The organism is Streptomyces sp. NPDC026589 (assembly GCF_040638385.1).
In the GTDB taxonomy this organism is placed as follows: domain Bacteria; phylum Actinomycetota; class Actinomycetes; order Streptomycetales; family Streptomycetaceae; genus Streptomyces.
In genome coordinates, this window is the sequence record NZ_JBEZYG010000002.1 from 426,732 (window position 1) to 541,142 (window position 114,411).

Here is a 114,411-nt window from a genome sequence, read left to right on the forward strand (position 1 = left end):
CCGCCTTCTCGCAGCGCGACCTCGTCGAGCGGGCCCGCGACGCCGGGGCCATGGCGTACCTCGTGAAGCCGTTCAGTAAGAGCGACGTGGTGCCGGCCATCGAGATGGCCGTCTCCCGGTTCGCGGAGCTGAAGGCGCTGGAGAGCGAGATCGCGGACCTGTCCCAGCGGCTGGAGACCCGGAAGCTGGTGGACCGGGCCAAGAGCATCCTCCAGACGGATTACGGGCTCTCCGAGCCGGCCGCGTTCCGGTGGATCCAGAAGACGTCGATGGACCGCCGGATGTCGATGCAGCAGCTGGCGGAGGCGCTGATCGAGGACGCCGAGGAGAAGAAGAAGTCGGCCGAGTAGCCCCGTACACATACGTACGTATGCGAGAGGCCCGCACCCCGGAAGATCGGGCGGTGCGGGCCTCTCGCGTACGGCAGCGGCGGGGTGTCAGTCCTCGCCGAGGTAGGCCTTGCGGACCGACTCGTCGTGGAGCAGGTCCGAGCCGGCGCCGGAGAGGACGATCTTGCCGACCTCCATGACGTGGCCCTGGTCCGCGAGGGACAGGGCGGCCTGGGCGTTCTGCTCGACGAGCAGGATCGTGGTGCCCGACGCCTTGAGCTCGACGATGGTCTCCATGATCTTCTGCATCATGATCGGGGAGAGGCCCATGGAGGGCTCGTCGAGCATGAGCAGCTTGGGCTGGGACATCATGGCGCGGCCCATGGCGAGCATCTGCTGCTCCCCGCCCGAGAGGGTGCCCGCGGCCTGCTTCCGGCGTTCCCCGAGGATGGGGAAGAGGTCGTAGGCGCGCTGGACGTCCTTCTCGATGCCTGCCTTGTCGTTGCGGAGGTAGGCGCCGAGGAGGAGGTTCTCGGTGATCGTCAGCCGGGGGAAGATGTGGCGTCCCTCGGGGGAGTGGGCGATGCCCAGGGAGACGATCTTGTGGGCGGGGATGTTGGCCAGCGGTTTGCCCTCGAAGAGGATGCGGCCGCCGAGTGGCTTGAGCAGTCCGGAGAGGGTGCGCAGGGTGGTGGTCTTGCCCGCGCCGTTGGTGCCGATGAGGGTGACGACCTGGCCGGTCTCGACGGTGAAGGAGATGCCCTTGACCGCTTCGATCTTGCCGTAGGCGACCCGGAGGTCTTCGACCTCTAGCAGTGAGGTCATCGGGTGCCCTCCTCATCGGTGCTGGTGGTGTCGGGCGTGGTGTCCTTCGCCGGGGCGGTGGTGCTGGTGGTGGTGCCCGTGGTGCTTCCGGCGTGGGCTTCGGCGGCCTCCACCTCGGCGACTTCTTCGGCGCCGGGGGCGCCTTCGAAGGGGGTGCCGAGGTAGGCGGCGACGACGCGTTCGTCGGCCTGGACGTCGCCGGGGGTGCCTTCGACGAGTTTCTCGCCCTGGACGAGGCAGGCGACGCGGTCGCAGAGGTTGAAGATGAACCGCATGTCGTGCTCGATGACGAGGACGGCGATGCCCTGGTCCCGGATGGCGAAGATGAGTTCTTCGGTGACGCGGGTTTCCTGGGGGTTCATGCCGGCGGTGGGCTCGTCCAGGAGGAGGAGTCCGGGGTCGCTGGCGAGTGCGCGGGCGATTTCCAGCTTGCGCTGGTCTCCGTAGGGGAGGTTGCGCGCGAGGTGGTCGGCTTTGTCCTGGAGGCCGATGAACTCCAGGAGTTCCATGGAGCGTTCGCGGCTGGCGTCTTCGGCCTTGTGGTAGCCGGGGAGGCGCAGGAGGGCTGACCAGAGGCCTTCCTTGGTCCGGGTGTGGCGTCCGACGAGGACGTTCTCCAGGACGGTCATGTTGGCGAAGAGCCGGATGTTCTGGAAGGTGCGGGCGATGCCGGCCTTGGTGACGAGGTGGGGTTTGGGCGGCAGGACGGTGCCCTTGTAGCTGACCTTGCCCTCGGTGGGGATGTAGAGGCCGGTGAGGCAGTTGAAGAAGGTGGTCTTGCCGGCGCCGTTGGGGCCGATGAGGCCGACGATCTCGCCGCTGTTGACGGTGAGGTCGACGTCGCGTACGGCGGTGAGTCCGCCGAAGCGCATGGTGACGCCGCTGGCGTCGAGGACGGTGGTGGCCGGGTTGGCCGGGGTGGTCGTGGTGGTGGTCATGTGATCACGCCCCCGCCTTCGTGGTGCCGGCGGCCTGGTCGGTGAGGGGGACGTCCGGTGGGACGTCGAGTTGGCCGGTCTCGTGGAATTCGAGCTGCTTCCTGCGGTCGGCGACGAGCCCTTCGGGGCGGAAGCGCATCAGGAGGATGAGTGCGATGCCGAAGAGGAAGAGCTGGTAGTCCTGCATGAACTGCAGCTTGGCCGGGATGAGGTAGAGCAGTGCGGCGCCGACGAGGGGTCCGCTGAGGGTTCCCATGCCGCCGAGGATGACGGCGGCGAGGAGGAAGGCGGAGTTCGGGGGCACGGAGCCGGCGAACTGGTACTGCTCGGGCGTCACGGTGTAGGAGACGTGGGCCTGGACGGTACCGGCGAGTCCGGCGAGGGTGGCGCCGAGGGCGAAGGCGAGCAGCTTGAGCCGGAAGGCGTTGATGCCCATGGCGGTGGCCGCGGTCTCGTCTTCGCGGATGGCGACCCAGGCGCGGCCGATGCGGGATTCTCCGGAGCGTCGGAAGACCAGGACGACGACGGCGGTGAAGACGAGCATCAGCAGGTAGTAGTTGGCCGACCTGCCGAGGGTGAATCCGGCGATGTCGTGGCTGACGCCGAAGTCGAAGCCGAAGAGGTTGAGGTCGGGGATGCTGGGGATGCCCTGGGAGCCGTTGGTGAGGTCCGGGCCGCTGACGCCGTTGAGGGCGTTGACGGTGAGCCGGAAGATCTCGCCGAATCCGAGGGTGACGATGGCGAGGTAGTCGCCGCGCAGTCGCAGGGTCGGGGCGCCGATGACGACGCCGAAGACCAGTGAGGCCGCGGCGCCGGTGAGGACGGCGGCCCAGAAGGGGAACTGGACGCCGACGGGGGAGAGCGGGGAGCCGGAGACCAGGGCGGCGGCGTAGGCGCCGACGCCGAGGAAGGCGACGTATCCGAGGTCGAGGAGGCCGGCGAGGCCGACGACGACGTTGAGGCCGAGTGCGACGGTCGCGAAGATGAGGATGTTCGCGCCGATGAGGGCGTACTGCTCGTTCTGCTGGGTGAAGGGGAAGCAGAACGCCGCGATGAGTGCGGCGGCGAGCGTGACGTTGCGGTGTTTGGTGGTCAGCCGGGTGAGGCGGGCGATGAGCCCGGCCCGGGTGAGGGCGGTGAAGCCGAACGCGACGCTGATGATGTAGCCGATGAAGAGTTCGGCGTACTCGGTGTCGATGCCGTACGTGAAGACGTGGAGGGCGACGCCGAAGGCTCCGGCGATGATGAGGATCTCGGCCCAGTTGGGGAGTTCCTTGGCGCGCCGGATCTCGCGGGGGTTGGAGCCGAGGCGGATGTAGCGCCAGAGCGGGTAGGTGACCAGCCCGGTGACGATGGTGAGGCCGATGAAGGCGAGCCAGTTGAACCGGGGCTGGGATTCCTTGGTGTGCCGGTCGAGCGGGAGGCCGAGGGAGGCGATCACCGTGAGGAGTGAGGCCGCCATGGCGACGAAGCCGCCGGGTTCGAGGTTGGCCAGTCCGCCGAGTTTCGCGGCGATGGCGATGGTGGTGAACCACGTGGTGGAGAAGGTGCCGAGGGCGACGAGGAAGGTGGAGTTGTTGCCGCCGGCGGGGTTGAGCCAGCCGAGTCCTCGTATGCCGTAGCCGGCGGTGGCGAAGAGGAGGGTGAGCAGTGCGCTGATGAGGGTGAGGACCTGGAGGCCGCCGGGGTATCCGTAGACGGTGAGGTCGCCGGGGAAGGCGTCGGTGTAGGTCCAGGCGAGGAAGGTGGAGGCGACCGTGAGCGCGGCGCCGATGACGGTGGTGGCGCGGGCGGCGGCCGCGGGGACGGGGATGACCGGGGTGGTCTCGGTGGTATTGATCGTCATGGTCATCACGCCCGATCCGCGACGCGTTCGCCGAGCAGGCCCTGGGGGCGTACGAGGAGGACGATGATGAGGAGCGCGAAGGCCCATACGTCCTTCCAGGCGCCGCCGCCGAAGAGTTCCATGCCGGGGACTTCGCTCATGTAGCCGGTGGCGAGGGCTTCGGCGACGCCGAGGACGATGCCGCCGAGCATGGCGCCGTAGATGTTGCCGATGCCGCCGAGTACGGCCGCGGTGAAGGCCTTGAGGCCCATGATGAAGCCCATGCGGAAGCCGATCTGGCCGTTCTTGAGCCCGTAGGCGACGGCGGCGACGGCGGCGAACGCGGCACCGATGGCGAAGGCCATGACGATGATGCGGTCGGTGTTGATGCCCATGAGCTTGGCGGTGTCGGGATCCTGCGAGGTGGCCTGCATGCCGCGGCCGGCCCGGGTCTTGGAGACGAAGAAGCCGAGGGCGAGCATGCACAGGGGGGCGACGACGAGGACGAAGATGTCGCCGCGCTGGATGGTGGCGCCGAGGATGTCGAAGGCTTCGCCTTCGAACTGGGGGAAGGGGCGGTCCTTCGTGGCGTTGGGGTACCACATCCATACCGCTTGCTGGAGGGCGAGGGAGAGCCCGATGGCGGTGATGAGTGGTGCCAGGCGTGGTCCGCCGCGCAGGGGCCGGTAGGCGAAGCGTTCGGCGGCCATGCTGATGGCGACGGCGGCTATGACGCCGCCGACGATCATGAGGGGTATCGCGGCTATGAGGGAGAATCCGGACGGAAGCCCGAGGTAGACCGTGAGGGCTCCGAAGCCTCCGATCATGAAGATCTCGCCGTGCGCGAAGTTGATGAGCTGGATGATTCCGTAGACCATCGTGTAACCGATCGCGATGAGACCGTACATCGCGCCGAGGATGAGTCCGTTGGCCAGCTGTTGCGGCAGTTCGTTCACCGCAGGGCCTCCGTGGAGTGGTTCGGATATGGCACCGCGCGGGAGGGCTCGTAGCGCTCCCGCGCGGTCTGGTTGCTTTGTGTGAGGGTGGCGGGGTGGTGGCCCGGCCGGTGGTTACTCGACGGTGGTGCTGACCTTGGAGACCCACTTGCCGCCGGTGACCTGGTAGGCGGTCATCAGGGTGTTGGTGGTGTCGCCGAACTCGTCGAAGGAGACGGGGCCGGTGACGCCTTCGAACTTGACCTTGTCCATGGCCGCGAGGACCTTGGCGCGGCCGTCTTCAGCGGGGATCTTGCCGTCGTTCTCGGCGGCGACGATCTTGACGGCCTCGATGATGGACCAGGTGGCGTCGTAGGTGCCGCCGCCGTAGGCCTCGTAGGCGTCCTTGTAGCCGGCCGTCTTGTAGTCGGCGATGAACTTCTTGGCGGACTCCAGCTCCTCGACGGGCTTGCCGACGGAGGTGGAGATGTCGCCTTCGGCCTTCTTGTTGAGCTTGATGAAGTCGGCGCTGTATATGCCGTCGCCGCCCATGAAGGGGATCTTGACGCTGTCCTTGATCTGCTGGCTCAGCGGGGCGCCGGCGGGGTACTCGCCGCCGTAGTAGACGGCCTTGGCCTTGGAACTCTTGACCTTGGTGGCGACGGAGTTGAAGTCGCGGTCCTCGGGGTTCACGTGGTCGTTGCCGACGATCTTGCCGCCGAGTTCGGTGAACGTCGCCTTGAAGGAGGCGGCGAGACCGGCGCCGTAGGGCTTCTGGTCGTCGATGAGGTAGACGTCCTTGATCTTCGCGGTCTCGAAGAGGTACTTGGCCGCGAAGGCGCCCTGGATCTGGTCCGTGGTGGAGGTGCGGAAGTAGGAGGCGAAGGGGCGCTTCTTGTCGCCGGTCTTCCAGCCGTTGCCCTGGGTCAGCTCCGTGCCGGTGTTGGCGGGGGAGACCTGGGTCAGCTTGGCGTCGTTGAGCGGCTTCTGCATCGACTGGGAGACGCCGGAGTTCAGCGGGCCGACGACGCCGAGGACCTCTTTTGTATCGATGAGCTTGACGGCGTTCTGCTGGCCGACGGAGGGCTGGGCCTGGTCGTCGAGGGCTTCCAGCTTGAAGGTGATGCCGGGGACGGTCTTTTCCTTGTTCGCCGTCTTGACCGCGAGGTCGGCGGAGTTCTTGATGCCGAGGCCGAGGGCGGACAGGTCGCCGGTGAGCGGGGCGTCGAGGCCGATGACGACCGTCTGGTTGCCTCCGTCGCCGCCGCTGCTCTTGCTGTCGTCGCGCGAACCGCAGGCGGTGAGGGTGAGTGCTCCGGTGGTGAGCACTGCGGTGAGTATGAGCAAAGAACGGTGTCGCACGAAAAGTCCTTTCCCTGGCGCGGCCTCCTCTGCTTGAGGTGCCGTGACGATCGCCGGGCCGTACTGGGTTGGTACAGGGCCGTGCAGCAGACGCGCCCGGCGGCGCGGTGACTGGCGGTGACTCTAAGCGCAGCTGGGGGCCACCGGGACTGGTCGGCGGCGGATGTGACTCTCTTGTTATGCCCTTGAGCAAGGCTTGAGGTTCCTGTGAGGACATGTGGCGGTTTCGCCTGGAGTGCGGAAGGACCACATGGTGAGAACGCGCAGCTCTGCTAAGGGGCTTGGGGTGATCTTGGTGCTGACGCGGTTCGATGGCCGCGGTGGGCGCGGCGGAGTTCCCCGGGTGTCCGTGGCCGGGGTGCGCGGATGGATTCCGCATTGCCTGCACGTTACGCAGTGTTACATCGGCGCTTGGGTCGGCAGGTCCGCAGGGCTGATGTGGCTGCTGAGTCGCTCATGGAACGTGCCGTGTGGTCAAGGAAGTTGACCGAGTGTGTTGGCCAACTGTCTTTTTTTGGTGGGGATATGGCACTGCCCGGCCGGAATACGCGGGGTGCGGTTCCGGCCGGGCAGGTGGGTTCGCCGTGCGGGGCGAAGGGGGTTGACGGGTGACGGGGGTCAGCCGGCTTCGGGGCGGGGGGCGTCGCGGAGGAGGCAGGTGAGGCGTGCGGTGCAGACCCGCTTGTCCTGTTCGTCGGTGATGACGATCTCGTACGTGGCGGTGGAGCGGCCCTGGTGTACGGGGGTGGCGACGCCGGTGACGAGGCCGTTGCGGGCGCCCCGGTGGTGGGTGCAGTTGAGGTCGACGCCGACGGCGAGCTTGGTGGCTCCGCCGTGGAGCATGGAGCCGATGGATCCGAGGGTTTCGGCGAGGACGGCGGAGGCGCCGCCGTGCAGGAGCCCGTAGGGCTGGGTGTTGCCCTCGACGGGCATGGTGCCGACGACGCGGTCGGCGGAGGCCTCGACGATGGTGACGCCCATGCGTTCGCCGAGGTGGCCGGCGGAGAAGAGGGCGGGCAGGTCGACGCCGAGTGCCGCGTACTCGTCGATGACTTCCTGCGGGAAGAGGGGTGCGGTGTGCTCGCCCATGGGTCCGGCTCCGTTTCGGTGCGCTCGTTCGTTGCTGTCTGCACTGTTCTTATCAGACGGCTGAGCGAACGCTTAGAGGGTGGCGGTTTCTCCGTCGGTCCGGGTGCTCTCGAAGCGGACGACGACCGATTTGCTGGCCGGGGTGTTGCTGGTGTCGGCCGTGGAGTCCAGGGGGACCAGGACGTTGGTCTCCGGGTAGTAGGCGGCGGCGCAGCCCCGGGCGGTGGGGTAGTGGACGACGCGGAAGCCGGCCGCGCGGCGCTCGACGCCGTCCTTCCACTCGCTGACGAGGTCGGTGTACGCGCCGTCGGCGAGGCCGAGGGCGGCGGCGTCCTCGGGGTTGACCATGACGATGCGGCGGCCGCCCTTGATGCCCCGGTAGCGGTCGTCGAGGCCGTAGATGGTGGTGTTGTACTGGTCGTGGGAGCGCAGGGTCTGCAACAGGAGCCTGCCGTCGGGGAGTTCGGGGTACTCGACGGGGGCGGCGGTGAAGTTGGCGCGGCCGGTGGCGGTGGGGAAGCGGCGCTCGTCGCGGGGGGCGTGGGGGAGGGTGAAGCCGCCGGGGCGGGCGACGCGGGTGTTGAAGTCCTCGAAGCCCGGGACGACGCGGGAGATGCGGTCGCGGATGGTGGCGTAGTCGCGCTCGAAGGCCTCCCAGTCCGTACGGGAGCCGGCGCCGAGGACGGCGCGGGCGAGGCGGGCGACGATGGCCGGCTCGGAGAGCAGGTGGGGGCTCGCGGGGGCGAGGTTGCCGCGTGAGGCGTGGACCAGGCCCATGGAGTCCTCGACGGTGACGAACTGCTTGCCGCTCGACTGGACGTCCTTGTCCGTGCGGCCGAGGGTGGGCAGGATCAGGGCGCGGGTCCCGGTCACGGCGTGGGAGCGGTTGAGCTTGGTCGAGACGTGGACGGTGAGGCGGGCGCGGCGCATCGCGGCCTCGGTGACGGTGGTGTCGGGTGTGGCCGCGACGAAGTTGCCGCCCATCGCGAAGAAGACCTTCGCCTCGCCGTCGCGCAGGGCCTGGATGGAGCGCACCACGTCCAGGCCGTGGTGGCGCGGCGAGGTGATGCCGAACTCCTTGTCGAGGGCGTCGAGGAAGGCCGGTGCGGGCCGTTCGAAGATGCCCATGGTGCGGTCGCCCTGGACGTTGGAGTGGCCGCGCACCGGGCAGACTCCGGCGCCGGGGCGGCCGATGTTTCCGCGCAGGAGAAGGAAGTTGACGACTTCGCGGATGGTGGGCACGGAGTGTTTGTGCTGGGTGAGGCCCATCGCCCAGCAGACGATGGTGCGTTTCGAGGCGAGGACGAGGGCGAGGGCCTGCTCGATCTCGGCGCGGGTGAGGCCGGTCGCGGTGAGGGTCTCGTCCCAGTCGGCCGCTTCGGCGGCCTTGGTGAACTCCTCGTAGCCGTGGGTGTGTTCGGTGACGAACGCGGTGTCGACGGCGCCGTCGGCGGCGAGGATCAGCTTGTTGAGGAGGCGGAAGAGGGCCTGGTCGCCGCCGATGCGGATCTGGAGGAAGAGGTCGTTGAGGGCGGTGCCCCGGATCATGCCCTGCGGGGTCTGGGGGTTCTTGAACCGCTCCATGCCGGCTTCGGGCAGCGGGTTCACCGAGATGATCTTCGCCCCGGCGGTCTTCGCCTTCTCCAGGGCGGAGAGCATCCTGGGGTGGTTCGTGCCGGGGTTCTGTCCGGCGACGATGATCAGGTCGGCCTGGTGCAGGTCCTCCAGCGAGACGCTGCCCTTGCCGACGCCGATGGTCTCGGTGAGCGCCGAGCCGGACGACTCGTGGCACATGTTGGAGCAGTCGGGGAGGTTGTTGGTGCCGAACTCGCGGGCGAAGAGCTGGAGCAGGAACGCGGCCTCGTTGCTCGTGCGTCCCGAGGTGTAGAAGAGGGCCTCGTCGGGGGAGCCGAGGGCGGTCAGCTCCTCGGCGATGATCGCGAAGGCCCGCTCCCAGGTGACCGCCTCGTACCGGTCGGCGCCCTCGGGGAGGTACACCGGCTGGGTGATCCTGCCCTGCTGGCCGAGCCAGTAGCCGCTGCGTTCGGCGAGGTCGGCCAGCGGGTGGGCGGCGAAGAAGGCGGGGGTGACGCGGCGCAGGGTCGCCTCCTCGGCGACGGCCTTGGCACCGTTCTCGCAGAATTCGGCGGTGTGCCGCTTGTCGCCCTCGGGCCAGGCGCAGCCGGGGCAGTCGAAGCCGTCCTTCTGGTTGACCTTGAGGAGGGTCTGCGCGGTGCGGCGCACGCCCATCTGCTGCTGGGCCATGCGCAGGGAGTGGGCGACGGCGGGCAGGCCCGCGGCGGCGTGCGGGGCCGGCTCGACCCTCGGGGCGTCCTGGACCGGGTCACCGGTCGGCGGCTTGGTGGCCATGATGCTGCTCCCCTTCGAGCGCTTCTTCCCCGTCCGTACGTCCTCCGTACGTCCTCACCGTCGATCCTGTCACGGCCCCCGGATGTCGTGCCGGTCCGGATTGTCAGTGGGCCGTGGCAGGATCGGGGGCGTGGCTGAGACGGCATCGAAGAAGACGGCAGACAACCGACCGCGCCTGCTCCTCATGGACGGGCACTCCCTGGCGTACCGGGCGTTCTTCGCCCTGCCCGCGGAGAATTTCACGACGGCGGTGGGGCAGCCGACGAATGCCGTGTACGGCTTCATGTCGATGCTGGCGAACACCCTGCGTGATGAGGCGCCCACGCACTTCGCGGTGGCGTTCGACGTGTCCCGCAAGACCTGGCGTGCGCAGGAGTTCCCGGAGTACAAGGCGAACCGCTCCAAGACCCCCGACGAGTTCAAGGGGCAGGTCGAGCTGATCGGCGAGCTGCTGGACGCGATGCACGCGGACCGGTTCGCGGTGGACGGTTTCGAGGCGGACGACGTCATCGCGACGTTGGCGACGCAGGCCGAGGCGGCCGGGTTCGAGGTGCTGATCGTCACCGGCGACCGGGACTCCTTCCAGCTGATCACGGAGAACGTGACCGTGCTGTACCCCACCAAGGGAGTCTCCGAGCTGACCCGGTTCACCCCGGAGAAGGTCGTCGAGAAGTACGGGCTCACCCCGCAGCAGTATCCGGACTTCGCCGCCCTGCGCGGCGACCCGTCGGACAACCTCCCCGGCATTCCCGGGGTGGGGGAGAAGACGGCCGCGAAGTGGATCAACCAGTTCGGCTCCTTCGCCGAGCTGGTCGAGCGGGCCGAGGAGGTCAAGGGCAAGGCCGGGCAGAATTTCCGCGACCACCTGGACGCGGTGAAGATGAACCGGGTGCTGACCGAGATGGTCCGGGACGTGGAGCTGCCGAAGGCCCCGGCCGAGCTGGAGCGCGCGCCGTACGACCGTACTGCGGTCACCGGTGTCCTGGACATACTGGAGATCCGCAACCCGAGCCTGCGCGAGCGCCTCCTCGCCGTCGACCCGGGCGCGGCGGAGGCCGAGCCGCCCGCGCCCGCCGCCGGGATCGAGCTGGACGGGACCGTGCTCGGCTCCGGCGAGGTCGCCCCCTGGCTGGAGGCGCACGGTGCGCGGCCGCTCGGCGTCATGACGGTGGACACCTGGTCGCTGGGCGCCGGCACGGTCACGGAGATCGCGCTCGCCGCCGCCGACGGGGCCGCCGCCTGGCTGGACCCGACGCAGCTGGAGGAGGCCGACGAGCAGGCGTTCGCCGCCTGGGTCTCGGACCCGGCCCGGCCGAAGGTCCTGCACAACGCGAAGAACGTGATGCGGGTCCTGCCCGAGCACGGCTGGCGGCTCGAAGGCGTCGCGATGGACACCGCGCTCGCCGCGTATCTGGTGAAGCCGGGCCGTCGCTCCTTCGCCCTGGACGCGCTGGCCGTGGAGTATCTGGGCCGGGAGCTGGCCCCGGCCGCCGCCTCCGACGGGCAGCTGGCCTTCGGCGCGGACGACCGGGCCGAGGCGGACGCCCTGATGGCGCAGGCCCGCGCCGTGCTCGACCTGGGCGACGCGTTCACCACCCGTCTGAAGGAGGTGGGCGCGGCGGAGCTGCTGCACGACATGGAGCTGCCGACGTCGATCCTCCTGGCCCGTCTGGAGCGGCACGGGATCGCCGCGGACCGGGCCCATCTGGAGGGGATGGAGCAGCAGTTCGCGGGGACCGTGCAGCAGGCCGTGAAGGAGGCGCACGCGGCGGTGGGCCGCGAGTTCAACCTCGGATCGCCCAAGCAGCTCCAGGAGATCCTCTTCGGTGAGCTGGGCCTGCCGAAGACGAAGAAGACCAAGACGGGATACACCACGGACGCGGACGCGCTGGCCTGGCTGGCCGCGCAGACCGAGCACGAGCTGCCGGTCCTGATGCTGCGCCACCGTGAGCAGGCCAAGCTGCGGGTCACCGTCGAGGGTCTGGTCAAGACGATCGCCGCCGACGGCCGGATCCACACCACGTTCAACCAGACGGTGGCGGCGACCGGCCGGCTCTCCTCCACCGACCCCAATCTGCAGAACATCCCCGTCCGCACGGACGAGGGCCGGGCGATCCGCCGTGGCTTCGTCGTCGGCGAGGGCTTCGAGACGCTGATGACGGCGGACTACAGCCAGATCGAGCTGCGGGTGATGGCGCATCTCTCCGAGGACGCCGGTCTGATCGAGGCGTTCACCTCCGGCGAGGACCTCCACACCACGGTCGCCTCACAGGTCTTCGGCGTCGAGAAGGACGCGGTCGACGCGGAGATGCGCCGCAAGATCAAGGCCATGTCCTACGGCCTGGCGTACGGTCTCTCCGCGTTCGGCCTCTCCCAGCAGCTGAACATCGACCCCGCAGAGGCCCGGGTGCTGATGGACACCTACTTCGAGCGGTTCGGCGGGGTACGGGACTATCTCCACCGGGTCGTCGAGGAGGCCAGGGCCACCGGGTACACGGAGACGATCCTCGGCCGGCGCCGCTATCTCCCCGACCTGAACAGCGACAACCGCCAGCGCCGCGAGGCCGCCGAGCGGATGGCGCTCAACGCCCCGATCCAGGGCACCGCCGCGGACATCGTGAAGGTCGCGATGCTGCGGGTGGACAAGGCGCTCACCGAGGCCGGGCTGACCTCGCGGATGCTGCTCCAGGTCCACGACGAAATCGTCCTGGAGATCGCGAAGGGCGAGCGGAAGCGGGTGGAGGAGATCCTGCGCCACGAGATGGCCCACGCGGTCGAGCTGCGCGCCCCGCTCGACGTGTCGGTCGGCGTCGGCAAGGACTGGGAGTCGGCCGCGCACTGAGCCGCCGACAGAGGCCGGGCCCGGACCGCGCCGCGGTTCCGGGCCCGGGCCTTCCGCCCGGTCCTACCCCCGGCCGGCCGGCGCTCCCGTACGGGTCCCCTCCGCTACCGGCGTCCCCACCGTTACCGGCGTCCCCCGCCGCCTGCCCGGGAGCCGCATCCACACCCCGTACAGCAGCAGCCCGGCCGCCAGCCCGGCGCCCGCGCCGAAGCAGGCCGTGGGGATGATGTCGAGCGGGCTCTCCACCCGGCCGAAGCGGTCGTACCAGCGGACGCACCGGTGGACGGCGCCGAGCAGCACGCACAGGCCCAGCAGGCCGAGAGCGCCCCACCTCTCCCGGTGGCCGAGCACCGGCACCTCCTCGGGCGCGGGGGCCTTCGGGGCCAGCCGGAGCCCGGTGACGGCGAACCAGCCGATGACCACGAGGGCCAGGGCCGAACTGCCGTACTGCACGAACTGGTACACCGGGAAGCCGCCGACACTGCGGCTGAGCACCGGCACCAGCTCCGTCCCCCACCGGCTGTGGTGCGTGAACGCGTCCCACACCACATGCGTGGCCGCGCCCAGCCCACCGGAGACGGCGAACCACAGCCAGGCGGAAGGGCCGAAGGAGGCCCGCGTCCACCGCTGCCCCCGGACGAAGGCGTGGACGCGGCCCCGTACGCGTACCGGCAACAGCGCGACCAACGGCTCCCGCAGCAGGACCCACACCGTCACCAGCGCCGCCGCGATGACCACGTTCACCGTGACGACCCCGAGGAAGGTGTGCGTGAACGACCCGAACTCCATCGCCCCGGGGATCACCGTGTCCGCGAAGTAGGTGATGTCGGGCGCGAACGAACCGGCGACGAGAGCGGAGGGGAACAGCGGCCACCGGGCCGTCCCGTTCCGGCGGATCGCCGGGAGCACGGCGGCGGCATGACTGAGCGTGAACGGCATGGCGGCAAGTATGCGGGACCGTTCGGGCACCCTTCCGTGGCCGACAGGACAACATGCGCCCGCGAACGTGAAAAAACAGTAAGAAGCGGTCAGGGCTCGGTGCTCGGCCGACACAAGTTGCCGTAGGGTCGCTGGAGTCCTTGCGCTGGGGAGCGCGAGCAGCCTTCGAGGGGGAGGGACCGGAACGTATGGCAGCGCACATTCGCCGACGTCTGCGCAAGGGGGCCACGACCACCGCGGTGGCGGCGGCCGCCGTGGCGGCACTCGCGGCCTCGCAGGCGCCCGCGGCGACCCTGGCCGACGGACCCGCCGGCGGCGGTGACCCGAAGGCGGCCGGCGAGGACACCGCGAGCACCGAGGACGACGGCGCCGCGACCGGCAACTCGCCCTACTACACGGACCTTCCGCCCCTGGTCACACCCAACAAGCCCGGGGCCTCCAGCAATCTCCCGGCGACCGGGAGCGCGGAAGCCGGCATTCCGGCGTCGGTCCTGGCCGCGTACAAGCAGGCCGAGCAGACCGTCCGGACGACCGACCCCGCCTGCCGGCTGCCCTGGCAGCTCCTCGCGGCCATCGGCAAGGTCGAGTCCGGCCAGGCCCGCGGCGGTCGCGTCGACGCCAACGGCACCGCCAGCCCCCCGATCCTCGGCCCGGCCCTCAACGGCCAGGGCTTCGCCCTGATCAAGGACACCGACGGCGGGGCGTACGACGGCGACGCGGTCCACGACCGCGCGGTCGGCCCGATGCAGTTCATCCCGTCGACCTGGGCCTCCTGGGGCCAGGACGCGAACAGTGACGGCCGCAAGGACCCCAACAACATCTTCGACGCGGCGCTCGCCGCCGGCCGCTACCTCTGCGCCAACGACCGGGATCTGGCCATCGCCGCCGACCTCGACAAGGCCGTGCTGAGCTACAACCGGTCGAACGAGTACCTGCGCACGGTCCGCTCCTGGTTCTCGTACTACCAGCGCGGTACGCACGAGATCCCCGACGGCACCGGAACGCTGCCCACCACTCCGAGCACCCCCTCCCCGAACCCGGGCCCGAGCACCAGTCCCGGTCCGAGCGCCACCCCGGGCCCGAAGCCCTCCCCGGACAAGCCGGGCGGGAAGCCGAGCCCGGGCCCCTCGAAGCCCGGCGACGGCTCCACCAGCCCGACGCCGAAGCCGCCGAAGCCGCCCACCTCCGAGCCGACGCCGGCCGAGACCTTCGGCTCCCTGGAGAACGCGGGCACCGGCCCGCTGCGCGCCACCGCGGGCCAGGCGTTCGACGAGCGGGTCACCGTCCTCGCCCGCAACGCGCTCGGCGCTCCGCTCGGCAAGGTGCCCGTCACGTTCACCGTCACCGGGAACACCGGCACGCTCTTCGCCGTCGGCAAGAAGACCGTCACGGTGCGGACCGGGGCGAACGGCACCGCCACCGCGCCGGAGCTCAGGGCCGGCGAGAAGGCCGGGGAGTTCACGGTGACCGCCGTCGCGGGCACCGGCAGGCCGCGCACCCTGACCTACGCGGCGACCGTCACCGCCCGCCAGGCCGACGCGATCGCCCGGACCGACGAGAAGGCGCTCGTCGCCGCACCCGGCGAGAAGTTCGCGGACGCCGTCACCGTCAAGGCCACGTACAAGGACGCCGCGGCGGCCGGAGTGGCCGTCACCGCCACCATGGTCAAGGACCCCCTGGGGCTTTTCGACAACGACAAGGGCCCGTACTTCAAGGACGCGGCCGGCAAGCCGGTGCGGACCCTGACCACTCTGACGACGGACGCCGCGGGTGTGCTCCGGCTCCCGGAGATCTTCGCGGACGGTACCGAGGGCACCTTCAAACTGCGCCTCACCACCGAGGGCGGCGCCTCGGTCGTCATCGAACTCACCGTCCGGGCCCCGGAGGCGACGGCGCCCGAGGAGACCGCCCCGGAGGAGACCGCCCGGGAGGAGACCGCCCGGGAGGAGACCGCCCCCGAGGGGACGGTCCCCGAGGAGGCGGCTCCGAAGGAGACGGCAACCCCCGAAGCCTGACCCCGCGGCACCCGCCGCGCCGCACAGCCACCGCACAGCCCCTCGGCCATCCGGCCGAGGGGCTGTCCGCTCTGTTCTCATCTCGCGCCCCGGTTGCTACGGTGCCCCAGCCCTGACGCCCCATCAGGTCGCCGGCGACCCATCAGGCCGCCGTCACCGGATCACCGCCCCGGGAGGCCGAGCATGCGTGCCCTCGTCGCCGCCGCCATCGGACTGGCCGCCGCCCTCGTGCTCGTGTTCACCATCTCCGCCGTCGGCTCCCCGGCCGGGGATACCTCGCCGAAACCCCTGCTGACCACCGTCCCGGGACCGAAGAGATAGCCGCCGCAGAGGGAGAGGTCACCACCATGCGCCGCCGAGCCGGTCTCGTACTCCTGGCCTTCGCCGTGTTCTTCGCCGCCCTGTCACCCCTGCTGCGCTGGTACGCCTTCCCGCGCCTGGCCAAGGTCCCGCCGAACCAGTACCAGGAAGTCGTCCTGGAGGCGTCCCCCGCGACCCTCCTCGACTACACCACCCTCAAGGCAAAAAAGGTCGAGAAGGTCACCATCGTCCAGACGCTCAAGGGCAACGTGGAGGAGTCCGAGAAGATCGAACGCAGCGCCGGACGCGACGTCGTCGTCTGGGACGCGCTCTCCTACATCCAGGGCCCCGACGGCAAGATGGTCTCCGAGATCCCCGAGCGCTACATCTTCGACGCCCACAGCCAGGCCCCCGTCAACGCCACCGGCGAGATGGTCGACGGCGACCCGGTCCGGCGCGAGGGCATCGAGTACAAGTGGCCCTTCCTCACCGAGAAGCGGGACTACGAGTACTTCGACGCCCAGAGCCGCACCACCGCCCCCATCCACTACAAGGGCACCCGGACCTTCCGCGGTCTGGAGGTCTACTACTTCGAGCAGACCATCCCCTGGACCAAGGTCCCGATGCCCAAGAAGATGCCCATCGAGGGCATCACCGCCGAACAGATCGCGCAGACCGGCATGACCCGCTGGTACACCACGAAGCGCATGTTCTGGGTCGACCCCGTCACCGGAGCCCCCGTCAACGGCGAGGAGATCCATACGGAGGAGCTGCGCGACGCCAGGAAGATGGGCATGTCCGAGGACACCGTCACCGCGTTCTCCGGCCATGTGAAGATGCGCGAGGACTACATCGCGGACACCGTCGACCTGGTGAAGTCCCAGCGCGTCCTGGTCCTCCTCCTCACCTCGTACCTGCCCTGGGGCTTCCTCGGCCTCGGCATCGGACTGCTCGCGCTCGCCCTCTGGCTGGAGGCGCGGTCCCGGCGGGCCGGGAGTCCTACGACCGCTTGAACCGCGCCGAGGTGAACCGCGTCGCCGGTACGGTCGCGGGGTCCTCCGGCCACGGATGCTTCGGGTAGCGGCCACGCAGCTCCGCCCGCACCGCCTTGTAGCCCTCCCGCCAGAACGACGCCAGGTCCGCCGTGACGGCCGCGGGCCGCCCGGCGGGGGAGAGCAGGTGCACCAGGACCGGCACCCCGGCCACCCGGGGCGACTCGGCCAGCCCGAACAACTCCTGGAGCTTCACCGCCAGGACGGGCTGCTCGCCGCCGTACTCGACCCTGATACGGGAGCCGCTCGGCACCTCGATCCGCTCCGGCGCCAGCTCGTCCAGCCGGGCGGCCTCCCCGCTCGCCCAGGGCAGCAGCCGCCGCAACGCCTGGCCCGCGTCGATCCGGCCCAGGTCCGAGCGCCGCCGGGCCCGCGACAGCTCCGGCTCCAGCCACGCCCCCGTCTCCGCGAGCAGCGCCTCGTCCGAAACGTCCGGCCACGGAGCGCCCAGCACCCGGTGCAGGAACGCCAGGCGCAGCCGGAACTGCTCACCGTCCCGGGTCCACCGCAGCAGCCCGAGCCCCTCCCGCCGCAGCCCCTCGACCAGGGCCCCGCGCACCAATTCCGGATCGGGCTGCTTCAGAGGCCGTACCGCCAGCTCCACCGCCCCCAGCCGGTCCACCGACCGGGCCACCACCTCGCCGTCCACCCACCGGACCTCCTCGCCCCGCACCCGCAGATGCCCGGCGGCCAGCAGCGCGGTGGGCTCGTCGACCACCGCCGCCAGCCGCACCCGCGCCGACGCCGCGTGGGAGGGCCGGTCCGCGACCGCCACGGCCAGCCAGGGCGCGCTGCGCAGCCGTGAGGTCTCCCGCAGCTCCGCGCCCGTGCCCGACGCCATCAGGAAGGCCCCGTCGCCCCGGGCCCGCGCCACCCGCTCCGGAAACGCCAGCGCGGCTACGAGGCCGACGACGGCGTCGTCGCCCCGGACCCCGCCGGAGCCGGCGCCGTCCACCTGGCCCGACAGCCGGCGCACCTCCTGCTTCCAGCGCGCCGCGTACCCGTCCTGGCCCCGGCGGGCGGACCGCAGCGCCGCCGCGAGATCGTCCCCGTACTCCCTCGGCGGCTCCTCGCTCAGCAGCGCCACCACCTCCGCGGCCCGCCGCGCCCCGACCTCCCGCGCGCCGTCCAGCAAGGCCCGCGCCAGCCGGGGGTGCAGCCCCAGCCGCGACATCCGGGCGCCGCGCTCGGTGACCCGGCCCGCGCCGTCCACCGCGCCGATGGCCTCCAGCACCTCCCGGGCGGCGCCCATCGCCCCGGCGGGCGGCGGGTCCAGCAGGGCGAGCGAGGAGGCGTCCGGATCGCCCCAGCACGCCGCCTGGAGCGCGAAGGCTGCCAGGTCGGCGACCTTGATCTCGGGCGAGGGGAAGCGCGCGAGCCGCCCGTCCTCGGCCTGGTCCCAGCACCGGTACACCGCCCCCGGAGCCTCCCGCCCGGCCCGCCCGGCACGCTGCCGCCCGGCCGCCCGGGAGGCCCGTACGGTGCTCAGGGCGCTCAGCCCCCGGGCGTGGTCGGTACGGGGTTCCCGGGCGAGACCCGAATCGACGACGACCCGCACGCCCGGCACCGTCAGCGACGACTCCGCCACCGAGGTCGCCAGGACCACCCGCCGCCCCCCGGAGGACCCGGCGAGCACCGCGTCCTGCACGGCGGCCGGAGCCCGCCCGTGCACCTGGAGCACCTCCGCGTCCACGCCCGCGAGCTGCCCGGCCACCCGCCCGATCTCCCCGACGCCGGGCAGGAAGCAGAGCACATCCCCCTCCCGCTCGGCGAGCGCCCGCCGCACGGTCGCCGCCACATGCGTCAGCAGGGCGGGGTCCACCCTCATCCCGTGCGGCGGCTTCACCGGACGGGCGGGCGGCGCCCAGAGGACCTCCACCGGATGCGAGACCCCCCGCGCCTCGATCACCGGGGCGTCGCCGAGCAGCCGCGCCCAGCCCTCCGCGTCCGTCGTCGCGGACGCCGCCACCAGCCGCAGATCGGGCCGGATCACCTCCCGTACGTCCAGGAGGAACGCGGCGACCGTGTCGGCGTCCAGGTGCCGCTCGTGGCACTCGTCGATGATCACCACGTCCACCCCGGCCAGCTCCTGGTCCCGCTGGAGCCGCTGGAGCAGCACCCCGGTGGTCACGACCTCCACCACCGTGTCCCGCCCCACCACGCGCTCCCCGCGCACCGTGAAGCCGACCCGCTCGCCCGGCCGCTCGCCCAGCAGCCAGGCCATCCGCCGCGCCGCCGCCCGCGCGGCGATCCGGCGCGGCTCGGCGACCACGACCCGGCGCACCGGGCCCTCGCCGGTCAGCCCGGCCAGCACCAGCGGGACGAGCGTCGTCTTGCCGGTGCCGGGCGGGGCGCACAGGACGGCGACGCCCCGGTCGTCGAGCGCGCGCCGCAGGGCGGGCACGGCGGTGCGGACGGGCAGTCGGTCCAGGGCTTCGGTGCGGATCACGCCCCCAGTGTCGTACGGGAGCGTCCCCAGGTTCCGCGCACCCCGGCCGGTCAGCGGCTCAGCCCCGCTCGCAGACGAAGATCGCCGTGCCAGGGATCAGGTTGCCGCGCAGCGGGGACCAGCCGCCCCACTCCTGGTTGTTCCAGGCGGGCCATTCCGGCTCGACCAGGTCGACCAGCCGGAAGCCGCCCGCCACCACGTCCCGGACCCGGTCGCCCAGTGTGCGGTGGTGCTCCACATAGACGGCGTCGCCGTCCTCGTCCTGCTCCACGTAGGGGACGCGGTCGAAGTAGGAGGCGGCGACGGACAGCCCCTCGGGCCCGGGCTCGTCCGGGAACGCCCAGCGGACCGGGTGCGTCACGGAGAACACCCAGCGCCCGCCGGGCCGCAGTACCCGGTGGACCTCGCGGAAGACCCGCACGGGGTCGGCGACGAACGGCACCGCCCCGTACGCGGAGCAGGCCAGGTCGAAGGAGCCGTCCCGGAACGGGAGCCGGCCCGCGTCGGCCTCGACCAGGGGGACGTCCCCGCCGATCCGCAGGGCGTGCTGGAGCTGCCGGTGGGAGAGGTCGAGCGCGACCGGGCGGGCGCCCTGCCCGGCCAGCCAGCGCGAGCACTGGGCGGCCCCGGCGCCGATCTCCAGGACGTCGAGGCCCTTCAAGGAGGCGGCGGGCCCGAGCAGGGCGGCGTCCGCCTCGTCCAGCCCCTCCGGACCCCAGACGAAGCGGTCGTCCCCCAGGAAGCCGCCGTGATCGCTCTGGTACTCGTCGGCGTTCCGGTCCCACCAGCCTCGGCTGGCCCGGCTGCTCTCCGTATCGTCCGCCGCACGGCGCGTGGCTTCAGGCTCCGGGGGCGCTGCGGGTTCTGCGGAGTAGGTCCCGTGGATCTCTTGGCTCATCGTGCCCGTCGTTGTAGTTTGCCTTCACCCGCCGCGCGCGGTACGTACCAGGGGGCGTACCCCGGGGGTACGGACGCGCGTCCGTACCGCCGTGCCGGTGTGTTCTCGGGCCGATGTGGCCTCGGGGAACACGAGTTGTGCCGGAATTGGGGCGATGTGCCCCGGGTGTGCGCCTTCGCGCATTGACCCTGTCCGGCTGCCCCCGTATGCTACAAGTTGCGCTGCGAGCCTGCGCGCCTCAGACCTAGCAGGCCGCGCTCGCGTCTGTTGCATGTCCCCTCGGTTGTCGAGAGCGTCTCTCCGGAAACGGATTGCGTGCTTTCCAGGCTGTCCGGCTTCTGCAGAGGCGATACGGGCTTTCGGCGTAGCAGTACCTACGACTCTCTGTCCGTACCGGAGCCCTTTCCCACATGACGAGCAGCACCGAGACCACCACCACGCCGCAGGTTGCGGTCAACGACATCGGCGACGCGGACGCGTTCCTCGCGGCGATCGACGAGACGATCAAGTACTTCAACGACGGCGACATCGTTGATGGCGTCATCGTCAAGGTTGACCGGGACGAGGTCCTCCTCGACATCGGTTACAAGACCGAAGGTGTCATCCCGAGCCGCGAGCTCTCGATCAAGCACGACGTCGACCCGAACGAGGTCGTCAAGGTCGGCGACGAGATCGAGGCCCTGGTTCTCCAGAAGGAGGACAAGGAAGGCCGCCTGATTCTCTCGAAGAAGCGCGCTCAGTACGAGCGTGCTTGGGGCACCATCGAGAAGATCAAGGAAGAGGACGGCATCGTCACCGGTACCGTCATCGAGGTGGTCAAGGGTGGTCTCATCCTCGACATCGGCCTCCGTGGCTTCCTGCCGGCGTCGCTCGTCGAGATGCGTCGCGTCCGCGACCTCCAGCCCTACGTGGGCAAGGAGCTCGAGGCCAAGATCATCGAGCTGGACAAGAACCGCAACAACGTGGTCCTGTCCCGCCGTGCCTGGCTCGAGCAGACGCAGTCCGAGGTTCGCCAGACGTTCCTCACGACCCTGCAGAAGGGTCAGGTCCGCTCCGGCGTCGTCTCCTCGATCGTCAACTTCGGTGCCTTCGTGGACCTGGGTGGCGTCGACGGTCTCGTGCACGTCTCCGAGCTGTCCTGGAAGCACATCGACCACCCCTCCGAGGTTGTCGAGGTCGGCCAGGAAGTCACCGTCGAGGTTCTCGACGTCGACATGGACCGCGAGCGCGTCTCCCTGTCGCTCAAGGCGACGCAGGAAGACCCGTGGCAGCAGTTCGCCCGGACGCACCAGATCGGTCAGGTCGTCCCGGGTAAGGTCACCAAGCTCGTTCCCTTCGGTGCGTTCGTCCGCGTCGACGAGGGCATCGAGGGCCTGGTCCACATCTCCGAGCTGGCCGAGCGCCACGTGGAGATCCCGGAGCAGGTCGTCCAGGTCAACGACGAGATCTTCGTCAAGGTCATCGACATCGACCTCGAGCGTCGTCGCATCAGCCTCTCGCTGAAGCAGGCCAACGAGTCCTTCGGTGGAGACCCGGCCTCGGTCGAGTTCGACCCGACGCTGTACGGCATGGCCGCGTCGTACGACGACCAGGGCAACTACATCTACCCCGAGGGCTTCGACCCCGAGACCAACGACTGGCTCGAGGGCTTCGAGGCGCAGCGCGAGGTCTGGGAGACCCAGTACGCCGAGGCGCAGACGCGCTTCGAGCAGCACCAGGCCCAGGTCATCAAGTCCCGCGAGGCCGACGAGGCTGCTGCGGCCGAGGGCGCTGCTGCCCCGGCCGGCGCTGCTCCGGCCGCCTCCGGTGCCAGCGGTGGCGGTGGCGGCGGCTCCTACTCCTCGGAGTCGGCGGACAACTCCGGCGCCCTGGCGTCGGACGAGGCCCTTGCCGCGCTGCGCGAGAAGCTCGCGGGCGGCCAGAGCTGACGCTCTGACCCCGGCGGCCCATCGGCTGCGGTAGCTGTACAGCGGTAGAAGTGAGGCCCGTTCCCTTCGGGGGGCGGGCCTCACTCGCGTTCAGGAGGCGGGGCGGGACGGCTACGGGGTGACGGCGATGTTCGTGAGCCCCTTGCCGCCGGTGACGGTGTTGCTCGCGTACACCGTGGTGCGGCAATGGGTGCTGTTGTTGGTGACGTTGACGGCCAGTTGCTTGTCGCCGGTGGCTCCGGAGAGGTTCGAGGCGTTGCCGCGGAAGACGGTGCCGCAGCCCCAGCCGCTCTGCTGGGTGTGGGTCTCGTAGCCGTTGTTGGTGGTGCGCGAACCCTTGTTGCCCTCGACCAGGACGTTGTTGCCCTTCACGTCGACCCAGGAGTCGTCGTAGTTGGCGCCGGTCAGCCCGTCGCCGTCGAAGGTGTTGCCGATGATCCTCGCGCCGGTCGTGCCCTCCTTGATGTCGATGCTCTCGCCGCCGACACCGGGGCCGATGGTGTTGTTCAGGATCTGCGCGTTGTCGCTGCGGTCGGAGAGGTCGCCGGCCGAACCGACGTACACGCCCTCGCCCATGCCGCGTCCGTTCTGCCCGGTGTCGTGGATCCGGGAGTTCTTCAGAACGCCGTCCTTGCTGGAATTGCGGAAGTGGACGCCTTCCATGTCGAGGTCGTGCACCGTCACCGAGTCGATGACGACGCCGTTCGCCGCGTCGGTCATGATGCCCTTCTGGCCGCCCTTGACCGTGACGCCCTGGACGGTCCAGTACGAGGCGCCGTTCAGGTGCAGCCCGTAGCCGCCGCCGGCGGTCAGGACCGCCCTGCTGGAGCCGGTGAGGGTGATCCGCGCCCCGGAGGTACCTGGCCGGGTGGCCTTGAAGTTCCCGGTGTACGTGCCGTCGGCGAGCCGGATCGTGTCACCGGGGGAGACGGCGGTGAGTGCCGACTTGAGCTGGGCCGCGGTGCTGACGTCGATGACCGCGGCGTTCGCGGGCCCGGCGCCGGCCAGGGTGAGACCACCGGCGGCCAGGGCGGCGGCGAGCAGAGCGGTGAGGGGGGAGCGGGTGCGCATGGGGGGTGCCTTCCCGTCGGAGGAGTCCAGGTGTTCTCGTGCGGTCATGTCCGTGCGCGGTCTCGCAGGGGTGCGGTCCTCGCGGCTGTCGGTCCTCGCGGCTGTCGGTCCTCGTGGCTGTGGGTTCTCGCAGCCGTGAGTTCTCGTACCTGAACATGGGGCGAGTCTCTGAACGTGTTGCCCAGTGACGGTAGGGATGGCGGCGGGGCGCGTCAAGGTCTGGACCAGGATCGACGGGTGATGCCGACGAGGTCGAACCGCTCCTGCGGGACCGGCAACTGACACGCCGTGAACCGTCCTCGCCGGGGAAAGGTCCGGGCGCGGGGAATGCGTGTGCCGCCCTCCGTGTTCTTCTCTAGGAACACGAGGAGGAGCGGTAACCGTGCCTGAACCGCAGAGTTTGTACGAATGGGAGCCGAAGGGCCTGGCCGTCGTCGACATGGCCCTGGCGCAGGAGTCGGCCGGCCTGGTCATGCTCTACCACTTCGACGGCTACATCGACGCGGGCGAGACCGGCGAGCAGATCGTCGACGGCCTGCTCGAAACGCTGCCGCACCAGGTCGTCGCGCGCTTCGACCACGACCGGCTCGTCGACTACCGCGCACGGCGCCCCCTGCTCACCTTCCGGCGCGACCGCTGGACGTCCTTCGAGGCTCCGACCCTGGAGGTGCGGGTGGTCCAGGACGCCACCGGAGCGCCCTTCTTGCTGCTGTCGGGCCCGGAGCCGGACGTGGAGTGGGAGCGGTTCGCCGCCGCCGTCGAGCAGATCGTCGAGCGCCTCGGCGTCCGGCTCGCGGTGAACTTCCACGGCATCCCGATGGGCGTTCCGCACACCCGCCCCGTCGGCATCACGCCGCACGGCAACCGCACCGACCTGATGCCGGGCCACCGCAGCCCCTTCGACGAGGCCCAGGTGCCCGGTTCGGCCGAAGCCCTCGTCGAGTACCGGCTGATGGAGGCGGGCCACGACGTCCTCGGGGTCGCCACCCACGTCCCGCACTACGTCGCCAGGTCCTCCTACCCGGACGCGGCGCTGACCGCGCTGGAGGCGATCACCGCCGCGACGGGTCTCGTGCTGCCCGCGCTCGCGCACTCCCTGCGCACCGAGGCGCACCGCACCCAGACCGAGATCGACCGGCAGATCGGCCAGGGCGACGACGAGCTGGTCTCGCTCGTCGAGGGCCTGGAGCACCAGTACGACGCCGTCGCCGGCTCCGAGACGCGCGGCAACCTCGTCGCCGAACCGGTCGACCTGCCGTCCGCCGACGAGATCGGCCGCGAGTTCGAGCGCTTCCTCGCCGAGCGGGAGGGCGAGGGCTGAGCGCCCCCGCCCGGCCCGTAGGCTGCGGCCCATGCTGAAAGTGGGCCTGACCGGCGGCATCGGAGCCGGCAAGAGCGAAGTGTCGCGGCTGCTCGTGAAGTACGGTGCCGTGCTGATCGACTCCGACCGGATCGCCCGTGAGGTCGTCGAGCCCGGTACGCCCGGACTCGCGGCCGTCGTCGAGGAGTTCGGGCCGGGTGTACTGACGGCCGAAGGCGCTCTGGACCGCCCGGCGCTCGGCGCGCTCGTCTTCGCCGACGCCGGGCGGCTCGCCGCGCTCAACGCGATCGTCCACCCCCTGGTCGGCGCCCGCGCGGCCGAACGGGAACGGGCGGCCCCCGAGGACGCCGTCGTCGTCCACGACGTCCCGCTCCTCACGGAGAACGGGCTCGCCCCTCTCTACGACCTGGTCGTGGTCGTCGACGCCTCCGCCGAAACCCAGCTCGACCGGCTCGTCACGCTGCGCGGAATGACGGAGTCAGACGCCCGTGCGAGGATGGCCGCACAGGCCAGCCGCGACCAGCGCCGGGCCGTCGCCGACCTGATCGTGGACAACGACGGGCCGTTGGAGGCGCTGGAACCGCAGGTGCGCACGGTCTGGGACGAGTTGGTCCGCAGGGCCGCCGCCCGCTGAGCCCGTGTGCGTCGGACGCCCCGGCCGGACGTCCCGGAATACCGGCTCCGGGCGGACGTTGGAAAACCGCGAGGGAAGGGAAGGATGCGACCGTGCCCGAGAGGAATCCGGAGACCCACGTCATCGACTTCCGTGCGGCCGAGCAACTGCTCGACGCCCGGGACCCCCGGGGTGCCGTCAAGCTCCTCGACTCGGTGATCGCCGCCCACCCGGAGAACACCGCCGCCCGGCTGCTCCGGGCCCGCGCCTTCTTCGCCGCCGCCCAACTGCGCCCCGCCGAGCTGGAATTCGAGCTGGTGCTGGAGCGTGAGCCGGACAACGCGTTCGCCCACTTCGCCCTGGCCCGCACCTTCCAGCGCGCCGGCCGCCCCGAGCAGGCGACCCGGCACTTCCGGCTGGCGGCGGCGCTCGACCCGAAGCCGGAGTACCTCCGGGCGGCGAAGTTCGACGAGCGGGGCTGACGGACCGGACGGCCCCGGGCCCCTTCGGGGAGCCGTGCGCCGCTGACTCCGGCTCGGGCGGGAAGTCTGTCCTGTCCCCGGCCTTCAGTCCCGACGGATCGGTCCTGGCGGCAGCCTGTGGACCGTGGAGTTCAGCCCGGACGGGAAAACCCTCGCGGCGGGCGGCCACTCCGACAACGGCACCATCCATCTGTGGGACGTCGCCGATCCGGACCGTCCCACCGCCATCGGACGACCGCTGACCGTGGACACCGGATCCGTCGCCGTTCTGGCCTTCAGTCCTGACGGCCGCACCTTGGCGGCCACCATCGACGACGGCGTGGCCACCCTCCGGGACCTTGAGGTCGAGTCCGCCATCAGCCGTATCTGCGCCGCGAGCTCCGGCGGGCTGGGCCGACAGAAAGGGAAACGGTATGTCGTCCCCCTTTCCTGCGATCCGCCCTGTGCGACGACCTGACCGTACGGACCGCGCGGTTGTCCACCCGGCGGGACGCGGGGCCCTCGTCAAGCGGGGCGGGGTGCGGTGCCGCCCGGCGACACCACACCCCGCTCCTAGGGAGGATTCGTCCGTCCACCGGGCGCTCCATCCGCCCGGCCTCCGTCGGTGCCGGGCCCCGGCCCGTGCGAACGGCCGTCGCCGTGGTCCGGCTCGTACGGCGGGACGTCACGGCCCGGCTGGTAGTGCGAGCCCTGGCGCATGCGGTACGTGATCACGCAGAGGTCCACCACGGCGAGCAGCAGCACCACCGCGCAGGCCGCCGCCCAGCCCGGCCGTCCGTTCAGCGCGAAGGCCACCAGGCCGAAGAGCGCCCAGGCCATTCCCCACAGGCTGAGCCAGAGCCGCATCCGGAGGGGACTGCGGGCGGTCGCGGGTTCACTGCCCGTACGCATGGTGATCACCTCGTTCTCCAGGATGGACCCACCCGGCGGCGGACGAAACAGCGCCGGGCCGCGCCGGGCCGGGGAACCGCGCCCGGCGACGGCTCGTTCGTCCTTCATGAGCGAATCGCTGGTACGCGAGGGGTACGAGGGGACCGGTCCCGGAGCCATCACGCCTGACGGGTGCGCGGTGGAGCTGTACCGCCGGCTGTCCGTCGGCGACGAGCCGGAGGTGATCGCGGGCGTGGCCCCCGCCGGGGCGAGCATCCTCGAGCTGGGCTGTGGGGCGGGCCGGGTGACCCATCCGCTGGTGCGGCGCGGATTCCGGGTGACGGCGGTGGACGAGTCGCCGGAGATGCTGGAGGAGATCGTCGGGGCGCGCAGGGTGCGGAGCCCCATCGAAACGCTGGACCTGGGCGGCGAGCGGTTCGACGTGGTGCTGCTCGGCTCGTTCCTGGTCCACGCGGGCGAGCACCGGGTGCGCGACGGGATGCTGCGCGTCTGCCGCGACCACGTGCGGGACGACGGGATCGTCCTCGTCCAGCGCGAGGGGGTGGCCCACCGCTCGGAGCTGCCGTGGGAGCGGACCGACCCGTCCGGCGGTCTGATCCGGATCGTCGCCGCGGATCCGGTGGGCGACGGTGTGCGCTCGGTGCGCGCGGAGTATCACTTCGAGGACGCGCGGTGGACGCAGACCTTCCTGTCGCGGGAGCTCTCCGACGAGGACATCGCCCGGCATCTTGCCACGGCCGGGCTCACGGTGGACCGCTCCCTCACCGACGACGGCACCTGGCTACTGGCCCGCCCCGCGCTCTGAGGAGCCGGGGGCCGGGCGGGCCTCGGCCGCGCCCCCTGCCGGTCGCTCAGTGGACGAAGCTGTAGCTGCGCCACGGACCGCTGCCCGGCGCCGTCACATCGCTGAACCTGGTCGGCACGTACGTCGTCCTGCCGCCCGTGCAGTCCCGTGTGCGGTACAGGATGACGTCGACCAGCGTCCCGTTCTCCACCTCGTGCGCGCCCGCCGGAGCGATCCGGTGGCAGCCGCGTACCGACGGGCTGTTCACCTGGAGCACCGCTTCGCGCTCCGTCGTGTACGTCACCGGGCCCACCGCGGTGCGGCCGAGCCCCGAGCAGCCCGAGACGGCGAGGGCGAGGAGCGAGGCTCCGGCGGCGATCCCGAGGCGGCGTCGGCGGCGGGGAACGGTGGCGGTCACGGACATGGGCGGGTCCTCGTCTGCTCGTCCGGTGCTCGTCCGGCGATTCGGTACGTCGGGAAGACGTGCTGGCGCTGGCCACCCTGCCCGCCCCGGGGCGGGCAGGCATCCGGTGCGCGGCCGACCGGGCGAGCCGCGGTGCGCCGGACCCAGGTTCCCCATACGCCCAAATGGGGCATAATTTGATGAAAGGTGCTATGTGTCAAGAGTGTTCCACGGGGCACGCGGGTGTCCGCTCCCCTTCCTCCCAGGGGGCCGTCATGGTTCAGGAACTGATGATCGCCTTGGTGGCGGTGCTCTGCGCCGGAGCGCTGTACGTGGCCTCGGCGGCGCGGGTGATCCGGCAGTACGAGCGCGGTGTGGTGCTGCGGCCCCACCGCCCCCACCGCTCCCGCCCCGTCCTCATCGGAACGGCCGTTCGCCCATCACTGAGCGTGGCGGCCCACGCGCGGAGCGGGGTACCCGCCCGACCGATTCCGTCGCCGCTGACCTGGGGTGATGCGGCGGGCGTCCGCGGTGTCAGACCTCCCGCCTAGACTCGCGGAGTCAGCACATTCCGTGCCGACGGAGACCGCGGATCGGGTGGGAGGGGGTGGCGGACATGACGGCACGGACCCGGGAGGGCGAGCCGCGGGACACCGAGGACACGGCCCGGACCGCCGACGCCGGACGCCTCCTGCGCTGCGCGGCGGTCTTCCTGCCCGGCCCGGTGCCCAGGGACGGCCGCATCGCCTTCTGGGGCCCGCTCGCGAACGCCGGCCCGTGGCACGACGACGGCCCGCAGGGGCGGAGCGGGACGCCCTTCGGGTACGCGGAGACCCCCGGCAGTCCCGACTCCGTCCCGTGCACCACCGCCCGGCTCACGGTCGTCCGGACGGACCCGGCGGCGGGCCCCGGGAGCGTCCGCGCCGTCGCGACGCCCGCGGCGCTGCTGTCCGTGGCCGACGCGCTGCCCCTGCTCGTCCGGGCCCGCCATCAGGCCTCCGCCCACCCCGCCACCCGCTGCTGGGGTGCGGCCGCCCTGCACGCCCTTCAGCTCGTCGCCCGCGGCAGGCTCCTCCCCGGACTCACGGCGGACGGTCACGACGCCTGGCGGGCGGGTCCGAGGGACGCCGAGGACGTCGCGCATCTGCGGGCGATCGCCGCCGCCCTGCCGCCCGAGGGGCACGCGGCGCCCGTCCCCGGCTCCGAGCCGCCCCGGCTGCCCGACCCCGTGGCACTGATCGGGGCGTTCCTGGACTCCGTCGCCGACACCCTGCCGCGCACCCCCGCCGCCGCGTTCGCGATGGGCGCGCCGTTCGCCGCCCGCGAACCCCAGCATCTGCCCCATGCCGCGGCCTGGGCCGTGGAGGTCGCCGCGGGCCTGGACGCGGGCGTGCGGGTCTCGCTGCGCCTGGACCTCTCCGCGTACGAGCTGTTCGACACCGCCGACACCTACGCGGTCGCGGCCGCCCGCGAGGAGACGGAGCCCGACGGGGGACCCGCGCGGCCGGAGCACCCGGACGACCCGGCGGTCCGGCACGCCGCCGCTGCCGTCGTCCAGGTCCACAGCCTCGCCGACCCGACTTACGTGGTGGACGCGGCCGCCCTGTGGAACGGCGCGGCTGGCGAACCGTTCGGGCCGCGCGCCCGGGTCGACGCGGTGCTGGCGCTGCGCCGCGCCGCCCGCGTCTGGGCCCCGCTGGAACGACTGCTGGGGCAGCCCGCCCCCGATGTGCTCGCGATCACCGAGGACGAGCTGTACGAGCTGCTGAGCGACGCGGGGTCCCGGCTTGCCGCCGCCGGGGTCGAGGTGCACTGGCCGCGGGAGCTGGCCCGTTCCCTCACCGCGAGCGCCGTCGTGCGGCCCGCGCCCGGATCGGCCACCGACGGCACCTCCTTCTTCGACGCCGAGCATCTCTTCGCCTTCGACTGGCAGCTGTCCCTGGGGGAGGAGCGGCTGACCGAGGCCGAGATGGACACCCTGGCCGAGGCCCACCGCCCGGTGGTGCGGCTGCGCGACCAGTGGGTGGTCGTCGACCCCGCCCTCGTACGCAAGGCGCGCAAGCGGGAGCTGGGGCTCCTGGACCCGGTGGACGCGCTCGCCGTCGCCCTCACCGGCAGTGCGGAGGTGGACGGCGAGCGGGTGGACGCCGTCCCCGCCGGTGCGCTGGCCGCCCTCCGTACGCGGATCCTCACCCAGGACACCACGATCGCGCCGCCGCCCGGCCTCGACGCGACGCTGCGCGACTACCAACTGCGCGGTCTGGCCTGGCTGGACCGGATGACCTCGCTCGGTCTTGGCGGCTGCCTCGCCGATGACATGGGCCTCGGCAAGACGATCACCCTCATCGCCCTCCACCTGCACCGGGCGCACCCCTCGCCCACCCTGGTGGTCTGCCCCGCCTCCCTCCTCGGCAACTGGCACCGCGAGATCAACCGCTTCGCCCCCGGCGTCCCCGTCCGCCGCTTCCACGGCACGGACCGGACCCTGAGCGACCCGGACGGCGGCTTCGTCCTCACCACCTACGGGACCATGCGGTCCAGCGCTCCCCAGCTCGCCGAGCAGAGCTGGGGCCTGGTCGTCGCCGACGAGGCGCAGCACGTCAAGAATCCGCACTCCTCCACGGCCAAGGCGCTGCGCACCATCCCCGCCCCGGCCCGGGTCGCCCTCACCGGCACCCCCGTCGAGAACAACCTCTCCGAGCTCTGGGCGCTCCTCGACTGGACCACCCCCGGACTGCTCGGCCCGCTCAAGGCGTTCCGGGCCCGGCACGCCCGGATCGTGGAGAACACCGGCACCGCCGCGGGCCTGGGCAACGAGGAGGCGGTGGAACGGCTGTCCCGGCTGGTGCGGCCCTTCCTCCTGCGGCGCAAGAAGTCCGACCCCGGCATCGCCCCCGAGCTGCCGCCCAAGACGGAGACCGACCACCCCGTCTCCCTCACCCGTGAGCAGGCCACGCTCTACGAGGCGGCCGTCCGCGAGACGATGGCGCAGATCGAGGCGGCGGAGGGCATCGCCCGCCGGGGTCTCGTCATGAAGCTGCTGACCTCGCTCAAGCAGATCTGCAACCACCCCGCCCAATATCTGAAGGAGGAGCCCACCCGGCTCACGGGCCGCTCCGGCAAGCTCGCCCTCCTCGACGAACTGCTCGACACGATCCTGTCCGAGGACGGCTCGGTCCTGATCTTCACGCAGTACGTGGCGATGGCGAAGCTCCTCGCCGCACACCTCGCCTCCCGCGCGATCCCCTCCCAGCTCCTCCACGGCGGTACGCCGGTGCCGGAGCGCGAGCGGATGGTGGACCGCTTCCAGTCCGCCGAGGTCCCCGTCTTCCTGCTCTCCCTCAAGGCTGCCGGCACCGGGCTGAATCTGACCCGCGCCGCCCATGTCGTCCACTTCGACCGCTGGTGGAACCCCGCCGTGGAGGAACAGGCCACCGACCGGGCGTACCGGATCGGCCAGACCCAGCCCGTGCAGGTCCACCGGATCATCGCAGAGGGCACGGTGGAGGACCGGATCGCCGAGCTGCTGGAGTCCAAGCGGGTCCTGGCCGACGCGGTGCTCGGCAGCGGCGAGAGCGCCCTGACCGAGCTCAGCGACCGTGACCTCGCCGACCTCGTATCGCTGCGGAGGCCCGCATGAGCCCGCGCCCGACCACCGGCCCGGCCGCCCGGAGACCGGCCCCCCGCGTCCGGCCCGGTCCGGACGATCTGCGGCGCACCTTCGAGGCGGTGCCCGCCCGCACCTCCGTGGAGGGCGAGCCCTTCGCGGGGAGCTGGTGGGGCCGGGCGTGGGTGGACGCGGTGGAGTCGCTGTCGATGGACGAGGCCCGCCTCGCCCGCGGCCGCGCGTACGCCGACGACGGCCAGGTCGCCGCGATCACCGTCACCCCCGGGCGGGTCGTCGCCTATGTGCACGGCAGCCGGGCCCGCCCCTACCGCGCCGAACTACGGCTGCGCACCTTCACCGACCCCGGCTGGGAGACCCTGCTCGACGCGGTCGCCGCCCACCCCGGCCACCTGGCCGCGCTGCTGGCCAAGGAGATGCCGCACTCCCTGGCCCACACCGCCGAGGAAGCCGGTGTCCGGCTGCTGCCCGCCGCCGACGACCTCGACCCCAGTTGCACCTGCCCCGACCACGGGCGGCCCTGCAAGCACGTCGCCGCCCTCTGCTTCCAGACGGCCCTGCTCCTCGACGGCGACCCGTTCGTCCTGCTGCTGATGCGTGGCCGGGGCGAGCGCGAGCTGCTGGACGAGCTCGGACGGCGCAACGCCGAACACTCCGCCCGTGAGCGCCCCGCCGCTCCCGCCGTCCCGTCGGTCGGGGCCCGGGAGGCGTTCGCCGCCCGCTTCCTGCCCCCGCTCCCGGCACCCCTGCCCGTACCGCCGCACCCAGGCCAGCCACCGTCGTATCCCGATCTGCCCGGCGCCCGCGACCCGTTGGGCCTGGACCACCTCGCCACCGACGCCGCCGCCCGCGCCCATGCCCTGCTGACCACGGGCCGTGATCCGCTGGCCGGCCTCAGCCCGTGGCAGGACGCGGTCCGCCTCGCCGCCGCACGGCCGACCGCCGGGCTCACCGCCACCACCCGCGCGCTCTACCGGGAGCTGGCCTACGCCACCGGCCGCACCACCACCGACCTCGCCCGCGCCGTCGCCGCCTGGCGGCAGGGCGGTGCCGAGGGCCTCGCGGTCCTGGAGACGCCCTGGGACCCGCCGGCCGGCCCCTTCGACCGGGCCAGGCCCGCGCTCGCCGCCGCCGACTTCCCGCGCTTCACACCCTGGCGCAACCACCTCACCCACCCGGACGGTTCGCTCCAGCTCCGCTTCGGCCACGACCACCGGTGGTACGGCTACGAATCCGATCCCGGCGCCGACGACTGGTGGCCGCGCGCCGCCCCGGACCCCGACCCGGTGGCCGCCCTGGAGGCCCTGCTGGCCGGCGACTTCGTCCCCGACGTCTCCGGGACCGACGACCCGTCGTACGTACGGTAAAACCCTTGGCCAGGGGAGACTCGCCCCTGTTAGCGTCCACGACGTGGCGAAACTCAATCAGATCATCGCAGTGGAGAAGGGCGTCAAGTCCAAGGCACACCAGGACCTGACGGCGGCTCATCACGGCCTCCAGAAGACCGGACTGCTGGCCGGGATCTCCCGGACCTACCAGCCCAAGGACGAGGAGGGCGAACAGCTTCCGCCCGAGTCGACGCTCGTCCAGGTCAAGGCCGAGGACGTGCTGCGGGACACCGCGGTCACCCTGACCCGGCTCTTCGATGTGACCGCCACGAAGGACTGGGCGAACTGCTCGGCCCGGGCCGATGTGACGGTCGACGGCCGGGTGCTGGTGAGCGAGGTGCCGGTGTCGTATCTGCTCTTCCTGGAGAAGCAGCTGACCGACCTCAACACCTTCGTCCGCAAGCTGCCCGTACTGGACGCCGCCGAGGCCTGGGTGCAGGACCCCTCGACCGACTCCTGGAAGACCGAGCCGGTCCGCACGGTCCGTACGAAGAAGGTGCCCCGCAACCACGTGAAGGCGGAGGCCACCGAGAAGCACCCGGCGCAGGTCGAGGTGTACTACGAGGACATCCCGATCGGGTACTGGACGACCGTGAAGTTCTCCGGGGCGCTTCCGGCGCGGCGCGTCAACGAACTGCTGGACCGGATCGAGAAGCTCCAGCAGGCCGTGAAGTTCGCCCGCGAGGAGGCCAACGGCGCAGACGTCACCGACCAGCGGGTGGGTGATGCGGTATTCGGTTACCTCTTCGGGTGACCGACCATGGATTCCCCGGGCGCCGCTCAAGGCGGCCGGGGTGCGCGAGGAGCGCAAGCTGAAACTGAGGCTTGTCGTGAAGGCGCGGTTCCAGTGGAGGTTCAACTCCTCCCTCCGGCACGGGCCGGAGTAGCCCAAGCAGGCAGAGGCAGACCGCCGTCAATCTCAGACTATTGCTCCAGACTCAGCATTCGCCGCCGATCGCCGGATCGAACGGGCCCGGGCCCGCGCGCGTCGAAATGCCGGTTCAAGTCCGGCCCGCAGAGCTTCGATCTGCGGTGGTCCAAAGGCAGGACGCGACGACATCAGACTGACCCGGATCCTTAAACGTGCCGGCGTGCCCGATGGGCGGCACACTCAGGGCCCGGAGGCCGGCTACGCCTCCGGGCCCGCTCCCGTCCCCGGGGAGCGGTAAAGACCCGGAGCCGACCACAGGGGCGCGGGACCCGCAGGGCACAATGCAGGACGTGCGAGGTACAGACGTGCAAGGTGCAGGGGACGCGCAGCCCACAGCCACAGCCACGGCCGCGGCCACAGCCGCCCGGCTGCGGGCCATCTGTGACGAGGTGTCGGACCGCTTCTACGAGCGGGCCGACGTGGTGCGCACGCTCGTGGTGGCGCTGCTGGCCGGGCAGCACTCGCTGGTGCTCGGCCCGCCCGGAACGGCGAAGTCCGAGATCGCCCGGGAGCTCACCGGCAGGGTCCAGGGGGCGGCCTACTGGGAGATCCTTCTGTCGAAGTTCACCGCGCCGACGAGAATGTTCGGTCCCATCGACGTCGCCGCGCTCGCCCGCGGGGAGTACCGCCAGGTGTACGAGGGCCGCGCCACGACCGCGCACGTCGCGTTCATCGACGAGATCTTCAAGTGCTCCACGGCGGCGCTGAACGAGACCCTGGGCTACCTCAACGAGCGGATCTACCACCCCGAGAGCGGGGGCGAACCGATTCGCTGCCCGCTGATCGGCGCCATCACGGCGAGCAACGAACTGCCGACCGGGGAGGACACGGCCGCGATCTACGACCGGCTGCTGGTGCGGATCGAGGTCGGATACCTGGCGGACCCGTCGAACTTCGCCGCGCTGGTCCGCTCCGCCGTCAGCCGCCCGGCGGCCCCCACACGTACCACCGTCGAACTGACCGCGTTGCAGCACGCGGTGACCGGATCCGTCCCGGACGTGGACGTCCCCGACGCCATCGTGGACGCCGTGTGCGCGCTGCGGGCGGCCCTGCGCCGCAAGGAGCTCGTCGCCTCCGACCGCCGCTGGCGGCAGGCGGTGCGGCTGCTCCAGGCGTCCGCGTACCTCGACGGCCGCCCGGCGGTCGCCGAGACCGACCTGACCGTGCTCACCCACGTGCTGTGGGACTCCCCGGCCCAGCGCCCCACCGTCGAGCGGGAGGTGCTGCACCTGGTCAACCCCGACGCCAAGGAGGCGCTCGACCTGGCCGACGCCCTCGACGAGCTGGAGGCCCAGCTCGACGCCATGGCGGGGCAGTCCCGCGAGGCGCTCAGCGACTGGGTCATCAAGAAGGCCCACAACAAGCTCGCCACGGCGGGCAAGCGGCTGGAGAAGCTGCGTGCCGAGGCGGCGGGCGCCGGCCGCTCCACCGCCGCCATCGACCGGGTCACCGGCCGTCAGCGCGCGGTCCGCGCCCGCGTCCTCACCGAGGCGCTCGGCATGGACGCGAGCATGGTCCAGGACCGGCTCTGACCGCCGGGCACGCTCCGCTGACCGGGAGGGACAGCGGCACCGGGGGGCCGCCGGCCGCACTCGACGCACTCGCGGGCCGCGCCCGGGCGTGGCTGGGCCACTCCGGGGCCGAGCGGAGCACGGGGGCCGTCGTCGCGGAACGGTTCGAGCGGTTCACCTGGCGCGACACCCGCGAACAGTCCGAAGGACTGCGCGAGCTGGCCCAGGAGCTGGGCGAGCGCCACGACCATGCCGCCGACCTCCTGGCCGATGTGTTCCTGGCCGCCTACAAGGCCGGCCTCCGACTGCGCGAGCGTACGGAGATGGAACCCTCGCGGCTGGTCAACCACCAGATCGTCACCGCACTGGTGGAGTCACCGGACTTCGCCGCACTGCGCCGGGAAACCGTCGGCGACCCCTACGCCGCCGCCATGGCCGTCCTGGCCCAGTCCGGCGCCCTGCGCAGGATGCTGGAGCGCGCCCAGGACGCCCAGGGGCGGGCCGAGCGAGCGGCGAAAGCCCTCCAGGACGCCGACGGCGCCGCGACCGCCGTGGCCGAGGCGCTCCAGCACGCCGCCGAAGAGGCCGACGAGGACGGCGGCGTACCGGCCTCGACCGCCGACGCCGTCCACCGGGCGATCGAGGCCGCCGAGGCGACCGGAACCGCCGCGCGGCTGGCCGCCCGGGCTGCCGAGCAGGGCGCCGCCACCGTCCCCGGCCTCCGCACCGCCGCGCATCACGCGGCGGCGACGGCCGCCGATGCCGTCCGGGAGGAGACCGCGCTGATGCGGGCCTGGGGTGTGGGCCCCGGCGAGCTGGAGCGGATGCCGTACGCGCGCCGCGCCCGGCTCGCCGAGCGGCTGCGCGCAGGACGTCTCGCCCGGTGGGCCGAACTGATCGGCCGCTTCCGGCAGATGGCCGACGGCGAGCGGGCCCGCAAGGTGGAGAGCACCGCCGGGGAGCTGGTCGGCGTCACACTCGGCGACGACCTCTCCCGCCTGATCCCCTCCGAGCTGGCCAACCTCGGGCTGCCCGAACTGCGTGCCGTCTTCGCCGCGCGGTACGCCGCCGGGGAGCTGATGCTCTACGACAGCCGGGGCGAGCAGTCGACGGGGCGGGGCGCCGTCATCGCGTGCGTGGACACCTCCCACTCGATGTACGCGGCGGGGCCCGGCGGAGTCACGCGGGAGGCGTGGTCCAAGGCGTGCGCCCTGGCGCTGCTGGACCAGGCCCGCCATGCCGGGCGCGACTTCGTCGGCATCCTGTTCTCCGCCGAGGACAAGGTCCAGGTCTTCCGCTTCCCGGCCGGCCGGTCCGCCGGCATCGAGCGGGTGCTCGACTTCGCGGAGACCTTCCTCGGCGGCGGCACCAGCTACCAGACGCCCCTGACCACGGCCCGCGAACTTCTGGAGGAGGAGTTCGACGACGCAGCCACCACGCGCGGCGACATCGTGATGATCACCGACGACGAATGCGGCGTCACCGAGGAGTGGATGCGTGGCTGGAACGACGCCAGACGGGTGCTGGGCTTCCGCGTCTTCGGCCTCGCCGTCGGCGCTCCGGGCGCCGCCGAGGCCGGTTCGGTCCTGGACGCGCTGTGCGACAACCTCCGCTCCATCGAGGACCTCACCGACGTCCACGCCGCCGCGGATCTCTTCCGCCTCATCTGACCCCCGGACGGACAGGCCCTGCCCGACCCGGCCTCGGCAGGGCCTGCCTCATCCGGCCCCGGCCCGACCGTGCGCGCGGATCACTGTCGGTATCCGCTCAGGAAGCGGCCGATGCGGCTGATCGCCGCGTCGAGGTCGTCGGCGTACGGGAGGGTGAGGATGCGGAAGTGGTCCGGGCGCGGCCAGCTGAAGCCGGTGCCCTGCACCACCTGGATCTTCTCCCGCAGCAGCAGGTCCAGCACGAACTTCTCGTCGTCGACGATGCTGTGCACCTTCGGATCGATGCGCGGGAAGGCGTACAGCGCGCCCTTCGGCTTCACGCACGAGACGCCGGGGATCTCGTTCAGCCGCTCCCAGGCCCGGTCGCGCTGCTCGTGCAGCCGCCCGCCCGGCGCGACCAGCTCCCGGATCGACTGCCGTCCGCCGAGCGCGGCCTGAATGGCGTACTGGGCCGGGGCGTTGGGGCACAGGCGCATGGAGGCCAGCATGGTGAGGCCCTCCAGGTAGTTGCGGGCGTGCTGCCGCGGACCGGACACCACCATCCAGCCGGACCGGAAGCCGGCCACCCGGTACGTCTTCGACAGACCGCTGAAGGTGAGGCAGACCAGGTCGGGGGCGAGGACCGCCGCGCTGTGGTGCTCGGCCCCGTCGTACAGGATCTGGTCGTAGATCTCGTCGGCGAACACCATCAGCCCATGCCGCCTGGCCAGATCGAGAATGCCTTCGAGGATCTCGCGCGGATAGACCGCGCCGGTGGGGTTGTTCGGGTTGATGATCACGACGGCCCTGGTCCGGTCGGTGATCTTCGCGGCCATGTCGGCGAGATCCGGATTCCAGTCGGACTCCTCGTCGCAGACGTAGTGCACGGCCTTGCCGCCCGCGAGCGTGGTCACCGCCGTCCACAGCGGGAAGTCCGGGGCCGGGATCAGCACCTCGTCGCCGTCCTCCAGCAGCGCCTGCACCGCCATGGAGATCAGCTCGGAGACCCCGTTGCCGAGAAACACGTCGTCCACGCCGACCTCGGTCAGACCCATGGCCTGGTAGCGCTGGACCACCGCCCGCCGGGCCGAGAGGATGCCGCGCGAATCGGTGTAGCCGTGCGCCTGCGGCAGCATCCGGATCATGTCCTGGACGATCTCCTCGGGGGCCTCGAAACCGAAGAGCGCGGGATTGCCCGTGTTGAGCCGGAGCACGCTGTGGCCCGCCTCCTCCAGGGCGTTGGCGTGCTCGATGACCGGGCCCCGGATCTCGTAGCAGACCTCGTTGAGCTTGCTGGACTGCCGGAACTCCATGCGCTGCCTCCCGAGCCGAATTGCGATACTTGGTTTTACCAAGCTTCAGCTTGGAAAGTCCAACAACATGTCTAGACTGCGTCGCATGCCACGTCAGCAGCAGCCAGCAGCACGCCCCGTCCGTCGCCGGAGCTACGACCAGTTCGACGCCACCGCCCGCGCCCTCGACTCCGTCGGCGACCGGTGGACGCTGCTGATCGTCCGTGAACTGCTGGGCGGGCCGCGCCGGTACACGGATCTGCACGCCGACCTGCCCGGCGTCAGCACGGACGTGCTGGCCTCCCGGCTCAAGGACATGGAACAGACCGGACTGGCCCTGCGCCGCAAGCTGCCGCCCCCGTCGGCGGCGTCGGTCTACGAGCTGACCGCCCGCGGCCACGGCCTGCTGCCCGTCCTCGCGGCCCTCGCCGAGTGGGGGGCGCCCGCCCTCGCCGAGCGCCGCCCCACGGACGCGGTGCGGGCCCACTGGTTCGCCCTGCCCCTGCTCGGCGCCCTCGCCGGGCTCACCCGGGAGGGCGTCCTCGAAGTCCGGCTGGAGGAAGGCGAGTTCCACCTCCGTTTCGGTGAGGGAGCGGGGGGCGCGCTCACGGCCGCCGAAGCGGTCGCCGCGGTGTACGGCTACGGCCCCGCCGACCGCCCCGACGCCCGGATCGTCCTCGACGCCGAGGCGTGTCTGGAGCTCGCGCGGGGCGGGGCGACCCTCGCGGAGGCGGTGAAGGACGGCCGCGTCGAGGTGCTCGGCGAAGGCCCGCTCGCCGCCGAACTGCGGGGCGCCTGAACCTCCCGCACGGGCGGCCGGGCCTCCCTCACCCGAGCGTCCCACCGCCGGTGCGGCGATGATGGGTCCGTGCGACTCGAAGCGATCACCTGGGAACGGCTGGCCGGCGAGCTGGCCCGCTACGGCGACGGGCTGTCCGCCGCCGACGGCGGGGCCTGGCTCGCGCTCGGCATCGACGGAGCGCCGGCCGCCCGCACCGGCGAGAGCGCCGAGCGCCTCGCGCGGGAGCTGCGGCTGCTCGGCCGTGCGGTGCTCGTCATCTCCACCGAGGGCTTCCTGCGCCCGGCGAGCCTGCGCTTCGAGTACGGGAAGCGGGACCCGGACGCGTACGCCGACAGCTGGTACGACACCGGGGCGCTGTGGCGCGAGGTGTTCGGGCCGCTGGAGGCCGGCGGCTCCGGCCGCGTGCTGCCCGATCTGTGGGACCCGGTGACCGACCGGGCCACCCGTAGCCCGTACCACTCCCTGCCCGAGGGCGGGGTGGTCGTCGTGCACGGCCCGTTCCTGCTGGGACACTGGTTCCCGTTCGCGCTCAGCGTCCATCTGCGGCTGTCCCCGGGGGCCCTGCGGCGACGCACGGCCCCCGGGGACAGCCGCAGGGCCCCCGGGGGCCCTGCGGCGACGCACGGCGGAGCCGGAACGCTGGACCCTGCCCGCGTTCGCCCGGTACGAGGACGAGGTGGCGCCCTCGGACCGCGCGAACGTGGTGGTCCGGGCGGACGACCCGTCACACCCCGCTTGGTCGGGGCTGCCCGGGAGCGGGTGAACGGGCCCTCTCCGGCACCGCCCGTCACCGGGGCGGTGGATGTTGCCCGACCCGGCGCCGCCCGTCACCCCCGACCCGGCGGCGGCCGTCACACCAACTCTGCCCCGCCTGTCACACCGACCCGGCGGCGGCCGAGGGCTACCGGACCGACGGCCGGCCGCCCACGGTGGCCACGGCCACCGCCCCCGCCCGGCAGCCCTCGGCCGCCGCGGCCAGATCGTCGGCCCCGGCCAGCAGCGCCGCGAGGAACCCGCCGGTGAAAGCGTCGCCCGCTCCCGTCGAGTCGACCGGCTCGCGCACCGGCGGGGCGGGCACGCGGCCGACGACCTCGCCCCCGGCGGCCACCACGGCTCCGCGCGCGCCCAGAGTGACGACGACGCGCGGGAACCACCGGCTCAACTCGGCCGCCGCGGCCTCCGGTCCGGGCAGCCCGGTGAGCAGGCGGGCCTCGTCCGCGTTCGGCAGCAGCAGCTCCGCACCCTCCGCGAACTCCAGGAACCGCTGGGGACCCAGCTCGCCGAGGAACCCGGCCGACGCCGGGTCCACGCTCACCGGAATACCCCGCTCCACGGCGGTGCGCAGGGCGAGGAGGGCGGCGGCCCGGCTCACCGCGGCGAACAGGAGATAGCCGGAGAGATGCAGCCGCCCGACACCGTCGAGCATCGTGGGCACGAAGTCCTCGACGGTGAGCCGCAGCACCGCCCCGCCGTCGGTCAGGAACGTGCGCTCCGCCGCCGCGTCGACCAGGGCGACGACGGTCGCCGTCGGGAACGCGTCGTCCACCGCCAGGAACGCCCGCACCCCCGCCCGCTCCAGCTCCTCCCGGTGCCAGCCGGCCGACTCCGCCCCCGCCCTGGCCAGCAGCCGCACGTCCGTACACCCCGAACGCACCGCCCAGCAGGCGACGTTGGCCCCCGCACCACCCGGCAGCGTCCGGATCCGGGCCGCCGTGTCCGTACCGTGGGCGAGCTCCGATCCGTACCGCACCACCACGTCCGTGACCACGTCCCCCACCACCAGCAGCCCACCGCCCGCCGCCGGACGGTTCACCGGGCGCCCGCCGCCGCGACGGCGATCCGCGCCGCGAGCGTCACGTTTCCGCGGACGGCCGCCAGGTTCGCCTCCAGCGACGCGCCCCCGGTCCGCCGCATCAGCTGGTCCAGCAGGAACGGAGTCACGCCCTGCCCCGAGACGCCCCGCTCCCGGCACGCGTCCAACGCCTCCGCCAGCACCCGGTCGTGCAGTGCCGGATCCAACTGATCCGGTTCCGCTACGGGGTTGGCGACGATCAGTGCGGCCGGCGGGCCACCCAGCGCCTCCTTCGCCCGGATCACCTCCACCACCTCCTCCGGGCTGTGCACCGTCCAGTCGACGGGTTCGCCGGAGCTGCTCAGGTAGAAGCCGGGGAAGTGCCCGGTGCCGTAGCCGACGACACAGACGCCGAGGGTCTCCAGCCGCTGAAGGGTCGCCGGGATGTCGAGGATCGACTTCACCCCCGCGCAGACCACGGTGATCCCGGTGCGGGCGAGCAGCCGCAGATCGGCCGACTCGTCCTGGTTCTCGGCCCACTCCCGGTGTACGCCGCCGAGCCCGCCCGTCGCGAAGACGCCGAGGCCCGCCCGCGCCGCCAGGAACGCCGTCGCGGACACCGTCGTCGCCCCGCTCGCCCCGGCGGCGAGCGCCGGGGCGAGATCGCGGTGCCCGAGCTTGCGTACCGCCGGGTCCCCGGCGACCCGCTCCAACTGGCCTTCGCCCAGGCCGACATGGGCCCACCCGTCCAGAACGGCGACGGTGGCCGGGACGGCGCCCGCGGACCGGACGAGCCCCTCAAGCTCCCGGGCCACGGACAGATTGCGGGGGCGCGGCAGACCGTGAGCGATGATCGTCGACTCCAGCGCCACGACAGGCAGACCGGCGCTCAGGGCGGCCCGCACCTCCGCCGAGAGCACGGGTTCGTAGGCCTTCGTCCCAAGGTTCTCGCGCGGAGCGGGACGCTGGTCCGGTGGGTTCTGAGGCATGCCCCATCCCTGTCGCGGCCGGGAGGAGCGCAAACCACCGACGGACCTCCTGGGGCGGGTCCTGGCCGCGGGTTGGCCGGAAGTGGTCGCTAAGGTGACCGGCCATGACGACAAACGACCAGGTCCCCGCCTCCTTCGCCGTGCACATCCCGGACGTCGAACTCGTACCGGAACCCCTCGATCCGGCGCAGATCGTCTCGGGCGATCCCGTGGTGACGGGCAAGGTGCTGGGGGAATCGGCCGACGGCAAGCAGCTCCGGGGGATCTGGCAGATCACCCCCGGCGTGGTCACCGACACCGAGGCGAACGAGCTGTTCGTGGTCGTCAGCGGACGGGCGACGGTCGAGGTCGAGGGCGGGGCGACGCTGGAGATCGGCCCGGGGGACGCCTGCGTCCTGCGTGAGGGCGACCGGACGACCTGGACGGTTCACGAGACGCTCCGCAAGGCGTACCACATCAGCCTCTGAGGGCTGTGGGTGACAACTACGTTCGCGCCGAAGGCGGTTGGGGTAATTATGGCCCTCGCGCCCGGTTGCGGCCGTGGACGCGGTCCGGCGGCGTGTCAGCCGCTGACCGCTCCCGGCTGCCGCAGGCTCCGGTGCAGGGCGAGCGCGGCGACCGGCAGCAGCAGCGCGGCGCCGATCGCGTTGAGGAGGCCGTATCCCCACTGGGCGACGATCACCCCGGCCGCCGCCCCGCCGACCGCCGCCGCCGCGTTCATGGTCAGGTCCGACAGCCCCTGCACCGCGGCGTGGGCCGACCGTGGCACCGCGTCGGTGAGCAGCGCCGAACCGGCGATCATCCCCGCGGACCAGCCGAGGCCCAGCAGGAACAGGCCCGCGGCTGTCTGCCCGTGCCGGGGCCCGGCGGTGCCCGCGAGCAGCGCGGCGCAGCTCAGGAGTCCGACGGCCAGTCCGATCACGGCGAGCCGGCCGAACCGGTCGGCCAGCCAGCCCATCACCGGTGAGAACGCGTACATGCCCGCGATGTGACCGCTGATGACGAGCCCGATCAGCTGGAGGCCGGCGCCGTGCCGGCCCAGGTCGACCGGGGTCATGACCATGATCGACACCATGGCGGTGTGCGACACGGTGACCGTCAGCAGGGCGAGCCGCGCCATCGGCGACTCCCGCACGGCCTCGATCCCGGCGCGCAGGGAACGCTTCGGCGGCCCCGCCGGGCCCTCCGGAGCCAGGGCGCGGGCGGTGAGGAGCGGATCCGGGCGCAGGGCCAGCGCCACGACCGCTCCGGCGAGCAGGAACACGACGGCCGAGCACAGATACGGCCCGGCGGCCTCGGGCACCGGCGTACCGCGGAACAGCCGGCTCGCCGGGGCGGAGATGTTGGGGCCCACGACCGAGCCGATCGTGGTGGCCCAGACGACGACGGAGATCGCCCGCCCCCGCCGCTCCGGCCCCACCAGGTCGGCCGCCGCGAACCGGGCCTGGAGACCGGCCAGGGATCCCGCGCCGAACGCGGCCATACCGAGCAGCAGCAGCGGGAAGCTGGGCAGCATCGTGGCGAGGACCACCAGGCCGCCGCCCAGCGCACCGATCAGATAGGCGAGCGCCAGGCCGGACCTGCGGCCCCGGGTGGTCATCAGGGCGGCCAGCGGCAGGGACAGCAGCGCCGTGCCGACGACGGACGCGGTCGGCGCCAGCCCGGACAGCGCCTCCGAACCGCTCACCTCGGCGGCCAGTATCGGAGCCAGGGCGATGCCGACGGCCACGCCGAGGCCGCCGAGTATCTGGCTGACGATGAGCACGGCCGACGTCCGGCGCTGGAGAGCGGGTATGCCGGCGGCCGTGACCTGGGAGGGGGAGAGGGGTCGCGTCACCGGCGCAGTGTGTCACCGCTCGGCCGCCGCCGTGCACCCGGGCGGGTGAACGAATCCTGACGCTGATCGACCGGAGAGGCTCGGTGGCTGTCGTCCGGATGGGGCGGAACCCGCGAGCCCGGCATGATCCGAACGAGTTGCCAAGGGCCTGTCGCCGAGCAGGCGGGACTTTCGAAACACGCCCTAGAACAGCGGCTCCGGCAGGACCCCCTCCAGCGCCAGCAGCTGCCGCTTGGTCTCCAGACCGCCGCCGAACCCGCCCAGGCCTCCGTCGCTCTCCACCACCCGGTGACACGGCACCACCACCGGCAGCGGGTTGGCCCCCATGGCCGCGCCCACCGCCTGCGCCCCCTCCGGCCGGCCGACCCGCGCGGCCAGCTCCCCGTACCCGACGACCGTCCCGTAGGGCACCCCGGACGCCAGCTCACGGAGCACCTCACGGTGGAACCCGGAGGTGAGCGACCAGTCCAGATCGAGGTCAAAATCCTGCCGCTCGCCCGCGAAATACGCAGCGAGAGCGCGTATGGGCCCGGCGAGCCGCGCGGAACCGGGCGCCTCCACCGGCTCCGTGCCGAAACGGGTCCGCAACCGGTCGAGGACCCCGTCCCGCACGGCGGGGCGGGCGTGGAAGGACACACTCACCAGACCGGACCCGGTCGCGGCGAGCAGCAGCGGGCCGATGCCGCTGTCCACGACGGCCCACTCGACGGCCGGATCGGCACCGGTCCCGTAGCTGTTCATGCCGACCACCGTACGGCCCGCCACTGACAGCGGCGGGCCCGTCTGCCGGAAACCGACGGGCCCGCCCCCCTGCCGCGTCAGCTCGTCGCGTCGCGCACCACGTCGGGGAAGTTGGTGATGATGCCGTCGACCCCGTGGTCACGGGCCTTCACCGCGTCCGCCGCCTTGTTGACCGTCCACGTGTTCACCCGCAGACGCTTGCCGTGCGGGCCCTTGAGCCGCTGGACGGCCGCCACGTAGTCGGCGCCGATCGTCGCGTACGAGGGGTTGATCTGATCGGTGAACGCCGCGTACGAGGGCAGGTCGGCCACCGCGGGTGTGCCCAGGAAACCGGTCGTGATGTCGGGGCGCAGGCTGTGCACCTTCTTCACGCTGTCGGCGCCGAAGCTCTGGATGACCAGCCGACTCCGTACGTGGGAGCGGTCCAGCCACCCCGACCGCCCCAGGACCCGGATGATGTCCCGCTCGATGCCCGGGTAGGTCGCCGGGCTCTTGATCTCCAGCAGCAGCTTCTGCCGGTTGCGCTCCATGCGGTGCAGGAACTGGGTGAGCGTCGGCACCCGGGCCCCGGTGAACCGCGCTCCGAACCAGCTGCCCGCGTCGAGCCTCGCCACCTCCGCCGCGGTGAAGTCCTTCACCGCCCACGGCGCCCGGTCGGGGAAGACCTGCTCGGCGTCCGTCGTGCGCTTGAGGTCGGTGTCGTGCAGCACGACGAGCACGCCGTCGCGGGTGCGGTGGACGTCGTTCTCGACCCATTCGATGCCGAGCGCGTCGGCGGCGTCGACGGCGGCGAGGGTGTTCTCCGGCGCGTAGCCCGACGCCCCCCGGTGGGCCACGACGACCGGGGCGTCCTGCCCCTGCCGCTCCGGAGCCTCGGGCCGGTCGGCGGGCAGCAGCAGGGCGCCGGCGCCGAGCAGGGCGGCGGCCGTGGTGGAGGCGGTGGCGGTGCGGACGAACACGGGGACTCCTCACGTCGGGAGTGTGCGGACACGCAGAGAGTGACAGCGGCCCGCCAACACCCGGCGGGGCGGCGATGGCCGCGAAATGAACGGAGCCTTCGATCCCGGGGCCACCGCCGGAGCACGCCCCGCGGCCATGCCGATAAAATGGGCTTTCTTTGTCTGCCTGCCGGGACTCGCCCCTTAAGGACCCTCCTCGACCCCGGGCTTTTTCGAAGGGCGTGCGCGCATGCAAGGAACAGTCGACGGATTCACCTACGGCCTGGTGACTCCGGTCGCGGCTTTCCTCATGGCTGCCCTGGGAGCCGCCCTCGGACTCCGCTGCACCACCCGGTCCTTTCACGCGGCACGCTCCTGGCGGGCCGGCTGGCTGGCGCTGGGTTCGCTGTCCATCGGCTCCGGGGTGTGGACCATGCACTTCGTCGCGATGACGGGCTTCACCGTGCAGGAGACCCCGATCTCCTACGACAAACCCCTCACCTTCGCAGGCCTGGCCATTGCCGTGGTGATGGTCGGCATCGGCATCTTCATTGTCGGCTACCGGGGCGCGACCCGCATGGCGTTGATCACGGGAGGGACCATCACCGGCCTCGGCATCGCCTCGATGCACTACCTCGGCATGGCGGGCATGCGTATGGACGCGCGGTTCGCGTACGACACGCCCCTCGTGGTCCTCTCGGTGCTGATCGCCGGAATCGCCGCCACAGGCGCCCTGTGGGCCGCCGTCACCCTCCGGGGAGCCCGCTCCGGCCTCGGCGCGAGCATCCTGATGGCCGTCGCGGTGACCGGGATGCACTACACCGGCATGGCCGCGCTCGACGTGCACCTGCACCTGCCGCCCACCCTGCCGTCCGACCTGACCGACGTCCTGCCCGGCGACCGGCCCGCCGAGATGATCGGCCCGATGCTGGCAGGACCCGGCTGCTTCCTGCTCCTCGCCGCCGTGGTGCTCATGTTCGACCCCAGGGCCGTGACGGGCGAGCCCGGTCCGGACCCGCGGGGCGGGCAGCGCCCGCGGAACATCGCCCGGGAGGGGGCGGAAGGGGCCCGTTACCGCTGATCCGGGGCCGTTGTCAGTGGCGGGCCGTACGGTGGATGCATGCGGCCCGTTTCCAAGATCGAACGTTCGGTGGCGCCCTTCGAGGTCGTCAGTCCCTACCAGCCCAGCGGCGACCAGCCGGCGGCCATCGCCGAGCTGGAGCGGCGCATTCGCGCGGACGAGAAGGACGTCGTCCTGCTCGGCGCGACCGGCACCGGCAAGTCGGCGACCACCGCCTGGATGATCGAGAAGCTGCAGCGCCCCACTCTGGTGATGGCGCCGAACAAGACCCTCGCCGCCCAGCTGGCCAACGAGTTCCGCGAGCTCCTCCCGAACAACGCGGTGGAGTATTTCGTCTCGTACTACGACTACTACCAGCCCGAGGCGTACGTCCCGCAGTCGGACACCTACATCGAGAAGGACTCCTCCATCAACGAGGAGGTCGAGCGGCTGCGCCACTCGGCGACGAATTCGCTGCTCACCCGGCGTGACGTCGTCGTGGTCGCCTCCGTCTCCTGCATCTACGGCCTCGGCACACCCCAGGAGTACGTGGACCGCATGGTCCGGCTCAAGGTCGGCGAGGAGATCGACCGCGACCAGCTGCTGCGCCGTTTCGTCGAGATGCAGTACAGCCGTAACGACCTGGCGTTCACCCGCGGCACCTTCCGCGTCCGGGGCGACACCATCGAGATCTTCCCGGTCTACGAGGAGCTCGCCGTCCGGATCGAGATGTTCGGCGACGAGATCGAGGCCCTGTCCACGCTGCACCCGCTGACCGGCGAGATCATCAGCGAGGACCCCATGGTCCACGTCTTCCCCGCCAGCCACTACGTCGCCGGGCCCGAGCGTCTGCAGAAGGCCGTCAGCGGCATCGAGCAGGAGCTGGAGCAGCGCCTGGCCGAGCTGGAGAAGCAGGGCAAGATGCTGGAGGCCCAGCGACTGCGCATGCGCACCACGTACGACATCGAGATGCTCCACCAGATCGGCACCTGCTCCGGCGTCGAGAACTACTCGATGCACTTCGACGACCGCGCGCCCGGCACCGCCCCCAACACCCTCCTCGACTACTTCCCGGACGACTTCCTGCTCGTCCTGGACGAGTCCCACGTCACGGTCCCGCAGATCGGCGCGATGTACGAGGGGGACGCCTCCCGCAAGCGGACCCTCGTCGACCACGGCTTCCGGCTGCCGTCCGCGATGGACAACCGGCCGCTGAAGTGGGAGGAGTTCCTGAAGCGGATCGACCAGACGGTGTACCTCTCCGCCACCCCCGGGAAGTACGAGCTCTCGCGCGGCGACGGTTTCGTCGAGCAGATCATCCGCCCCACCGGCCTCATCGACCCCGAGGTCGTGGTCAAGCCCACCGAGGGTCAGATCGACGACCTGGTCCACGAGATCCGCAAGCGCGTCGAGCGCGACGAGCGGGTCCTGGTCACCACGCTCACCAAGAAGATGTCGGAGGACCTCACCGACTACTTCCTGGAGCTCGGCATCCAGGTCCGCTACCTGCACAGCGACGTCGACACCCTGCGCCGCATCGAGCTGCTGCGCGAGCTGCGCTCCGGCGAGTACGACGTGCTGGTCGGCATCAACCTCCTGCGCGAGGGCCTCGACCTCCCCGAGGTGTCCCTAGTGGCCATCCTCGACGCCGACAAGCAGGGCTTCCTGCGCTCCGGCACCTCGCTCATCCAGACCATCGGCCGCGCCGCCCGTAACGTCTCCGGCCAGGTCCACATGTACGCCGACAAGATCACTCCGGCCATGGCGCAGGCGATCGACGAGACGAACCGCCGCCGCGAGAAGCAGGTCGCGTACAACACCGAGCGCGGCATCGACCCACAGCCGCTGCGCAAGAAGATCAACGACATCGTCGCGACCATCGCCCGCGAGGAGGTCGACACCGAGCAGCTGCTCGGCACCGGCTACCGGCAGGGCAAGGAGGCCAAGGCGCCGGTGCCCGCGCTCGGCTCCAAGGCGGCCAAGGGTGGGGCGAAGGGCAGGGCGGCCTCGCCCGGCGCGGTGCTCAGCGACCGGCCCGCCACCGAACTGGCCGGGATCATCGAGGAGATGACCGAGCGGATGCGGGCCGCGGCCGCGGACCTGCAGTTCGAGGTGGCCGCCCGGCTGCGCGACGAGGTCGGTGAACTGAAGAAGGAACTGCGCCAGATGAAGGAGGCGGGCCTCGCCTGATCCCGGTGGCCCTGCGGGCGCGGGATCGCCGCTGACGGGTGCCGGTCCCGCGCCTGTTCCGGGGCGGTATCCGGCCCCGTTTCCGGTGCGACTCCGGTGTCGTTTCCGAGGCGCCGATCGGGCCGCGCCGGGTGTGTTGCAAGAGCGACACGAAAACGGGCCGAGCCTGCTGTCGCCCGGGGTGGAATGCGTAGGGTGCGGGGAAACCGCACACGGATGGTTGCGGGGCAATGCCGAGAGGGGACAGCGCGTGACGGTCAATATGACCAAGGGTCAGGCCATCAGCCTGCAGAAGAGCGACGGGGGGACCCTGACCGCGGTACGGATGGGGCTCGGCTGGCAGGCGGCTCCGCGCCGTGGCCTGTTCGGTTCGCGCACCCGCGAGGTCGACCTGGACGCCTCGGCGGTGCTCTTCGCCGACAAGCAGCCGGTCGACGTCGTGTTCTTCCGCCACCTCGTCAGCGATGACGGCTCGGTCAAGCACACCGGTGACAACCTGGTCGGCGGCGCCGGCTCCGGCGGTGACGACGAGGCGATCCTCGTCGACCTCCAGCGCGTCCCGGTCCACATCGACCAGATCGTCTTCACGGTGAACTCCTTCACCGGGCAGACGTTTCAGGAGGTCCGACACGCCTTCTGCCGCATCGTCGACGAGACCAACGGCCAGGAGCTCGCCCGGTACACGCTCGACGGCGGCGGCCAGTACACCGCCCAGATCATGGCGAAGGTGCACCGCGCGGGCAGCGGATGGCAGATGACAGCCCTCGGGAACCCGGCCAACGGCCGCACCTTCCAGGACCTGATGCCGTCGATCCTCCCGCACCTGTAGGACCCTCACCGTTCCGGCACGGCCCGCACCGGAGCGACCAGGAGCAGCTCCCGGAGGCACCCGCCGCCGGGAGCTGCCCCACACGGCGGCACGCACGGACAACACGCACAGACCGCACGGCACAGAAAAGCAGGGCACACACGCACGTGCACGGCACGCACATACACGGCCGGGCACGGTACACACGTCCACGGTCATACACGGAACAGCAGAACACGGCACCGCACGGCACCGCGCCCGTTGACGCGCGGGCCGTCGTCGAGGGGGACAGGGCAATGACGGCCGAACTGGTCCGGGGGCAGAACCACACCTTGCCCCAGACCCGTCTGGAGATCCGGGTATCGGCGGGCGCGCCCGTCGTGGCCGGGGCCACCCTCGGAGACGAACGGGGCACGGTGCGCGGCGTCGAGTGGATCGCCCACCCCGGCTCGCCCCAGCTCCCCGGTCTTGAGGTCTCCCAGCAGGCGGCGGCCGATCACCGCCTCGCCGTCGACCTGGAGGCCCTGCCCGCCGGCGCCCACCGGGTCACCGTGCTGCTCGCGCTTCCCGTCGGAGTCGGCGGCCCGGCACGGTTCGGCGCCGTCCCCGCCCCCTTCGTCGCCGTCACCGGGCTCGACGGCGCCGAGATCGCCACCTTCACGCTCACCGGCCTGGACGCCGAGTCTGCGGTCAGCGCCCTGGAGCTCTACCGCCGCCAGGATGCCTGGAAGGTCCGAGCCGTGGGACAGGGATACGCCGGCGGGCTCGCCGAGATGCTCGCCGACCAGGGCGTGGCCGAGGCCAGCGGACTGGCCGGATCCATTCAGGAGGCCGTCACCCGGGGCATGGCCCGCTCGGTGGCGCCGCCGCCCCGGACCCAGGAAGGCGACCGCGTACGGCACGCGACGGGCTCCGCGGACCACCGCCCGCCCACCCCGCCCCCGGCCCCGGAGCCCCCCGAGCCGCTGACCGACCCGGCCACCACCCCCCAGCCGCACACCGCCCCGGGCCCGGCCGCCGCGGGGCTCGCCGACGGCCCCATCAACTACGCGCACCCGCGCCGGCACGCCGCGCCCCCGTCGCCCCCGCCGACCACGCCTCCGGCCCAGCCCGGACAGGCCGCGCAGCCGGTCGCCGGGGACGCCACCGGCTGGTCGATGGACGAGCGCCTTTACAACCAGATCTGGGGCATGTTCGAGGATCTGGCCCGCGCCGTCGCCGCCTACCGCAGCGCCGCGGACTTCGCCGAGTCCCGGATGGACCAGGAGCTCGACCGGTCGCTGTCCGACCCGCGCAATCGGATCGGGGGCGCGGGCGACCGTGCCCGCGAAGCGGCCCGCGCCAAGCGCGACGAGCTGACCTCCCGGGCCCGGGAGGCACTCGACCGTGATCTGGCCCAGCTGGCCGCCGAGGCGGCCGTCGTCGAGCCCGCGCTCCCGGCCGCGTACGCGGGCTGGGGCAACCCCGTCTGGCACGCCCACCGCGTCCCGATGGAGATACCGATGGCCCTGCGCATCGGCGACCTCCACCTGCCCGAGCGCCCCGACCTGCGCATCCCGCTGCTCGTCCGGCTGCCGCTGGAGCGGGGGATCTGGGTGGACAGCGGACGGACGGCGTCCGAGGCAGCCGCCCTGATGGACACGGACCGGCTGCGCCGGCTCGCCATGGAGACCGCGGTCGCCCACGCGGCGCGGCTGCTCGCGGTGTATCCGCCCGGTGAGTTCTCGGTGCACGTCATCGACCCGGCGGGCGCCGCGGCCGGCCCGCTCGCGCCGCTGGTCGAGGCGGGCGTCCTCGCCGGACCGCCCGCCGCCGGATCCGGGGGAGTGGCCTCGGTCCTCGCCCACCTCACCCGGCGGGTGGACCTGGTGCAGATGGCAGTGCGGGCCGGGGCGTCCGATGCGCTCCCGCCCGATCTGGACACCGGCGAGCAACTCCTGGTGGTCAACGACTTCCCGCACGGCTTCGACGACCGGGCCGTCACCCAGCTCCGCTATCTCGCCGACGAGGGCCCCGCGGTCGGGGTGCACCTCCTGATGGTCGCGGACCGGGAGGAGGCCAGTGCGTACGGGCCGGTGCTCGACCCGCTGTGGCGTTCGCTCCTGCGGATCACCCCGGTAGCCGACAACCACCTCGCCGATCCGTGGGTCGGGCATGCCTGGACGTACGAGCCGTTGGCGGTCCCGCCGGGCAGCCGCGTCCTGGACCAGGTGCTCGCGGCGGTGGCAGCGGCTCGCCGAGGGGCCGGCAGTTGATCGAGCAGAAGGCCACGACCTGCACTTTTGACGATCCCTTTACCCTTTTCTTTACCTTTACTTGGTGATGCCTGTACTGTTTGGGGAACGGAGGGGAGTACTCCTTACGCGACGTCCCGTCAATACGGACCGTTATCGGTCCCGGGGCGCCGGTCCAGGCACGCACAGCGCGTGCAAGGGTGGAAGAGACCTCCGGCAGCGACGACGCTGATAAGTAGCCGTAGCGAACTGCCGGAGGCGCAGTGGACGTTTCATGGACCGTATGGGTCCTGACCATCGTTGGTCTGTCAACCCTGATCGCCGTCGACTTCTTCATCGGGCGCAAGCCCCATGACGTGTCGACCAAGGAAGCCGGAATCTGGACCATCGTCTGGATCGCGCTGGCCGTGCTCTTCGGGGCCGGGCTCGCGGTCGTCGGTGAGAGCCAGGCCTCCGGCGAGTTCTTCGCAGGATTCATCACCGAGAAGTCGCTGAGCGTCGACAACCTCTTCGTCTTCGTGCTGATCATGGCGAAGTTCTCGGTGCCCTCACACCTTCAGCAGCGCGTGCTGCTGATCGGTGTGCTGATCGCCCTGGTGCTCCGGGCGATCTTCATCGCCGCCGGCGCCGCCGTGATCGCGAACTTCTCGTGGGTGTTCTACATCTTCGGCGCGTTCCTGATCTACACCGCCTGGAAGCTCATCCAGGAGGCGCGGGCCGACGAGGACGACGACGACTGGGAGGAGAACCGCCTCCTGAAGTCGATCGAGCACCGCTTCGGTGTCGCCGACAAGTACCACGGCACCAAGCTCTTCATCCGCAACAACGGCAAGCGCGTCATGACCCCGCTGATGGTGGTCATGCTCGCCATCGGTATGACCGACGTGCTGTTCGCGGTGGACTCGATCCCGGCGATCTTCGGCCTGACCCAGGACCCGTACATCGTCTTCACGGCCAACGCGTTCGCCCTTATGGGTCTGCGCCAGCTGTACTTCCTCATCGGCGGTCTGCTGAAGAAGCTGGTCCACCTCAGCTACGGCCTGTCGGTGATCCTCGGCTTCATCGGCGTCAAGCTGGTGCTGCACGCCCTGCACGAGAACGGCGTGCACGTGCCCGTCGTCTCCATCCCGTTCTCCCTCGCCGTCATCGGCGGTGTCCTGGTGATCACCACGATCACCAGCCTCATCGCCAGCAAGAAGATGGCCGCGGCAGAGGCGGAGGAGGCCCGGAAGGCGGAGACCACCGGCCCGTCCGAAGAGGACAGCAAGAGCATCAACAGCTGACCCCGGGGCCGCCCCGGGCGGTCCAGGGACACACCGGCAGCGGCCGGGGCGGTACGGCGAAAGCCGTCCGCCCCGGCCGCTGCCGGTGTACGCGTACGAGGGACACGCGCCGGAGAGGGGCGCGCGGCCTACCAGCCGCGGGCGCGCCACTCGGGCAGCTGGGGCCGCTCGTCGCCGAGCGTCGTGTCGTGCCCGTGGCCCGGATAGACCCACGTCTCGTCGGGCAGCCGGTCGAACAGCTTCGTCTCGACGTCGCGCAGAAGGCTCGCGAACGCCTCGGGGTTCTTGTTCGTGTTCCCCACCCCGCCGGGGAAGAGGCAGTCCCCGGTGAACAGATGCGGGGCGCCGTGCGGATCGTCGTAGACCAGGGCGATGGAGCCCGGGGTGTGACCGACCAGATGGCGGGCGGTCAGCACCACACGACCGACGGTGATCGTGTCGCCGTCCTCGACCAGGACATCGGTCGGGACCGGGATGCCCTCGGCGTCGTACCGGCCCGCGTACGTCCGGGCGCCGGTGGCCCCGACCACCTGGGCCAGTGCCTGCCAGTGGTCCCCGTGCTGGTGCGTGGTGACGACGGAGGCGATCCCGTCGTCACCGATCAGCGCCAGCAGCGTCTCCGGCTCGGCGGCCGCGTCGATCAGCAGCTGTTCGCCGGTCGCCCGGCAGCGCAGCAGATAGGCGTTGTTGTTCATCTCGCCGACGGCGACCTTGGAGATCATCAGATCCGTCAGTTCGTGCACGCTCGCCGGTCCGCCGACCTTCACCGCTCCGCTGTACGTCATACGGCTCAGCCTATAGCGGGGGCAGCGCGGGCAGGGGGCCTCCTGCCGCGGTGAGGGCGGCGCCGTCACGGCGGCCGCAGAGCCAGCCCAGCAGCTCGGCGGCGGGCCCCTGCACCGTCACCAGGGCGCTCGGCGGGCCGCCGCCCGTGCTCCAGGTGCGGCCGTCCAGGTCGGTCAGCGCCGTGGCGGGCACCTCCTGGTTGCCCAGGAAGCGCTCGGCCAGGAAGGCGATCTCCCGCGAAACGAACTCCGCGGGCAGGTCCTCCAGCTCGTAGCCGACGTCCAGATCGACGTGGTGCAGCTCCACCTCGACCCAGCGCCGGAAGGGCACCCGGGCCGCGGAGTCCGTCACCCCGTTGCGCAGGGTGACCGTACGGGACCAGTCGGCGGGTTCGGCGGCGACCGCCAGGAAGCCGTCCGCGCTCTCCCGCAGGTCGGCCAGCTGCTCGGCCGCCGGGCGGGGGGCGCCGTCGGCGATGTCGGCGTCCCGGGTTTCGCTGCTCGCGTACATCGGGAGTCCCCGGAGAACATTTCGGATCGCGTCGGCGTTACGTGACAGGTGGGCCAGAACATGGCCCCGACTCCATCCGGGCAGCCGTGACGGCTCGGCGACAGCGGCGTTGTCCAGTTTGCCGACTGCGTCGAGCAGTCGTTCGGTCGCTTCGCGTACAGCTCCCAGGTCGTGCGCATGATCAATCATGCGGCCGAGCCTAGCTCTGCCACCCATTCGGGTGAAGGAGTCAGAGGGTGGCCGTAAATCGAATGTGCGTGCTATACGCTCGGAATCGAAAGCTTCTTACACCGCTGTGGCGCCCCCCATACCCTGGGAGAGGGGCTCAGTTCCCCCGCTTCTCTCTAGAAAGGTGCGGACCGGCGTGGCCGACCGTCTCATCGTCCGTGGCGCGCGCGAGCACAATCTGAAGAACGTCTCGCTCGACCTGCCCCGCGACTCCCTCATCGTCTTCACCGGGCTCTCCGGGTCGGGCAAGTCGTCCCTCGCGTTCGACACGATCTTCGCCGAGGGGCAGCGTCGCTACGTCGAGTCGCTCTCCTCGTACGCCCGGCAGTTCCTCGGCCAGATGGACAAGCCGGACGTCGACTTCATCGAAGGTCTCTCGCCGGCCGTCTCCATCGACCAGAAGTCGACCTCGCGCAATCCGCGCTCGACGGTCGGCACCATCACCGAGGTCTACGACTACCTCCGGCTGCTCTTCGCGAGGATCGGCAAGCCGCACTGCCCCGAGTGCCGTCGCCCCATCTCCCGCCAGTCGCCGCAGGCCATCGTGGACAAGGTCCTCGGCCTGCCGGAGGGCAGCCGCTTCCAGGTCCTCTCGCCGCTGGTGCGCGAGCGCAAGGGCGAGTTCGTCGACCTCTTCGCCGACCTCCAGACCAAGGGCTACAGCCGGGCGAGGGTCGACGGCGCCACCATCCAGCTCGCCGAGCCGCCCACCCTCAAGAAGCAGGAGAAGCACACCATCGAGGTGGTCGTCGACCGCCTCACCGTCAAGGACAGCGCCAAGCGCCGGCTGACCGACTCCGTCGAGACGGCGCTCGGTCTCTCCGGCGGCATGGTCGTTCTCGACTTCGTCGACCTCCCCGAGGACGACCCCGAGCGCGAGCGGATGTTCTCCGAGCACCTCTACTGCCCGTACGACGACCTCTCCTTCGAGGAGCTGGAGCCGCGCTCCTTCTCCTTCAACTCGCCCTTCGGCGCCTGCCCCGACTGCACCGGCATCGGCACGCGCATGGAGGTCGACCCGGAGCTGATCGTTCCGGACGAGGAGAAGTCCCTCGACGAGGGCGCGATCCACCCGTGGTCCCACGGCCACACCAAGGAGTACTTCGGCCGCCTGATCGGCGCGCTCTCCGAAGCCCTCGGCTTCCGTACGGACATCCCCTGGGCCGGGCTGCCGCAGCGGGCCAAGAAGGCTCTGCTCTTCGGCCACAAGATCCAGACCGAGGTCCGCTACCGCAACCGCTACGGGCGCGAGCGCGCCTACACCACCCCCGCCTTCGAGGGCGCGGTGCAGTTCGTCAAGAGGCGCCACACCGAGGCCGAGAGCGACTCCAGCCGGGAGCGGTTCGAGGGCTACATGCGCGAGGTGCCCTGCCCCACCTGCGAGGGCACCCGGCTGAAGCCGATCGTGCTCGCGGTGACGGTGATGGAGAAGTCCATCGCGGAGGTCGCCGCGATGTCGATCAGCGAGTGCGCCGAGTTCCTCGGCCGCCTCAAACTGAACGCCCGCGACAAGAAGATCGCCGAGCGGGTGCTCAAGGAGGTCAACGAGCGGCTGAGGTTCCTCGTCGACGTCGGCCTGGACTATCTGTCGCTGAACCGCGCGGCGGGCACCCTGTCCGGCGGCGAGGCCCAGCGCATCCGGCTGGCGACCCAGATCGGCTCCGGCCTGGTCGGCGTGCTGTACGTCCTGGACGAGCCGTCCATCGGCCTGCACCAGCGCGACAACCACCGGCTCATCGAGACCCTGGTCCGGCTCCGCGACATGGGCAACACGCTCATCGTCGTCGAGCACGACGAGGACACCATCAAGGTCGCCGACTGGGTCGTCGACATCGGCCCCGGCGCGGGTGAGCACGGCGGCAAGGTCGTCCACTCCGGCTCGCTCAAGGAGCTCCTGGCCAACAAGGAGTCCATCACCGGCCAGTACCTGTCCGGCAAGCGGTCCATCACGACCCCCGACATCCGTCGCCCGGTCGACCCGGCCCGCCGTCTCACCGTGCACGGCGCCCGGGAGAACAACCTCCACGACATCGACGTCTCCTTCCCGCTCGGCGTCCTCACCGCCGTCACGGGCGTCTCCGGGTCCGGGAAGTCGACGCTGGTCAACGACATCCTCTACACCCACCTGGCCCGCGAGCTGAACGGCGCCAAGTCGGTCCCCGGCCGTCACACCCGGGTCGACGGCGACGACCTCGTCGACAAGGTGGTGCACGTCGACCAGTCGCCCATCGGCCGGACCCCCCGGTCCAACCCGGCGACGTACACCGGAGTCTTCGACCACGTCCGCCGCCTCTTCGCCGAGACGATGGAGGCGAAGGTGCGCGGCTATCTGCCGGGCCGCTTCTCCTTCAACGTCAAGGGCGGCCGCTGCGAGAACTGCTCCGGCGACGGCACGATCAAGATCGAGATGAACTTCCTGCCCGACGTGTACGTCCCGTGCGAGGTCTGCCACGGCGCGCGCTACAACCGGGAGACTCTGGAGGTCCACTACAAGGGCAAGTCCATCGCCGAGGTGCTGGACATGCCGATCGAGGAGGGCCTGGACTTCTTCGAGGCCGTCCCCACGATCGCCCGCCACCTCCGTACGCTCAACGAGGTCGGCCTCGGCTATGTGCGGCTCGGCCAGTCCGCGCCGACCCTCTCCGGCGGTGAGGCGCAGCGCGTCAAGCTGGCGAGCGAGCTCCAGAAGCGCTCCACCGGACGCACGGTCTACGTCCTGGACGAGCCGACCACCGGTCTGCACTTCGAGGACATCAGCAAGCTGATCACCGTGCTCTCCGGCCTGGTGGACAAGGGCAACACGGTCATCGTCATCGAGCACAACCTCGATGTCATCAAGACCGCCGACTGGGTCGTCGACATGGGCCCCGAGGGCGGCAACGGCGGTGGTCTGGTGGTCGCCGAGGGGACGCCGGAGCAGGTCGCCTCGGTCCCCGCCAGCCACACCGGGAAGTTCCTCCAGGGCGTCCTGGACGCGGACCGCGTCAGCGAGGCCGCGGTGCCCTCCGGGCGGGGAACGGCCCGCAGGACTGCCGCCCGCAAGACCGCCCCGGCGAAGAAGACCGCCCCGGCGAAGAAGACGGCCGCGGCGTCCAAGAAGGCCGCGGTGGCCAAGGCGAACGCCACGGGTGCCAAGGCGGGTACGGCCAAGGCCGTCACGAAGACGGCCGCAGCGAAGAAGGCCACCCGCGCCCGCAAGGCCTGAGCGAGGGGCGAGCGGCCGCCCGGCCCGGCAGCCGCTCGCCCCTCGGGCCTGTCCGCCCCTTCCGGCCTGCCTCACGACGCCCTGCGGGCCACGACGGGAACGGTCGGACAGACCGTCGTCGGCGACGGCGGCCCCCACAGCACGAAGGGGGCCGCCGTCGCCCGTCCGGACAGGCGCTCCGGCCCGGTCGCAGGGCTTCCGATCCCCGCCGGTATCGTCGGTTCTGTCACCGGCACGCGGGGCCGCCGTCGCCGCCCCGCCCTGTCCGGCGACGCGGATCCGCCGTGATCCACCCCCGAACAACCAGCCCCACCATGATCCACCCCGAACAACAACCCCGTGGAGTCCGCATGCCCGGCCTGCCCGCCGCCCGCCGTACCGTGCTGAAGGGCGCCGCGCTCGCCGGCGCCGCCGGGCTGGGAGCAGCGGCCTGCTCCACCGAGTCCAAGCTCGGCCACGCCAAGAACCCCACCCCCACCGCCCCCGTCGACCTCGGGGCCGCCTCCGAGGTGCCCGTCGGCGGGGCCAAGCTCTACCGCGAGCAGCGCGTGGTCGTCGTCTGCCCGGCGAAGGGCGAGTACAAGGCGTTCAGCGCCCAGTGCACCCACGGCGGCTGTGTCCTGGACAAGGTCGAGGGCACCGAGGGCCACTGCCCCTGCCACGGCAGCCGCTTCGACATGACCACCGGCAAGCCGGTGAAGGGCCCGGCCACCGTGCCGCTGCCCGCCGTCCCGGTCACCGCCGAGGGCGGAAAGCTCGTCGCGGGCCCCGACGCCTGACGCGGCACCCCGTCCCCGACGCCTGAGCCCCCCGGGGCCTCACTCCCAGTCCCAGTCGACCCCGATCAGACCGGGCCGCACGCTCTCCTCCACCAGGTGCACGGTCCGGTGCCGGCCGGTCAGCGTGAGGTCCTCGCGGGCCCCGCGCGCCGCCCCCGCCGTCGCCTGGGCGAACCGGCGGCACCGCACCGGGAGCGCCGCCTCGTCGAAGCCGACCTGGAGCACGTACTGCCCGCCCCCGAAGGTGAAGCCGCGCACGTACTCTCCGCCGGCCCCGCCCGTACCGTCCTCGAAGCCGTAGCCGAAGAGGTACGTCTCACCGGACCGCAACCGGGTGTCGAAGAGCAGCTCCGCCACCAGTACCCCCGCATCCCGGTCCCAGCGGACCCGGCCCGTCCGGCAGTTCTCCAGGGCCCGCACCGCGATCCGCGACGGGTCGCAGCCGGGGTCGCCCCGGTGGACCGCGAGATAGCGGTCGACGCCGTCCCGGTGCGCCCGCACCACGTGCTGCGACGTGCGGCTCGCCAGCTCGCGCCGCGCCCCGATCCGCACCCGCTCCTGGTGCACCACGGTGTGCAGGCCGCCGTCCACGGGTGACTCCATCGCCGCGAGGAGCCGTTCCACCGAGCCCGACGCCTCCATGAGCGACCGGTACGAACGGGCGGCCGGACGGTCCCCGTCCGCCGGGGCGTCACCGTCGCGCAGGAGCCGCAGCAGCGAGTCGTCCGGCAGCGCGAGCACCTCCTCCAGCGCCCGCACGGCCCGCAACGACTCGGCCCGCCGGGGCCGGCGCACCCCCTGCTGCCAGTAGCTGAGGCTGGTCACCCCGAGCTTGACGCCCCGGTGCGCCAGATGGTGCTGCACCCGCTGGAGCGGCAGCCCGCGCACCGACAGAGCGGTGCGCAACGCCAGATGGAACGGTCCGGTCCGCAGTACCTGCGCCAGTTCGGTCTCGGTCTGCCGCATGGCGGGCCTCCGGTGAACGTTCACGTGGGGAGTGGCGACACCCGCCCCCGGGGATGCGGGGGAGCAGGTGACCGGGACAGAGCCGTTCACACGGACGCCGTGCCGTTCACACCGTGATGTCACCTCGCATTGAAGCGTGTTGACCTGCTCCGGACAACGCCGGATGCTCATCGTCAGCGTCCGGACGCGCTCCTCCGATCCCCACCCCCGCATTGGGAGGAACGCCATGCGCAACCGAAGAGTCAGGCCCGGAAGGTTCTCGTTCACCGCCCTCCTGGCCGCCGTCCTGCTCGCCGTCCCCGCGGGCACCGCCACCGCCGCCCAGTCCCCGGACGGGGCGACGGGCTCCACCGTCGCCGCCGCCCAGCGGCTCGACATCACCATGCAGGCACAACAGCAGAGCAACTGGTGCTGGGCGGCCGGCGGCAACACCATCGCCGCCTGGTTCGGCCGCAACTACTCGCAGAACCAGTTCTGCAACGCCGCCTTCAACCGCGGCCAGAACTCCCAGTGCCCCAACTCGCAGGCCACCCTCGGCAACGTCCAGACCGGACTCTCCTGGGCCGGGGTCAGGCCCGGCAGTTACGTCACCGGCTGGCTGCGCTACCCGACCGTGCAGGCCGAGATATCGGCCCAGCGCCCCATCGAGACCCGCATCCAGTGGTCGTCCGGCGGCGGCCACATGCATGTCATCTACGGGTACGACGACGCCAACAGCTGGGTCTACTGGGGCGATCCGTGGCCCTCCAGCGACCGCTACAACTGGGCCTCGCACGCCTGGTACGTCAACAACAACGAGTTCTCCTGGACCCACTCGCTCTACCGGATCGGGGCGTGAGGTCATGAACTCCACCACCCGGCGCATCGCCGTCGCCACCGCCCTCACCGGCGCCGCCCTGTTCACCGCCGCCGCTCCCGCCCTCGCCGACGACGGCCGGGCGGCCCCGCCGAAACTGACCGCCGCCACCCTCGAAGCGGCCCACGAGGCCGCCACCGAGCCCGCGACCCTGGACACCCTGTCCCGGTTCTTCGCCCGGGAGGGCGCGGTCAGCAGGGCGGCGAGCGCACCCAGGATCGAGGGGAGGACCGTTCCCGTCCGCACGCTCTCCGCCGCCTTCGTCGCAGGAAAGCCCGGGGCCGCCCCGAGCACCGTGGACTACCTGGCCAGCACCGCCGTCTCCTCCGACGGCCAGAAGGCCTCCCTGTGGACCGTCCCCGGGACGGACGGGGGCGACCGGTGGCAGGTGGTGAACATCGCCACCGGCGACGACGAGGCCCGCTACACCGCACAGGGGGCCCGCGCGCTCCCCGGCGGCACCGTGTTCCGCGAACCGCAGATCGACGCCTGGTACGTCCACGACGGCTCCCGCGTGCTCCCGCTGGACGAGGACGCGAAGGCCGCCGTGGGCGCCCGCGGCACCGGGCTCAGCGCCTACCGGACCCGGGTACAGGAGGCGTACGGCGACAAGCTGCCCGGCTCCGGATACGCCCGCTCCGGCAAGGCCGGGGGCTACGGCCCCGACGCGGCCACCGGCACCGGGGGAGCCCCGGCGGCCGCCCCGGCCCCCGGCCCCGTCCCCGGCCCGGCCGCGGACCAGGCGCCGGACACCGCCGGGAGCCCCGCGCTCGCCGGCACGGCGTCGGGGGCGCCGGACACGGCCCTGACCGCCGTGTCCACGACCGCGGGGGCCGGGGCGCTGCTCGCCCTGGCCCTCTGCGGGGCCGCCGCCGTACGCCGCCGCAGCCGTGCCGGGCGATCCCAGGCCACGGACGCCTGAGCGGCGGCTCCACCGGCCCACTGGCCCGCGCTCCGGGGTGCGAACACCCCACGGCACCCCGGAGCGCGGTACCGCCCCCGGCAACACGTGAGGACGACGCGCTGTCACCGCCCGCAAGTAGGGTGTGAGACATGGCAGACCCCTCCAGCTACCGCCCCAGGCCGGGACAGATCCCCGACTCCCCGGGGGTCTACAAATTCCGCGACGAGCACCGCCGGGTGATCTACGTCGGGAAGGCCAAGAACCTGCGCCAACGCGTGGCCAACTACTTCCAGGACCTGGCGAACCTCCATCCGCGTACGCGCACGATGGTCACCACCGCCGCCTCCGTCGAGTGGACGGTCGTCTCCACCGAGGTCGAGGCGCTCCAGCTGGAGTATTCCTGGATCAAGGAGTTCGACCCCCGGTTCAACGTCAAGTACCGGGACGACAAGAGCTATCCGTATCTCGCGGTCACGCTCAACGAGGAGTTCCCCCGCGTCCAGGTCATGCGCGGCGCCAAGAAGAAGGGCGTGCGCTACTTCGGTCCGTACGGCCACGCCTGGGCGATCCGCGAGACGGTCGACCTGATGCTCCGCGTCTTCCCCGTCCGCACCTGCTCCGCCGGGGTCTTCAAGAACGCCGCGCGCACCGGCCGCCCCTGCCTGCTGGGGTACATCGGCAAGTGCTCGGCCCCCTGCGTCGGCCGGGTCACCCCCGAGGAACACCAGGAGCTGGCCGAGGACTTCTGCGACTTCATGGCCGGCCGCACGGGCACGTACATCCGCCGCCTGGAGAAGGACATGACGCAGGCGGCCGAGGAGATGGAGTACGAGCGGGCGGCCCGCCTCCGCGACGACGCCGAGGCCCTCAAGCGGGCCATGGAGAAGAGCGCCGTCGTCCTCGCCGACGCCACCGACGCCGACCTCATCGCCGTCGCCGAGGACGAGCTGGAGGCCGCCCTCCAGATCTTCCACGTGCGTGGCGGCCGGGTGCGCGGCCAGCGCGGCTGGGTCACCGACAAGGTCGAGGCGGTCGACACCTCCGGCCTCGTCGAGCACGCCCTCCAGCAGCTGTACGGGGAGGAGCGCGGCGACGCCGTCCCCAAGGAGGTCCTGGTCCCCGCCCTGCCCGAGGACGCCGAAGCGGTCTCCCAGTGGCTCGCCGAGCGCCGGGGCTCCCAGGTCAGCCTGCGCATTCCGCAGCGCGGCGACAAGAAGGACCTCATGGTCACCGTGCAGCGCAACGCCCAGCAGGCGCTCGGGCTGCACAAGACCAAGCGCGCCTCCGACCTGACCACCCGCTCCCGCGCCCTGGAGGAGATCGCCGAGGCGCTGGGCCTGGACACCGCGCCGCTGCGCATCGAGTGCTACGACATCTCCCACCTCCAGGGCGACGACGTGGTGGCCTCCATGGTCGTCTTCGAGGACGGCCTCGCCCGCAAGAGCGAGTACCGCCGCTTCCAGATCAAGGGCTTCGAGGGCCAGGACGACGTCCGCTCGATGCACGAGGTGATCGGCCGACGCTTCAAGCGCTACCTCCAGGACAAGGAACGCACGGGGGAGTGGGAGGAGACGCCGGAGGCCGCCCCCGGCGCCACCGGCCCCGCCCCCGGGGCCCCCGTTCCCGGGGCCGGCCCCGCTCCGGTCCCCGCCGCCACCGGCCCCGTCCCCGCCCCGGACCTCACCGCCGCCTCCCCGGACGACGAGCCCGGGCCCCGGGAGGACGACGGCCGCCCCAAGCGGTTCGCCTACCCGCCGCAGCTCGTCGTCGTCGACGGCGGGCAGCCCCAGGTGGCCGCCGCCAAGCGCGCCCTGGACGAGCTGGGCATCGACGACATCGCGGTCTGCGGCCTCGCCAAGCGCCTGGAAGAGGTCTGGCTCCCCGATGACGACGATCCCATCGTCCTGCCCCGCTCCAGCGAGGGCCTCTACCTCCTCCAGCGCATCCGGGACGAGGCCCACCGCTTCGCCATCACCTACCAGCGCGCCAAACGCGCCAAGCGCATCCGCAGCAGCCCCCTCGACGACGTGGCCGGCCTCGGCGAGACCCGCAAGCAGGCCCTCATCAAGCATTTCGGCTCGGTGAAGAAGCTCAGGCAAGCGACAATCGACGATATCTGCGAGGTTCCCGGGATAGGGCGAAGGACGGCGGAATCGGTGGCCGCCGCCCTCGCCTCGACCACTCCCGCGGCACCTGCCGTGAACACGGCCACAGGAGAGATCATCGAAGAGGACGACGGGGGCAGCTCATGACCGAGAACAGCCACGAGACCGCACAGAACGCCGCGGACACCGACACCGACATCGACGCCGACCGAGCAGACGGAGCAGCAGACGTGAGTACGAACACCCCGAACGAGACGGGTGAGACGGCCATTCCCGAGCTGGTGATCATCTCCGGGATGTCGGGCGCCGGCCGCAGCACCGCCGCCAAGTGTCTGGAGGACCTCGGCTGGTTCGTCGTCGACAACCTGCCGCCCGCGCTGATCCCCACCATGGTGGAGCTCGGCGCCCGCTCGCAGGGCAACGTGGCCCGGATCGCCGTCGTCGTCGACGTACGCGGCCGGCGCTTCTTCGACAACCTCCGCGAATCCCTCGCGGACCTGGAGGCCAAGCACGTCACCCGGCGGATCGTCTTCCTGGAGTCCTCCGACGACGCCCTCGTGCGCCGCTTCGAGTCCGTCCGCCGCCCGCACCCCCTCCAGGGCGACGGCCGCATCGTCGACGGCATCGCGGCCGAACGTGACCTGCTGCGCGAGCTGCGCGGCGACGCCGACCTGGTCATCGACACCTCCAGCCTCAACGTGCACGAGCTGCGGGCCAAGATGGACGCCCAGTTCGCGGGCGAGTCGGAGCCCGAGCTGCGCGCCACGGTGATGTCCTTCGGCTACAAGTACGGCCTGCCCGTCGACGCCGACCTGGTCGTCGACTGCCGCTTCCTGCCCAACCCGCACTGGGTCCCCGAGCTGCGCCCCTTCACCGGCGTCAACGAGGAGGTGTCCGACTACGTCTTCGACCAGCCGGGCGCCAAGGAGTTCCTCAACCAGTACACGGAGCTGCTCCAGCTGATCGCCGCCGGCTACCGCCGCGAGGGCAAGCGGTACGTGACCATCGCCGTCGGCTGCACCGGCGGCAAGCACCGCTCCGTCGCCATGTCGGAGAAGCTCTCGGCCCGCCTCGCCGCCGAAGGCGTCGAGACCGTCCTCGTCCACCGCGACATGGGGCGAGAGTGACCGGACGCAATCTGCGGATGCGACGCCTGAGCCGCGCCACCTCGGCGCTCTCCGGCCGCAAACGCGGTGCTCAGCCCAAGGTCGTCGCGCTCGGCGGCGGCATGGGTCTCTCGGCGTCCCTGGCGGCGCTGCGCCGGATCACCGGCGATCTCACGGCCGTGGTCACCGTCGCCGACGACGGCGGCTCCAGCGGCCGGCTGCGCGAGGAGCTGGGCGTGCTGCCCCCCGGCGACCTCCGCAAGGCGCTCGCCGCGCTGTGCGGCGACGACGACTGGGGCCGCACCTGGTCCCGGGTCATCCAGCACCGCTTCGAGTCCAAGGGCGACCTCCACGAGCACGCGGTCGGCAATCTGCTGATCGTGGCCCTCTGGGAGCAGCTCGGCGACCACGTACAGGCGCTCGACCTGGTCGGCAAGCTGCTCGGCGCGCACGGGCGGGTGCTGCCGATGTCGGCCGTCCCGCTGGAGCTCCAGGCGCTGGTCAAGGGCCACGACCCCGACCTGCCCGACGCGATCGTCACCGTGCGCGGCCAGGCCACGGTGGCGCTCACCCCCGGCGAGGTGCAGTCCGTGCACGTGGTGCCGCCCGACCCGCCGGCCGTCCCGGAAGCCGTGGAGGCGGTCCTGGACGCCGACTGGGTGGTGCTCGGTCCCGGCTCCTGGTTCTCCTCGGTGATCCCGCACCTGCTCGTGCCGGAACTGCTCGACGCGCTGGTCACCACGAAGGCCCGCAAGGTCCTCTCGCTGAACCTCGCACCCCAGCCCGGTGAAACAGAAGGCTTCTCACCGCAGCGTCATTTGGAGGTTTTGGGGCGACACGCCCCTAAACTCGCCTTGGACGTGGTGCTGGCCGATGAGGCCGCCGTGCCCGACCGTGAGTCACTCGCCGATGCCGCACTACGGCTCGGAGCCGCGGTCGAGCTGGCGCCGGTGGCATCGCCCGACGGCGTTCCGGTCCATGATCAGGAGCTGTTGGCCGCCGCGTACGACCGTATTTTTCGGATGCATGGAAGGATCGGCCCATGGCGATGACGCCAGCGGTGAAGAACGAAATCTCTCATCTTCCCGTCACCCGGACCTGCTGCAGGAAAGCAGAGGTCTCGGCGATTCTTCGGTTCGCGGGCGGCCTGCACCTGGTGAGCGGGCGGATTGTGATCGAGGCGGAGCTGGACACCGGCAACGCCGCCCGCCGCCTCAAGCGCGACATCCTGGAGATCTTCGGGCACAGCTCGGAGCTGATCGTGATGGCCCCCGGAGGACTGCGCCGCGGCTCGCGCTTCGTCGTACGGGTGGTGGCGGGCGGCGACCAGCTGGCCCGCCAGACCGGTCTGGTGGACGGCCGCGGCCGTCCGATCCGCGGGCTGCCCCCGCAGGTGGTCTCGGGGGCCACCTGCGACGCCGAGGCGGCCTGGCGCGGAGCGTTCCTCGCCCACGGCTCGCTCACCGAGCCCGGCCGTTCCTCCTCGCTGGAGGTCACCTGCCCGGGGCCGGAGGCGGCCCTCGCCCTGGTCGGGGCGGCGCGCCGGCTCTCCATCGCGGCCAAGGCCCGCGAGGTGCGCGGCGTGGACCGCGTGGTCGTCCGCGACGGCGACGCGATCGGCGCCCTGCTGACCCGGCTCGGCGCGCACGACGCGGTGCTCGCCTGGGAGGAGCGCCGGATGCGGCGCGAGGTCCGCGCCACGGCCAACCGGCTCGCCAACTTCGACGACGCGAACCTGCGCCGCTCGGCCCGCGCCGCGGTCGCCGCCGGGGCCCGGGTGGGGCGCGCGCTGGAGATCCTCGGCGAGGAGGTCCCCGAGCACCTGGCCGCCGCGGGACGGCTCCGCATGGAGCACAAGCAGGCCTCCCTGGAGGAGCTGGGCGCGCTCGCCGACCCGCCGCTGACCAAGGACGCGGTCGCCGGCCGGATCCGCCGGCTGCTGGCGATGGCCGACAAGCGGGCCCAGGATCTGGGCATCCCGGGGACCGAGTCGACCCTCAGCGAGGAGCTCGCCGACGGCCTGGTCGGCTGACTGGGCGACGGGCAGGGGACGTTGGCCCCGGCGGGCGAAACGGAGGTCCGTACTCCTACTGATGAGTACGGATCTCCGGTCGTATCCGGTGGCGTGCGGAGGCCCTCTCGATGTCACCCCCGGGCCCTGGGAGAGGTAGGGTCGGAAGCGGTCGGGGACATCCCTATACAACTCGCCGGCGTCGAAAACCGGCGTACCTAACGAGGAGATCGGTTCGTGACGATCCGCGTAGGCATCAACGGCTTCGGCCGCATCGGCCGCAACTACTTCCGCGCTCTGCTGGAGCAGGGTGCGGACATCGAGATCGTGGCTGTCAACGACCTGGGTGACACTGCGACCACGGCCCACCTGCTGAAGTACGACACCATTCTGGGTCGTCTCAAGGCAGAGGTCAGCCACACCGCCGACACCATCACCGTCGATGGTCACACCATCAAGGTGCTCTCCGAGCGCAACCCGGCCGACATCCCCTGGGGTGAGCTGGGTGTCGACATCGTCATCGAGTCGACCGGCATCTTCACCAAGAAGGCCGACGCCGAGAAGCACATCGCGGGCGGCGCCAAGAAGGTCCTCATCTCGGCTCCGGCCAAGGACGAGGACATCACCATCGTGATGGGCGTCAACCAGGACAAGTACGACGCGGCCAACCACCACGTCATCTCCAACGCCTCCTGCACCACCAACTGTGTGGCGCCGATGGCCAAGGTTCTCGACGAGAACTTCGGCATCGTCAAGGGTCTGATGACGACGGTCCACGCGTACACCAACGACCAGCGGATCCTGGACTTCCCGCACTCGGACCTGCGTCGCGCCCGCGCCGCCGCCGAGAACATCATCCCCACCACCACCGGCGCCGCCAAGGCGACCGCCCTGGTCCTCCCGCAGCTCAAGGGCAAGCTCGACGGCATCGCGATGCGCGTCCCGGTCCCGACCGGCTCCGCCACCGACCTGGTCGTCACCCTCCAGCGCGAGGTCACCAAGGACGAGGTCAACGCCGCGTTCAAGAAGGCCTCCGACGACGGCGCCCTCAAGGGCTTCCTGACGTACACCGAGGACCCGATCGTCTCCTCGGACATCGTCGGCGACCCGTCGTCCTGCACCTTCGACTCCTCCCTGACCATGGTCCAGGAGGGCAGCACGGTGAAGATCCTCGGCTGGTACGACAACGAGTGGGGTTACTCCAACCGCCTCGTCGACCTCACGGTCTTCGTCGGCGAGCAGCTCTGATCCTCGGGTCGGCAGGCACATCGATGTAAGCGAAGGGGCTCGACCCGCGCAAAGAAGCGCGGGTCGAGCCCCTAGGCCGTGTCGACAAACTTCCGCCTGCCGCGCCCGGCCTACGGCCGGACGACGGCAGTTTGTCGACACGGCCTAGCATGCTCATCGGTCCTTCCAAGGAGTAAACGGAACAGATGAAGACGATCGACGAACTTCTCGCCGAAGGGGTCGCGGGCAAGCGGGTATTCGTCCGTGCCGACCTCAACGTGCCGCTGGACGGCACCACGATCACCGACGACGGCCGTATCCGCGCCGTCGTCCCGACGATCGCCAAGCTCGCCGAGGCCGGCGCGCGCGTCGTCGTCGCCTCGCACCTCGGCCGCCCCAAGGGCGCCCCGGACCCGGCCTTCTCGCTGGCGCCCGCCGCCACCCGCCTGGGCGAACTCCTCGGAGCCGAGGTCGCCTTCGCCACCGACACGGTCGGCGAGTCAGCCCGCGCCGCGGTCGCCGGCCTCGCCGACGGCCAGGTCGCGGTCGTCGAGAACCTCCGCTTCAACGCCGGCGAGACGGCCAAGGACGACGCCGAGCGCGGCGCCTTCGCCGATCAGCTGGCCGAGCTCGCGGACATCTACGTGGGCGACGGCTTCGGCGCCGTGCACCGCAAGCACGCCTCGGTCTTCGACCTCCCGGCCCGGCTCCCGCACTACGCGGGCTACCTCATCGCCACTGAGGTCGGCGTCCTGAAGAAGCTCACCACCGACGTCAAGCGGCCGTACGCGGTCGTCCTCGGCGGCGCCAAGGTCTCCGACAAGCTCGGCGTGATCGACCACCTGCTGGAGCGGGCCGACCGCATCCTCATCGGCGGCGGCATGGCGTACACCTTCCTCAAGGCCCAGGGTCACGAGGTCGGCAGCTCGCTGCTCCAGGAGGACCAGATCCCGGCCGTCCAGGAGTACCTGCGACGGGCCGAGGAGAAGGGCGTGGAGTTCGTCCTCCCCGTCGACGTCGTGGTCGCCCCGTCCTTCCCGGACCTGAAGACCAAGGCCCCGGCCCACCCCACCACCGTCGCCGCCGACGCCATGCCGGTCGGCCAGATGGGGCTGGACAACGGACCGGAGACCAACAAGCTCTACGCATCGAAGCTCGCCGACGCGGCCACCGTCTTCTGGAACGGCCCGATGGGCGTCTTCGAACACCCCGACTTCGCCGACGGCACCCGTGCGGTCGCCCAGGCGCTCGTCGACTCGTCGGCCTTCAGCGTCGTCGGCGGTGGCGACTCCGCCGCGGCCGTTCGCATCCTGGGCTTCGACGAGAATGCTTTCGGACATATTTCGACCGGTGGCGGCGCGAGTCTCGAATACCTCGAGGGCAAGACGCTTCCCGGCCTCGCCGCACTGGAGGACTGACTTTTCATGACCACCCGCACCCCGCTGATGGCGGGCAACTGGAAGATGAACCTCAACCACCTCGAGGCCATCGCCCACGTCCAGAAGCTCTCCTTCGCCCTGGCCGACAAGGACTACGAGGCCGTCGAGGTCGCCGTCCTGCCGCCCTTCACCGACCTGCGCTCCGTGCAGACCCTGGTGGACGGCGACAAGCTGAAGATCAAGTACGGCGCCCAGGACATCTCGGCGCACGACTCCGGCGCGTACACCGGTGAGATCTCGGGCCCCATGCTCGCCAAGCTGCGCTGCACGTACGTGGCCGTCGGCCACAGCGAGCGCCGCCAGTACCACGGCGAGAGTGACGAGATCTGCAACGCCAAGGTGAAGGCCGCCTACAAGCACGGTCTGACCCCGATCCTCTGCGTCGGCGAGGGCCTGGACATCCGCAAGGCCGGTGACCAGGTCTCCTACACGCTCGCGCAGCTCGACGGCGCCCTTAAGGACATCCCGGCCGAGCAGGCCGAGACCATCGTGATCGCCTACGAGCCGGTCTGGGCCATCGGCACCGGCGAGGTCGCCACCCCCGAGGACGCCCAGGAGGTCTGCGGCGCGATCCGTGGCCGGCTGGCCGAGCTGTACTCCCAGGAGCTGGCCGACGCCGTCCGCATCCAGTACGGCGGCTCGGTGAAGTCCGGCAATGTCGCGGCCATCATGGCGCAGCCCGACGTGGACGGCGCTCTCATCGGCGGCGCCGCGCTGGACGCCGACGAGTTCGTCAAGATCGTCCGCTTCCGCGACCAGTGAGTATGCGGTAGCGCGGATCCGTCGTACCCTTGCGGGGGCCGGAGGGGCCAACACCCTTCGGCCCCCGGTGCACGTACACGCAGTAGTCAAGAATTCCGGAAAGTAGGGACCAGCCGTGGTTTTGGCGTTCCAGATCGCTCTGATCGTCTTCAGCCTGCTGCTGATGCTGCTGGTGCTCATGCACAAGGGCAAGGGCGGCGGCCTCTCCGACATGTTCGGTGGCGGAATGCAGTCCTCCGTCGGCGGCTCCTCGGTCGCCGAGCGCAACCTCGACCGGATCACCGTCGTGGTCGGTCTGGCCTGGTTCGCGTGCGTCGTGGTACTCGGTCTGCTCGTCAAGCTGGACAGCTGACCCGTCGTCCGCGCATACCGGTGACGGTGTGACTCCTTCCACTGGACGCGCGTTGGGCCTTACGTAGACTGGGGCATCGCTCGACTCACGCAGGGAGTTACGACCGTGGCAAGTGGCAACGCGATCCGGGGAAGCCGGGTCGGAGCGGGGCCGATGGGGGAGGCCGAGCGGGGCGAGTCCGCACCGCGCGCCCGCATCTCCTTCTGGTGCTCGAACGGGCACGAGACGCAGCCGAGCTTCGCCCATGACGCACAGGTGCCGGACATCTGGGACTGCCCGCGCTGCGGCTTCCCGGCCGGCCAGGACAAGGACAGCCCGCCCGCCCCGCCCCGCACCGAGCCGTACAAGACGCACCTGGCGTACGTACGCGAACGGCGGAGCGACGAGGACGGCGAGGCGATCCTCGCCGAGGCGCTGGCCAAGCTCCGAGGCGAGATCTGAGGCTCCCTCCGACGCGGCTGCACGGAACCCCAGCCGTTCACCGGCCGGACACCCCACGGGTGTCCGGCCGTAGCGCGTTCCCGCGCCACCGCCCTCCTCCACGCCGCGGCCCTCCTCGATCAATTAGGTTGGAGGGGCAGCGGGGATGCTGAGTGACGAGAAGAAGTGGGCTGATATCCGGGATGAACGCAGCAAGCCGAACCAAGCTCAACCAGACGCCCGAGTGGACGGCTCTCGCCAAGCACCGTGAGGAGCTCGCCGCACCCCAGCTGCGCGAGCTGTTCGCGCGGCAGCCGGACCGCGGCACCGCCTACACCCTCCGGGTCGGCGACCTCCACCTCGACTACTCCAAGCACCTGGTCACCGACGAGACGCTGCGCCTGCTGCGTGAACTCGCCGCCGCCACCGGGGTCGCGGAGCTGCGGGACGCGATGTTCCGCGGCGAGAAGATCAACACCACCGAGGACCGGGCGGTCCTGCACACCGCGCTCCGCGCCCCCCGCGACGCGGTGATCGAGGTCGACGGGGAGAATGTCGTACCCGCCGTGCACGCCGTCCTGGACAAGATGGCCGGCTTCGCCGAGAAGGTCCGGTCGGGGCAGTGGACCGGTCACACCGGCAAGCCCGTCAAGAACATCGTCAACATCGGGATCGGCGGCTCCGACCTCGGCCCCGCCATGGCGTACGAGGTGCTGCGCTCCTTCACGGACCGCGCGCTCACCCTCCGCTTCGTCTCCAACGTCGACGGCGCCGATCTGCACGAGGCCGTCCGCGACCTCGACCCGGCCGAGACGCTGTTCGTCATCGCCTCGAAGACGTTCACGACGATCGAGACCATCACCAACGCCACCTCCGCCCGGGACTGGCTGCTGACCGAGCTGAAGGCCGGTCAGGACGCCGTCGCCCAGCACTTCGTGGCCCTGTCGACCAATGCCGAGAAGGTCGAGGAGTTCGGCATCGACACGGCCAACATGTTCGAGTTCTGGGACTGGGTCGGCGGCCGCTACAGCTACGACTCGGCGATCGGCCTCTCGCTGATGGTCGCCATCGGACCGGACCGCTTCCGCGAGATGCTCGACGGCTTCCACCTCGTCGACGAGCACTTCCGCACCGCCCCCGCGGCGGAGAACGCCCCGCTCCTCCTCGGCCTCCTCGGCGTCTGGTACGGCAACTTCTTCGACGCCCAGGCGCACGCGGTGCTGCCGTACAGCCACTACCTGTCCAAGTTCACCGCGTACCTCCAGCAGCTCGACATGGAGTCCAACGGCAAGTCCGTCGACCGCGACGGCAACCCCGTGGAGTGGGAGACCGGACCGGTGGTCTGGGGCACGCCCGGCACCAACGGGCAGCACGCGTACTACCAGTTGATCCACCAGGGCACCAAGCTGATCCCGGCGGACTTCATCGGCTTCGCCGCCCCGGTCCACGACCTGCTGCCCGGACTGATCGCCCAGCACGATCTGCTGATGGCCAACTTCTTCGCCCAGACCCAGGCGCTCGCCTTCGGCAAGACACCCGAAGAGGTCCGGGCGGAAGGAGTGCCCGAGGAGCTGGTCCCGCACAAGACGTTCCGGGGCAACCACCCCACGACGACGATCCTCGCCGACAAGCTGACCCCCTCGGTCCTCGGCCAGCTCATCGCGCTGTACGAGCACAAGGTCTTCGTCCAGGGCGCCATCTGGAACATCGACTCCTTCGACCAGTGGGGCGTCGAGCTCGGCAAGGTCCTCGCCAAGAAGATCGAACCGCTGCTCACCGGTGACGGGGGAGCGGACGCCGGGGAGCTGGACAGCTCCACCGCCGCCCTGGTCGACGCCTACCGCACGCTGCGCGGGCGCTGAGCCGATGCCACCGGGGGAGGGGACGGCGGTAGTGCTGCGGCCGCCGCGCAACACGCTGGACGAGCGCGCCGTCGGCTGGTGGCGGGCCCAGTGGCTGCTGCTGACGGCGGTGCCCGTCGTGCCGCTCGCGGTCCTGGGCGCGCTGATCGAGCCGGCCCGCTTCTGGCTGCTGCTGCCCGCCGCGGTCCTGGCCGCGGCGGGCACGGCGGCCGCCGTCCTCTTCCCCCTGTGGTGGTTCCGTACGCACCGCTGGGAGATCACCGAGGACGCGGTGTACGTCCGCACCGGGTTCTTCTGGCAGGAGTGGCGGATCGCCCCGATGTCCCGCATCCAGACCGTCGACACCGTACGGGGCCCACTGGAGCAGCTCTTCCGGCTCGCCACCGTCACCGTCACCACCGCCTCCGCCAAGGGCGCGGTACGGATCGCGGGCCTGGACCACGAGGTCGCCGCCGACCTCGCCCAGCAGCTCACCCGCATCACCCGCGACACCCCCGGCGACGCCACATGAGCACCGCCGCCCCGCCCGCCGACTGGCGCCGCCTCGACCCCCGTACGGTCCTGGTCACCGCCCTCGTCGTGGCGGGGGTCGTCGCGGGCGCCGCCATCCCCGTCACGCTCGGCCTCACCCGGTGGTTCAGCCTCCCGGCCGCCGTGCTCCAGGTGCTCGCCGGCGCGGTCCTGATCATCGGGGCCGCGGCGGGCGCCGACCGGGTCCGCTGGCACCGCACGCGCTACCGCATCGGTGAGGAGCGCGTCGATCTCCACACCGGCCTCCTGATCGTCAAGCGCCGCTCCCTGGCCCGCGGCCGCGTCCGCACGGTCGACCTCACCGCCAACCTGCTGCTCCGCCTCCTCGGCCTGGTCACCGTCAGGATCGGCACCGGCGAACAGGGCTCGGAATCCACCCTCGAACTGGACCCGGTCACCCGCGCCGAGGGCGAACGGCTGCGCCGCCTCCTCCTGGAGCGCGCCGCCACCGCACCGTCCGGCGGCGTCCACCGCGAAGGGGAACTGGCCGTCCTGGACCCCCGCTGGATCCGCTACGCACCGGTCTCCTTCGTCGCCCCCATGCTCGGCGGGGCGGCCGCCGGGGCCGTCATGCAGGTCAGCGACTGGGTCGGAGCCCAGGGCGACGTCATCGAGTGGATCGGGGGCCTCTTCCGCGACACCCCGCTGCTCTGGATGATCGTCCTCCTGGTCCTCGCCGCCCTGGTCGCCGGCGTCGTCGGGGCGCTCGGCCTCTGGATCGAGATGTGGTGGAACTACCGCCTGGAGCGCGAGCCGGGCGGCACGCTGCGGGTGAGGCGCGGGCTGTTCACCTCCCGGTCCATCTCCGTCGAGGAGGCCCGGCTGCGCGGCGTCGACCTGGTCGAGCCGCTGGGCGTACGACTGCTCGGCGCGGCCCGGCTGGACGCCATCACCACCGGCCTGGCCAAGGACAACGAGGCCAAGAACGCCGACCACAACACCCTGCTCCCGACCGTGCCACGGACCCGGGCCGACGCCGTCGCCGCCGACGTGCTGCGCGAGGCGGTCACCCCGACCGGCGCGGCGCTCACCCCGCACCCGCGCGCCGCCCGGGGCCGCCGACTGCGCTGGTCGCTCGCCGCGGTCCTCGGCCCCGTCCTGATCCTGACCGTCCTCGGGGCGCTGCTCACGCCCGTGCTGCTGTGGATCGCGCTCGGCTGCACGGTGGTTCTCGCACCCGTGGCGGTGGCGCTCGCCCTGGACGCCTACCGGGGCCTCGGGCACGGGCTCTCCGGGCGCTACCTGGTCACCCGCTCCGGCACGGTCCGCCGCTCCACCGCCGCCCTGGAGCGAGCCGGGGTGATCGGCTGGACGGTCAAGCAGTCGGTCTTCCAGCGGCGGGCCGGGCTGGTGACCATCACGGCCACCACCGCCGCCGGCGGGGGCGCCTACACGGTGTACGACGCCGACGCGGCGGAGGGACTGGGCTTCGCCGCCGAGGCGGTCCCGGGGCTGCTGGAGCCGTTCCTGGAGCGCGCCGGGAGCGGCGCACCGTGACGGACGGCACAGGAGTCCCCCTGTCCGGCCGGGTCCGCGTCGGCGACGATATCGATCATGACTTCCACCAGCCGTCGCACGGTCCTCACCGCCCTCGCCACCGCGGCCGTCAGCGGTCCGCTGCTGGGCTCGCTCACCGCGACCGACGCCCACGCAACCGGTGACCTGGACATCTACACCTCCAACACCGACCTCTACAAGAAGCTCGCCGGCCAGGAGGGCGTCGAGTTCGCCCGCCGCTACCGCAGACACGCGTACGTCGACCACTCGGGCCCGCAGAGATTCCCGTACAACCGGACCACGGTCATGGCTCTGCACGGTGGCGGCATCGAGATGGGCACCTCCGAACTCTGTCTCGCCATAGCCGGCTACCACCCGGCCACGCTCGCCCCGCTGACGGACGGCCATGGGGTGTTCGACTACTGGATGTTCGAAGGGCTGCGCACCTCCGGCAACAGGGACCTGCACGTCACCGCCAAGAACTGCGACGACCACGTCGCCCTCTCCATGGCGGCGAGCAGCCTCAACGTCCTGAGCCTGCACGGCTGTACGGCGGCGCAGGCGGGCACCGCCCCGCAGGCCGTGGTCGTCGGAGGGCTGAACACCCGCTTCAAGACGCTGCTCAAGGCCGAGTTCGACGCGATCGGCCTCGCCTGGCGCGACGGCGACGAGCTGCCCGACCTGGGCGGGGTCAATCCCGCCAACCCGGTCAACCGCACCATGCTCGCCAAGGGCGGTCAGCTGGAGCTCACGACGGAGCTGCGCGCCGCCATGTTCACCGTCAACACCCGCGCGGGCCGGGCCGGCAGCACGACCCCGGTCTTCGACCGCTTCGTCGGCACCTGCCGTGCCGCGATCACCGAGCTGGAGCAGGGCACGGACCAGGTCGTCCTCTGACCCCCCAGGGACCCCGGGCCGTGCGCGGGCGTCGCGCGGCTTCGGCTTTTCCCGTCGAACGGAATGGTTACGCATGAATCCCGAACGTGAAGGCATCGACGATGCGCAGGGCGTTCTGTACCGACTTGTCGATAAAGAGTCCGGGAAGGTTCTGATCGCTGCCGAAGATCTTCTGAACTACTTCATGGAGGAGGACCGGGAGCCGCCGGAGACCGTCACCTTCGTTCGGGCACACCATGTCGGCCGCGCTCGGCGGAAGACCGAGGAAGCCGAGCTACAGGTCGTCGACCGGCAGGGGAGAACGATCGGGGCGTACTACCTCGGGAGGGTGTGCGCCGAGTTCCGGCACGAGCTCGTGCCCTCCGTCGAGGACCGCCCCGACCTCGACTACTCCTTCCTCGGATACATCTGTGAGTACCCCTGGGCCGGGGAGATCTGGCGGAGGTGGGCCGAGAGCCGCCCCGTCGAGCACGGAGAATGGGCCCGCCACCCGTCCGACCGGCACGAGAGCTGGCTGCACGTCGTGCAGACCGCCTGGTTCGATTCCGGACGGAACGCGACGCGTTACGAGACCGACGGGACGGCGGTAGTCGACAGCACCGGGATCACCACGAGGGCAGGCTTCTACTGCGCCTTGGGAGAGGCCGTCAACGGACCCGGCGGCTACTTCGGCTCGAACCGCGACGCGATCATCGACTGTCTCCGGACCATGCGGCGCGATGGAGCGGCTCCGTTCCGCCTGGTGTGGCAGAACATCGCGGCCTCTCGCGAGGCGCTGGGCAGCGATTTCACCGAGAGTGTTCTCGCTCTGTTCGAGAGGGCCGGTGTGAAGACCGAGCTGTCTCCGGGGTGATGTTCCCCGCCGCTTCTTGAGAGGCGAACTTTCACGCCGAAGACCCGGCCCGCTCAGGAAGAGAGGGCCGGGCCTTTGTGGCGTACAACGCTCAGGCGGAGGCCTGCGGATACAGCGCGCGCGGCAGCCGCGAGGCCGCCGCGGCGTCCAGCAGCCACAGCGTGCGACCGCGCCCGTACGCCCCGGCCGCCGGGGCCTGGATCTCCCCGGCCCCGGACAGCGCGATGGCCGCCGCCTCGGCCTTGTCCTCGCCCGCCGCCAGCAGCCACACCTCGCGCGCCGCGCGGATCGCCGGCAGCGTGAGCGAGACGCGGACCGGAGGCGGCTTGGGAGCCCCGCGCACACCGACGACGGTGCGCTCGGTCTCCCGTACCGCGGGCAGCTCCGGGAAGAGCGAGGCCACATGCGTGTCCGGGCCGACGCCCAGCATCAGCACGTCGAACGTGGGCACCGCCCCATGGTCCTCGGGACCCGCGGCGGCGGCCAGTTCGGCGGCGTAACCGGCTGCCGCAGCGTCCGCGTCGTCGCCGTACGGGCCGTCGGACGCGGGCATCGCGTGCACCCGGGCCGGGTCCAGTGGCACCGAGTCGAGCAGCGCCTCGTGGGCCTGGGTGACATTGCGCTCCGGGTCGCCCTCGGGCAGGAACCGCTCGTCGCCCCACCACAGGTCCAGGCGTGCCCAGTCGATCGCGTCCCGGGCGGGCGCGGCGGCGAGCGCGGCCAGCAGGCCGTTGCCGTTGCGCCCGCCGGTCAGCACCACCGAGGCGTGGCCCCGGGAGGCCTGGGCGTCCACGATCCTCGTGATCAGCCGGGCCGCCGCGGCCTGCGCCATCAGCTCCTTGTCGCGGTGGACGACCAGTTGGGGAGGTGTCACTTCGACGCCGCCTTCTTGGCCGGGGCCTTCTTCGCGGCGGGAGCCTTGGCCTCGGTGGCCTTGTCCGCCTTCTCCTCGGCGTTCTCGGCCGGCGCGGCCGTGACCTCGCCGCCGGCGTGCAGCCGGTCGACGCCGAACTTCACCGCGGAGGCGTAGGTGTTGTCCGGGTCGAGCCGGCGCAGCTCCTCGGCCAGCAGCTCGGCGGTGTCGCGCCGCTTGAGCGCCACCCCGCGGTCCGGCTGGTTGTGCATGGAGAGCGTGGCCAGCGTGCCGTCGGCGCGGTCGAGGACGATGACGCCGGTCTTCGTCTCCATCCGGACCGCCGTGAGGCCGGGGCCCTCGGAGACCGTGCGCTCCACCGGGACGCCGAGCCGGTCCGCGAGCCACATGGCGAGCAGCTCGCAGCTCGGGTTGTCGCTCTCGCCCTCGACGGTCGCGCCGATCACCTCGGCGGGCTGCTGGTCCAGCGACGCGGCCAGCATGGAGCGCCAGGGAGTGATCCGCGTCCACGCCAGGTCGGTGTCGCCCGGGCTGTACGTCGCCGCCCGTACCGCCAGTGCCTCGATCGGGCGCTCGGCCGAGTAGGTATCGGTGATCCGGCGCTGCGCGAGAGCCCCGAGCGGGTCCTTCGCCGGGTCGGAGGGCGCGCCCTCGGGCCACCACACCACGACCGGGGCGTCCGGCAGCAGCAGCGGAAGGACCACCGACTGGGCGTGGTTGGCCAGTTCGCCGTGCAGGCGCAGGACGACGGTCTCGCCGGTGCCCGCGTCGGAACCGACCCGGACCTCGGCGTCGAGCCGGGCGTCCCGGCGGGCCCGCGGTGAGCGGCTGACCCGCTTGATCACCGCGATGATCCGCGAGGGGTGCTCGCGGGAGGCGTCGCCGGCCGACTTGAGCGCGTCGTACGCGTTCTCCTCGTCGGTGACGATGACCAGCGTGAGCACCATGCCGATGGCGGGGGTGCCGATGGCCCGGCGGGCCGCCACCAGCGCCTGGTTGATCTTGCTGGACGTGGTTTCCGTGAGATCGATCTTCATGGCCGCCTCCAGCTCCGTCCGTCGCGTGCGAGCATCTCGTCGGCCTCGGCCGGGCCCCAGGTGCCGGCCGCGTACTTCGCGGGCTTGCCGTGCTTGTCCCAGTACTCCTCGATCGGGTCGAGGATGTTCCAGGACAGTTCGACCTCCTGGTGGCGCGGGAAGAGGTTGGCGTCGCCGAGCAGGACGTCCAGGAGGAGCCGCTCGTACGCCTCCGGGCTGGACTCCGTGAACGACTCGCCGTACGCGAAGTCCATCGTGACGTCCCGGACCTCCATCGAGGTGCCGGGCACCTTGGAGCCGAAGCGCACGGTGACACCCTCGTCCGGCTGGACCCGGATGACCAGGGCGTTGCCGCCCAGCTCCTCCGTGGCGCCGGACTCGAAGGGCAGGTAGGGCGCGCGCTTGAAGACGACCGCGATCTCCGTGACCCGGCGGCCGAGCCGCTTTCCGGTGCGGAGGTAGAACGGCACGCCCGCCCAGCGGCGGTTGTTGATCGTCAGCTTGATCGCCGCGTAGGTGTCGGTCGTCGACTTGGGGTCGATGCCCTCCTCCTCGCAGTAGCCGAGGACCTCCTGGCCGCCCTGCCACGCGTGCTCGTACTGGGCGCGCACGGTGTGCTTGCCGAGGTCATCGGGCAGCTCGACGGCGGTGAGGACCTTGAGCTTCTCGGCGACCAGGGCCTTCGGGTGGAAGGAGCCGGGCTCCTCCATCGCGGTCAGCGCCAGCAGCTGGAGCAGGTGGTTCTGGATGACGTCACGGGCGGCGCCGATGCCGTCGTAGTAGCCGGCCCGGCCGCCGATGCCGATGTCCTCGGCCATCGTGATCTGTACGTGGTCGACGTAGGACCGGTTCCAGATCGGCTCCCACATCGTGTTGGCGAACCGCAGCGCCAGGATGTTCTGGACCGTCTCCTTGCCCAGATAGTGGTCGATCCGGAAGACCTCGTTGGGCGGGAAGACGTCGTGCACGAGCTGGTTGAGCTCCTGCGCGCTGGCCAGGTCGTGGCCGAACGGCTTCTCGATGACGGCGCGCCGCCAGGAGCCCTCGCTCTGGTCGGCCAGGCCGTGCTTCTTCAGCTGCTGGACGACCTTGGGGAAGAACTTCGGCGGCACGGAGAGGTAGAAGGCGAAGTTGCCGCCCGTCCCCTGCGCCTTGTCGAGCTCCTGAATGGTCGACTTCAGCGTCTCGAACGCCTCGTCGTCGTCGAAGTTGCCCTGGACGAAGCGCATCCCCTGGATGAGCTGCTGCCAGACCTCCTCGCGGAACGGCGTACGGGCGTGCTCCTTGACGGCGTCGTGGACGACCTGGGCGAAGTCCTCGTCCTCCCAGTCGCGGCGCGCGAAGCCGATGAGCGAGAAGCCCGGTGGCAGCAGGCCGCGATTGGCCAGGTCGTAGACGGCGGGCATCAGCTTTTTACGGGACAAATCGCCCGTGACGCCAAAGATGACCAGGCCCGACGGCCCCGCGATACGCGGGAGCCGTCGGTCCTGTGCGTCACGGAGCGGGTTGGCTCCGGGAACAGCAGACAAAGTGGTCAGCCCTCCGAGGGGGCGAGGCGCGAAAGCTCCGCCTCGGTCGACTTGAGCAGGTCGTTCCAGGACGCCTCGAACTTCTCGACGCCCTCGTCCTCCAGCACCTGTACGACCTCGTCGTACGAGACGCCGAGCTTCTTGATCGCGTCGAGGTCGGCGCGCGCCCGGTCGTAGCCGCCGGCGACGGTGTTGCCGGTGATCTCGCCGTGGTCGGCCACCGCCTCCAGCGTCGCCTCCGGCATGGTGTTCACCGTGTTCGGCGCCACCAGGTCGTCGACGTACAGCGTGTCCTTCAGCGACGGGTCCTTGACGCCGGTCGAGGCCCACAGCGGACGCTGCTTGTTGGCCTGCGCCTTGTCCAGGGGGGCCCAGCGGTCGGAGGAGAAGACCTCCTCGTACGCCTCGTAGGCCAGACGGGCGTTGGCCAGGGCGGACTTGCCCTTGGCCGCCTTCGCCTCGTCCGAGCCGATGGCGTCCAGCCGCTTGTCGATCTCGGTGTCCACCCGGGACACGAAGAACGAGGCCACCGAGTGGATCTTGGAGAGGTCCAGGCCCGCGGCCTTCGCCTTCTCCAGGCCCGCCAGGTAGGCGTCCATGACCGCGCGGTAGCGCTCCAGCGAGAAGATCAGCGTCACGTTGACGCTGATGCCCCGGCCGATCGTCTCGGTGATGGCCGGCAGGCCCGCCTTGGTCGCCGGGATCTTGATGAGCGTGTTCGGCCGGTCGACCAGCCACGCCAGCTGCTTGGCCTCGGCGACGGTGGCCGTGGTGTTGTGCGCCAGGCGCGGGTCGACCTCGATGGAGACCCGGCCGTCCTGGCCGCCGGTGGCGTCGAAGACCGGGCGCAGGATGTCGGCGGCGTCGCGGACGTCCGCCGTCGTGATCATGCGGAGGGCTTCCTCGACGGTGACCTTGCGGGCGGCGAGGTCGGTGAGCTGCTGCTCGTAACCGTCGCCCGAGGAGATCGCCTTCTGGAAGATCGACGGGTTGGTGGTGACGCCGACGACATGGCTCTGGTCGATCAGCTCGGCCAGGTTGCCGGACGTGATCCGCTTGCGCGACAGGTCGTCGAGCCAGATCGCCACGCCCTCGTCGGAGAGGCGCTTGAGTGCGTCTGTCATGAGTTGCATCTCCTACTAGTCGTATCTACCGGCGTCAGCGCGTGGCGGCGGCGAGAGATTCCCGCGCGGCGGAAGCCACGTTCTCGGCGGTGAAGCCGAACTCCTGGAACAGCACCTTCGCGTCGGCCGAGGCCCCGAAGTGCTCCAGCGAGATGATCCGGCCCGCGTCGCCCACGTACCGGTGCCAGGTCAGGCCGATGCCCGCCTCGACGGCGACCCGCGCCTTCACCGACGGCGGCAGCACGCTGTCCTTGTACGCCTGGTCCTGCTCCTCGAACCACTCGACCGACGGCATCGAGACGACCCGGGTCGGCACACCGGCCGCCTGGAGCTGCTCGCGCGCCTCGACGGCGACGTGGACCTCGGAACCGGTCGCGATGAGCAGCACCTGCGGCTCGCCGCCTTCCGCCTCGAAGAGGACGTAGCCGCCCTTGGCGGCGTTCTCGTTCGCCTCGTACGTCGGCACGCCCTGCCGGGTCAGCGCCAGACCGTGCGGGGCGCCCTCGCCGAACACCTTGGTGTAGCGGCGCAGGATCTCGCGCCAGGCGATGGCGGTCTCGTTGGCGTCCGCCGGGCGCACGATGTTCAGGCCCGGGATGGCGCGCAGCGCGGCCAGGTGCTCGACCGGCTGGTGGGTGGGGCCGTCCTCGCCGAGGCCGATCGAGTCGTGCGTCCACACGTACGTCACCGGCAGGTGCATCAGCGCGGACAGCCGCACCGCGTTGCGCATGTAGTCGGAGAACACCAGGAAGGTGCCGCCGTAGACGCGGGTGTTGCCGTGCAGCGCGATGCCGTTCATGGCGGCGGCCATGGCGTGCTCGCGGATGCCGAAGTGGATCGTGCGGCCGTACGGGTCGGCCTCCGGCAGCGGGTTGCCCGCCGGGAGGAACGACGACGTCTTGTCGATCGTGGTGTTGTTCGAGCCCGCGAGGTCGGCGGAGCCGCCCCACAGCTCGGGCACGATCTCGCCGAGCGCCTGGAGCACCTTGCCGGAGGCGGCACGGGTGGCCAGGCCCTTGCCGGGTTCGAAGACGGGGAGCTTCTCCTCCCAGCCCTCGGGCAGCTCGCCCGCGGCGATCCGGTCGAAGGAGGCGGCGCGCTCCGGGTTGGCCGTGCGCCACGCGGCGAACGCCTTGTCCCACTCCGCGCGGGCCTCGCGGCCGCGGTCCAGGGCCTCGCGGGTGTGGCCGATGACCGCCTCGGAGACCTCGAAGGTCTGCTCCGGGTCGAAGCCGAGGACCCGCTTGGTCGCCGCGATCTCGTCGTCGCCGAGCGCCGAGCCGTGCGCGGCCTCGGTGTTCTGGGCGTTCGGGGCGGGCCAGGCGATGATCGAGCGGGCCGCGATGAACGAGGGGCGCTCGGTCTCGGCCTTGGCCGCCTGCAGCGCCGCGTACAGACCCGCCGGGTCCAGGTCGCCGCTGGGGAGCTGGTCGACACGCTGGACGTGCCAGCCGTACGCCTCGTACCGCTTGATGGTGTCCTCGGAGACCGCGGTCTCCGTGTCGCCCTCGATGGAGATGTGGTTGTCGTCCCAGAGCAGGACCAGGTTGCCCAGCTTCTGGTGCCCGGCCAGCGAGGACGCCTCGGCCGAGATGCCCTCCTGGAGGCAGCCGTCACCCGCGACGACCCACACCATGTGGTCGAACGGGGAGGTGCCGGGGGCCGTCTCGGGGTCGAAGAGGCCGCGCTCGTAGCGGGCGGCCATCGCCATGCCCACCGCGTTGGCGACGCCCTGGCCCAGCGGCCCGGTCGTCGTCTCGACACCGGTGGTGTGGCCGTACTCCGGGTGGCCCGGGGTCTTGGAGCCCCAGGTGCGGAAGGCCTTGAGGTCGTCCAGCTCCAGGCCGTACCCGGCCAGGTAGAGCTGGATGTAGAGCGTCAGGCTGGAGTGGCCGGCGGAGAGGACGAACCGGTCGCGGCCGGTCCACTCGGCGTCCGCGGGGTCGTGCCGCATCACCTTCTGGAAGAGGGTGTACGCGGCGGGAGCCAGGCTCATCGCCGTGCCCGGGTGGCCGTTTCCGACTTTCTGTACGGCGTCCGCGGCGAGAACGCGGGCGGTGTCCACGGCCCGCTGGTCCAAATCGGTCCACTGAAGGTCTGTGGTGGTCGGCTTGATGCTCACCCTGAGTCAGGGCTCCTCTCCACTGTCGTAGCCGGTGACTTGTTACCGCACCGGGCGCTGTCGAGCCTACCCCCGTTGACACGCACACTTTCCGGGCACTTTCCAGGGTGTGGGAGGCCCGTGGAGTTCGCCTCCCGGCGGAATGCGCATACCGGTGAACAGTCACCCCCAACACGACCCCACCCCCGCGAAGGGCGGCGTATCCGCAACGTCTAGAGTGAACGGGTTCGCGCAAGTCTTCACCGGGCCTCTCCGCCCGGAGCTTGCTGGGATTTCTCTGTCAGGGGTGTGCGTGACGGCCGTCGAGTCCCGACCCGCAGGGGTCGCCTTGACTCCCAGCCCGGGGGGCCATCGCCCGTTCGGGGCCCGCGTCAAGGCTTTCGTGGCTCTTACCAAGCCACGGATCATCGAGCTGTTGCTCATCACCACCGTTCCGGTGATGTTCCTCGCTGCCCAGGGTGTACCCGACCTGTGGCTCGTTCTCACTACCACCATCGGGGGATATCTCTCCGCCGGTGGCGCCAACGCGCTGAACATGTACATCGACCGGGACATCGACGCGCTGATGGACCGTACGTCCCAGCGCCCGCTGGTCACCGGCATGGTCAGCCCCCGCGAATGCCTCGCCTTCGGCATCGCCCTCGCGGTGGTCTCCACGCTCTGGTTCGGTCTGCTCGTCAACTGGCTCTCGGCCGCTCTCGCGCTCGGCGCGCTGCTCTTCTACGTCGTCGTCTACACGATGCTGCTGAAGCGCCGCACCTCCCAGAACATCGTCTGGGGCGGCATCGCGGGCTGCATGCCGGTCCTCATCGGCTGGTCGGCCGTGACGAACGAGCTCTCCTGGGCCGCCGTCATCCTCTTCGCCGTCATCTTCTTCTGGACGCCGCCGCACTACTGGCCGCTCTCGATGAAGGTCAAGGACGACTACGCCCGGGTCGGCGTCCCGATGCTTCCGGTCGTCGCCTCCAACCGGGTGGTCGCCAGGCAGATCGTCCTCTACAGCTGGGTGATGGTCGCGGTCTCGCTGCTGCTCACCCCGCTCGGCTACACCGGCTGGTTCTACACCGCGGTGGCGCTGCTGTCCGGCGGCGCCTGGCTCTGGGAGGCCCACGGCCTGCAGAACCGGGCCAAGTCCGGGGTGACCGGGGCCAAGCTCAAGGAGATGCGGCTGTTCCACTGGTCGATCACCTACGTCTCCCTCCTCTTCCTCGCGGTCGCGGTGGATCCCTTCCTCCGCTGAGGCACCCTCCTTCCGGGTACGGGCGGGTCGCGTGGCACAAGCCACGTGACCCGCCCGTCGCCAGTTCATCTACCCGTCGGTAGCATCCTGTTCATGGCAGAGACGGCAGCAGACGCAGCGGACACCGGACAGACCTCACGCACGGACGCCAGGAAGGCGGCGCGCGCCGAGCGCAGGGCGGCGAAGCTCGCCCGGGAGATCGGCTCCTTCGCCAAGGAGCACGGCGGCGCCGAGGGGCAGGTCGCCTACCTCGGCCAGGCGGGCGCCCGCATCGTCCTGGTCGGCGAGGACGGCGCCTGGGGCGACCTCGTGGCCCCGACCTACGCCGTGGCCGAGAACGCGGCGCGGAAGTCCGGCATCACGATGCACGAGGAGTTCGACGGCGAGTTCGCGCTCAAGGTCCGCACCGGCCCGTACGAGTGGTCCCGGATGGCCGGCATCCAGGTCGGCGGGCCCTCCAACGACCGCTGAGGCGAGGCCGTCCGCTGACGCGACGGCGCCGCCGACGCCCGCCCCTGCTCGGGCTCGAAGCGCACTGTGTACGGCCGGAGTGAGGAGCCACGGCATACGTGAGGGCGGCGGGCCACCGGCCCGCCGCCCTCACGTATGTCTGTCGGTCAGACCGCCGCCGGTGTCGACTCGGGCTGTTCGGTCGACGGGCCGGGCAGCGGGGCCGGTGCGTCGTCGCCGCGCTCGCGCATGCTCAGCACGAGCCGGATCACGGCGATCCACAGGATGGCCGAGCCGAACATGTGGACGCCGACCAGGATCTCGGGGACGTCGCTGAAGTACTGGACGTACCCGATCGCGCCCTGGGCGAGCAGCACGACCAGCAGGTCGCGGGCGCGGGCCCGGGTGTCGGCGGGCGCGTCGACCGCCCGCAGGGCCAGCCACATCGCGATGGCCAGGGCGCAGACGACCCAGGCGGAGATGGCGTGCACATGGGCGGCGGCCGACCAGTCCCACGGCATGCGCGGTACGTCGCTGCTGTCGCCGGCGTGCTTGCCGGAGCCGGTCACCGAGGTGCCCAGCACGATGAGGATCACCGTGGTCGCCACGATCGCCCAGGCCAGACGCCGTACCGGCAGCGGAGCCCGGGGGCGCGGCGGTCCTTCGCCCTCGCCGACCCGCACCCAGGTGATCACGGTGACCGCGAGAAGCGCGTTGGCCAGCAGGAAGTGCCCGGCCACCGTCCAGGGGTTGAGGCCCGCCCAGACCGTGATCCCACCGAGGACGGCGTTGCCCAGCACGATCCAGAACTGCAGCCAGGCCAGCCGGGCGAGCTTGCGGCGGCGCGGCTTGACCGAACTGATGGCGATGATCGCCCAGCCGACCGCGGCCGACAGGACGTAGGTCAGCATCCGGTTGCCGAACTCGATCGCGCCGTGCAGTCCCTGTTCGGGCGTCGCGAACAGACTGTCGTCGGTGCACTTGGGCCAGGTGTCACAGCCGAGGCCCGAACCGGTGAGCCGGACGGCCCCGCCGGTGACGATGATGAAGACGCTCATCATGACGGCGGAGAGCGCGGCGCGCTTCACCACCCTGGTGGACGGCGTCCAGCGCTTGGCGATGAGGGAGATGGGGGTTTCCACGCGGACCATCGTAGGACGGGGCTTGTGCATGATTTCACGAGGGGGTGGGTTCGTACCCGGTTGCCCGCACACGTCCAGGGAACCTGCCCCGGTCGGGCTACTCCCAGCGGAAGAACTTCGCCGCCGCGCCGAGCCCCAGCACCGCCCACACCGCCAGGATCCCGGCCTGGGCCCACGGCATCGACGCACCGTGCTGGAGGACGTCCCGCAGGCCCTCGGAGAGTGCCGATACGGGCAGCAGCCCCAGCACCGACCGCACGGCATCCGGGAACTTCTCCAGCGGCACGATGACCCCGCCGCCGACCAGCAGCAGCAGGAAGACCAGGTTGGCGGCGGCGAGCGTCGCCTCCGCCTTGAGCGTCCCCGCCATCAGCAGCCCGAGCCCGGAGAACGCGGCCGTTCCCAGCACCAGGAGCAGCAGTACCGAGAGCGGGTTTCCCTGCGGAGACCACCCCAGGGCGAAGGCGATGGCCGTCAGCAGCACGATCTGGAGCACCTCGGTGACCAGCACCGACAGCGTCTTCGCGGTCATCAGCGCCCAGCGGGGCAGCGGGGAGGCCCCCAGCCGCTTGAGGACCCCGTAACGGCGTTCGAAGCCGGTGGCGATGGCCTGGCCGGTGAAGGCGGTGGACATCACGGCGAGCGCCAGGATGCCCGGGGCCAGGAAGTCGACCGACGCGCCCGAGCCGGTGTCCACGATGTCGACCGCGCTGAACAGCACCAGCAGCAGCGCCGGGATGATCACCGTCAGCAGCAGCTGCTCGCCGTTGCGCAGCAGCATCCGGGTCTCCAGCGCGGTCTGCGCGGCGATCATCCGGGGGAGCGGGGCCGCGCCGGGGCGCGGGGTGTACGTACCGGCGCTCATGCGCGCAGCTCCTTGCCGGTCAGCTTCTTGCCGGTCAGTTCGAGGAAGACGTCCTCCAGGGTGTGCCGCTCCACGGAGATGCCCTCGGGCATCACGCCGTGCTGGGCGCACCAGGAGGTCACCGTGGCCAGCAGCTGCGGGTCGATGGACCCGGTGATCCGGTACGTCCCCGGCAGCGGCTCGGCGGCCCCGGAGCCGTCGGGCAGCGCCTTGACGAGCGAGCCGAGGTCGAGGCCCGGGCGTCCGGTGAAGCGCAGGGTGTTCTCCGCGCCGCCCCGGCAGAGCGCGTCCGGGCTGCCCTGGGCGATGACCCGGCCCGCGTCGATGATCGCGACGTCGTCGGCGAGCGCCTCGGCCTCGTCCATGAAGTGGGTTGTGAGTACCACGGACACCCCGTCTGCGCGCAGCTCGCGCACCAGGTCCCAGGTGGAGCGGCGGGCCCCCGGGTCGAGCCCGGCGGTCGGCTCGTCCAGGAACAGCAGCTCGGGCCGGCCGACCACCGCCATGGCCAGCGAGAGGCGCTGCTGCTGGCCGCCGGAGAGCCGTCGGTAGGTGGTGCGGCCGCAGTCGCCGAGGCCGAGGCGCTCGATCAGGGCGTCCACGTCGAGGGGGTGGGCGTGCAGCTTGGCCATGTGGCGGAGCATCTCGTCCGCGCGCGCACCGGAGTAGACGCCGCCGGACTGGAGCATCACCCCGATCCGCGGGCGCAGCCGCTCCGCGTCGGCGACCGGATCGAGGCCGAGGACCCGTACGGTGCCGGCGTCGGGGCGTCGGTAGCCCTCGCAGGTCTCGACGGTGGTGGTCTTCCCGGCGCCGTTCGGGCCGAGGACGGCGGTCACCGCGCCGGTGGCGACCACCAGATCGAGGCCGTTCACCGCGGTCTTCGTGCCGTACCGCTTCACCAGGCCCTTGACCTGTACGACGGGCTCGTTCTCCATGGCGCACCAGTCTAGGCAGCCCTTGGGGGAGGACGGTTGCCGGGGCCAGATTAGGTGACCCTAAGTGACGAACCACACCGTTGATCGTTCCGGACCGTGGTTGTCAGAGTCGAAGGAATTACGCAACAATGGTGTTGTGAAATACGACGGACGGGCTCCACAGGAGGAACTCGCGACCGGTGAGCGCTCGACGCGCAACCGGGTCGCGCGCTCCATCCTGGACCACGGCCCCTCCACCGCCGCGGATCTCGCCAAGCGCGTCGGCCTCACCCAGGCCGCCGTCCGCCGCCACCTGGACGCCCTCGTCTCCGACGATGTCGTCGAAGCCCGCGAACAGCGGGTCTACGGGGCGCGGAGCCGCGGCAGGCCCGCCAAGGTGTTCGCCCTGACGGACTGCGGGAGGGACGCCTTCGACCAGTCCTACGACAAGCTGGCCGCCGACGCCCTGCGCTTCATCGCCGAGTCCGGGGGGGACGAGGCGGTCCTCGCCTTCGCCCGCGCCCGGATGGCCGCGGTGGGCGAGGCGTACCGCGCCGTGGTCGAGGCCGCGGCGCCCGAAGGGCGCACCGAGGCCCTGGCCAAGGCCCTGTCGGCCGACGGGTACGCTGCTATGGCGCGAAGCGCGCCGGGCCCGCAGCAGGGCGAGCAGCTGTGCCAGCACCACTGCCCGGTGGCGCATGTCGCCGAGCAGTTCCCACAGCTGTGCGAGGCGGAGACGGAATTCTTCTCCAGCCTCCTCGGGACCCATGTGCAGCGTCTGGCCACCCTCGCCCACGGCGATGGCGTGTGCACGACCTACGTGCCGCGCAGTGGCCACGCCCCACCCCCACAGACCACCCATTCAGCATCTGCAAGCACGGCCGGGAGGAACCCCGCATGACGCTCCCCACGGAGACTGCCCACCCTGAGCTCGAGGGTCTGGGTACGTACGAATTCGGCTGGGCCGACTCCGACGCGGCAGGCGCGGCGGCGAAGCGCGGCCTCTCCGAGGCTGTCGTCCGCGACATCTCGGAGAAGAAGAACGAGCCCGAGTGGATGCTGAAGCTGCGGCTCAAGGGCCTCAAGCTCTTCGGCAAGAAGCCCATGCCGAACTGGGGCTCCGACCTGTCGGGCATCGACTTCGACAACATCAAGTACTTCGTGCGCTCGACGGAGAAGCAGGCTGCTTCCTGGGAGGAGCTGCCCGAGGAGATCAAGAACACGTACGACCGGCTCGGCATCCCCGAGGCGGAGAAGCAGCGCCTCGTCGCCGGCGTCGCCGCGCAGTACGAGTCCGAGGTCGTCTACCACCAGATCAACGAGGAGCTGGAGGCGCAGGGTGTCATCTTCATGGACACCGACACCGCGCTGAAGGAGCACCCGGAGCTCTTCAAGGAGTACTTCGGCACCGTCATCCCCGTCGGTGACAACAAGTTCGCCTCGCTGAACTCCGCGGTGTGGTCCGGTGGCTCGTTCATCTACGTGCCCAAGGGCGTCCACGTGGAGATCCCGCTCCAGGCCTACTTCCGTATCAACACGGAGAACATGGGCCAGTTCGAGCGGACGCTGATCATCGTCGACGAGGACGCCTACGTCCACTACGTCGAGGGCTGCACCGCCCCGATCTACTCCTCGGACTCGCTGCACAGCGCCGTGGTCGAGATCATCGTGAAGAAGGGCGGCCGCTGCCGCTACACGACCATCCAGAACTGGTCGAACAACGTCTACAACCTGGTCACCAAGCGGGCCGTGGCCTACGAGGGCGCGACCATGGAGTGGGTCGACGGCAACATCGGCTCCAAGGTGACCATGAAGTACCCGGCCATCTACCTGATGGGCGAGCACGCCAAGGGCGAGACCCTGTCCATCGCCTTCGCGGGCGAGGGCCAGCACCAGGACGCCGGCGCCAAGATGGTCCACATGGCACCGAACACCTCCTCCAACATCGTCTCCAAGTCGGTGGCGCGAGGCGGCGGCCGTACGTCCTACCGCGGTCTGATCGAGATCGGCGAGGGCGCGCCGGGCGCGAAGTCCAACGTGCTCTGCGACGCTCTGCTCGTCGACACGATCTCCCGCTCGGACACCTACCCCTACGTCGACGTCCGCGAGGACGACGTGTCGATGGGCCACGAGGCGACCGTCTCCAAGGTCTCCGAGGACCAGCTCTTCTACCTCATGAGCCGCGGACTCACCGAGTTCGAGGCCATGGCGATGATCGTGCGCGGCTTCGTCGAGCCGATCGCGAAGGAGCTGCCCATGGAGTACGCCCTGGAGCTCAACCGGCTGATCGAGCTGCAGATGGAGGGTTCGGTCGGCTAGGTCCTCGTCCGAGGGCCACCGGGACGGCCGTTCGCGGCCGTCCCCGCACTCCCACCGAACCACCCCCCTTCTTGACTGAGAAAGCGAGCACTACGACAGCCATGGCTGAGGCTCAGAACACTCCGGTGGGCTCCACCACCGCCGGCTCCATCGCGGTGGCCGCCGAGTCGACCGTCGCCACCCGCATGAGCGCCCCCCCGTCCTTCGACGTCGCGGACTTCCCCGTCCCGCACGGCCGCGAGGAGGAGTGGCGCTTCACGCCGCTGGAGCGGCTGCGCGGTCTGCACGACGGCACCGCGGTCGCGAGCGGCGGCGGCGTGAAGGTCGCGATCGAGGCCCCCGAGGGCGTCACGGTCGAGACCGTCGGCCGCGACGACTCCCGGCTCGGCAAGGCCGGCACCCCGGTGGACCGGGTCGCCGCCCAGGCGTACAGCTCCTTCGAGCAGGCCTCGGTCGTCACGGTCGCCAAGGAAGCCGTGCTCACCGAGCCGGTCCGGATCACCGTGCACGGCGAGGGCGGCGTCGCCTACGGCCACCAGCTCATCCAGCTGGGCGCCTTCGCCGAGGCCGTCGTCGTCATCGACCACACCGGTGACGCGGTGCTCGCCGCCAACGTCGACTACGTGCTGGGCGACGGCGCGAAGCTCACCGTCGTCTCCGTCCAGGACTGGGACGACACGGCCGTCCACGTCGGCCAGCACAACGCGCTGATCGGCCGGGACGCCTCGTTCAAGTCGATCGTCGTCACCTTCGGCGGCGACGTCGTCCGCCTGCACCCCCGGGTGGCCTACGCGGCCCCCGGCGGCGAGGCGGAGCTCTTCGGCCTGTACTTCACCGACCAGGGCCAGCACCAGGAGCACCGCCTCCTGGTCGACCACAACACCCCGCACTGCAAGTCCAACGCGGTGTACAAGGGCGCTCTCCAGGGCGACGGCGCGCACGCCGTCTGGATCGGCGACGTCCTCATCCAGGCCGCTGCCGAGGGCACCGACACCTACGAGATGAACCGGAACCTCGTCCTCACCGACGGCGCCCGGGTCGACTCCGTGCCCAACCTGGAGATCGAGACCGGCGAGATCGTCGGCGCCGGCCACGCCTCGGCGACCGGCCGCTTCGACGACGAGCAGCTCTTCTACCTCCAGTCCCGCGGCATCCCGGCCGAGGAGGCCCGCCGTCTCGTCGTGCGCGGCTTCTTCGCCGAGCTGGTCCAGCAGATCGGTCTGCCGGACGTCGAAGCGCGTCTCCTCGAGAAGATCGAGACCGAGCTGAAGGCGTCCGTCTGATGTCCTTCGTCAAGGCCTGTGCGCTGAGTGAGCTGGAGGACGACACCCCCAAGCGGGTGGAGCTCGACGGCACACCCGTCTCCCTCGTCCGTACCGAGGGCGAGGTGTTCGCGATCAACGACATCTGCTCGCACGCGAACGTCTCCCTCTCGGAGGGCGAGGTGGAGGACTGCGCGATCGAGTGCTGGCTGCACGGATCGTCGTTCGACCTCCGCACCGGCAAGCCGTCCGGCCTTCCCGCGACGCGCCCCGTCCCCGTATACCCCGTAAAGATCGAAGGGGACGATGTGCTCGTCTCCGTCACCCAGGAGTCCTGAGTCACCCATGGCAACGCTTGAAATCCGCGACCTGCACGTCACCGTCGAGGCCGACAACGCCACGAAGGAGATCCTCAAGGGCGTCGACCTGACCGTGAAGCAGGGCGAGACCCACGCCATCATGGGCCCCAACGGGTCCGGCAAGTCCACCCTCGCGTACTCGCTCGCGGGTCACCCCAAGTACACGATCACCAGTGGCACGGTCACCCTGGACGGCGAGGACGTCCTGGAGATGTCCGTCGACGAGCGGGCCCGCGCCGGCCTGTTCCTCGCCATGCAGTACCCGGTCGAGATCCCCGGTGTCTCGGTCTCCAACTTCCTGCGCACCTCCGCCACCGCCATCCGCGGCGAGGCCCCCAAGCTGCGTACGTGGGTCAAGGAGGTCAAGGAGACGATGGCCGGGCTCCAGATGGACCCCGCCTTCGCCGAGCGCAACGTCAACGAGGGCTTCTCCGGCGGTGAGAAGAAGCGCCACGAGATCCTTCAGCTGGAGCTCCTCAAGCCGAAGATCGCCGTCCTGGACGAGACCGACTCCGGCCTGGACGTCGACGCGCTCAAGACCGTCTCCGAGGGTGTCAACCGGGTCCGCGAGACCGGCGAGGTCGGCACCCTGCTGATCACGCACTACACCCGCATCCTGAAGTACATCAAGCCCGACTTCGTGCACGTCTTCGCCAACGGCCGGATCGCGGCCTCCGGCGGCGCCGAGCTGGCCGACCAGCTGGAGAACGAGGGCTACGAGGCCTACACGAAGGGGGGCGCTTCCGCGTGACTGACGCCCGACAGGGGCTCACCGGCCTCCTCGACACCGAGGCGATCCGCAAGGACTTCCCGATCCTGGACCGCACGGTCCACGACGGCAAGAAGATCGTGTACCTGGACTCCGCGGCGACCTCGCAGAAGCCGCGCCAGGTCCTCGACGCGCTCAACACGTACTACGAGCGTCACAACGCGAACGTGCACCGCGGCGTCTACACGATCGCCGAGGAGGCCACCGCGCTGTACGAGGGCGCCCGTGACAAGGTCGCGGCCTTCATCAACGCACCCAGCCGCAACGAGGTGATCTTCACGAAGAACGCCTCGGAGTCGCTCAACCTCGTGGCGAACATGCTCGGCTGGGCGGACGAGCCCTATCGGGTGGACAGCGACACGGAGATCGTCACCACGGAGATGGAGCACCACTCCAACATCGTGCCGTGGCAGCTGCTCTCGCAGCGCACCGGCGCGAAGCTGAAGTGGTTCGGCATCACCGACGACGGCCGGCTCGACCTGTCGAACATCGACGAGATCATCACCGAGAAGACGAAGATCGTCTCCTTCACGCTGGTCTCGAACATCCTGGGCACCGTCAACCCGGTCGAGCAGATCATCCGCCGCGCCCAGCAGGTCGGCGCGCTGGTCTGCATCGACGCCTCGCAGGCGGCCCCGCACATGGTGCTGGACGTGCAGGCGCTCCAGGCCGACTTCGTGGCCTTCACGGGCCACAAGATGGTCGGCCCGACGGGCATCGGCGTGCTGTGGGGACGGCAGGAGCTCCTGGAGGACCTGCCGCCCTTCCTCGGCGGCGGCGAGATGATCGAGACCGTGTCGATGCACTCCTCGACGTACGCCCCGGCGCCGCACAAGTTCGAGGCCGGTACGCCCCCGATCGCCCAGGCCGTCGGCCTCGGCGCGGCCGTGGACTACCTCTCGGCGATCGGCATGGAGAAGATCCACAACCACGAGAAGGCGATCACCGAGTACGCGGTGAAGCGCCTTCTGGGCGTCCCGGACCTGCGGATCATCGGTCCGGCGACGGCCGAGGACCGCGGGGCCACGATCTCCTTCACGCTCGGCGACATCCACCCGCACGACGTGGGCCAGGTCCTCGACGAGCTGGGCATCGCCGTCCGGGTCGGCCACCACTGCGCCCGCCCGGTCTGCCTGCGGTACGGAATTCCCGCGACGACGCGAGCGTCGTTCTATCTGTACTCCACGCCCGCCGAGGTAGACGCCCTGGTGGACGGTCTGGAGCACGTCCGGAACTTCTTCGGCTGAGGGTTGACTGGTGAAGCTTGAATCCATGTACCAGGAAGTGATCCTGGACCACTACAAGCACCCCCACGGGCGCGGCCTGCGGGACGGCGACGCCGAGGTGCACCACACCAATCCGACGTGCGGCGACGAGATCACGCTCCGGGTGAAGTACGACGGCGAGACCATCGCCGACGTGAGCTACGACGGCCAGGGCTGCTCCATCAGCCAGGCCAGCGCCTCCGTGCTGAACGAACTGCTCGTCGGCAAGGAGCTGTCCCAGGCGCGGAAGATCCAGGAGACCTTCCTGGAGTTGATGCAGTCCAAGGGGCAGCTGGAGCCGGACGACGCGATGGAGGAGGTGCTGGAGGACGCCGTCGCGTTCGCCGGCGTCTCCAAGTACCCCGCCCGGGTCAAGTGCGCGCTGCTGAGCTGGATGGCGTGGAAGGACGCGACGGCCAAGGCGCTGTCCGAAGGGAAGACCGCATGAGCGACAACGAGACCGCGACCATGAAGCCGGCCTCCGAGGAGGAGGTCCGCGAGGCGCTGTACGACGTCGTCGACCCCGAGCTGGGCATCGACGTCGTCAACCTGGGCCTGATCTACGGCATCCACGTCGACGACGCCAACATCGCCACCCTCGACATGACGCTGACGTCCGCGGCCTGCCCGCTGACCGACGTCATCGAGGACCAGGCGAAGTCCGCCACGGACGGCATCGTCAACGAGCTCCGGATCAACTGGGTCTGGATGCCGCCGTGGGGCCCGGACAAGATCACCGACGACGGACGCGAGCAGCTCCGCGCGCTGGGGTTCAACGTCTGACACGCTCCGCGAGGAGCGATGAACGGCCATGCCCGCCAGGCAGACTGGTGGGCATGGCCGTTTCCCTGTACCACATCGCCGTCGACGCTCACGACCTGCCGCTCGTCGCCCGCTTCTGGAGCGCGGTGCTGGACTGGCAGCTGCTCTTCGAGCACGAGGAGGAGATCATCATCGGCGCGAACGAGACCGCGCTGCCGGGCATGTGCTTCCTCCCCGTGCCGGAGGGGAAAACGGTCAAGAACCGGCTGCACATCGATCTGACACCGGACGACCAGGACGCCGAGGTCGAGCGGATCCTCGCCCTCGGCGCCCGGCGGGTGGACGTCGGGCAGGGGCCGGACGCCACCTTCGTGGTGATGGCCGATCCGGAGGGCAACGAGTTCTGTGTGCTGCGCCCCAAGCGGACCCTGACCGACTGAGCCGGCCCGGCCCCCGCGTGCTCAGACGTGGGAGGGCGGCGGGGGGCCGTACTGCTCGGGCAGGGTCGTCGCCGCCGCCTCGGCCAGGACCGGGCCCAGGTTCTCCGTGCGCATCCGGAGGTCGACATACAGCAGGCCGACCACCAGCGGGGGGAAGATCGCCGTGAAGAGCTGGGCGATCATCTGGCTGATGAACGACAGCAGCATCACGCCGCCGAGCACCGCGAGGATCTGCCCGCCGCTCGGGTCCGCGTCCATGTCCGCCGGGTCGAACACGCCGGGGAGCAGGCCGACCATCTGGAACGGCATCTGGATCGTGTAGCCGATCACGGCCGCGAGTCCGACGGCGAGCAGCCAGACGCCGAAGACCCGCCACCAGTTGCCGCGCACCAGCTGGACCGAGCGGCGCAGGGCGGCGACCGGCCGCTGCTGCTCGAAGACCACGACCGTCGGGGCCAGGGAGAAGCGGACGTAGAGCCACATCGCCACCGGTGCGACGAGCAGGGCGCCGAGGAAGCCGACCACCATCAGCGGCACGACGCCGTCCTCGTCGCCCAGCGACACGGCGTAGATCATCAGCCCGGCGATGGCACCCATCATGAGCGCCATCGGGACGAGCATGATCAGCCCGGTCAGGAACACCGTGCCGAGGATCGACCAGACCCGCGACCACGCCCGCCTCCAGACCTCCCCGAAGCCGATCGGGCGGCCCAGGACGGCTTCCTGGAGGACCACCGGGACCGCCGCCTGCACCACGGCGGACGCCAGCAGGTAGACGATCATGCCGATGACCATCAGCACGCCGAACGCGACGCCCAGCGGGACCAGTTGCGCCGCGTCCGGAGATCCCGGGGAGCCGGCAGTCAGTTCGTCCCACTGGCTCGCGACGGCGGCGCCGGCGGCCACCAGCGCGGCGATCATCACGAGCGTCGCCGCGCCGAAAAGCGTCAGGGCGATCCCGATCAGCGGTTTCCAGTACCGCCCGAGCGTCGAGAAGGCGCCGCTGAGCATGTCCGAGACCCTCAGCGGCGCCAGGGGTATGACCCCCGGCTTCGGCGGTGCGGCCCACCCGCTGTTCCATCCCCCGCCCGGTCCCTGCGCGCCCCCGTGGAAGGGCCCCCCACCGTGAGGTGCGCCCCCGTACGGGCCGCCGCCCCACCCTGCGTCCTGCGCCACTGCGTCTCCGTCGTGTCGTCGGCCCGAGTCACGGGCCGTTTGGTCGGTCGGCACACCGTAGCGCCCCCGACGTGGGCCGATGATATGTACGGTCGTACGCAACGTTGGGTACAGTCGTACCCATGGGATACGCATACGGACTTCTGGCCGCCGCCATCGCGGCGGAGGTGGCCGGGACGACGGCCATGAAGTACAGCGAGGGCTTCACCCGGCTCTGGCCCTCGATCGGCACCGTGGTGGGCTACCTCATCGCCTTCACCCTGCTCGCCCAGACCCTCAAGACGCTCTCCGTGGGCTCCGCCTACGCCATCTGGGCCGGCGTCGGCACCGCGGCCGTCGCCCTCATCGGGATCCTGTTCCTGGGGGAGTCCAGCGGCCTGGCCAAGATCATCGGCATCGCCCTGATCGTGGCCGGGGTCGTCGTCCTCAACCTGGGCGGGGCGCACTGATGGCCCGGCGGTACGACCCCGGGCGGCGGACGAAGATCATCGACGCCGCGCTGCGGGTGATCGCGGCCGACGGCATGGCCGGCCTCAGCCACCGCACCGTGGCCGCCGAGGCCGATGTGCCGCTCGGCTCGACCACGTACCACTTCGGCTCCCTCGACGAACTCCTGGTCGCCGCCCTGCGCCGGTGCAACGAGAACTTCGTGCAGGAACTGCGCGGCAGCGAGGCCCTGGCGGGACCCGTCGGCTCCGCCGGTCTCGCGGAGGAGCTGACGCGGTTGCTGGGCCGGTGGTTCGCGGGCGAACGCGGGGCGATCGAGCTGGAGTACGAGCTGTACCTCGCGGCCCTGCGCCGCCCCGTGCTGCGCCCCGTCGCCGCCGAATGGACCGAGGAGGCCGTCGAGCTGCTGTCCCGGCACACCGACCCGGAGACCGCGCGGGCGCTCGTCGCACTGATGGACGGCGTCTGTCTCCAGGTGCTCCTCACCGGCGGCACGTTCGACGCGCCCTGCACCCGCGAGATGCTGGCCCGGATCGTGGACGGCGGCAGCAGTCGCTGATGCTCACCGCGAGCCCGCCCCGCGCCGTCTCCCTCACCGGCGTGTTCGGGTAGCGCGGTCGCCGCTCTGCCGGGACGTGATCCCTCACGCCAGGCACGGCAACGTCGGCGCGGCCCCCGCCGGTACCCGGCCCCCACCACCCTCGCCGTCCGCACCGCCTCCCCGCGCCCCGGTCTCCACCACGGCGTACCCCGCGCGACGGCTGTGTACCGCCCGGCGGCGCGCCCCGCCGGACAGCTCGCCCCTGCCCGCTCCCGCGGCCCTGCCCCCTGCCCCGTACGCCCGGCCCTGCCGCGGCACCAGGCCGTCCAGTACCAGGGCCAGCTCCCACGCCACCGAGTCCCACTCCCGCCGCTCCGCCAGCCGTCGGGCGGCGGTGAGGCACGCCCATTCGGCGTGGAACCACGCCCCCGCCGCACGCCGGTCGGCGGGCCGTTCCGGGGCCACTCCCGGCAGCGGCGGCCCCAGCCACACCGGCCGACGCCCGTACGGGCCCAGCAGCCGACGGGCCGCCCACGCGGTGTGCGCGTAGTGGTCGAGCACCCGCCGCAGCGCCCGCTCGAACGGCCCCGCTTCCCGCAGTTCGGCCGAGAACACCCGTACCAGCCCGTGCATGCGGTACCGGCCGGGCCAGTGCTGCTCCAGCAGATGGACCGCCTCCAGCTCCCGCAGCAGCACCCGCGCCGACGCCGGGGAACAGCCCAGCAGACTCCCCGCGGCGCCCAGCCCGATGTCCGGCCCCGGCACCGCCGACAGTAACCGGAACGCCCCGGCCGCGGCACCGCTCAGCGCCCGGTACGACAGACGCAGCGCCGTCCGGACATCCGCCGACGGATCACCCGTGCCCAGAGCGGTCAGCCGGCCCGTCGCGTCCCGCAGCTCCTCGGCGAGGTCCGCCAGCGGAAAGCCCGGCCGGGCCGCCGCCCGCGCGGCGACCACGCCGAGCGCCAGCGGCAGACCCGAGCACCGCTCCAGGACGGCCGCCGTCGACTCCGGCTCGGCCGCCAGCCGCGCCTCGCCCAACCGGTGCCCGAGGAGTTCCCGGGAGTCCGCCCGGGACAGGGTGGACAGCGACACCGCGTGTGCCCCCTGGGTGACGGCGAGCCCCGTCAGTCGACGGCGGCTGGTGACCAGTACGGCGGCTCCCGCGCTCCCCGGCAGCAGCGCCGCGACCTGTTCGGCGTCGGCCGCGTCGTCCAGCATGATCAGCACCCGGCGGTCCGCGACCAGGCTCCGGTACAGCCCGGCGAGCGCCTGCCGGCCCGCCGGCGCCGCCGCCGGGTCCACGCCGAGACCGCACAGCAGCAGTCGGAGCGCCGCGGCGGGCGTCAGCGGACCGCCCGAGCGGGCGAACCCGCGCAGATCCACGTACAACTGCCCGTCGGGGAATCGGCAGAGGTTGCGGTGCGCCCAGTGCAGCGCCACCGAGGTCTTCCCCACCCCCGCGCCGCCGCTGATGACACACACCGGCCCCGCGCCGGGGCCGCCGGGTCCCGCCATGCCCGCCGTCTCGTCCGCCGTCTCGTCCCCCGTCTCGTCCGGAGACCGGCCCAACGCCTCGTCCAGCAGGGCGAGCTCGGACGTACGCCCGGTGAAGTGCCGTGTCGCCGAGGGCAGCTCGCGCGGCACCGTGCCGACCCGCGCGCCACCGGGGAGCGGCCGGGAGTCCGCTCCCGTGGGCGCTCCGGACGTCGTGAAGGAGCCCAGCGCCGGCGGGCCCGGCCGCCCGGCCGGCCCGAGCGTCGCATCGCCTGCCAGCACCCGTTGATGCAGCCGCCGCAGCTCCGGCCCCGGATCGCTGCCCAACTCCTCCGCCAGCGCGCACCGCACCCGCTCGAAGCAGCGCAGCGCATCCGCCGTCCGTCCGCTGCGGCTCAGCGCGGTCATCAACTGGGCGGTCAGCCGCTCGTCCCAGGGGCGCTCGTCGTGGCAGGCGCCCAGTTCCGGCAAGAGCGCGCCGTGACACCCCAGCCGCAGTGCCACGTCGTTGCGGTCCAGGCGGCAGGCGTGCCGTTGCTCCGACAGCGAGACCCGTGCCGCGTTGAACCACGGGGTGTCCACCGCCGCGAACGGCTCGCCCCGCCACAGCGCGAGCGCCCGGTCGTACAGCTCCAGCGCACCGCCGTCGTCGGTGGAGCTGTACGACCGGGCGCGGGCGACCAGATCGCGGAAGAGATGCACATCCACCGTGCCCGGACCGGCCGGCACCGCGTACCCGCCGGGCCGCCGCACGATCGCGGGCCGCCCCGGATCAGCACCGTCCGGTACGACGCCGTCCGGCGCGGGGCGTTCCAGCGCCCGCCTCAGCCGTGACAGATAGGTGTGCACGGCCGCCGCGACCCGGCGCGGCGGCCGGTCGCCCCAGACCCGCTCCGCCAGGCCGTCCACCGGAACCACCCGGTCCACATCCATCAGCAGTGCCGCCAGGACGGTCCGCTGCCGGGCCGGGCCCAGATCCACCCGGCGCCCGTCCCGCCGGGCCTCGATCTCCCCGAGGACTCCGTACCAGATTGCCAACGCGCTCCGCCCGTCTGCCGAGTGCCGTCCCACCAGCCGCCGCCGATTTCAGATCCGATCAAGATTCCTGCAAGAGCGCCCACGGAGGCTGACGGGGTCGAAGGCGCTCCCACGCAACCGGCCGGGAGCACACCGCGGGTCTCTCACCAACCGAGAGGATTTCCCCGCACAAGAGGTTCCAGAACCCGCCCGGCGCTTCGGCCGACCGTCCGCATCCCGGGCGGCCGGCTCCACCGGGCGTCGGTAGCCGAAGGCTCGCCGACCGGGCGACCCGGCTCCGCTACGGGGCGGAACAGGCCCCTTGAACGACCGTGGTCCGCCACATCCGGGCGGACAGCGGTCGGCTTCCCCCGCGCCACCGCTGCGAGCGCCGCACCGGCCGGCCGGCCCGCCCCGGGCCGGCCGCTCACCCGCTGACCGAAGGATCTGCCATGCGTGCCTGGTTCGAGAACCTCTCCGATGCCCTGATCGACCGCCTGGTCCCGAAGACCGAGGCTGCCGCCGCCACCGAGTGCTGGACCGAGGAGGTCTGCCAGCAGGGGCCGCTCCAGCTTTGCGGCTCCACCGGCCGCTGGGGCTACTTCATCTACCAGGTGTGCGCCGACGGCACCCGCAGCTTCCGGGGCGTCCGCTGCGCCCGCTGCAACGGCTGACCTGCCCCCGGCACCCCCTCTCACCTACCGAAGACGAAAGGATCTCCATGCGCGACTGGATCCGGAACCTGTCCGATTCGCTGGTCGACCGTCTGGTTCCCCGGGCGGAGGCGGCTGCCGCCGTCGAGTGCTGGACCGAGGAAGTGTGCAATTCGACGATGGTACCGATGTGCCACCGCACCGGTTTCAAGGCGATCTTCACCAGTCAGGTCTGTTCCGACGGAACCCAGGTGTTCCTGGGGAAGCGCTGCGCCGTCTGCTGACGGCAGCCCCCGGAGAGGCGACCTGAAGGTGGCCTCTCCGGGACGTGCTCCGGATGCGTGCCGCTCCCGGGTCATCGACCCGGGAGCGGCACGCACCACGGCCCGTCGGCAGCGCGGCAGGAACCCCTACCGCCGCCGGGGCGCTCGCGGTCAACCGTCCCGTTCCCACGGCGCCCACGGCTGAACCGACCCGCATCGCACCGACCGTGCCGCTCTGTCGGTGCCCCTCGCGGCCGCCCTCCTCAGAAAGGACACCTCGTGGAACTCGTCGTCTGGGCTGTCCGTGGCTGTCTGCTGCTGGTGTTCACGCGCTCCGTCCTCGGCAAGGTCCAGAACCCGGCCGCCTTCGCGGAGTTCACCGGGACCGTGCGAGCCCTGCGGCTCCCCGGGCCGTTGCCCGCCAGCTCCCTCGCCGCGCTGGTGGTGACCGCTGAGGCCGTCCTCGTACCCGCCTTCGCCCTGCCCGGCCTCCTCGCTCCGCCGACCGTACTCGTCGCCGGGCTCGGCATCGCCGCCGTACTGCTCGCCGCTTTCACCGCGCTGGCCGTCGCCGCCGCCCGTAGCGGCCGTCGGACGCCCTGCCGCTGCTTCGGCCGTACGACGACTCCGCTCGGCGCGGTACACGCCGTACGCAACTCCATCCTGCTGGCCGTGGCGGTCACCGGCCTCGTAGCCGTGGCCGTCGGCGGCCCGGGTACGGGCGACCCGGTGGCGGTGCTGACCGCCTCCCTCGCGGGCGCGGTCCTCGGCCTGCTCGTCACGGCCCTCGACGACCTCGTCACGCTCTTCCGTCCCCTGCCCCGAAAGGAAACCACCCCGTGAGTCCGCTCGCCGCCGCCGTCCTCGCCGTCGGAGCCCTGGCCTTGGTCGACCTCGTACTCACCGTCGGAGTCGTCCGACGGCTGCGGGAACACTCCGACCTGCTGCGACAGGCGTCGGCACCGGCCGCCGCCATGCCCGGAGGCATGTCCGGGATCGCGAGCGTCGGCACCCCTGTGCCCTCCTTCACCGCCGGCCCGTCCGACAGCCCCGTCACCGACCGGGATCTCACCGACGGAACCCTCGTCGCGTTCTTCTCGCCCACCTGCGAGCCCTGTCGCGACAAACTGCCCGGCTTCGTCGCCCGGTACGCGGACCGGCCCGAGGAGGCCCGGCAGGTGCTCGCCGTCGTCGTCAACGACTCCTACAGCTCAGACGAAGCAGGGGACCCGTACAGCTCACACGAAGCGCCGGACCCGCACGGGCCGGGCATGTCGGACGAGGACGCCGGATCGATGGCCGCCGCCCTGGCCGCCGTGGTGCCGACCGTCCAGGAACCCTTTGGCGGCCCGGTCACCACGGCGTTGGCCGTCAAGGCGTTTCCCAGCTGTGTACGGGTGGGGCACAGCTCTGACGGCGGTCTCGTGGTGACGGAAGTCGGCCGGTGGCCCCAGACCCCCGTCGCCGCCCGATGACCAGGCCCGCCCCCGCCGCCCGGCCCGACGACGAACCCGGCCACTCCCCGCTCCGTACCGTCCTGGTCGCCGCGGTCCGCCTGGCCCGCCGGGCGGCGCCCGCCACCCTGACGGGCTGGCTGCTGCTCACGGTGGCCGCGTCCGCCGCCCCGGTCGCCGCCGCCTGGACCCTCAAGACCGTGATCGACCGCCTGGTCGCCGCCCCCTTCGCCGGCGGCTCCCTCACCGGCCCGGTTCTGCTGCTGGTCGGATGCGGTGTCGCCCTCGCCGTCGTCCCCCAGTTCCTCCAGTACCTGCGGGCCCAGCTCGGCCGGGCGGTCGGGTTGCGCGCTCAGATCGAACTCCACACCGCCGTCGACCGGTTCACGGGCATCGGCCCCTACGAGAACCCGCGCTTCCTGGACCGGCTGCGCATGGCCCGTCAGTACGGCGGCGCCGCGCCGGTCGACGCGGTCGGCAGCGTCATCGGCACCGTCGGCGCGGTGGTGACCCTCACCGGATTCCTCGGCGCGCTCACCTTGCTGGGCCCCTGGATGGCGGCGGCCGTCCTGACCTCCGGCGTCCTCGTCCTCGGCGCCGAGATCGCGCTCAGCCGCCGACGGGCCGCCCTCGTCTGGTCGGTGGGCCCGGTGGAGCGCAGGGAGCTGTTCTACAGCGCACTGCTGACCGACCTGCGGGCCGCGAAGGAGATCAGGCTCTTCGGCCTGGGGCGCTTCCTCGGCGACCGGATGGTCGCGGAGCGCCGCACCTCGGACGCGGCGAAACGGAGCATGGACCGTCAGGAACTGGCCGTCCAGGCGGGACTCGCCCTGCTCTCCGCCCTGGTCGCCGGGGCCGGACTGCTGTGGGCGGTCTCGGCCGCCCGCTCGGGACAGATCACCGTCGGCGGGGTGACCGTCCTGGTCACCGCCCTGCCCGCGGTCCAGGGGGCGCTGGCCGGACTCGCCGTCGAACTCGCCACGGGCCACCACGCCCTCCTGATGTTCCGCCACTTCCTCACCGTGACCGACGCTCGGCCCGACCTGCCCGTACCCGCCCGGCCACGTCCCGTACCGCCGCTGCGCCACTCGGTGGAGTTCCGCGATGTGTGGTTCCGCTACGGGGAGGACCAGCCTTGGGTGCTCCGGGGCGTCGACCTGGTCCTGCCCGCCGGACAGGCCGTGGGCCTCGTCGGTCTCAACGGCGCCGGGAAGTCCACACTGGTGAAGCTGGTGTGCCGGTTCTACGATCCCGTCCGGGGACAGATCCTCTGGGACGGCGTCGACCTGCGCGAACTGTGCCCGCGTGAGCTGCGCCGCCGGATGGGGGCCACCTTCCAGGACTTCATGGAGTACGACCTGACCGCCCGCGAGAACATCGCCCTCGGCGACCTCACCGCACTGCAGGACCGCGACCGGGTGGCGGAGGCCGCCCGCGTCGCGGGAATCCACGACCGGCTGACCGGCCTGCCCCACGGCTACGACACCCTGCTGAGCCGGATCTTCTTCAGCGAGCGGGACAAGGACGACGCCACGACCGGAGTCGTCCTCTCCGGCGGACAGTGGCAGCGGCTCGCCCTCGCCCGCTCCCTGATCCGGGACGACGCCGACCTCCTCGTCCTCGACGAGCCCGGCTCCGGTCTCGATCCCGAGGCGGAGTACGAGATCCACCGCCGGCTGCGACGCCACCGGGCGGGCCGGGCGGGGCTGCTCATCTCCCACCGCCTCAACACCCTGCGCGACGCGGACGTGATCGTGGTCCTGGAGGACGGCCGGATCGTCGAACGGGGGCCGCACGCCGACCTGATGCGCCGTTCCGGGGTGTACGCCCGGTTGTTCACCCTCCAGGCCAGCGGGTACGCGCCCGACGCCGGTGCGCACGGCGCGGGGGCCTCCGTACCCACCCCGCCGGCCCGTGCCGCCGACGCGGGGCCGCTGCCGCCCGCCGACGTGGTGGCCGGAACCTCCCGGAGCGGAGGCCCCGCGTGATCGTGCGCCTCGCCCGCCGTCTGCTGCGGACCCGCCTGCTGGCCGTCACCGTCACCGGCCCGAGCATGGAACCCGCCCTCCACGACGGGGACCGCGTCCTGGTCCGCCGCCGCGCGCGCCGGGTGGCCCGCGGAGATGTCGTCGTCCTCGAACCGCCCCCCGGCGCGCGTGATGAGGGGCTCACGCACGAGGGCCTGATCATCAAACGGATCGCCGCCGGACCCGGCGACCCGGTTCCCGCGCTCATGGCCGAGCGGCTGGACGTCCCCCCCGGCTCGATCGTGCCACCCGGCCACTACCTGGTCCTGGGCGACAATCAGCCCGTGAGCGTCGACTCCCGTCGCTTCGGTTATGTCTCCCGCACTCTGCTGACCGGCAGGGTGATACGCCCCCTGCGTCGACACACCCCTGCGGTCCCGGCGGATCCTCCCGTCCTGGAGGTGAAGCCGGTGATGGATGTGGGGCGACCGTGCGGGGAGCGGGAGCGGGAGCGGGTGGCGGGAAAGGGGCCCCACGCCGGGACCGGTTCGCCCGAGCGGGCCCCGGCCCGTTAGGTTGCGTTCATGACCGACACGACTTCCCAGGGTTCTGCCCGCACCACCGGCGCCGTCGCCGCCGGCCTCGCCACCGTCGCCGGTGACGGCACCGTCCTCGACACCTGGTTCCCCGCCCCCGAGCTGACCTCCGACCCCGGCCCCGCCGGTACGACGCGCCTCAGCCCGGACGAGGCCGTCAACCGGCTCGGCGAGGGCGCCGCCAAGGCACTCGGCGTGGACGCCCGGCGCGGCGTGGAGGTCGTCGCCGTGTCCACGGTCATCTCCTCGCTCGACGACAAGCCGCTCGACGCCCACGACGCCTATCTGCGTCTGCACCTGCTCTCGCACCGGCTGGTCCGGCCGCACGGCCAGAACCTCGACGGGCTGTTCGGGCTGCTCGCCAACGTCGCCTGGACCTCGCTCGGCCCGGTCGCCGTCGACGACCTGGAGCGCGTGCGGCTCAACGCCCGCGCCGAGGGCCTGCACCTCCAGGTCACCTCGGTCGACAAGTTCCCCCGGATGACGGACTACGTCGCCCCCAAGGGCGTACGCGTCGCCGACGCCGACCGCGTCCGGCTCGGCGCGCACCTCGCCACCGGGACCACCGTCATGCACGAGGGCTTCGTCAACTTCAACGCGGGCACGCTCGGCACCTCCATGGTCGAGGGCCGCATCTCCGCGGGCGTCGTCGTCGGCGACGGTTCGGACATCGGCGGCGGCGCGTCCACCATGGGCACCCTCTCCGGTGGCGGCACGGAGCGCATCGTCATCGGCGAGCGCTGCCTGGTCGGCGCGGAGGCGGGCGTCGGGATCGCGCTCGGCGACGAGTGCGTCGTCGAGGCCGGTCTGTACGTCACCGCCGGCACCCGGGTCACGCTGCCGGACGGCCAGGTCGTCAAGGCTCGCGAGCTGTCCGGCGCCTCCAACATCCTCTTCCGCCGCAACTCGGTCACCGGCACCGTCGAGGCCCGCCCGAACAACGCGGTGTGGGGCGGCCTCAACGAGGTCCTGCACGCCCACAACTGACCCGTTCAGCAGGGAGCGAGAAGCTCCTCGTACGCCGCCCGCAGCCCGTCGGCCGCCTCGCGCCCGGCGGGCTGCAGCGGTTCCCGGACCGGTCCCGCGTCCAGGAGCGCCTTCACGGTGACGGTTCCGGGGAGGCCGCTCGCCATCATCAGTTCGGTGAGGCGCACCGTGAGCCCGTTGAGCCGGGCCGCCTCGTCGGTGCGGCCCGCGTCGAACGCGTCCAGCGGCGCCCGTACCTGGCGCGGGGCCACGTTCGCGACGGTGCTGACGTAACCCGCGCCGCCCACCGCGTACAACGGCAGGTTCAGTTCCTCGCAGCCCGAGTAGTACGCCAGCGAGGTGCGGGCCAGCACCTTCGTCGAGCCGAGCAGGTCCATGGAGCAGTCCTTCACCGCCACCACGCGCGGGTGCTCCGCCAGCCGCAGCAGGGTCTCCGGCTCGATCCGGGTGCCGGTGCGGCCGGGGATGTCGTACAGCATCAGCGGTAGTCCGGTGGAGTCCGCGACCCGCAGGAAGTACGTCTCGACGGCGGCCTGCGGCGGGCGGCTGTAGTACGGGCTGACCACCAGCAGTCCGTCCGCGCCCGCCTCCTCGGCCTCCCGCGCCAGGCGCAGGGTGTGCGCGGTGTCCGGGCCCCCGACGCCGGTGAGCAGCGGCACCCCGTCGCCGACCTCCGCCCGGACGGCCCGCAGCAGGGCGGACTTCTCGGCGCCCGTCGTGGTGGGGGACTCGCCCGTGGTGCCGCTGAGGACGATCCCGTCGCAGCCTTCCGCCACCAGGCGTGCGGCGTACGCACGGGCGGCGTCGCGGTCCAGGGCCCCGGTGGTGGTGAAGGGCGTGATCATGGCGCAGAGCGTGCGGCCGAAGGGGCGCGGTGCGGTGGCGGTCATGCCCGAAGTGTCGGCTCCCGGAACCCTGTAGGTCCACTTAGATCTTCTTGGGGTGACCGGCAAGGGACGCTGAACAGTCCGTAGGGGGCGGCTGCTCCGACACCACTTCTGACATGATCGAACGCACGGACGACGGGCCGCGGCGGTGGTCGTGGCGACGGCCGCGGCGAGAGGTGGGGGCATCGGCATGGGTGTGTGCGTACGCGGGCGGGCGCGGGTGCGCGGACGGGTCTCCGCCGTGCTGTCGGCGGCGGCGCTGACCGCGCTGACCGGCTGCTCCGGATTTCTCGTCCCGGCCGGCGAGGGCGAAGAACCGGACCCCGCCCCGTCCGCCTCCGCGCCCCGCTCCGGCATCGTCCGCGCCGAGACGCTGCCCCCGACCCCCGCGCCGGCCTACGGGGAGACGGCGCGGAGCGGCCCGGCCTCCACCCCGCCCGGGACCCCGCCGGAGAAGTGCCCCGCCTCCGGCGCCGTGGTGACCATGGGGGAGGTGCTGACCGCGATGATGAGCCGTGCGGTCGCCCTGACCCTGACCAACTGCGGCTCGAAGCCCTACCGGGTCGACGGCTACCCCTCGGTCCAGGCGCTCGGCGAGGACGGCGAACGCCTCCCCGTGAAGGTCAACCCGGCCGGCTCGCAGTTCGGCCGCGACCGGGGCCCCGAGGCGCTCACCCTGAAGCCGGGCGGCACCGCACGGTCGATGCTCGCCTGGGTCTCCACCCAGGAGGGCGGCGAGCTCGTCATGGCCGACGCCCTGGAGCTGGCCGCCGCCCCCGACGCGGGGGCGCGGGTCTACCCGCTGGAGGGTCACGACATCCGGTACATGGACGAGCTGAACATCACGGCCTGGCGGGCCGAGCTGCCCGAGTGACCGGTCCCGGGGCGGGGCCCGACCGGTCCTTCAGCCGTCGCCCACCGGCACGGTGTGCGTGACCCAGCCCGCGCCGGGCGGCCCCGCCGGCAGGACGTGCAGCAGAAAGGCCGCCGGCTCGTCGGGATAGCCGGGCACACCCTCCCGCAGCGCCAGCCCGCTCTGCCGGTACGTACTCGGCGCGACCGCCACCGTGCTGCCCGCGAAGGGCGCCGTGACCTGGCGGTGCACATGGCCCGCCAGCACCCGCACGACCCGGGGGTGCGCGGCGACCACCTCCGCCAGCGCGGGGCCGTCCGCCAGGCGCATCGCGTCCAGGAACGGAATGCCGACCGGAACCGGCGGATGGTGCAGACAGACCAGGGCCGGTACGCCGGGGCGCCGGGAGAGGTCCCGGTCCAGCCGGGACAACTGCGCGGGACCCAGCCGACCGCCCGGCGCGCCGGCGACCCGCGAGTCCAGGACCACCACGGTGAACGCCGGGTGCTCCACCGCGTACGACGTCAGCGTCCCCCCGCCCAGGAAGCGCGTCCCGCCGAACGCGCCCACGAGGGCCTCCGGCACGTCGTGGTTGCCCGCCACCAGACGCAGCGGCAGCGGGAACGCGCCGACCTCCTCGCGCAGGGCCGCGTACTCGCCCGGCTCCCCGCGTTCGGTGAGATCACCGGTGATCACGACGCAGTCCGGGAGCGGGTCCAGGGCGAGCACCCGGCGCAGGGCGGCCCGCAGCCCGGCGGCGGGGGCCGCCGCTCCCGGACCGGTCGTGAGGTGCGGATCGCTCAGGTGCGCCACCGAGAGGGTCATGCCCCCACCCTTCCCCGGCCGGCTCCGGCCGCACCCGGCGCCGCTCACGCCCTGGGCGAACGGGGCGCGGGCGGTGCCAGGCGCAACAGCCTTGACCTCAACCGGACTTGAGGTGTCACCGTGGTGATCGCGACGCACCGACCGGCGCGCGTGACGAAGGGAACCCGCCATGACCACGCACCTCACCGACCGCCCCGACCCGGCCCGCACCGATGCCCGGATCGCCAAGGCCAGCACCTGGAACGTCGGTACACCGCAGCGGCAGCGGGAGGCCGTCGACGCCATCCGGAAGGCATGGGAGAGCCGGGAATGGCCGCACCCCGGGCTGCTCTCCTACAGCGTCTACGCGGGGGAGGACGGCGCGACCCTGCTGCACTACTCCCAGTGGACCGGCGAACAGGCCTACCAGGACTTCGTACGGGAGAGCCGTGACGCCCGCAACGCCGAGATCGACGCCGCCGTCCCCGGCGTCGAACGCCTCGGACTGCGCACCTACGAGCTGTACCGGTCCAGCCTCCGGGCCGAGGGCGACACCCGGGAGACCGGCTGCCTCGTCATCGTGGACGTCGAGTTCGACGGGCCCGACCCGGCCCGCCAACGTGCCTGGGTGAACACCGTGTTCGAGGCGCTCGGCGAAGAGGCCGGTCTGCCCGCCGGCGGCATCTCCGCGCACTTCCACGTCAGCACCGACGGCACCCGGGTCCTCAACTACGCCGAGTGGGAGAGCGCCGAACACCACATCGCCGCCCTCGCCGCACCCGGGGAGGGCGTCGGCTCCCCGTCCCCGCACTGGGAACGCGTCCAGAACTACCCGGGCATGACCGGCGGCGGCGGCGTGCACCGCCACACCCCCGTGCTCAGCTTGGAGCCGGGCGCGGGCGCATAGGGGTGCGGCGGGGCGGTATGTGGCGAAGCGGCGGGCGGTACGCGGCGCATTGCGTCTAGGCTTGGGCGGCTGAACCGCGTACGCACTCCGTATGCCCCGAGCACGCACCGAGGAGAACCCCCGATGTCCGCAGAGCGCCCCTCCCTGCCGCCGGTGCGGCTGAACACCGAGGCCGAACTGGCACGGGACGCGCTCGCCGCTCCGCTGTTCGTCCGCGCCGTGAAGCTCGCCCGCTGGGCGGGCCCGGACACCCGGGTCGGGGCCGGCGGCGAACTGGTCGAGGACCAGCTTCCCGCAGCCGCCGAGCACCTCGCCCTCCCGGCGGACGAGGACGGCGCCGCGTACGCCAGCGAGGCCTGGCGGCTCGCCGTGGACACCGGCCTCCTCGACGTCACCGACCCCGAGGAGAGCGAGGACGACGAGGGCGCGGACGGCGAGGGCGAGGGCACCGTCACCACCGGCGAGAACCTGGCCCTGCTCACCGGCGGCTCCCCGCAGGACGTCCTGTCCATCTGGCTCGACGGTCTCGACGCCGTGCACGCCGACGCCACCGCGCCCGTCCTGGACGACTTCGCGGACCTCGTCGGCGAGGACGGCTCGATCGACTTCGACGCCCTGGAGTGGGACCCGGAGGCCGAGGCGGAGTTCCTCGACGGCGTCCTCGGCAACCTCTACCTGCTCACCCTCGCGGACAACGGCGCGGGCGAGGGACCGGTCCCGCTGCCCGCACTCGCCGCGTCGATGATCGTCCCCGACGACATGGGCGAGCCCACCGACGACATCCTGGAGCAGGTGTCCGAGGCGATGATGCGCCTCGACGACCAGTTCCGGCTCCTCGAACCCATCGGGATCGTCGAATACCACCCGGTCGACGAGGCGTTGCTGGTCGAGGAGGGCGAAGCCGCGGACGACTCCGCCGGGGCCGACGACGAGGACGTCACCCGGTACGGCATGGTCAAGCTCACCCCCCTCGGCCTGTACGGCATCCGGGCCCGGATGCTGGAGGCCGGGGTGGACGCCCCCGCGGTCGGCGACCTCGCCGGCAAGGGCGCCGACGTCCTCCTCGACGGCATCGCCCACTACCCGGAGCCCGCTGCCCGCGCCGAGGTCAAGCTCTGGCTCGCGGGATACGACGCGGAGGGCGCGGTGGCCGCGGCGGCCGAGCTGCTGGCCGCCGCGCGCGGCACGGACGAGGGCGCGCCGCTGCGCCGCCTCCACTGCCAGCAGGCCCTCGCCCTGGCCGGCCCCGGGGCGGAGCCCGCCGTACGCGCGGTGCTCGGCGACCCGGAGCTGGGCGGCCTGGCCCGCGTCTGGCTCGCGGAGCGCGGCGCGGCCGACGTGCCCGCCCCGCCGGAGGACATGATCTTCTGGCTGGCCATCGACACGATCGCCGCCCAACTGGACGCGGACGGCGAGCTGGACGAGCTCCAGGGCCTGGTCGAGGGGCTCTCCGCGCAGCACAGCGGCTTCTTCGACGAGGTCTGGCGCGTCGACCACCCGGCCACCGCCGATGTGCTGGAGGCCATGGGCCGGCTGCACAGCGACAAGAAGGCGGCCAAGGACGCCCGCAAGGCGGCGTTCAAGGCCCGCTCGCGCGCGGGCGGTTGAGGGGCGGGAGCGCCGGGGCGGGGGCGTAGCCCAGGTCGAGAGCGCTGCTCTTACCAGGCAGATGTCGGCACCCAGCCGCATCACAGGCCCCGCACCGGCGCGGCCCTGTGGTGGTACGCCGTACCGCCTTCGTGCCGACGCGGGCGTGCCGGCCGGACGGGTCCGCGGCGAGGTCCCGGACGTCGGCGACCCCCCAACCGCGCCGCACCGCACCCCGGTTCACGTCTGCCACCGGTCGCCGCGGGCTCGCCCTCTCTCGGAGGGCGGGGCGAGGGCCGGGGCAGCGGCCGGGATCGGGGCCGGCGAAAATCCTTCGCGTGCGACCGGACCGTTCCCTAAGGTCATGGACATGCACCTCCCGGTGCGAAGGCGGCGGCTCCTTCCTTTCCCGAAATGTGCCGCAGCCACTGATGATCTCGGGAGGCGCGAGCGCCGGGGTGCCCGGTGCGCAGGCGACGGATACTTCTGGATCAGAGGGTCGCGGGTTCGAGTCCCGCCCGGCTCCGGCCGGTAGCTCAGTCGGTCAGAGCATCTGACTGTTCTCCGTCGCCGACTCCTGATCTCGGGCACCCCGTTCCGCCGCCGCGTCCTTCCCCAGGAATTCGGGGGAATTCTTCTCATGACCCGTTTCAACTTCCGTACCCACAGGTCCCGGCCCGCCGGTTCCGTGCCCACCTCACCCGTCGCGACGACCGGCGCGCTCGCGCCCAACCACCAGGGCGGCACCGGACACGCTCGCGACGCCCGATCCGAGCTCTTCCTGCTCGCCGTCGCCAACTTCGTGGCCCAGGACACCTACTACGAGGGCGGGGACCAGCGCGACGACAGGTTCGCCACGCTCGTGCGCCGCCTCGCCGTGGAGGACCCCACCTGGACCGCGGGGCTGCTCCACTGGCTGCGCCGCGACGGGCGGATGCGGACCGCCTCGCTGGTCGGCGGCGCGGAGTACGTGAAGGCGCGGCTGTCCGCAGGCTGCACCGGGGGACCCTCGAACCGCCAGGTCATCGACTCCGTACTGCTGCGGGCCGACGAGCCGGGCGAACTGCTCGGCTACTGGACGTCCCGCTACGGGCGAGCCCTGCCCCAGCCCGTGAAGCGGGGCATCGCCGACGCCGTGCGCCGCCTCTACACCGGACGGGCTCTGCTGAAGTACGACACCGCGTCCAAGGGCTACCGCTTCGGCGACGTACTCAATCTCGTGCACGCCGCGCCCGACCCCGCCAAGCCCTGGCAGGGCGAGCTGTTCCGGTACGCGCTGGACCGCCGGCACCGGCCGGAAACCGCCGTGCCGCCCGCAGCCGACCGCACTCTGAGCGCCCACCGGGAGCTGATGGAACTGCCGGTCGCCGAACGTCGCACCGTCGTCACCGGAGCCGGCGGCGCGGAGCGGCTGGCCGAGGCCGGCCTGACCTGGGAGGCGCTTGCGGGCTGGCTGCAGGGCCCGATGGACGCGGCGGCCTGGGAGGCGGTGATCCCGTCGATGGGCACCATGGCGCTCGTCCGGAACCTCCGCAACTTCGACGAGGCCGGTGTGCGGGACGAGGTCGCGGCGAGCGCCGCGGCCCGGATCAGCGACCCGGAAGCCGTCGCCGCGTCGGGTCAGTTCCCCTTCCGCTACCTCGCCGCGTACCGGCACGCGCCCTCGCTCCGCTGGGCCCACCCGCTGGAACGGGCCCTCGGACACTCGCTGGGCCAGGTACCCGCGCTGCCGGGCCGCACCCTGGTCCTGGTCGACCGGTCCGGGTCGATGGGCGCGCCGCTCTCCGAGCGCTCCCGGCTGAACCGGGCCGACGCCGCGGCCGTCTTCGGCGCGGCGCTGGCGTTGCGCTCCGCCGACGCTGACCTGGTGCAGTTCGGCACGGGCAGCGCGCCGGTGGCCTTCCGCAGGGGCGAGTCCGTGCTCCGGGTCCTGGACCGCTTCGGGAACCTGGGCGGCACGAACACGGAGGAGGCGGTGCGACGGCACTACCGGGACCACGACCGGGTACTCATCGTCACCGACGAGCAGGTCGCGTACACGCGCCGTGGCGACGCGACCCGCAGCGTTCCGGACACGGTGCCCGTCTACACCTGGAATCTGGCCGGATACCAGCTCGGCCACGCCCCGTCCGGCGAGGGAAACCGCCACACGTTCGGGGGTCTTTCCGACGCGGCGTTCGGCATGGTTCCGCTGCTGGAGGCGGGAGGAAGCGCTGACTGGCCGTGGTGAGCGCTGATTACGAATCCGGCACGTCTGGGGCCTTGGGCACCGACGGGCATGGCGTAGGGCCTTCGCAGGGCGCATACTCGACTTAATGAAACAGTCAGCCCGGCGTCACCTGCCTTCCAGTCCCTTCAACCGCCCGGCCCAGGAGGCCCCACCGGTCGAATGCTTCGATGTGGGCGACAGGGTGTCGCACGACCAGTTCGGGCTCGGCAGGATCCTTGCTGTCGAGGGCGACAACGATGCAGTCCTCATCGACTTCTCGGGGCGACAGGGAAGGATCCTGAGCCCGTACTCCAAATTGACCAAGCTCTGAGACGCGAGACGAGCACGAGCAGCGTCCGTCTTCTCCGGACCCGGGGCGCCTGAATCACTTCAGGCGCCCCGGACTCCGTTGCGCCCCTCCGGAGAGGGCCCACGGCGGCTACAGGGACTTGGCGGCGGGCTTCACCATGCCCCGCACGGTGCGCGACTTCACGAACTCGCCCATCCCCGTCATCTCCCACTCGCCGGTGAACTGCTTGATGAGCTTGGCCATCATCACGCCGGTCTGCGGCTCGGCGCCGGTGAGGTCGAAGCGGACCAGCTCCTCGCCGGACGCGTCGTCGATCAGCCGGCAGTAGGCCTTGGCCACCTCGTTGAACTTCTGGCCGGTGAACGAGTTCACCGTGAAGACCAGGCCGGTCGCCTCGGCGGGGATCCGGCCGAGGTCCACCATGATCACCTCGTCGTCGCCCGCGCCCTCACCGGTGAGGTTGTCGCCGGAGTGCTTGATCGCCCCGTTCAGGATGGTCAGCTTGCCGAAGTAGCAGCTGTCCAGGTGGTTGCGGTTGGGGCCGTAGGCGATCACCGACGCGTCCAGGTCGATGTCCTTGCCGCGGAACGCGGGCTCCCAGCCCAGGCCCATCCTGACCCGCGAGAGCAGCGGTGCGCCGCCCTTGACGAGGGACACGGTCTGGTTCTTCTGGAGGTTGACCCGGCCCTTGTCCAGGTTGATCTTCCCGGAGCCCGCGGGCGCGGCGGGGGCCGCCGGGGGAGCGGCCGGGGCGGCCGGGGCGATCCGCGGGTCGACGGGGGCGGCGACCGGAGCGACCGGGGCGGCGGCGACCGGAGCGGGGGCAGCCGGAGCCGGAGGGGCGACCGGGGCCGCGGGCTCCTCGACCGAGACGCCGAAGTCCGTGGCGATCCCGGCCAGCCCGTTCGCGTACCCCTGGCCGACCGCGCGGGCCTTCCAGGCCCCGTTGCGCAGGTAGATCTCGATGATCACGAGCGCCGTCTCGGCGCCCAGCTGCGGCGGGGTGAAGGTGGCGAGCGCGCTTCCGTCGTCCGCGTTGCGCACGGTGGCGGTGGGCTCGACGCCCTGGAAGGTCTGGCCCGCGGCGTCGGGGCTCGCGGTGACGACGATCTTCTCGATGCCCGGCGGGACGGCCGCGGTGTCCACCACGATCGCGTCGGGCGCGGAGCCCCCGCCGGAGCGGTAGGTCACGCCGGGGCCCGCGGGCTGGTTGTAGAAGATGAAGTCGTCGTCGGAGCGCACCTTGCCGTCGGCGGTGAGCAGCAGGCCCGAGACGTCGAGCCGCACCGGAGCGGCGACGTCCACCGCCACGCGGGCGGCGGAGAGAGGGATGTTCGAGCCGGGGGTCATTGCGGTCATGCACGGGGTAACGAACGACCCGGCTTTGCCGTTCCCTTACCTTCGGCCGTCCGGAGGACGGTCGTCGGAGGGCGCTCAGCGGCGGTTGCGCGGGTGGTCGCGGGCGGTGCGCTCGTTGCCGTGCCTGTACGCACCGGTCCAGCGCGCCATTACCAACTGGGCGTCGCCCGAGCCCACCTCGGCCAGGAACTTCTCCGCCCGGCCGCCGCGCAGGGTGCCCGCGGGGCGGCCGTGGTGGGTGATGGTGACGCTCTGGTCGCCGTGCTGTTCGTACTGGAATCCGGAAGGTCTCGGCACGGCCCGCATCCTGCCCGGCCCGCCGCGCCCGCGTCGCCCGGATTTCCGCCCCCCGGCCGGCTCAGTGCGGCCAGATCGGCGGGTCGGTCGCGAAGTG

104 protein-coding genes and 1 pseudogene (2 of these 105 running past the window's edge) are annotated in these 114,411 nt (G+C 71.6%); 68 read left to right on the top strand and 37 right to left on the bottom strand.

Annotation, left to right across the window (positions count from 1 at the left end):
* Positions 1-350: the 3' portion of a response regulator gene (locus AB0F29_RS04920; RefSeq protein ID WP_361867485.1), read on the top strand. The gene continues 307 nt to the left of window position 1, outside the view; the window shows 350 of its 657 coding nt (coding positions 308-657); its start codon lies off the left edge, out of view; the stop codon is at positions 348-350.
* Between the two features lie 87 nt (positions 351-437).
* Here AB0F29_RS04920 and AB0F29_RS04925 read toward each other — a convergent pair whose 3' ends face one another.
* The 7 genes from AB0F29_RS04925 to AB0F29_RS04955 form a co-directional block, all read right to left on the bottom strand.
* Complete coding sequence (locus AB0F29_RS04925) at positions 438-1,154, bottom strand: ABC transporter ATP-binding protein (protein ID WP_361867487.1); 717 nt, start codon at positions 1,152-1,154, stop codon at positions 438-440.
* Positions 1,151-2,092 (bottom strand): ABC transporter ATP-binding protein, encoded by a 942-nt coding sequence (locus AB0F29_RS04930; RefSeq protein ID WP_361867489.1) that lies wholly within the window; start codon positions 2,090-2,092, stop codon positions 1,151-1,153. The genes AB0F29_RS04925 and AB0F29_RS04930 overlap by 4 nt, the downstream gene beginning before the upstream one ends.
* A 4-nt stretch (positions 2,093-2,096) precedes the next feature.
* On the bottom strand, positions 2,097-3,944 hold the full coding sequence (locus tag AB0F29_RS04935; protein ID WP_361867491.1) for a branched-chain amino acid ABC transporter permease: 1,848 nt from the start codon (positions 3,942-3,944) through the stop codon (positions 2,097-2,099).
* On the bottom strand, positions 3,944-4,873 hold the full coding sequence (locus AB0F29_RS04940; RefSeq protein WP_361867493.1) for a branched-chain amino acid ABC transporter permease: 930 nt from the start codon (positions 4,871-4,873) through the stop codon (positions 3,944-3,946). Before AB0F29_RS04940 ends, AB0F29_RS04935 begins: the two co-directional genes overlap by 1 nt.
* Before the next feature lie 114 nt (positions 4,874-4,987).
* Positions 4,988-6,199 (bottom strand): branched-chain amino acid ABC transporter substrate-binding protein, encoded by a 1,212-nt coding sequence (locus AB0F29_RS04945; RefSeq protein ID WP_361867787.1) that lies wholly within the window; start codon positions 6,197-6,199, stop codon positions 4,988-4,990.
* Between the two features lie 633 nt (positions 6,200-6,832).
* Positions 6,833-7,303 carry a hotdog fold thioesterase gene (locus AB0F29_RS04950; protein WP_018957580.1) on the bottom strand — a complete coding sequence of 157 codons (471 nt, stop codon included), beginning with the start codon at positions 7,301-7,303 and terminating at the stop codon, positions 6,833-6,835.
* A gap of 72 nt (positions 7,304-7,375) precedes the next feature.
* Entirely contained in the window at positions 7,376-9,673 is a 2,298-nt protein-coding gene (locus AB0F29_RS04955) for an FdhF/YdeP family oxidoreductase (RefSeq protein ID WP_361867494.1), read from the bottom strand.
* Positions 9,674-9,803: 130 nt separating this feature from the next.
* Here AB0F29_RS04955 and polA point away from each other — a divergent pair, with 130 nt between their 5' ends.
* Positions 9,804-12,515: a DNA polymerase I gene (gene polA / locus AB0F29_RS04960; RefSeq protein ID WP_361867496.1), complete on the top strand. Its 2,712-nt coding sequence runs from the start codon at positions 9,804-9,806 to the stop codon at positions 12,513-12,515.
* 63 nt (positions 12,516-12,578) lie between these two features.
* Here the strand turns inward: polA and AB0F29_RS04965 are convergent, their stop codons facing one another.
* Complete coding sequence (locus tag AB0F29_RS04965; RefSeq protein WP_361867498.1) at positions 12,579-13,454, bottom strand: DUF4184 family protein; 876 nt, start codon at positions 13,452-13,454, stop codon at positions 12,579-12,581.
* 188 nt (positions 13,455-13,642) lie between these two features.
* Here AB0F29_RS04965 and AB0F29_RS04970 point away from each other — a divergent pair, with 188 nt between their 5' ends.
* The 3 genes from AB0F29_RS04970 (at position 13,643) to AB0F29_RS04980 (ending at position 16,782) form a co-directional block, all read left to right on the top strand.
* Entirely contained in the window at positions 13,643-15,469 is a 1,827-nt protein-coding gene (locus AB0F29_RS04970; RefSeq protein WP_361867499.1) for a lytic transglycosylase, read from the top strand.
* Positions 15,470-15,652: 183 nt separating this feature from the next.
* Complete coding sequence (locus tag AB0F29_RS04975; protein ID WP_361867500.1) at positions 15,653-15,790, top strand: SPW_0924 family protein; 138 nt, start codon at positions 15,653-15,655, stop codon at positions 15,788-15,790.
* Between the two features lie 26 nt (positions 15,791-15,816).
* Positions 15,817-16,782, top strand: coding sequence for a DUF3068 domain-containing protein (locus AB0F29_RS04980; protein ID WP_361867502.1), 966 nt, complete (start codon positions 15,817-15,819; stop codon positions 16,780-16,782).
* On the opposite strand, the gene hrpB is transcribed toward AB0F29_RS04980, so the two are convergent.
* Together hrpB and AB0F29_RS04990 are read right to left on the bottom strand one after the other, a co-directional pair.
* Positions 16,769-19,270, bottom strand: coding sequence for an ATP-dependent helicase HrpB (gene hrpB, locus AB0F29_RS04985; protein WP_361867503.1), 2,502 nt, complete (start codon positions 19,268-19,270; stop codon positions 16,769-16,771). The two genes, AB0F29_RS04980 and hrpB, sit on opposite strands and share 14 nt — an antisense overlap.
* Positions 19,271-19,328: 58 nt before the next feature.
* A complete protein-coding gene (locus tag AB0F29_RS04990) occupies positions 19,329-20,168 on the bottom strand; it encodes a class I SAM-dependent methyltransferase (RefSeq protein WP_361867505.1) in 840 nt (279 codons plus the stop codon).
* A 410-nt stretch (positions 20,169-20,578) separates the two neighbouring features.
* Here AB0F29_RS04990 and rpsA point away from each other — a divergent pair, with 410 nt between their 5' ends.
* Positions 20,579-22,096, top strand: coding sequence for a 30S ribosomal protein S1 (rpsA, locus tag AB0F29_RS04995; RefSeq protein WP_361867507.1), 1,518 nt, complete (start codon positions 20,579-20,581; stop codon positions 22,094-22,096).
* 111 nt (positions 22,097-22,207) lie between these two features.
* Here rpsA and AB0F29_RS05000 read toward each other — a convergent pair whose 3' ends face one another.
* The gene (locus AB0F29_RS05000; protein ID WP_361867789.1) at positions 22,208-23,167 is read right to left on the bottom strand and encodes a right-handed parallel beta-helix repeat-containing protein; all 960 of its coding nucleotides are present in this window, start codon (positions 23,165-23,167) and stop codon (positions 22,208-22,210) included.
* A gap of 382 nt (positions 23,168-23,549) precedes the next feature.
* On the opposite strand from AB0F29_RS05000, the gene AB0F29_RS05005 reads away from it, so the two are divergent.
* From AB0F29_RS05005 to AB0F29_RS05020, 4 genes are all read left to right on the top strand, one after another.
* Entirely contained in the window at positions 23,550-24,488 is a 939-nt protein-coding gene (locus AB0F29_RS05005; protein ID WP_361867509.1) for a PAC2 family protein, read from the top strand.
* A gap of 31 nt (positions 24,489-24,519) precedes the next feature.
* Positions 24,520-25,122 (top strand): dephospho-CoA kinase, encoded by a 603-nt coding sequence (gene coaE, locus AB0F29_RS05010; RefSeq protein ID WP_018957592.1) that lies wholly within the window; start codon positions 24,520-24,522, stop codon positions 25,120-25,122.
* Positions 25,123-25,214: 92 nt separating this feature from the next.
* The gene (locus AB0F29_RS05015) at positions 25,215-25,583 is read left to right on the top strand and encodes a tetratricopeptide repeat protein (protein WP_018957593.1); all 369 of its coding nucleotides are present in this window, start codon (positions 25,215-25,217) and stop codon (positions 25,581-25,583) included.
* A 115-nt stretch (positions 25,584-25,698) separates the two neighbouring features.
* Complete coding sequence (locus tag AB0F29_RS05020; RefSeq protein WP_361867792.1) at positions 25,699-26,040, top strand: WD40 repeat domain-containing protein; 342 nt, start codon at positions 25,699-25,701, stop codon at positions 26,038-26,040.
* A 95-nt stretch (positions 26,041-26,135) separates the two neighbouring features.
* On the opposite strand, the gene AB0F29_RS05025 is transcribed toward AB0F29_RS05020, so the two are convergent.
* Complete coding sequence (locus AB0F29_RS05025; protein ID WP_361867794.1) at positions 26,136-26,498, bottom strand: DUF6343 family protein; 363 nt, start codon at positions 26,496-26,498, stop codon at positions 26,136-26,138.
* Between the two features lie 82 nt (positions 26,499-26,580).
* On the opposite strand from AB0F29_RS05025, the gene AB0F29_RS05030 reads away from it, so the two are divergent.
* Entirely contained in the window at positions 26,581-27,279 is a 699-nt protein-coding gene (locus AB0F29_RS05030) for a class I SAM-dependent methyltransferase (RefSeq protein ID WP_361867511.1), read from the top strand.
* 46 nt (positions 27,280-27,325) lie between these two features.
* Here AB0F29_RS05030 and AB0F29_RS05035 read toward each other — a convergent pair whose 3' ends face one another.
* Positions 27,326-27,682, bottom strand: coding sequence for a hypothetical protein (locus tag AB0F29_RS05035; RefSeq protein ID WP_361867512.1), 357 nt, complete (start codon positions 27,680-27,682; stop codon positions 27,326-27,328).
* A 254-nt stretch (positions 27,683-27,936) separates the two neighbouring features.
* On the opposite strand from AB0F29_RS05035, the gene AB0F29_RS05040 reads away from it, so the two are divergent.
* The 6 genes from AB0F29_RS05040 to AB0F29_RS05065 all read left to right on the top strand — a co-directional run bounded on the left by AB0F29_RS05040 (position 27,937) and on the right by AB0F29_RS05065 (position 36,786).
* The gene (locus tag AB0F29_RS05040) at positions 27,937-28,212 is read left to right on the top strand and encodes a hypothetical protein (RefSeq protein ID WP_361867514.1); all 276 of its coding nucleotides are present in this window, start codon (positions 27,937-27,939) and stop codon (positions 28,210-28,212) included.
* A gap of 65 nt (positions 28,213-28,277) precedes the next feature.
* Positions 28,278-31,301 carry a DEAD/DEAH box helicase gene (locus tag AB0F29_RS05045; RefSeq protein ID WP_361867516.1) on the top strand — a complete coding sequence of 1,008 codons (3,024 nt, stop codon included), beginning with the start codon at positions 28,278-28,280 and terminating at the stop codon, positions 31,299-31,301.
* A complete protein-coding gene (locus tag AB0F29_RS05050; protein WP_361867517.1) occupies positions 31,298-32,653 on the top strand; it encodes an SWIM zinc finger family protein in 1,356 nt (451 codons plus the stop codon). The genes AB0F29_RS05045 and AB0F29_RS05050 overlap by 4 nt, the downstream gene beginning before the upstream one ends.
* Before the next feature lie 43 nt (positions 32,654-32,696).
* Entirely contained in the window at positions 32,697-33,428 is a 732-nt protein-coding gene (locus AB0F29_RS05055) for a hypothetical protein (protein ID WP_361867519.1), read from the top strand.
* A gap of 458 nt (positions 33,429-33,886) precedes the next feature.
* Positions 33,887-35,137 (top strand): AAA family ATPase, encoded by a 1,251-nt coding sequence (locus tag AB0F29_RS05060; protein WP_361867521.1) that lies wholly within the window; start codon positions 33,887-33,889, stop codon positions 35,135-35,137.
* A 251-nt stretch (positions 35,138-35,388) separates the two neighbouring features.
* Positions 35,389-36,786, top strand: a complete 1,398-nt coding sequence (locus AB0F29_RS05065; protein ID WP_361867523.1) for a VWA domain-containing protein — start codon at positions 35,389-35,391, stop codon at positions 36,784-36,786.
* Between the two features lie 80 nt (positions 36,787-36,866).
* Here AB0F29_RS05065 and AB0F29_RS05070 read toward each other — a convergent pair whose 3' ends face one another.
* Complete coding sequence (locus AB0F29_RS05070; RefSeq protein ID WP_361867524.1) at positions 36,867-38,078, bottom strand: pyridoxal phosphate-dependent aminotransferase; 1,212 nt, start codon at positions 38,076-38,078, stop codon at positions 36,867-36,869.
* Between the two features lie 85 nt (positions 38,079-38,163).
* On the opposite strand from AB0F29_RS05070, the gene AB0F29_RS05075 reads away from it, so the two are divergent.
* Together AB0F29_RS05075 and AB0F29_RS05080 are read left to right on the top strand one after the other, a co-directional pair.
* Positions 38,164-38,856 carry a helix-turn-helix domain-containing protein gene (locus AB0F29_RS05075; protein ID WP_361867525.1) on the top strand — a complete coding sequence of 231 codons (693 nt, stop codon included), beginning with the start codon at positions 38,164-38,166 and terminating at the stop codon, positions 38,854-38,856.
* 69 nt (positions 38,857-38,925) lie between these two features.
* Positions 38,926-39,622 (top strand): annotated as a pseudogene (locus AB0F29_RS05080) (uridine kinase).
* A 138-nt stretch (positions 39,623-39,760) separates the two neighbouring features.
* Here the strand turns inward: AB0F29_RS05080 and AB0F29_RS05085 are convergent.
* Entirely contained in the window at positions 39,761-40,672 is a 912-nt protein-coding gene (locus AB0F29_RS05085; protein ID WP_361867526.1) for a PfkB family carbohydrate kinase, read from the bottom strand.
* The gene (locus AB0F29_RS05090) at positions 40,669-41,640 is read right to left on the bottom strand and encodes a pseudouridine-5'-phosphate glycosidase (RefSeq protein WP_361867527.1); all 972 of its coding nucleotides are present in this window, start codon (positions 41,638-41,640) and stop codon (positions 40,669-40,671) included. The genes AB0F29_RS05085 and AB0F29_RS05090 overlap by 4 nt, the downstream gene beginning before the upstream one ends.
* A 104-nt stretch (positions 41,641-41,744) precedes the next feature.
* Here AB0F29_RS05090 and AB0F29_RS05095 point away from each other — a divergent pair, with 104 nt between their 5' ends.
* Positions 41,745-42,107 carry a cupin domain-containing protein gene (locus tag AB0F29_RS05095; RefSeq protein ID WP_361867529.1) on the top strand — a complete coding sequence of 121 codons (363 nt, stop codon included), beginning with the start codon at positions 41,745-41,747 and terminating at the stop codon, positions 42,105-42,107.
* A gap of 95 nt (positions 42,108-42,202) precedes the next feature.
* Here AB0F29_RS05095 and AB0F29_RS05100 read toward each other — a convergent pair whose 3' ends face one another.
* From AB0F29_RS05100 to AB0F29_RS05110, 3 genes are all read right to left on the bottom strand, one after another.
* Positions 42,203-43,405 (bottom strand): MFS transporter, encoded by a 1,203-nt coding sequence (locus tag AB0F29_RS05100; protein WP_361867796.1) that lies wholly within the window; start codon positions 43,403-43,405, stop codon positions 42,203-42,205.
* Positions 43,406-43,660: 255 nt separating this feature from the next.
* A complete protein-coding gene (locus AB0F29_RS05105) occupies positions 43,661-44,218 on the bottom strand; it encodes a methylated-DNA--[protein]-cysteine S-methyltransferase (RefSeq protein ID WP_361867530.1) in 558 nt (185 codons plus the stop codon).
* Positions 44,219-44,295: 77 nt separating this feature from the next.
* A complete protein-coding gene (locus AB0F29_RS05110; protein WP_361867532.1) occupies positions 44,296-45,177 on the bottom strand; it encodes a glycerophosphodiester phosphodiesterase family protein in 882 nt (293 codons plus the stop codon).
* A gap of 229 nt (positions 45,178-45,406) precedes the next feature.
* Between AB0F29_RS05110 and AB0F29_RS05115 the strand changes: the two genes are divergently transcribed.
* From AB0F29_RS05115 to AB0F29_RS05135, 5 genes are all read left to right on the top strand, one after another.
* Positions 45,407-46,237, top strand: a complete 831-nt coding sequence (locus AB0F29_RS05115) for an MHYT domain-containing protein (protein WP_361867534.1) — start codon at positions 45,407-45,409, stop codon at positions 46,235-46,237.
* Positions 46,238-46,276: 39 nt separating this feature from the next.
* The gene (uvrB, locus tag AB0F29_RS05120; RefSeq protein WP_361867535.1) at positions 46,277-48,406 is read left to right on the top strand and encodes an excinuclease ABC subunit UvrB; all 2,130 of its coding nucleotides are present in this window, start codon (positions 46,277-46,279) and stop codon (positions 48,404-48,406) included.
* Positions 48,407-48,656: 250 nt separating this feature from the next.
* Positions 48,657-49,235, top strand: coding sequence for a TerD family protein (locus AB0F29_RS05125; RefSeq protein ID WP_026290465.1), 579 nt, complete (start codon positions 48,657-48,659; stop codon positions 49,233-49,235).
* Positions 49,236-49,510: 275 nt separating this feature from the next.
* Positions 49,511-51,469 (top strand): TerD family protein, encoded by a 1,959-nt coding sequence (locus AB0F29_RS05130; protein ID WP_361867537.1) that lies wholly within the window; start codon positions 49,511-49,513, stop codon positions 51,467-51,469.
* Between the two features lie 242 nt (positions 51,470-51,711).
* Complete coding sequence (locus AB0F29_RS05135) at positions 51,712-52,731, top strand: TerC family protein (RefSeq protein ID WP_361867538.1); 1,020 nt, start codon at positions 51,712-51,714, stop codon at positions 52,729-52,731.
* A gap of 128 nt (positions 52,732-52,859) precedes the next feature.
* Here AB0F29_RS05135 and AB0F29_RS05140 read toward each other — a convergent pair whose 3' ends face one another.
* On the bottom strand, positions 52,860-53,516 hold the full coding sequence (locus AB0F29_RS05140) for an MBL fold metallo-hydrolase (RefSeq protein WP_018957617.1): 657 nt from the start codon (positions 53,514-53,516) through the stop codon (positions 52,860-52,862).
* A 10-nt stretch (positions 53,517-53,526) separates the two neighbouring features.
* Positions 53,527-54,216 carry a maleylpyruvate isomerase family mycothiol-dependent enzyme gene (locus AB0F29_RS05145; RefSeq protein WP_361867540.1) on the bottom strand — a complete coding sequence of 230 codons (690 nt, stop codon included), beginning with the start codon at positions 54,214-54,216 and terminating at the stop codon, positions 53,527-53,529.
* A 175-nt stretch (positions 54,217-54,391) separates the two neighbouring features.
* Here AB0F29_RS05145 and uvrA point away from each other — a divergent pair, with 175 nt between their 5' ends.
* Both uvrA and AB0F29_RS05155 read left to right on the top strand, forming a co-directional pair.
* On the top strand, positions 54,392-57,460 hold the full coding sequence (uvrA, locus tag AB0F29_RS05150; RefSeq protein WP_361867542.1) for an excinuclease ABC subunit UvrA: 3,069 nt from the start codon (positions 54,392-54,394) through the stop codon (positions 57,458-57,460).
* 350 nt (positions 57,461-57,810) lie between these two features.
* Positions 57,811-58,239 (top strand): Rieske (2Fe-2S) protein, encoded by a 429-nt coding sequence (locus tag AB0F29_RS05155; protein ID WP_032790784.1) that lies wholly within the window; start codon positions 57,811-57,813, stop codon positions 58,237-58,239.
* Between the two features lie 39 nt (positions 58,240-58,278).
* Here the strand turns inward: AB0F29_RS05155 and AB0F29_RS05160 are convergent, their stop codons facing one another.
* Positions 58,279-59,205 carry a hypothetical protein gene (locus AB0F29_RS05160; RefSeq protein ID WP_361867543.1) on the bottom strand — a complete coding sequence of 309 codons (927 nt, stop codon included), beginning with the start codon at positions 59,203-59,205 and terminating at the stop codon, positions 58,279-58,281.
* Positions 59,206-59,431: 226 nt separating this feature from the next.
* Here AB0F29_RS05160 and AB0F29_RS05165 point away from each other — a divergent pair, with 226 nt between their 5' ends.
* The 16 genes from AB0F29_RS05165 (at position 59,432) to AB0F29_RS05240 (ending at position 76,027) form a co-directional block, all read left to right on the top strand.
* Positions 59,432-60,043 (top strand): papain-like cysteine protease family protein, encoded by a 612-nt coding sequence (locus tag AB0F29_RS05165; RefSeq protein ID WP_361867545.1) that lies wholly within the window; start codon positions 59,432-59,434, stop codon positions 60,041-60,043.
* 4 nt (positions 60,044-60,047) lie between these two features.
* On the top strand, positions 60,048-60,983 hold the full coding sequence (locus AB0F29_RS05170; protein WP_361867547.1) for a hypothetical protein: 936 nt from the start codon (positions 60,048-60,050) through the stop codon (positions 60,981-60,983).
* Positions 60,984-61,114: 131 nt separating this feature from the next.
* Positions 61,115-63,217 carry an excinuclease ABC subunit UvrC gene (gene uvrC, locus AB0F29_RS05175; protein ID WP_361867548.1) on the top strand — a complete coding sequence of 701 codons (2,103 nt, stop codon included), beginning with the start codon at positions 61,115-61,117 and terminating at the stop codon, positions 63,215-63,217.
* On the top strand, positions 63,214-64,197 hold the full coding sequence (rapZ, locus tag AB0F29_RS05180; RefSeq protein ID WP_361867550.1) for an RNase adapter RapZ: 984 nt from the start codon (positions 63,214-63,216) through the stop codon (positions 64,195-64,197). The genes uvrC and rapZ overlap by 4 nt, the downstream gene beginning before the upstream one ends.
* Positions 64,194-65,228, top strand: coding sequence for a uridine diphosphate-N-acetylglucosamine-binding protein YvcK (gene yvcK / locus AB0F29_RS05185; protein ID WP_007448516.1), 1,035 nt, complete (start codon positions 64,194-64,196; stop codon positions 65,226-65,228). Before rapZ ends, yvcK begins: the two co-directional genes overlap by 4 nt.
* Positions 65,219-66,208, top strand: coding sequence for a DNA-binding protein WhiA (gene whiA, locus AB0F29_RS05190; RefSeq protein ID WP_003969868.1), 990 nt, complete (start codon positions 65,219-65,221; stop codon positions 66,206-66,208). The genes yvcK and whiA overlap by 10 nt, the downstream gene beginning before the upstream one ends.
* Positions 66,209-66,424: 216 nt before the next feature.
* Complete coding sequence (gene gap, locus AB0F29_RS05195; RefSeq protein WP_361867552.1) at positions 66,425-67,435, top strand: type I glyceraldehyde-3-phosphate dehydrogenase; 1,011 nt, start codon at positions 66,425-66,427, stop codon at positions 67,433-67,435.
* Positions 67,436-67,620: 185 nt separating this feature from the next.
* Positions 67,621-68,832 (top strand): phosphoglycerate kinase, encoded by a 1,212-nt coding sequence (locus tag AB0F29_RS05200; protein WP_361867553.1) that lies wholly within the window; start codon positions 67,621-67,623, stop codon positions 68,830-68,832.
* 6 nt (positions 68,833-68,838) lie between these two features.
* Positions 68,839-69,615, top strand: a complete 777-nt coding sequence (gene tpiA / locus AB0F29_RS05205) for a triose-phosphate isomerase (RefSeq protein ID WP_361867555.1) — start codon at positions 68,839-68,841, stop codon at positions 69,613-69,615.
* Between the two features lie 115 nt (positions 69,616-69,730).
* A complete protein-coding gene (gene secG / locus AB0F29_RS05210; RefSeq protein WP_003969872.1) occupies positions 69,731-69,967 on the top strand; it encodes a preprotein translocase subunit SecG in 237 nt (78 codons plus the stop codon).
* A 105-nt stretch (positions 69,968-70,072) separates the two neighbouring features.
* Complete coding sequence (locus tag AB0F29_RS05215) at positions 70,073-70,408, top strand: RNA polymerase-binding protein RbpA (protein ID WP_361867557.1); 336 nt, start codon at positions 70,073-70,075, stop codon at positions 70,406-70,408.
* A gap of 182 nt (positions 70,409-70,590) precedes the next feature.
* Positions 70,591-72,249 carry a glucose-6-phosphate isomerase gene (gene pgi / locus AB0F29_RS05220; RefSeq protein ID WP_361867558.1) on the top strand — a complete coding sequence of 553 codons (1,659 nt, stop codon included), beginning with the start codon at positions 70,591-70,593 and terminating at the stop codon, positions 72,247-72,249.
* A 4-nt stretch (positions 72,250-72,253) separates the two neighbouring features.
* Positions 72,254-72,760 (top strand): PH domain-containing protein, encoded by a 507-nt coding sequence (locus tag AB0F29_RS05225; protein WP_361867560.1) that lies wholly within the window; start codon positions 72,254-72,256, stop codon positions 72,758-72,760.
* Positions 72,757-74,277, top strand: coding sequence for a PH domain-containing protein (locus tag AB0F29_RS05230; protein ID WP_361867561.1), 1,521 nt, complete (start codon positions 72,757-72,759; stop codon positions 74,275-74,277). Before AB0F29_RS05225 ends, AB0F29_RS05230 begins: the two co-directional genes overlap by 4 nt.
* A 57-nt stretch (positions 74,278-74,334) precedes the next feature.
* On the top strand, positions 74,335-75,174 hold the full coding sequence (locus AB0F29_RS05235) for a poly-gamma-glutamate hydrolase family protein (RefSeq protein ID WP_361867563.1): 840 nt from the start codon (positions 74,335-74,337) through the stop codon (positions 75,172-75,174).
* 73 nt (positions 75,175-75,247) lie between these two features.
* On the top strand, positions 75,248-76,027 hold the full coding sequence (locus AB0F29_RS05240; RefSeq protein ID WP_361867565.1) for a barstar family protein: 780 nt from the start codon (positions 75,248-75,250) through the stop codon (positions 76,025-76,027).
* Positions 76,028-76,118: 91 nt separating this feature from the next.
* On the opposite strand, the gene pgl is transcribed toward AB0F29_RS05240, so the two are convergent.
* The 5 genes from pgl to tkt are packed head-to-tail and all read right to left on the bottom strand — an operon-like array spanning position 76,119 to position 82,713.
* Positions 76,119-76,901 (bottom strand): 6-phosphogluconolactonase, encoded by a 783-nt coding sequence (gene pgl, locus AB0F29_RS05245; protein WP_361867566.1) that lies wholly within the window; start codon positions 76,899-76,901, stop codon positions 76,119-76,121.
* Positions 76,898-77,938 (bottom strand): glucose-6-phosphate dehydrogenase assembly protein OpcA, encoded by a 1,041-nt coding sequence (gene opcA / locus AB0F29_RS05250; RefSeq protein ID WP_361867567.1) that lies wholly within the window; start codon positions 77,936-77,938, stop codon positions 76,898-76,900. Before opcA ends, pgl begins: the two co-directional genes overlap by 4 nt.
* Positions 77,935-79,467 (bottom strand): glucose-6-phosphate dehydrogenase, encoded by a 1,533-nt coding sequence (zwf, locus tag AB0F29_RS05255; protein WP_018957636.1) that lies wholly within the window; start codon positions 79,465-79,467, stop codon positions 77,935-77,937. The genes opcA and zwf overlap by 4 nt, the downstream gene beginning before the upstream one ends.
* Positions 79,468-79,472: 5 nt before the next feature.
* Positions 79,473-80,591, bottom strand: a complete 1,119-nt coding sequence (gene tal, locus AB0F29_RS05260; RefSeq protein ID WP_361867568.1) for a transaldolase — start codon at positions 80,589-80,591, stop codon at positions 79,473-79,475.
* Between the two features lie 34 nt (positions 80,592-80,625).
* Positions 80,626-82,713 carry a transketolase gene (gene tkt, locus AB0F29_RS05265; protein WP_361867569.1) on the bottom strand — a complete coding sequence of 696 codons (2,088 nt, stop codon included), beginning with the start codon at positions 82,711-82,713 and terminating at the stop codon, positions 80,626-80,628.
* 286 nt (positions 82,714-82,999) lie between these two features.
* Here tkt and AB0F29_RS05270 point away from each other — a divergent pair, with 286 nt between their 5' ends.
* Both AB0F29_RS05270 and AB0F29_RS05275 read left to right on the top strand, forming a co-directional pair.
* A complete protein-coding gene (locus AB0F29_RS05270; protein ID WP_361867570.1) occupies positions 83,000-83,953 on the top strand; it encodes a heme o synthase in 954 nt (317 codons plus the stop codon).
* A 93-nt stretch (positions 83,954-84,046) separates the two neighbouring features.
* Entirely contained in the window at positions 84,047-84,424 is a 378-nt protein-coding gene (locus AB0F29_RS05275) for a hypothetical protein (protein WP_361867571.1), read from the top strand.
* A 146-nt stretch (positions 84,425-84,570) separates the two neighbouring features.
* Here AB0F29_RS05275 and AB0F29_RS05280 read toward each other — a convergent pair whose 3' ends face one another.
* From AB0F29_RS05280 to AB0F29_RS05290, 3 genes are all read right to left on the bottom strand, one after another.
* Positions 84,571-85,554 carry a COX15/CtaA family protein gene (locus AB0F29_RS05280; RefSeq protein ID WP_361867573.1) on the bottom strand — a complete coding sequence of 328 codons (984 nt, stop codon included), beginning with the start codon at positions 85,552-85,554 and terminating at the stop codon, positions 84,571-84,573.
* 88 nt (positions 85,555-85,642) lie between these two features.
* Complete coding sequence (locus AB0F29_RS05285; RefSeq protein WP_361867575.1) at positions 85,643-86,410, bottom strand: ABC transporter permease; 768 nt, start codon at positions 86,408-86,410, stop codon at positions 85,643-85,645.
* The gene (locus AB0F29_RS05290) at positions 86,407-87,348 is read right to left on the bottom strand and encodes an ABC transporter ATP-binding protein (protein ID WP_361867577.1); all 942 of its coding nucleotides are present in this window, start codon (positions 87,346-87,348) and stop codon (positions 86,407-86,409) included. The genes AB0F29_RS05285 and AB0F29_RS05290 overlap by 4 nt, the downstream gene beginning before the upstream one ends.
* 136 nt (positions 87,349-87,484) lie before the next feature.
* On the opposite strand from AB0F29_RS05290, the gene AB0F29_RS05295 reads away from it, so the two are divergent.
* The 9 genes from AB0F29_RS05295 (at position 87,485) to AB0F29_RS05335 (ending at position 94,503) form a co-directional block, all read left to right on the top strand.
* Complete coding sequence (locus AB0F29_RS05295; protein WP_361867579.1) at positions 87,485-88,228, top strand: metalloregulator ArsR/SmtB family transcription factor; 744 nt, start codon at positions 87,485-87,487, stop codon at positions 88,226-88,228.
* Positions 88,225-89,646, top strand: a complete 1,422-nt coding sequence (gene sufB, locus AB0F29_RS05300; protein WP_355081613.1) for a Fe-S cluster assembly protein SufB — start codon at positions 88,225-88,227, stop codon at positions 89,644-89,646. The genes AB0F29_RS05295 and sufB overlap by 4 nt, the downstream gene beginning before the upstream one ends.
* A gap of 101 nt (positions 89,647-89,747) precedes the next feature.
* Positions 89,748-90,929: a Fe-S cluster assembly protein SufD gene (sufD, locus tag AB0F29_RS05305; RefSeq protein WP_361867580.1), complete on the top strand. Its 1,182-nt coding sequence runs from the start codon at positions 89,748-89,750 to the stop codon at positions 90,927-90,929.
* Entirely contained in the window at positions 90,929-91,246 is a 318-nt protein-coding gene (locus AB0F29_RS05310; RefSeq protein ID WP_265602306.1) for a bifunctional 3-phenylpropionate/cinnamic acid dioxygenase ferredoxin subunit, read from the top strand. The genes sufD and AB0F29_RS05310 overlap by 1 nt, the downstream gene beginning before the upstream one ends.
* Before the next feature lie 7 nt (positions 91,247-91,253).
* A complete protein-coding gene (gene sufC, locus AB0F29_RS05315) occupies positions 91,254-92,018 on the top strand; it encodes a Fe-S cluster assembly ATPase SufC (protein ID WP_018957647.1) in 765 nt (254 codons plus the stop codon).
* On the top strand, positions 92,015-93,283 hold the full coding sequence (locus tag AB0F29_RS05320; protein ID WP_361867582.1) for a cysteine desulfurase: 1,269 nt from the start codon (positions 92,015-92,017) through the stop codon (positions 93,281-93,283). The genes sufC and AB0F29_RS05320 overlap by 4 nt, the downstream gene beginning before the upstream one ends.
* A gap of 10 nt (positions 93,284-93,293) precedes the next feature.
* Positions 93,294-93,749, top strand: a complete 456-nt coding sequence (gene sufU / locus AB0F29_RS05325) for a Fe-S cluster assembly sulfur transfer protein SufU (protein ID WP_026290469.1) — start codon at positions 93,294-93,296, stop codon at positions 93,747-93,749.
* Entirely contained in the window at positions 93,746-94,084 is a 339-nt protein-coding gene (locus AB0F29_RS05330) for a metal-sulfur cluster assembly factor (protein ID WP_003969897.1), read from the top strand. The genes sufU and AB0F29_RS05330 overlap by 4 nt, the downstream gene beginning before the upstream one ends.
* A gap of 53 nt (positions 94,085-94,137) precedes the next feature.
* Positions 94,138-94,503 carry a VOC family protein gene (locus AB0F29_RS05335; protein ID WP_361867584.1) on the top strand — a complete coding sequence of 122 codons (366 nt, stop codon included), beginning with the start codon at positions 94,138-94,140 and terminating at the stop codon, positions 94,501-94,503.
* Positions 94,504-94,524: 21 nt separating this feature from the next.
* Here the strand turns inward: AB0F29_RS05335 and AB0F29_RS05340 are convergent, their stop codons facing one another.
* Entirely contained in the window at positions 94,525-95,514 is a 990-nt protein-coding gene (locus tag AB0F29_RS05340; protein ID WP_361867586.1) for a hypothetical protein, read from the bottom strand.
* Positions 95,515-95,801: 287 nt separating this feature from the next.
* On the opposite strand from AB0F29_RS05340, the gene AB0F29_RS05345 reads away from it, so the two are divergent.
* Complete coding sequence (locus AB0F29_RS05345) at positions 95,802-96,128, top strand: multidrug efflux SMR transporter (protein WP_361867588.1); 327 nt, start codon at positions 95,802-95,804, stop codon at positions 96,126-96,128.
* Complete coding sequence (locus AB0F29_RS05350; protein WP_361867590.1) at positions 96,128-96,685, top strand: TetR family transcriptional regulator; 558 nt, start codon at positions 96,128-96,130, stop codon at positions 96,683-96,685. Before AB0F29_RS05345 ends, AB0F29_RS05350 begins: the two co-directional genes overlap by 1 nt.
* Positions 96,686-96,769: 84 nt before the next feature.
* On the opposite strand, the gene AB0F29_RS05355 is transcribed toward AB0F29_RS05350, so the two are convergent.
* Complete coding sequence (locus AB0F29_RS05355; RefSeq protein WP_361867592.1) at positions 96,770-99,202, bottom strand: BTAD domain-containing putative transcriptional regulator; 2,433 nt, start codon at positions 99,200-99,202, stop codon at positions 96,770-96,772.
* A 431-nt stretch (positions 99,203-99,633) separates the two neighbouring features.
* On the opposite strand from AB0F29_RS05355, the gene AB0F29_RS05360 reads away from it, so the two are divergent.
* The 7 genes from AB0F29_RS05360 to dapD all read left to right on the top strand — a co-directional run bounded on the left by AB0F29_RS05360 (position 99,634) and on the right by dapD (position 105,101).
* Positions 99,634-99,855 (top strand): hypothetical protein, encoded by a 222-nt coding sequence (locus tag AB0F29_RS05360; RefSeq protein WP_361867594.1) that lies wholly within the window; start codon positions 99,634-99,636, stop codon positions 99,853-99,855.
* A gap of 47 nt (positions 99,856-99,902) precedes the next feature.
* The gene (locus AB0F29_RS05365; RefSeq protein WP_361867596.1) at positions 99,903-100,118 is read left to right on the top strand and encodes a hypothetical protein; all 216 of its coding nucleotides are present in this window, start codon (positions 99,903-99,905) and stop codon (positions 100,116-100,118) included.
* A 258-nt stretch (positions 100,119-100,376) separates the two neighbouring features.
* Positions 100,377-100,940, top strand: a complete 564-nt coding sequence (locus AB0F29_RS05370; RefSeq protein WP_361867598.1) for a MauE/DoxX family redox-associated membrane protein — start codon at positions 100,377-100,379, stop codon at positions 100,938-100,940.
* Entirely contained in the window at positions 100,937-101,572 is a 636-nt protein-coding gene (locus tag AB0F29_RS05375) for a redoxin domain-containing protein (protein WP_361867599.1), read from the top strand. Before AB0F29_RS05370 ends, AB0F29_RS05375 begins: the two co-directional genes overlap by 4 nt.
* A complete protein-coding gene (locus AB0F29_RS05380; protein ID WP_361867601.1) occupies positions 101,542-103,539 on the top strand; it encodes an ABC transporter ATP-binding protein in 1,998 nt (665 codons plus the stop codon). Before AB0F29_RS05375 ends, AB0F29_RS05380 begins: the two co-directional genes overlap by 31 nt.
* Positions 103,536-104,093 (top strand): S26 family signal peptidase, encoded by a 558-nt coding sequence (locus AB0F29_RS05385; RefSeq protein ID WP_361867602.1) that lies wholly within the window; start codon positions 103,536-103,538, stop codon positions 104,091-104,093. Before AB0F29_RS05380 ends, AB0F29_RS05385 begins: the two co-directional genes overlap by 4 nt.
* A 9-nt stretch (positions 104,094-104,102) precedes the next feature.
* Positions 104,103-105,101 carry a 2,3,4,5-tetrahydropyridine-2,6-dicarboxylate N-succinyltransferase gene (dapD, locus tag AB0F29_RS05390; protein WP_361867604.1) on the top strand — a complete coding sequence of 333 codons (999 nt, stop codon included), beginning with the start codon at positions 104,103-104,105 and terminating at the stop codon, positions 105,099-105,101.
* Positions 105,102-105,106: 5 nt separating this feature from the next.
* Here dapD and dapA read toward each other — a convergent pair whose 3' ends face one another.
* Entirely contained in the window at positions 105,107-105,991 is an 885-nt protein-coding gene (gene dapA, locus AB0F29_RS05395) for a 4-hydroxy-tetrahydrodipicolinate synthase (protein WP_361867606.1), read from the bottom strand.
* Between the two features lie 187 nt (positions 105,992-106,178).
* On the opposite strand from dapA, the gene AB0F29_RS05400 reads away from it, so the two are divergent.
* Positions 106,179-106,862: a DUF4232 domain-containing protein gene (locus tag AB0F29_RS05400; protein WP_361867607.1), complete on the top strand. Its 684-nt coding sequence runs from the start codon at positions 106,179-106,181 to the stop codon at positions 106,860-106,862.
* A gap of 30 nt (positions 106,863-106,892) precedes the next feature.
* On the opposite strand, the gene AB0F29_RS05405 is transcribed toward AB0F29_RS05400, so the two are convergent.
* The gene (locus tag AB0F29_RS05405) at positions 106,893-107,666 is read right to left on the bottom strand and encodes a phosphodiesterase (protein ID WP_361867609.1); all 774 of its coding nucleotides are present in this window, start codon (positions 107,664-107,666) and stop codon (positions 106,893-106,895) included.
* 169 nt (positions 107,667-107,835) lie between these two features.
* Here AB0F29_RS05405 and AB0F29_RS05410 point away from each other — a divergent pair, with 169 nt between their 5' ends.
* The 4 genes from AB0F29_RS05410 (at position 107,836) to AB0F29_RS05425 (ending at position 112,679) form a co-directional block, all read left to right on the top strand.
* On the top strand, positions 107,836-108,552 hold the full coding sequence (locus AB0F29_RS05410) for an antibiotic biosynthesis monooxygenase (RefSeq protein ID WP_361867610.1): 717 nt from the start codon (positions 107,836-107,838) through the stop codon (positions 108,550-108,552).
* Between the two features lie 123 nt (positions 108,553-108,675).
* A complete protein-coding gene (locus tag AB0F29_RS05415) occupies positions 108,676-110,160 on the top strand; it encodes a hypothetical protein (RefSeq protein ID WP_361867612.1) in 1,485 nt (494 codons plus the stop codon).
* Positions 110,161-110,779: 619 nt separating this feature from the next.
* A complete protein-coding gene (locus AB0F29_RS05420) occupies positions 110,780-112,369 on the top strand; it encodes a TROVE domain-containing protein (RefSeq protein WP_361867614.1) in 1,590 nt (529 codons plus the stop codon).
* An 85-nt stretch (positions 112,370-112,454) separates the two neighbouring features.
* On the top strand, positions 112,455-112,679 hold the full coding sequence (locus AB0F29_RS05425) for a hypothetical protein (protein WP_032752687.1): 225 nt from the start codon (positions 112,455-112,457) through the stop codon (positions 112,677-112,679).
* 108 nt (positions 112,680-112,787) lie between these two features.
* Here the strand turns inward: AB0F29_RS05425 and AB0F29_RS05430 are convergent, their stop codons facing one another.
* From AB0F29_RS05430 to AB0F29_RS05440, 3 genes are all read right to left on the bottom strand, one after another.
* Positions 112,788-114,017, bottom strand: a complete 1,230-nt coding sequence (locus tag AB0F29_RS05430) for a TerD family protein (protein ID WP_361867616.1) — start codon at positions 114,015-114,017, stop codon at positions 112,788-112,790.
* A gap of 75 nt (positions 114,018-114,092) precedes the next feature.
* Positions 114,093-114,314 (bottom strand): hypothetical protein, encoded by a 222-nt coding sequence (locus AB0F29_RS05435; protein WP_361867618.1) that lies wholly within the window; start codon positions 114,312-114,314, stop codon positions 114,093-114,095.
* A 61-nt stretch (positions 114,315-114,375) separates the two neighbouring features.
* Positions 114,376-114,411 carry the end of an NAD(P)-dependent oxidoreductase gene (locus tag AB0F29_RS05440; RefSeq protein WP_361867620.1) on the bottom strand. Its footprint extends 774 nt past the window's final position, so only the last 36 of its 810 coding nucleotides appear in the window; its start codon lies beyond the right edge, outside the window; it ends in the stop codon at positions 114,376-114,378.

Bases quoted from the DNA above. Each gene is read 5' to 3' on its own strand.
- AB0F29_RS04925 (WP_361867487.1), bottom strand. From the start codon at position 1,154: ATGACCTCACTGCTAGAGGTCGAAGACCTCCGGGTCGCCTACGGCAAG.
- AB0F29_RS04930 (WP_361867489.1), bottom strand. From the start codon at position 2,092: ATGACCACCACCACGACCACCCCGGCCAACCCGGCCACCACCGTCCTC.
- AB0F29_RS04935 (WP_361867491.1), bottom strand. From the start codon at position 3,944: ATGACCATGACGATCAATACCACCGAGACCACCCCGGTCATCCCCGTC.
- AB0F29_RS04950 (WP_018957580.1), bottom strand. From the start codon at position 7,303: ATGGGCGAGCACACCGCACCCCTCTTCCCGCAGGAAGTCATCGACGAG.
- AB0F29_RS04955 (WP_361867494.1), bottom strand. From the start codon at position 9,673: ATGGCCACCAAGCCGCCGACCGGTGACCCGGTCCAGGACGCCCCGAGG.
- AB0F29_RS04965 (WP_361867498.1), bottom strand. From the start codon at position 13,454: ATGCCGTTCACGCTCAGTCATGCCGCCGCCGTGCTCCCGGCGATCCGC.
- AB0F29_RS04970 (WP_361867499.1), top strand. From the start codon at position 13,643: ATGGCAGCGCACATTCGCCGACGTCTGCGCAAGGGGGCCACGACCACC.
- AB0F29_RS04975 (WP_361867500.1), top strand. From the start codon at position 15,653: ATGCGTGCCCTCGTCGCCGCCGCCATCGGACTGGCCGCCGCCCTCGTG.
- AB0F29_RS04980 (WP_361867502.1), top strand. From the start codon at position 15,817: ATGCGCCGCCGAGCCGGTCTCGTACTCCTGGCCTTCGCCGTGTTCTTC.
- AB0F29_RS04990 (WP_361867505.1), bottom strand. From the start codon at position 20,168: ATGAGCCAAGAGATCCACGGGACCTACTCCGCAGAACCCGCAGCGCCC.
- rpsA (WP_361867507.1), top strand. From the start codon at position 20,579: ATGACGAGCAGCACCGAGACCACCACCACGCCGCAGGTTGCGGTCAAC.
- AB0F29_RS05000 (WP_361867789.1), bottom strand. From the start codon at position 23,167: ATGCGCACCCGCTCCCCCCTCACCGCTCTGCTCGCCGCCGCCCTGGCC.
- coaE (WP_018957592.1), top strand. From the start codon at position 24,520: ATGCTGAAAGTGGGCCTGACCGGCGGCATCGGAGCCGGCAAGAGCGAA.
- AB0F29_RS05030 (WP_361867511.1), top strand. From the start codon at position 26,581: ATGAGCGAATCGCTGGTACGCGAGGGGTACGAGGGGACCGGTCCCGGA.
- AB0F29_RS05035 (WP_361867512.1), bottom strand. From the start codon at position 27,682: ATGTCCGTGACCGCCACCGTTCCCCGCCGCCGACGCCGCCTCGGGATC.
- AB0F29_RS05040 (WP_361867514.1), top strand. From the start codon at position 27,937: ATGGTTCAGGAACTGATGATCGCCTTGGTGGCGGTGCTCTGCGCCGGA.
- AB0F29_RS05045 (WP_361867516.1), top strand. From the start codon at position 28,278: ATGACGGCACGGACCCGGGAGGGCGAGCCGCGGGACACCGAGGACACG.
- AB0F29_RS05050 (WP_361867517.1), top strand. From the start codon at position 31,298: ATGAGCCCGCGCCCGACCACCGGCCCGGCCGCCCGGAGACCGGCCCCC.
- AB0F29_RS05060 (WP_361867521.1), top strand. From the start codon at position 33,887: ATGCAGGACGTGCGAGGTACAGACGTGCAAGGTGCAGGGGACGCGCAG.
- AB0F29_RS05070 (WP_361867524.1), bottom strand. From the start codon at position 38,078: ATGGAGTTCCGGCAGTCCAGCAAGCTCAACGAGGTCTGCTACGAGATC.
- AB0F29_RS05075 (WP_361867525.1), top strand. From the start codon at position 38,164: ATGCCACGTCAGCAGCAGCCAGCAGCACGCCCCGTCCGTCGCCGGAGC.
- AB0F29_RS05090 (WP_361867527.1), bottom strand. From the start codon at position 41,640: ATGCCTCAGAACCCACCGGACCAGCGTCCCGCTCCGCGCGAGAACCTT.
- AB0F29_RS05095 (WP_361867529.1), top strand. From the start codon at position 41,745: ATGACGACAAACGACCAGGTCCCCGCCTCCTTCGCCGTGCACATCCCG.
- AB0F29_RS05105 (WP_361867530.1), bottom strand. From the start codon at position 44,218: ATGAACAGCTACGGGACCGGTGCCGATCCGGCCGTCGAGTGGGCCGTC.
- AB0F29_RS05115 (WP_361867534.1), top strand. From the start codon at position 45,407: ATGCAAGGAACAGTCGACGGATTCACCTACGGCCTGGTGACTCCGGTC.
- uvrB (WP_361867535.1), top strand. From the start codon at position 46,277: ATGCGGCCCGTTTCCAAGATCGAACGTTCGGTGGCGCCCTTCGAGGTC.
- AB0F29_RS05130 (WP_361867537.1), top strand. From the start codon at position 49,511: ATGACGGCCGAACTGGTCCGGGGGCAGAACCACACCTTGCCCCAGACC.
- AB0F29_RS05140 (WP_018957617.1), bottom strand. From the start codon at position 53,516: ATGACGTACAGCGGAGCGGTGAAGGTCGGCGGACCGGCGAGCGTGCAC.
- AB0F29_RS05145 (WP_361867540.1), bottom strand. From the start codon at position 54,216: ATGATTGATCATGCGCACGACCTGGGAGCTGTACGCGAAGCGACCGAA.
- AB0F29_RS05155 (WP_032790784.1), top strand. From the start codon at position 57,811: ATGCCCGGCCTGCCCGCCGCCCGCCGTACCGTGCTGAAGGGCGCCGCG.
- AB0F29_RS05160 (WP_361867543.1), bottom strand. From the start codon at position 59,205: ATGCGGCAGACCGAGACCGAACTGGCGCAGGTACTGCGGACCGGACCG.
- AB0F29_RS05165 (WP_361867545.1), top strand. From the start codon at position 59,432: ATGCGCAACCGAAGAGTCAGGCCCGGAAGGTTCTCGTTCACCGCCCTC.
- AB0F29_RS05170 (WP_361867547.1), top strand. From the start codon at position 60,048: ATGAACTCCACCACCCGGCGCATCGCCGTCGCCACCGCCCTCACCGGC.
- uvrC (WP_361867548.1), top strand. From the start codon at position 61,115: ATGGCAGACCCCTCCAGCTACCGCCCCAGGCCGGGACAGATCCCCGAC.
- rapZ (WP_361867550.1), top strand. From the start codon at position 63,214: ATGACCGAGAACAGCCACGAGACCGCACAGAACGCCGCGGACACCGAC.
- whiA (WP_003969868.1), top strand. From the start codon at position 65,219: ATGGCGATGACGCCAGCGGTGAAGAACGAAATCTCTCATCTTCCCGTC.
- AB0F29_RS05200 (WP_361867553.1), top strand. From the start codon at position 67,621: ATGAAGACGATCGACGAACTTCTCGCCGAAGGGGTCGCGGGCAAGCGG.
- tpiA (WP_361867555.1), top strand. From the start codon at position 68,839: ATGACCACCCGCACCCCGCTGATGGCGGGCAACTGGAAGATGAACCTC.
- pgi (WP_361867558.1), top strand. From the start codon at position 70,591: ATGAACGCAGCAAGCCGAACCAAGCTCAACCAGACGCCCGAGTGGACG.
- AB0F29_RS05225 (WP_361867560.1), top strand. From the start codon at position 72,254: ATGCCACCGGGGGAGGGGACGGCGGTAGTGCTGCGGCCGCCGCGCAAC.
- AB0F29_RS05230 (WP_361867561.1), top strand. From the start codon at position 72,757: ATGAGCACCGCCGCCCCGCCCGCCGACTGGCGCCGCCTCGACCCCCGT.
- AB0F29_RS05235 (WP_361867563.1), top strand. From the start codon at position 74,335: ATGACTTCCACCAGCCGTCGCACGGTCCTCACCGCCCTCGCCACCGCG.
- AB0F29_RS05240 (WP_361867565.1), top strand. From the start codon at position 75,248: ATGAATCCCGAACGTGAAGGCATCGACGATGCGCAGGGCGTTCTGTAC.
- opcA (WP_361867567.1), bottom strand. From the start codon at position 77,938: ATGAAGATCGATCTCACGGAAACCACGTCCAGCAAGATCAACCAGGCG.
- tal (WP_361867568.1), bottom strand. From the start codon at position 80,591: ATGACAGACGCACTCAAGCGCCTCTCCGACGAGGGCGTGGCGATCTGG.
- AB0F29_RS05275 (WP_361867571.1), top strand. From the start codon at position 84,047: ATGGCAGAGACGGCAGCAGACGCAGCGGACACCGGACAGACCTCACGC.
- AB0F29_RS05280 (WP_361867573.1), bottom strand. From the start codon at position 85,554: ATGGTCCGCGTGGAAACCCCCATCTCCCTCATCGCCAAGCGCTGGACG.
- AB0F29_RS05285 (WP_361867575.1), bottom strand. From the start codon at position 86,410: ATGAGCGCCGGTACGTACACCCCGCGCCCCGGCGCGGCCCCGCTCCCC.
- AB0F29_RS05290 (WP_361867577.1), bottom strand. From the start codon at position 87,348: ATGGAGAACGAGCCCGTCGTACAGGTCAAGGGCCTGGTGAAGCGGTAC.
- sufB (WP_355081613.1), top strand. From the start codon at position 88,225: ATGACGCTCCCCACGGAGACTGCCCACCCTGAGCTCGAGGGTCTGGGT.
- sufD (WP_361867580.1), top strand. From the start codon at position 89,748: ATGGCTGAGGCTCAGAACACTCCGGTGGGCTCCACCACCGCCGGCTCC.
- AB0F29_RS05310 (WP_265602306.1), top strand. From the start codon at position 90,929: ATGTCCTTCGTCAAGGCCTGTGCGCTGAGTGAGCTGGAGGACGACACC.
- sufC (WP_018957647.1), top strand. From the start codon at position 91,254: ATGGCAACGCTTGAAATCCGCGACCTGCACGTCACCGTCGAGGCCGAC.
- AB0F29_RS05330 (WP_003969897.1), top strand. From the start codon at position 93,746: ATGAGCGACAACGAGACCGCGACCATGAAGCCGGCCTCCGAGGAGGAG.
- AB0F29_RS05335 (WP_361867584.1), top strand. From the start codon at position 94,138: ATGGCCGTTTCCCTGTACCACATCGCCGTCGACGCTCACGACCTGCCG.
- AB0F29_RS05340 (WP_361867586.1), bottom strand. From the start codon at position 95,514: ATGCTCAGCGGCGCCTTCTCGACGCTCGGGCGGTACTGGAAACCGCTG.
- AB0F29_RS05345 (WP_361867588.1), top strand. From the start codon at position 95,802: ATGGGATACGCATACGGACTTCTGGCCGCCGCCATCGCGGCGGAGGTG.
- AB0F29_RS05350 (WP_361867590.1), top strand. From the start codon at position 96,128: ATGGCCCGGCGGTACGACCCCGGGCGGCGGACGAAGATCATCGACGCC.
- AB0F29_RS05360 (WP_361867594.1), top strand. From the start codon at position 99,634: ATGCGTGCCTGGTTCGAGAACCTCTCCGATGCCCTGATCGACCGCCTG.
- AB0F29_RS05365 (WP_361867596.1), top strand. From the start codon at position 99,903: ATGCGCGACTGGATCCGGAACCTGTCCGATTCGCTGGTCGACCGTCTG.
- dapD (WP_361867604.1), top strand. From the start codon at position 104,103: ATGACCGACACGACTTCCCAGGGTTCTGCCCGCACCACCGGCGCCGTC.
- dapA (WP_361867606.1), bottom strand. From the start codon at position 105,991: ATGACCGCCACCGCACCGCGCCCCTTCGGCCGCACGCTCTGCGCCATG.
- AB0F29_RS05400 (WP_361867607.1), top strand. From the start codon at position 106,179: ATGGGTGTGTGCGTACGCGGGCGGGCGCGGGTGCGCGGACGGGTCTCC.
- AB0F29_RS05405 (WP_361867609.1), bottom strand. From the start codon at position 107,666: ATGACCCTCTCGGTGGCGCACCTGAGCGATCCGCACCTCACGACCGGT.
- AB0F29_RS05410 (WP_361867610.1), top strand. From the start codon at position 107,836: ATGACCACGCACCTCACCGACCGCCCCGACCCGGCCCGCACCGATGCC.
- AB0F29_RS05415 (WP_361867612.1), top strand. From the start codon at position 108,676: ATGTCCGCAGAGCGCCCCTCCCTGCCGCCGGTGCGGCTGAACACCGAG.
- AB0F29_RS05420 (WP_361867614.1), top strand. From the start codon at position 110,780: ATGACCCGTTTCAACTTCCGTACCCACAGGTCCCGGCCCGCCGGTTCC.
- AB0F29_RS05425 (WP_032752687.1), top strand. From the start codon at position 112,455: ATGAAACAGTCAGCCCGGCGTCACCTGCCTTCCAGTCCCTTCAACCGC.
- AB0F29_RS05430 (WP_361867616.1), bottom strand. From the start codon at position 114,017: ATGACCGCAATGACCCCCGGCTCGAACATCCCTCTCTCCGCCGCCCGC.